The 115,343-nt window shown below is 60.4% G+C and carries 108 protein-coding genes and 1 tRNA gene (2 of these 109 only partly in view); 83 read left to right on the forward strand and 26 right to left on the reverse strand.

Translation table 11 applies throughout. The annotated features are described in order from the left end of the window. From HZ994_07215 to HZ994_07230, 4 genes are all read right to left on the reverse strand, one after another. Nucleotides 1-1,349: the 5' portion of an RHS repeat-associated core domain-containing protein gene (locus tag HZ994_07215; GenBank protein ID QTN32126.1), read on the reverse strand. 448 nt of this gene lie to the left of the window's left edge; the window shows 1,349 of its 1,797 coding nt (coding positions 1-1,349); the start codon lies at nucleotides 1,347-1,349; its stop codon lies beyond the left edge, outside the window. 368 nt (nucleotides 1,350-1,717) lie between these two features. Beyond that, nucleotides 1,718-2,596, reverse strand: coding sequence for a sugar phosphate isomerase/epimerase (locus HZ994_07220; GenBank protein ID QTN32127.1), 879 nt, complete (start codon nucleotides 2,594-2,596; stop codon nucleotides 1,718-1,720). 140 nt (nucleotides 2,597-2,736) lie between these two features. Next, a complete protein-coding gene (locus HZ994_07225) occupies nucleotides 2,737-4,218 on the reverse strand; it encodes a DUF1501 domain-containing protein (GenBank protein ID QTN32128.1) in 1,482 nt (493 codons plus the stop codon). A gap of 51 nt (nucleotides 4,219-4,269) precedes the next feature. After that, on the reverse strand, nucleotides 4,270-7,155 hold the full coding sequence (locus HZ994_07230; protein ID QTN32129.1) for a DUF1553 domain-containing protein: 2,886 nt from the start codon (nucleotides 7,153-7,155) through the stop codon (nucleotides 4,270-4,272). 183 nt (nucleotides 7,156-7,338) lie between these two features. Here HZ994_07230 and HZ994_07235 point away from each other — a divergent pair, with 183 nt between their 5' ends. The 6 genes from HZ994_07235 (at nucleotide 7,339) to HZ994_07260 (ending at nucleotide 11,019) form a co-directional block, all read left to right on the forward strand. Further along, the gene (locus tag HZ994_07235; GenBank protein QTN32130.1) at nucleotides 7,339-7,962 is read left to right on the forward strand and encodes an RNA polymerase sigma factor; all 624 of its coding nucleotides are present in this window, start codon (nucleotides 7,339-7,341) and stop codon (nucleotides 7,960-7,962) included. Continuing rightward, complete coding sequence (locus tag HZ994_07240; protein ID QTN32131.1) at nucleotides 7,959-8,243, forward strand: hypothetical protein; 285 nt, start codon at nucleotides 7,959-7,961, stop codon at nucleotides 8,241-8,243. Before HZ994_07235 ends, HZ994_07240 begins: the two co-directional genes overlap by 4 nt. Beyond that, nucleotides 8,240-8,623, forward strand: a complete 384-nt coding sequence (locus HZ994_07245) for a hypothetical protein (GenBank protein QTN32132.1) — start codon at nucleotides 8,240-8,242, stop codon at nucleotides 8,621-8,623. The genes HZ994_07240 and HZ994_07245 overlap by 4 nt, the downstream gene beginning before the upstream one ends. A 42-nt stretch (nucleotides 8,624-8,665) precedes the next feature. Continuing rightward, a complete protein-coding gene (locus HZ994_07250) occupies nucleotides 8,666-9,358 on the forward strand; it encodes a hypothetical protein (GenBank protein QTN32133.1) in 693 nt (230 codons plus the stop codon). 90 nt (nucleotides 9,359-9,448) lie between these two features. Then, nucleotides 9,449-9,952: an EF-hand domain-containing protein gene (locus HZ994_07255; protein QTN32134.1), complete on the forward strand. Its 504-nt coding sequence runs from the start codon at nucleotides 9,449-9,451 to the stop codon at nucleotides 9,950-9,952. A gap of 98 nt (nucleotides 9,953-10,050) precedes the next feature. Then, nucleotides 10,051-11,019 carry a hypothetical protein gene (locus HZ994_07260; GenBank protein ID QTN32135.1) on the forward strand — a complete coding sequence of 323 codons (969 nt, stop codon included), beginning with the start codon at nucleotides 10,051-10,053 and terminating at the stop codon, nucleotides 11,017-11,019. A gap of 12 nt (nucleotides 11,020-11,031) precedes the next feature. On the opposite strand, the gene HZ994_07265 is transcribed toward HZ994_07260, so the two are convergent. Together HZ994_07265 and HZ994_07270 are read right to left on the reverse strand one after the other, a co-directional pair. Next, the gene (locus HZ994_07265; GenBank protein QTN32136.1) at nucleotides 11,032-11,415 is read right to left on the reverse strand and encodes a hypothetical protein; all 384 of its coding nucleotides are present in this window, start codon (nucleotides 11,413-11,415) and stop codon (nucleotides 11,032-11,034) included. Nucleotides 11,416-11,439: 24 nt separating this feature from the next. Beyond that, the gene (locus tag HZ994_07270) at nucleotides 11,440-12,156 is read right to left on the reverse strand and encodes a pirin family protein (protein QTN32137.1); all 717 of its coding nucleotides are present in this window, start codon (nucleotides 12,154-12,156) and stop codon (nucleotides 11,440-11,442) included. A gap of 100 nt (nucleotides 12,157-12,256) precedes the next feature. Between HZ994_07270 and HZ994_07275 the strand changes: the two genes are divergently transcribed. After that, nucleotides 12,257-13,150 (forward strand): LysR family transcriptional regulator, encoded by an 894-nt coding sequence (locus tag HZ994_07275; protein ID QTN32138.1) that lies wholly within the window; start codon nucleotides 12,257-12,259, stop codon nucleotides 13,148-13,150. A 6-nt stretch (nucleotides 13,151-13,156) separates the two neighbouring features. Here HZ994_07275 and HZ994_07280 read toward each other — a convergent pair whose 3' ends face one another. The 4 genes from HZ994_07280 to accB are packed head-to-tail and all read right to left on the reverse strand — an operon-like array spanning nucleotide 13,157 to nucleotide 15,815. Then, nucleotides 13,157-13,342, reverse strand: a complete 186-nt coding sequence (locus HZ994_07280; protein ID QTN34338.1) for a hypothetical protein — start codon at nucleotides 13,340-13,342, stop codon at nucleotides 13,157-13,159. Then, a complete protein-coding gene (thiE, locus tag HZ994_07285; protein ID QTN32139.1) occupies nucleotides 13,342-13,977 on the reverse strand; it encodes a thiamine phosphate synthase in 636 nt (211 codons plus the stop codon). Before thiE ends, HZ994_07280 begins: the two co-directional genes overlap by 1 nt. Continuing rightward, nucleotides 13,974-15,326, reverse strand: a complete 1,353-nt coding sequence (accC, locus tag HZ994_07290; GenBank protein QTN32140.1) for an acetyl-CoA carboxylase biotin carboxylase subunit — start codon at nucleotides 15,324-15,326, stop codon at nucleotides 13,974-13,976. The genes thiE and accC overlap by 4 nt, the downstream gene beginning before the upstream one ends. Before the next feature lie 18 nt (nucleotides 15,327-15,344). Continuing rightward, on the reverse strand, nucleotides 15,345-15,815 hold the full coding sequence (accB, locus tag HZ994_07295) for an acetyl-CoA carboxylase biotin carboxyl carrier protein (protein QTN34339.1): 471 nt from the start codon (nucleotides 15,813-15,815) through the stop codon (nucleotides 15,345-15,347). 212 nt (nucleotides 15,816-16,027) lie between these two features. Between accB and HZ994_07300 the strand changes: the two genes are divergently transcribed. The 52 genes from HZ994_07300 (at nucleotide 16,028) to HZ994_07555 (ending at nucleotide 64,090) form a co-directional block, all read left to right on the forward strand. Beyond that, on the forward strand, nucleotides 16,028-16,540 hold the full coding sequence (locus HZ994_07300) for a transcriptional regulator (GenBank protein ID QTN32141.1): 513 nt from the start codon (nucleotides 16,028-16,030) through the stop codon (nucleotides 16,538-16,540). Further along, nucleotides 16,537-17,088: a hypothetical protein gene (locus HZ994_07305; GenBank protein QTN32142.1), complete on the forward strand. Its 552-nt coding sequence runs from the start codon at nucleotides 16,537-16,539 to the stop codon at nucleotides 17,086-17,088. Before HZ994_07300 ends, HZ994_07305 begins: the two co-directional genes overlap by 4 nt. Before the next feature lie 254 nt (nucleotides 17,089-17,342). Next, the gene (locus HZ994_07310) at nucleotides 17,343-18,488 is read left to right on the forward strand and encodes an FAD-dependent oxidoreductase (GenBank protein QTN32143.1); all 1,146 of its coding nucleotides are present in this window, start codon (nucleotides 17,343-17,345) and stop codon (nucleotides 18,486-18,488) included. Nucleotides 18,489-18,543: 55 nt separating this feature from the next. Then, nucleotides 18,544-19,479, forward strand: a complete 936-nt coding sequence (locus HZ994_07315; GenBank protein ID QTN32144.1) for a GDP-L-fucose synthase — start codon at nucleotides 18,544-18,546, stop codon at nucleotides 19,477-19,479. A 12-nt stretch (nucleotides 19,480-19,491) separates the two neighbouring features. Next, complete coding sequence (vanZ, locus tag HZ994_07320) at nucleotides 19,492-19,911, forward strand: VanZ family protein (protein ID QTN32145.1); 420 nt, start codon at nucleotides 19,492-19,494, stop codon at nucleotides 19,909-19,911. 12 nt (nucleotides 19,912-19,923) lie between these two features. Beyond that, entirely contained in the window at nucleotides 19,924-21,039 is a 1,116-nt protein-coding gene (gene gmd / locus HZ994_07325; protein ID QTN32146.1) for a GDP-mannose 4,6-dehydratase, read from the forward strand. A 54-nt stretch (nucleotides 21,040-21,093) separates the two neighbouring features. Continuing rightward, entirely contained in the window at nucleotides 21,094-21,852 is a 759-nt protein-coding gene (locus tag HZ994_07330) for a WecB/TagA/CpsF family glycosyltransferase (protein QTN32147.1), read from the forward strand. Nucleotides 21,853-21,882: 30 nt separating this feature from the next. After that, nucleotides 21,883-23,271 carry a UDP-glucose 6-dehydrogenase gene (locus HZ994_07335; GenBank protein ID QTN32148.1) on the forward strand — a complete coding sequence of 463 codons (1,389 nt, stop codon included), beginning with the start codon at nucleotides 21,883-21,885 and terminating at the stop codon, nucleotides 23,269-23,271. Nucleotides 23,272-23,457: 186 nt separating this feature from the next. Beyond that, complete coding sequence (locus HZ994_07340; GenBank protein ID QTN32149.1) at nucleotides 23,458-23,817, forward strand: four helix bundle protein; 360 nt, start codon at nucleotides 23,458-23,460, stop codon at nucleotides 23,815-23,817. 44 nt (nucleotides 23,818-23,861) lie between these two features. Next, nucleotides 23,862-24,461 carry an adenylyl-sulfate kinase gene (gene cysC, locus HZ994_07345; GenBank protein ID QTN32150.1) on the forward strand — a complete coding sequence of 200 codons (600 nt, stop codon included), beginning with the start codon at nucleotides 23,862-23,864 and terminating at the stop codon, nucleotides 24,459-24,461. Between the two features lie 3 nt (nucleotides 24,462-24,464). After that, on the forward strand, nucleotides 24,465-25,034 hold the full coding sequence (locus tag HZ994_07350) for a nucleotidyl transferase AbiEii/AbiGii toxin family protein (protein ID QTN32151.1): 570 nt from the start codon (nucleotides 24,465-24,467) through the stop codon (nucleotides 25,032-25,034). 297 nt (nucleotides 25,035-25,331) lie between these two features. After that, complete coding sequence (gene cysD / locus HZ994_07355) at nucleotides 25,332-26,237, forward strand: sulfate adenylyltransferase subunit CysD (GenBank protein ID QTN32152.1); 906 nt, start codon at nucleotides 25,332-25,334, stop codon at nucleotides 26,235-26,237. Between the two features lie 164 nt (nucleotides 26,238-26,401). Beyond that, nucleotides 26,402-26,554, forward strand: coding sequence for a hypothetical protein (locus HZ994_07360; protein QTN32153.1), 153 nt, complete (start codon nucleotides 26,402-26,404; stop codon nucleotides 26,552-26,554). Further along, entirely contained in the window at nucleotides 26,541-27,107 is a 567-nt protein-coding gene (locus HZ994_07365) for a hypothetical protein (GenBank protein ID QTN32154.1), read from the forward strand. Before HZ994_07360 ends, HZ994_07365 begins: the two co-directional genes overlap by 14 nt. A gap of 225 nt (nucleotides 27,108-27,332) precedes the next feature. Then, nucleotides 27,333-28,505 (forward strand): hypothetical protein, encoded by a 1,173-nt coding sequence (locus tag HZ994_07370; GenBank protein ID QTN32155.1) that lies wholly within the window; start codon nucleotides 27,333-27,335, stop codon nucleotides 28,503-28,505. Nucleotides 28,506-28,568: 63 nt separating this feature from the next. After that, on the forward strand, nucleotides 28,569-29,813 hold the full coding sequence (gene cysN / locus HZ994_07375; GenBank protein QTN32156.1) for a sulfate adenylyltransferase subunit CysN: 1,245 nt from the start codon (nucleotides 28,569-28,571) through the stop codon (nucleotides 29,811-29,813). 176 nt (nucleotides 29,814-29,989) lie between these two features. Beyond that, nucleotides 29,990-30,370 (forward strand): nucleotidyltransferase domain-containing protein, encoded by a 381-nt coding sequence (locus HZ994_07380; protein ID QTN32157.1) that lies wholly within the window; start codon nucleotides 29,990-29,992, stop codon nucleotides 30,368-30,370. Continuing rightward, complete coding sequence (locus HZ994_07385) at nucleotides 30,367-30,768, forward strand: DUF86 domain-containing protein (protein QTN32158.1); 402 nt, start codon at nucleotides 30,367-30,369, stop codon at nucleotides 30,766-30,768. The genes HZ994_07380 and HZ994_07385 overlap by 4 nt, the downstream gene beginning before the upstream one ends. Before the next feature lie 382 nt (nucleotides 30,769-31,150). Next, nucleotides 31,151-31,825, forward strand: coding sequence for a VTT domain-containing protein (locus HZ994_07390; GenBank protein ID QTN32159.1), 675 nt, complete (start codon nucleotides 31,151-31,153; stop codon nucleotides 31,823-31,825). Beyond that, the gene (locus tag HZ994_07395) at nucleotides 31,822-32,541 is read left to right on the forward strand and encodes a glycosyltransferase family 2 protein (protein QTN32160.1); all 720 of its coding nucleotides are present in this window, start codon (nucleotides 31,822-31,824) and stop codon (nucleotides 32,539-32,541) included. Before HZ994_07390 ends, HZ994_07395 begins: the two co-directional genes overlap by 4 nt. Before the next feature lie 177 nt (nucleotides 32,542-32,718). Next, on the forward strand, nucleotides 32,719-32,967 hold the full coding sequence (locus HZ994_07400; GenBank protein QTN32161.1) for a UPF0175 family protein: 249 nt from the start codon (nucleotides 32,719-32,721) through the stop codon (nucleotides 32,965-32,967). Continuing rightward, on the forward strand, nucleotides 32,964-33,446 hold the full coding sequence (locus HZ994_07405; protein ID QTN32162.1) for a DUF3368 domain-containing protein: 483 nt from the start codon (nucleotides 32,964-32,966) through the stop codon (nucleotides 33,444-33,446). The genes HZ994_07400 and HZ994_07405 overlap by 4 nt, the downstream gene beginning before the upstream one ends. A gap of 303 nt (nucleotides 33,447-33,749) precedes the next feature. After that, nucleotides 33,750-35,186: a hypothetical protein gene (locus tag HZ994_07410; protein ID QTN32163.1), complete on the forward strand. Its 1,437-nt coding sequence runs from the start codon at nucleotides 33,750-33,752 to the stop codon at nucleotides 35,184-35,186. Nucleotides 35,187-35,409: 223 nt separating this feature from the next. After that, the gene (locus tag HZ994_07415; GenBank protein QTN32164.1) at nucleotides 35,410-36,975 is read left to right on the forward strand and encodes a hypothetical protein; all 1,566 of its coding nucleotides are present in this window, start codon (nucleotides 35,410-35,412) and stop codon (nucleotides 36,973-36,975) included. 50 nt (nucleotides 36,976-37,025) lie between these two features. Then, nucleotides 37,026-38,540 (forward strand): oligosaccharide flippase family protein, encoded by a 1,515-nt coding sequence (locus HZ994_07420; protein QTN32165.1) that lies wholly within the window; start codon nucleotides 37,026-37,028, stop codon nucleotides 38,538-38,540. After that, nucleotides 38,537-39,286: an FkbM family methyltransferase gene (locus HZ994_07425; GenBank protein QTN32166.1), complete on the forward strand. Its 750-nt coding sequence runs from the start codon at nucleotides 38,537-38,539 to the stop codon at nucleotides 39,284-39,286. Before HZ994_07420 ends, HZ994_07425 begins: the two co-directional genes overlap by 4 nt. Before the next feature lie 20 nt (nucleotides 39,287-39,306). Continuing rightward, nucleotides 39,307-40,488, forward strand: coding sequence for a hypothetical protein (locus tag HZ994_07430; GenBank protein QTN32167.1), 1,182 nt, complete (start codon nucleotides 39,307-39,309; stop codon nucleotides 40,486-40,488). Nucleotides 40,489-40,514: 26 nt separating this feature from the next. Further along, the gene (locus HZ994_07435; protein QTN32168.1) at nucleotides 40,515-41,357 is read left to right on the forward strand and encodes a methyltransferase domain-containing protein; all 843 of its coding nucleotides are present in this window, start codon (nucleotides 40,515-40,517) and stop codon (nucleotides 41,355-41,357) included. 12 nt (nucleotides 41,358-41,369) lie between these two features. Then, a complete protein-coding gene (locus tag HZ994_07440; GenBank protein QTN32169.1) occupies nucleotides 41,370-42,107 on the forward strand; it encodes an FkbM family methyltransferase in 738 nt (245 codons plus the stop codon). Between the two features lie 11 nt (nucleotides 42,108-42,118). Continuing rightward, nucleotides 42,119-43,147, forward strand: a complete 1,029-nt coding sequence (locus tag HZ994_07445; GenBank protein QTN32170.1) for a glycosyltransferase family 4 protein — start codon at nucleotides 42,119-42,121, stop codon at nucleotides 43,145-43,147. A 34-nt stretch (nucleotides 43,148-43,181) separates the two neighbouring features. Next, a complete protein-coding gene (locus tag HZ994_07450) occupies nucleotides 43,182-43,985 on the forward strand; it encodes a class I SAM-dependent methyltransferase (protein QTN32171.1) in 804 nt (267 codons plus the stop codon). Then, nucleotides 43,982-45,124, forward strand: coding sequence for a glycosyltransferase family 4 protein (locus HZ994_07455; GenBank protein ID QTN32172.1), 1,143 nt, complete (start codon nucleotides 43,982-43,984; stop codon nucleotides 45,122-45,124). Before HZ994_07450 ends, HZ994_07455 begins: the two co-directional genes overlap by 4 nt. Nucleotides 45,125-45,283: 159 nt before the next feature. Beyond that, the gene (locus HZ994_07460; GenBank protein ID QTN32173.1) at nucleotides 45,284-46,129 is read left to right on the forward strand and encodes a hypothetical protein; all 846 of its coding nucleotides are present in this window, start codon (nucleotides 45,284-45,286) and stop codon (nucleotides 46,127-46,129) included. Nucleotides 46,130-46,203: 74 nt separating this feature from the next. After that, nucleotides 46,204-46,371, forward strand: coding sequence for a hypothetical protein (locus tag HZ994_07465; protein ID QTN32174.1), 168 nt, complete (start codon nucleotides 46,204-46,206; stop codon nucleotides 46,369-46,371). A gap of 197 nt (nucleotides 46,372-46,568) precedes the next feature. Then, on the forward strand, nucleotides 46,569-47,558 hold the full coding sequence (locus HZ994_07470) for a hypothetical protein (GenBank protein ID QTN32175.1): 990 nt from the start codon (nucleotides 46,569-46,571) through the stop codon (nucleotides 47,556-47,558). 44 nt (nucleotides 47,559-47,602) lie between these two features. Next, nucleotides 47,603-48,193: a hypothetical protein gene (locus HZ994_07475; GenBank protein ID QTN32176.1), complete on the forward strand. Its 591-nt coding sequence runs from the start codon at nucleotides 47,603-47,605 to the stop codon at nucleotides 48,191-48,193. A gap of 56 nt (nucleotides 48,194-48,249) precedes the next feature. Beyond that, nucleotides 48,250-49,491: a glycosyltransferase gene (locus HZ994_07480; protein ID QTN32177.1), complete on the forward strand. Its 1,242-nt coding sequence runs from the start codon at nucleotides 48,250-48,252 to the stop codon at nucleotides 49,489-49,491. A 29-nt stretch (nucleotides 49,492-49,520) separates the two neighbouring features. Then, a complete protein-coding gene (locus HZ994_07485) occupies nucleotides 49,521-50,339 on the forward strand; it encodes a glycosyltransferase (GenBank protein ID QTN32178.1) in 819 nt (272 codons plus the stop codon). A 49-nt stretch (nucleotides 50,340-50,388) separates the two neighbouring features. Continuing rightward, nucleotides 50,389-51,447, forward strand: coding sequence for a phosphotransferase (locus HZ994_07490; protein ID QTN32179.1), 1,059 nt, complete (start codon nucleotides 50,389-50,391; stop codon nucleotides 51,445-51,447). 163 nt (nucleotides 51,448-51,610) lie between these two features. Further along, nucleotides 51,611-53,914: a glycosyltransferase gene (locus HZ994_07495; GenBank protein ID QTN32180.1), complete on the forward strand. Its 2,304-nt coding sequence runs from the start codon at nucleotides 51,611-51,613 to the stop codon at nucleotides 53,912-53,914. A gap of 100 nt (nucleotides 53,915-54,014) precedes the next feature. Continuing rightward, on the forward strand, nucleotides 54,015-54,164 hold the full coding sequence (locus tag HZ994_07500) for a hypothetical protein (GenBank protein QTN32181.1): 150 nt from the start codon (nucleotides 54,015-54,017) through the stop codon (nucleotides 54,162-54,164). Nucleotides 54,165-54,202: 38 nt separating this feature from the next. Continuing rightward, nucleotides 54,203-54,547, forward strand: coding sequence for a four helix bundle protein (locus tag HZ994_07505; GenBank protein ID QTN32182.1), 345 nt, complete (start codon nucleotides 54,203-54,205; stop codon nucleotides 54,545-54,547). A 51-nt stretch (nucleotides 54,548-54,598) separates the two neighbouring features. Continuing rightward, the gene (locus HZ994_07510; protein ID QTN32183.1) at nucleotides 54,599-55,438 is read left to right on the forward strand and encodes an alpha-1,2-fucosyltransferase; all 840 of its coding nucleotides are present in this window, start codon (nucleotides 54,599-54,601) and stop codon (nucleotides 55,436-55,438) included. 180 nt (nucleotides 55,439-55,618) lie between these two features. Next, entirely contained in the window at nucleotides 55,619-56,815 is a 1,197-nt protein-coding gene (locus HZ994_07515) for a hypothetical protein (GenBank protein QTN32184.1), read from the forward strand. Nucleotides 56,816-56,823: 8 nt separating this feature from the next. Beyond that, on the forward strand, nucleotides 56,824-57,561 hold the full coding sequence (locus tag HZ994_07520; protein ID QTN32185.1) for a glycosyltransferase: 738 nt from the start codon (nucleotides 56,824-56,826) through the stop codon (nucleotides 57,559-57,561). Nucleotides 57,562-57,567: 6 nt separating this feature from the next. Beyond that, nucleotides 57,568-58,572 (forward strand): DUF288 domain-containing protein, encoded by a 1,005-nt coding sequence (locus HZ994_07525; GenBank protein ID QTN32186.1) that lies wholly within the window; start codon nucleotides 57,568-57,570, stop codon nucleotides 58,570-58,572. Next, a complete protein-coding gene (locus HZ994_07530) occupies nucleotides 58,569-59,756 on the forward strand; it encodes a hypothetical protein (GenBank protein ID QTN32187.1) in 1,188 nt (395 codons plus the stop codon). Before HZ994_07525 ends, HZ994_07530 begins: the two co-directional genes overlap by 4 nt. A gap of 63 nt (nucleotides 59,757-59,819) precedes the next feature. After that, complete coding sequence (locus tag HZ994_07535; GenBank protein QTN32188.1) at nucleotides 59,820-60,998, forward strand: glycosyltransferase; 1,179 nt, start codon at nucleotides 59,820-59,822, stop codon at nucleotides 60,996-60,998. A 4-nt stretch (nucleotides 60,999-61,002) separates the two neighbouring features. Next, a complete protein-coding gene (locus HZ994_07540) occupies nucleotides 61,003-61,806 on the forward strand; it encodes a glycosyltransferase (protein ID QTN32189.1) in 804 nt (267 codons plus the stop codon). 24 nt (nucleotides 61,807-61,830) lie between these two features. Further along, on the forward strand, nucleotides 61,831-62,526 hold the full coding sequence (locus HZ994_07545) for a methyltransferase domain-containing protein (protein QTN32190.1): 696 nt from the start codon (nucleotides 61,831-61,833) through the stop codon (nucleotides 62,524-62,526). A gap of 29 nt (nucleotides 62,527-62,555) precedes the next feature. Beyond that, entirely contained in the window at nucleotides 62,556-62,972 is a 417-nt protein-coding gene (tagD, locus tag HZ994_07550; protein ID QTN32191.1) for a glycerol-3-phosphate cytidylyltransferase, read from the forward strand. Next, nucleotides 62,969-64,090 carry a CDP-glycerol glycerophosphotransferase family protein gene (locus HZ994_07555; GenBank protein QTN32192.1) on the forward strand — a complete coding sequence of 374 codons (1,122 nt, stop codon included), beginning with the start codon at nucleotides 62,969-62,971 and terminating at the stop codon, nucleotides 64,088-64,090. The genes tagD and HZ994_07555 overlap by 4 nt, the downstream gene beginning before the upstream one ends. 10 nt (nucleotides 64,091-64,100) lie before the next feature. On the opposite strand, the gene HZ994_07560 is transcribed toward HZ994_07555, so the two are convergent. Next, nucleotides 64,101-64,844, reverse strand: coding sequence for an exosortase-associated EpsI family protein (locus HZ994_07560; protein QTN32193.1), 744 nt, complete (start codon nucleotides 64,842-64,844; stop codon nucleotides 64,101-64,103). Between the two features lie 5 nt (nucleotides 64,845-64,849). Further along, nucleotides 64,850-65,842 carry an exosortase/archaeosortase family protein gene (locus tag HZ994_07565; protein ID QTN32194.1) on the reverse strand — a complete coding sequence of 331 codons (993 nt, stop codon included), beginning with the start codon at nucleotides 65,840-65,842 and terminating at the stop codon, nucleotides 64,850-64,852. 165 nt (nucleotides 65,843-66,007) lie between these two features. Between HZ994_07565 and HZ994_07570 the strand changes: the two genes are divergently transcribed. The 4 genes from HZ994_07570 to HZ994_07585 all read left to right on the forward strand — a co-directional run bounded on the left by HZ994_07570 (nucleotide 66,008) and on the right by HZ994_07585 (nucleotide 73,556). After that, complete coding sequence (locus tag HZ994_07570; protein QTN32195.1) at nucleotides 66,008-67,408, forward strand: sugar transferase; 1,401 nt, start codon at nucleotides 66,008-66,010, stop codon at nucleotides 67,406-67,408. A gap of 25 nt (nucleotides 67,409-67,433) precedes the next feature. Continuing rightward, the gene (locus tag HZ994_07575) at nucleotides 67,434-69,656 is read left to right on the forward strand and encodes an O-antigen ligase family protein (protein ID QTN32196.1); all 2,223 of its coding nucleotides are present in this window, start codon (nucleotides 67,434-67,436) and stop codon (nucleotides 69,654-69,656) included. 94 nt (nucleotides 69,657-69,750) lie between these two features. Next, the gene (locus HZ994_07580; GenBank protein ID QTN32197.1) at nucleotides 69,751-70,677 is read left to right on the forward strand and encodes a ribose-phosphate pyrophosphokinase; all 927 of its coding nucleotides are present in this window, start codon (nucleotides 69,751-69,753) and stop codon (nucleotides 70,675-70,677) included. Between the two features lie 140 nt (nucleotides 70,678-70,817). Continuing rightward, nucleotides 70,818-73,556, forward strand: a complete 2,739-nt coding sequence (locus tag HZ994_07585; protein QTN32198.1) for a phosphoenolpyruvate carboxylase — start codon at nucleotides 70,818-70,820, stop codon at nucleotides 73,554-73,556. Between the two features lie 88 nt (nucleotides 73,557-73,644). Here HZ994_07585 and HZ994_07590 read toward each other — a convergent pair whose 3' ends face one another. Next, entirely contained in the window at nucleotides 73,645-75,192 is a 1,548-nt protein-coding gene (locus HZ994_07590) for a hypothetical protein (GenBank protein QTN32199.1), read from the reverse strand. 236 nt (nucleotides 75,193-75,428) lie between these two features. After that, nucleotides 75,429-76,166: a PEP-CTERM sorting domain-containing protein gene (locus tag HZ994_07595; protein QTN32200.1), complete on the reverse strand. Its 738-nt coding sequence runs from the start codon at nucleotides 76,164-76,166 to the stop codon at nucleotides 75,429-75,431. Between the two features lie 220 nt (nucleotides 76,167-76,386). Between HZ994_07595 and HZ994_07600 the strand changes: the two genes are divergently transcribed. Together HZ994_07600 and HZ994_07605 are read left to right on the forward strand one after the other, a co-directional pair. Beyond that, a complete protein-coding gene (locus HZ994_07600; GenBank protein QTN32201.1) occupies nucleotides 76,387-76,926 on the forward strand; it encodes a sigma-70 family RNA polymerase sigma factor in 540 nt (179 codons plus the stop codon). Beyond that, complete coding sequence (locus HZ994_07605; protein QTN32202.1) at nucleotides 76,923-79,166, forward strand: FecR domain-containing protein; 2,244 nt, start codon at nucleotides 76,923-76,925, stop codon at nucleotides 79,164-79,166. Before HZ994_07600 ends, HZ994_07605 begins: the two co-directional genes overlap by 4 nt. 133 nt (nucleotides 79,167-79,299) lie before the next feature. Here the strand turns inward: HZ994_07605 and rimO are convergent, their stop codons facing one another. Together rimO and HZ994_07615 are read right to left on the reverse strand one after the other, a co-directional pair. Then, a complete protein-coding gene (rimO, locus tag HZ994_07610; protein ID QTN32203.1) occupies nucleotides 79,300-80,706 on the reverse strand; it encodes a 30S ribosomal protein S12 methylthiotransferase RimO in 1,407 nt (468 codons plus the stop codon). 11 nt (nucleotides 80,707-80,717) lie between these two features. After that, nucleotides 80,718-81,368 carry a hypothetical protein gene (locus tag HZ994_07615; protein QTN32204.1) on the reverse strand — a complete coding sequence of 217 codons (651 nt, stop codon included), beginning with the start codon at nucleotides 81,366-81,368 and terminating at the stop codon, nucleotides 80,718-80,720. Between the two features lie 127 nt (nucleotides 81,369-81,495). On the opposite strand from HZ994_07615, the gene xseA reads away from it, so the two are divergent. The 7 genes from xseA (at nucleotide 81,496) to HZ994_07650 (ending at nucleotide 86,639) form a co-directional block, all read left to right on the forward strand. Next, nucleotides 81,496-82,788: an exodeoxyribonuclease VII large subunit gene (gene xseA / locus HZ994_07620; protein ID QTN32205.1), complete on the forward strand. Its 1,293-nt coding sequence runs from the start codon at nucleotides 81,496-81,498 to the stop codon at nucleotides 82,786-82,788. A gap of 9 nt (nucleotides 82,789-82,797) precedes the next feature. Then, nucleotides 82,798-83,127: a hypothetical protein gene (locus HZ994_07625; protein ID QTN32206.1), complete on the forward strand. Its 330-nt coding sequence runs from the start codon at nucleotides 82,798-82,800 to the stop codon at nucleotides 83,125-83,127. 65 nt (nucleotides 83,128-83,192) lie between these two features. Beyond that, a complete protein-coding gene (locus HZ994_07630; GenBank protein ID QTN32207.1) occupies nucleotides 83,193-83,945 on the forward strand; it encodes a succinate dehydrogenase/fumarate reductase iron-sulfur subunit in 753 nt (250 codons plus the stop codon). Between the two features lie 5 nt (nucleotides 83,946-83,950). Next, nucleotides 83,951-84,388 (forward strand): peptide-methionine (R)-S-oxide reductase MsrB, encoded by a 438-nt coding sequence (gene msrB, locus HZ994_07635; GenBank protein ID QTN32208.1) that lies wholly within the window; start codon nucleotides 83,951-83,953, stop codon nucleotides 84,386-84,388. 127 nt (nucleotides 84,389-84,515) lie between these two features. Further along, nucleotides 84,516-84,595 (forward strand) — tRNA-Leu (locus HZ994_07640). Between the two features lie 23 nt (nucleotides 84,596-84,618). Continuing rightward, nucleotides 84,619-85,434, forward strand: coding sequence for an LpxI family protein (locus HZ994_07645; GenBank protein ID QTN32209.1), 816 nt, complete (start codon nucleotides 84,619-84,621; stop codon nucleotides 85,432-85,434). A gap of 35 nt (nucleotides 85,435-85,469) precedes the next feature. Beyond that, nucleotides 85,470-86,639 carry a hypothetical protein gene (locus HZ994_07650; protein ID QTN32210.1) on the forward strand — a complete coding sequence of 390 codons (1,170 nt, stop codon included), beginning with the start codon at nucleotides 85,470-85,472 and terminating at the stop codon, nucleotides 86,637-86,639. Here HZ994_07650 and HZ994_07655 read toward each other — a convergent pair. Then, nucleotides 86,636-87,178 (reverse strand): DUF1080 domain-containing protein, encoded by a 543-nt coding sequence (locus HZ994_07655; GenBank protein ID QTN32211.1) that lies wholly within the window; start codon nucleotides 87,176-87,178, stop codon nucleotides 86,636-86,638. The genes HZ994_07650 and HZ994_07655 overlap by 4 nt on opposite strands. A gap of 390 nt (nucleotides 87,179-87,568) precedes the next feature. Between HZ994_07655 and bioA the strand changes: the two genes are divergently transcribed. The 8 genes from bioA to HZ994_07695 all read left to right on the forward strand — a co-directional run bounded on the left by bioA (nucleotide 87,569) and on the right by HZ994_07695 (nucleotide 99,920). Further along, complete coding sequence (bioA, locus tag HZ994_07660) at nucleotides 87,569-88,834, forward strand: adenosylmethionine--8-amino-7-oxononanoate transaminase (GenBank protein ID QTN32212.1); 1,266 nt, start codon at nucleotides 87,569-87,571, stop codon at nucleotides 88,832-88,834. Next, a complete protein-coding gene (ispD, locus tag HZ994_07665) occupies nucleotides 88,831-89,508 on the forward strand; it encodes a 2-C-methyl-D-erythritol 4-phosphate cytidylyltransferase (GenBank protein QTN32213.1) in 678 nt (225 codons plus the stop codon). The genes bioA and ispD overlap by 4 nt, the downstream gene beginning before the upstream one ends. A 41-nt stretch (nucleotides 89,509-89,549) precedes the next feature. Continuing rightward, entirely contained in the window at nucleotides 89,550-90,773 is a 1,224-nt protein-coding gene (locus HZ994_07670; protein ID QTN32214.1) for an insulinase family protein, read from the forward strand. A gap of 236 nt (nucleotides 90,774-91,009) precedes the next feature. Continuing rightward, nucleotides 91,010-91,468, forward strand: coding sequence for a nucleotidyl transferase AbiEii/AbiGii toxin family protein (locus HZ994_07675; GenBank protein ID QTN34340.1), 459 nt, complete (start codon nucleotides 91,010-91,012; stop codon nucleotides 91,466-91,468). A gap of 58 nt (nucleotides 91,469-91,526) precedes the next feature. Beyond that, entirely contained in the window at nucleotides 91,527-94,964 is a 3,438-nt protein-coding gene (locus HZ994_07680; protein ID QTN32215.1) for a sulfatase-like hydrolase/transferase, read from the forward strand. A gap of 61 nt (nucleotides 94,965-95,025) precedes the next feature. After that, on the forward strand, nucleotides 95,026-95,709 hold the full coding sequence (locus HZ994_07685; GenBank protein QTN32216.1) for a TIGR02206 family membrane protein: 684 nt from the start codon (nucleotides 95,026-95,028) through the stop codon (nucleotides 95,707-95,709). 63 nt (nucleotides 95,710-95,772) lie between these two features. Next, on the forward strand, nucleotides 95,773-96,477 hold the full coding sequence (locus tag HZ994_07690) for a DUF3313 family protein (protein ID QTN32217.1): 705 nt from the start codon (nucleotides 95,773-95,775) through the stop codon (nucleotides 96,475-96,477). 86 nt (nucleotides 96,478-96,563) lie between these two features. Beyond that, nucleotides 96,564-99,920 (forward strand): HEAT repeat domain-containing protein, encoded by a 3,357-nt coding sequence (locus HZ994_07695; GenBank protein QTN32218.1) that lies wholly within the window; start codon nucleotides 96,564-96,566, stop codon nucleotides 99,918-99,920. A 39-nt stretch (nucleotides 99,921-99,959) separates the two neighbouring features. Here the strand turns inward: HZ994_07695 and HZ994_07700 are convergent, their stop codons facing one another. Then, nucleotides 99,960-100,328, reverse strand: coding sequence for a TM2 domain-containing protein (locus tag HZ994_07700; protein ID QTN32219.1), 369 nt, complete (start codon nucleotides 100,326-100,328; stop codon nucleotides 99,960-99,962). A 51-nt stretch (nucleotides 100,329-100,379) separates the two neighbouring features. Between HZ994_07700 and HZ994_07705 the strand changes: the two genes are divergently transcribed. Both HZ994_07705 and HZ994_07710 read left to right on the forward strand, forming a co-directional pair. Next, entirely contained in the window at nucleotides 100,380-101,054 is a 675-nt protein-coding gene (locus HZ994_07705) for a hypothetical protein (protein ID QTN32220.1), read from the forward strand. 39 nt (nucleotides 101,055-101,093) lie between these two features. After that, nucleotides 101,094-102,485: a hypothetical protein gene (locus tag HZ994_07710; GenBank protein QTN32221.1), complete on the forward strand. Its 1,392-nt coding sequence runs from the start codon at nucleotides 101,094-101,096 to the stop codon at nucleotides 102,483-102,485. A 133-nt stretch (nucleotides 102,486-102,618) separates the two neighbouring features. Here the strand turns inward: HZ994_07710 and HZ994_07715 are convergent, their stop codons facing one another. From HZ994_07715 to HZ994_07745, 7 genes are all read right to left on the reverse strand, one after another. Then, nucleotides 102,619-102,882 carry a transposase gene (locus HZ994_07715; protein QTN32222.1) on the reverse strand — a complete coding sequence of 88 codons (264 nt, stop codon included), beginning with the start codon at nucleotides 102,880-102,882 and terminating at the stop codon, nucleotides 102,619-102,621. A gap of 446 nt (nucleotides 102,883-103,328) precedes the next feature. Further along, on the reverse strand, nucleotides 103,329-105,008 hold the full coding sequence (gene leuA, locus HZ994_07720; protein ID QTN32223.1) for a 2-isopropylmalate synthase: 1,680 nt from the start codon (nucleotides 105,006-105,008) through the stop codon (nucleotides 103,329-103,331). Nucleotides 105,009-105,108: 100 nt separating this feature from the next. Next, a complete protein-coding gene (locus tag HZ994_07725; GenBank protein ID QTN30772.1) occupies nucleotides 105,109-105,516 on the reverse strand; it encodes a DUF1553 domain-containing protein in 408 nt (135 codons plus the stop codon). Then, nucleotides 105,503-108,196 carry a DUF1549 domain-containing protein gene (locus tag HZ994_07730; GenBank protein ID QTN32224.1) on the reverse strand — a complete coding sequence of 898 codons (2,694 nt, stop codon included), beginning with the start codon at nucleotides 108,194-108,196 and terminating at the stop codon, nucleotides 105,503-105,505. The genes HZ994_07725 and HZ994_07730 overlap by 14 nt, the downstream gene beginning before the upstream one ends. Nucleotides 108,197-108,264: 68 nt before the next feature. Next, nucleotides 108,265-109,809: an arylsulfatase gene (locus HZ994_07735; GenBank protein QTN34341.1), complete on the reverse strand. Its 1,545-nt coding sequence runs from the start codon at nucleotides 109,807-109,809 to the stop codon at nucleotides 108,265-108,267. Between the two features lie 49 nt (nucleotides 109,810-109,858). Continuing rightward, nucleotides 109,859-112,561, reverse strand: a complete 2,703-nt coding sequence (locus HZ994_07740; GenBank protein QTN32225.1) for a 4-alpha-glucanotransferase — start codon at nucleotides 112,559-112,561, stop codon at nucleotides 109,859-109,861. Nucleotides 112,562-112,838: 277 nt separating this feature from the next. After that, entirely contained in the window at nucleotides 112,839-113,543 is a 705-nt protein-coding gene (locus HZ994_07745; GenBank protein ID QTN32226.1) for a hypothetical protein, read from the reverse strand. Nucleotides 113,544-113,662: 119 nt separating this feature from the next. On the opposite strand from HZ994_07745, the gene HZ994_07750 reads away from it, so the two are divergent. Continuing rightward, nucleotides 113,663-114,694 (forward strand): GntR family transcriptional regulator, encoded by a 1,032-nt coding sequence (locus HZ994_07750; GenBank protein ID QTN32227.1) that lies wholly within the window; start codon nucleotides 113,663-113,665, stop codon nucleotides 114,692-114,694. A gap of 140 nt (nucleotides 114,695-114,834) precedes the next feature. Here HZ994_07750 and menA read toward each other — a convergent pair whose 3' ends face one another. Further along, nucleotides 114,835-115,343, reverse strand: partial view of a 1,4-dihydroxy-2-naphthoate octaprenyltransferase gene (menA, locus tag HZ994_07755; protein QTN32228.1) — the 3' portion only. The gene runs 382 nt beyond the window's last position; only the last 509 of its 891 coding nucleotides appear in the window; the start codon falls outside the window, past its right edge; its stop codon occupies nucleotides 114,835-114,837.

A 115,343-nucleotide genomic window follows, 5' to 3' on the forward strand; every position in this document is an offset into this window, starting at 1 on the left:
ATTTCTTTACGGTAGGCATTTACATCAAGACCCTCAAGCTGAGCGCGACGCGCATATGAATGCCACTCAACAAACCACTCAATCTGTTCGCCTTTGGCTAATTTTCCTTTGCGTTCTTCGATTTCTTTTTCGGCTGCCGTAATAAAATTTTTCCAATTTCTATCATGGGCGATTCCGGGATTGACTTTTCTAATACCTCTTCGCAATGGATCTCCAAGAATGCCATCAGAAGCTTGAGCTGCACCATCCCATCCACCTTTGTGTGCATTACACCCACCGCTGATAATTAATTCATTAAGTCCATACAGATCAACTCCATTAACGCCACTATTCCCCACGAACCCATACAGATTAATGCCGCCTTGTTCCCCGATCGGATCCCTTGACGGCCAGCGGCCGGTTTTGGGGTCGTAGAAGCGATAGCCGTAGTAGAGGAAACCGGTGACAAGGTCGATGGGTTTTGTGCTGAACCCGTAGCGGCTGGGGGCGGTGCCGGTCTGTTCGATGATGTTGCCGAAGGCGTCGTAGCGCTGGCGGGCGGTGACTGTGCCGCTGGAGTTGACCCAGGCGGTGATGTTGCCGTTGCCATCATATAAAGGGAAATTGGGGATGGGGGATGAGGAGATTTGGGTTTCGAGCATGACGAGGCCGCCGACTCCGCCCGCGCCCTGGAGGGTTTGGGAAAGATCCATGCCCCATGTCAGACGGCGGGCGTAGGCTCCGTTTTCATATTCGAGTTCCACGTTCCAGCCGTTGGTGAGGAACCAGGTGCTGGTGGTGACGCCGGAGATGGTTTCGTTGCGTTTGGTGCGGCGGCCGAGGGCGTCGTACTCGTAGGTTGCGGTGTCGCCCGCGCTATTGGAGGCGGAGGTCAATTGGTTGTTGATATCCCACGCGAGGGTTGCTCCGGTGTAGGTAGTGAGCTGGTTGCCGTTGGCGTCGTGGGACGGCGGCAGGATGCCGCCGCTCCATGAGGTGTATCCGTTGAGGAGGTTGGCGAAGTAGCTGGTGGTGGTGCCGTTGGTGGTGGCGGTGGAGCGGTTGCCTGCCGCGTCGTACTGGTAGCCGTTGGTGCGGGTGCCTCCGGTGAGGGGGATGCTGGCGCTTTCCACCTGGCGGGCTGAGTCGTAGCCGTAGGTCTCGGCGGTGCCGTTGCGGGTGATGCCGGTGCGGCGGCCATCGGGGCTGAGGGTGTAGGCGGTGGTGTCGAGGGCGCCGGTGGATGGGGCGACCGAAGATCGCCCCCACAGGCGGCCCGCGTCGTCGTAGGACTGGGTGGCGGTGAAGAGGCCGTTCTCCACTTTGGTGGTGGAGAGCTGGTTTCTTCCGTTGTAGGTGTATTCTGCCACGGGTGGTGCGGCGTCTGCGGTGACCGCCTCAAGGAGGTTACGCAGGTTGTAGTCGTAGTCAACGGTGCTTCCGTCGGGGCGGGTGTGGTGGTCGAGGTTGCCATCGCCATCGTAGAAGTAGGCGAAGGTGTGGGTGCCGGGGAGGCCGTGTGGGAAAAATGTTAAAATGCGACACCTGACCCCTAAAGATCCTGACCCCTAAAGATCCCCTTGGGCAGAGCTGACCGATCCCATTAAGCCGCGCGATCCTTGCATCTTCGAAAAAGACCATGGTTTGTGGACAGGCAGCGGAAGATTGACTGCGTTTCATGCAGGGTGCGTTTCGCAATTGGATGATTCGCCCGCAGGTCTCGCTGCGGCGTTGCCGCTTACAGTCTGGCGACGAGGCGGACGAACTGGCGGCCGTACTCGACGTAGGAATCGTAGCACTGGTCCCAATCGACGGCGGAGGGATCGGGGGCATGGAAGACGGTGGCGACGTGGGGTTCGATGGCGATCCAGCCCTTGTAGCCGGATTGGTGGGCATCCGTCAGGATCTCGCGAAGCTTGGCCTGGCCGAGGCCAGGCATGGTGTATTCGGGCTCCACGCCGTCGGATACGGGGTTGATGCAGTCCTTGATGTGGATGTGGGAGACGTGCTCCTTCACTTTCAGCCAGAACTCCATGGGATCCTGCCATGGGTGTGGTTCGGGCTTGGAGCGGTCGCGCTGGAAGACAGGGTTGCCGGTGTCAAAGACGAGTTTCAGCCCGGGGACTTCCTCGACGAGGCGGAGGGAGTGCTCTGCGGAGAAGCCGCCCCAGTTCATGCAGTTCTCGTGTATGGCGGTGATGCCTTCGTCGGAAAAGCGCTTGGTGATCTCGCGCAGGCGGCGGAAGCGTTCCCGCTCGTTCTGATCCTGTCCCCAAGGCTCCTGGGCGTAGGACATGATGCGGATCATCGGGGTGTTGAGACGTTTCATGCGCGGGATGGCGCGTTCGATCTCGGCGAGTGTGATGGCGAAATCGGAATCGATCCTCTTGCCCCAGTTGCCGATTGCGGAGCCGAATTCCGGGACGGTGATGGCCGCTGCATCGAGGGCGTCGGCTGCGGCCTGGAACTCGTCCTCGGGCAAGTCGTGGATGTTTTTCGATCCGATCATGCGGGTGGATATGGCGGACCAGCCGAGGGCTTTGGTGGCGGCGATCTGCTTGTGAATGTCGCGGGAGGCCTCGTCCGCGAAGCCGGTGAGTTTTTCTGTGGAAAGCATGTGGGAGACCCTAGTTTTCGAAACCTGGGAACTCAAACTTCAAATTCCCCCACCGGAGCCATTCGACGATGACAAACCCCAAGTGCGGCATCCATGGGGGATGTCAAGCTTCCGGCAGGGAAATGGGAGGGGTGCTTTCGCTACGCGAGGATATCCTTGATGACCTTCGCAGGCTTCACTCCGATGAGCTTCTGGTCGAGTCCCTGGAAGGGGTAGGAGAGGCGTTTCGCATCGAAACCCATGAGCTGGAGCATGGTGGCGTGGAGGTCGCGGATGTGGACGGGGTCTTTGGCGACCTGGTATCCCATGTCGTCGGTTTCGCCGTAGGAGATGCCGGGCTTGACGCCGCCGCCGGCCATCCAGACGCAGAAGGCGTTGGGGTTGTGGTCGCGGCCGACAAATGCGTTGGCCGCGCCGCCGCCACGGTTTTCCTGCATGGAGGTGCGGCCGAACTCCCCGCCCCAGACGACGAGGGTTTCCTCAAGCATGCCACGCCGCTCCAAATCTGTTAGAAGGGCGGCGATGGGCTTGTCGATGGATTCGCATTTTCCGATGAAACCGCCTTTGATGGACTCCTCCTTGTTGGAGCCGTGGGAGTCCCAGCCCCAATCGTGGAGCTGGATGTAGCGGACACCGTTCTCCGCAAGGCGGCGGGCGAGCAGGCAGTTGTTGGCGAAGGATTCCTTGCCGGGCCTTGTGCCATACATCTCGTGGATGTGGGCCGGTTCGTTGTCGATGGACATGGTTTCCGGAACGGATGCCTGCATCCGGAAAGCCATTTCATACTGGGCGATTCGGGTGACGGTCTCGGGATCGCCGATTTCCTCGTAGGTCTTCTCGTTGAGGTTTTTGAGGGAGTCGAGGGCTTTGCGGCGGATATCGGTGGAGATGCCGGCGGGGTTGGCGGAGTTGAGGATGGGATCGCCGGAGGGGCGGCACTGGACGCCTTGGTACACGGAGGGCAGGTAGCCGCTGCCCCAGAGCGACGAGCCGACGCGCGGGAAGCGCCCACCAGAAATGAGAACCATGTAGCCTGGCAGGTTCTGGTTTTCCGAGCCAAGCCCCCATGTGACCCATGAACCCATCGAGGGATGGCCGAGGTTGGCGTTGCCGGTGTGGATGAGCAGCTCGGCGGGGCCGTGGTTGAACTGGTCGCTCTGCATGGTCTTGATGACGCAGAGCTTGTCGGCGTGCTTGGCGAGGTGCGGCAGGCGGTCGGACATCCAGATGCCGGATTTCCCGTGCTGGGAAAACTCGAACTGCGGGCCGAGCATTTTCGGGACCCCCTGGATGAAGGCGAAGCGCTGGCCTTCGAGGTATTCCTTGGGGCATTGCTTGCCGTCGTATTTTTTCAGGATGGGCTTGTAGTCGAATAGCTCGAGCTGGCTGGGTGCGCCGACCATGTGGAGATAGATCACGCGCTTGGCCTTGGGCGCGAAGGAGGGCGGCTGCGGGGCGAGCGGGGCGGAGGGATCGTGGGAAATTTTCAATGGCCCGGCGGCGTTGGCGAGTCCCTGGGAGGCGAGCCAGATGCCGCCAAGTCCGGTTGTGCAGTCGCGGAGGAACTGACGGCGGGTGGTGTGCTGGAGCTTCTCGGAGTGGAGTGTCTGGAAGAGGTTCATGGGAAGAAATGGCTGGTGCCGAGTGAGAAGTGGAAGGCCTGGCTTGCGGACTTAGCGGGTAATGGCTTCGTCGAGGTTTTGGAGGACGGAGGCGACGACGGTGTAGGCCGCGCCGTCGGGGGTGCCTGCCAGGCCTTTCATGAGGGTGGGGTCTGAGCTGTAGGTTTTTTCCAACTCATCATAGAGGGCGGTGAGCTCGGTGAGGCGGTCAGGGGTGATGGGGCGGGAGGTGACGGCGCGGTAGGCGAAGGAGATCCTGTCGGAGGCGGAGCCTTGGGCTTCGTTTTTCATGCGGCGGGCGAGAGCCTGGGAGCATTCGTGGAAGGCGGGGTCGTTGAGGACGGCAAGCGCCTGGACGGGGGTGTTGGAGGGCATGCGGCGCTTGCTGCACAGCTCGCGGCTGGGGGCGTCGAAGGTCGAGAAGGTGGGGTATGGGATACTACGTTTCCAGTAGGTGTAAACCGCGCGGCGGTAACGCTGGGGATTGCCCGGCTCAGGGGTTTTCCAGCGGCCGCCATCGACGAAGGGTTTCCAGACGCCGGGCGGCAGCGGCGGGTAGGCGGGTTCTCCGAAGGCCTGGGGGTGGAGCAGGCCGGAGGCGGTGAGGGCGGCGTCGCGCGCCATCTCGCCGGTGAGGCGCTGCCGCGGGCCGCGGGCCAGGAGGCGGTTGTCGGCATCGAGTTCGTGCAGTTCCGGGCTGACGGCGCTGGCCTGGCGGTAGGTGGCGCTGGTGGCCATTTTCCGCAGGAGTTTCTTGATGTCCCATTTCATGTCGGTTGCGAATTCGACGGCGAGCGTGTCGAGCAGTTCGGGGTGGGTGGGCTTTTCGCCGGCGGAGCCGAAATCCTCGGGGGTCGGGACAATGCCAACCCCGAAAAGCTCCAGCCAGAAACGGTTCACGGCGACACGGGCGGTGAGCGGGTTCTGCGGGGAGGCGAGCCATTTCGCGAGGTCGAGGCGGGTCGGTTTTTCACCATCGGGCTTGAGCCTTGGGAATACGTGCGGGGTGTCGGCGGCGGGGATGACATCGCCTTTGTCGAGCCAGTTGCCGCGGTTGAAGAAATTGGTGAGGCGGGAGTGCTCGGGAGCGCGCTCGATGATGACCGGGATCCTAACGTTGGGGATCTTCGCGAGGTCGGCCTTGGCCTGCTGGAGTTCGCGGCGGGCGGAGGCGATGCCGGGGTCGGATTGCATGGCGATCCATGCGGGATCCGCGCTGAAGGCGATGCGGCCGCGCTTCGCGACCATGGGGAAGGAGGCCAGGTAGGTGCCGCCGTTTTTCAGGATGAGGCGTACGGTTTCCCCGGCGGCGAGGGAGACGGGTTTCCCAAGGACAAAAGTGGCGTGGCGGGGGCGGAAGAATTTCTGGTGTGTGCCCCATGCGCCGCCCTTGCCGCGGATTGAGCCGAGCGGATCCTCGCGCGGGTGGGCTTCGTCGGGGATGACATCGGTGAGGATGAGCGGTTCCGCCTTGCCATCGGCGGTGATTTTCTCGGCCTTGATGTGGTTGAGCGATGCGCCCCATTCCGCGTCGGTGAGGGCTTTTTTCTCGTCCTTGGGTAGGTAGGTGAGGCGGAAGGCAGTGAGGGTGGTGAGTTCGGCTGGCGGGGTGGTGGCGAGGGTGTAAACGGAGCCGGACTTCGCATTGTCTGTGGCGCGGAATTCCGCGAAGCCGTCCTTCTCCACGACGCTCATCTCGGCGGTCGGGGATGAGGCGGTGAGCTTGGAAACCGGCAGCCATAAGGTCTTTGCGTCGACGGTGAGCCAGGTGTCGTGGATGTCTCGCTCGAGGGTGCTGATTTTTTCGATCAGCCCGTTGGCTTTGGGGTAATCCGCATGATCGAGTGGGATGGGCAGGACGGGGAAATTGCCCGGGCCGTCGTCGTCGCGGGCATTGTTGAAGAAGGCGAGGCTGGTGTAGTACTCCTCGTGCTTGATGGGATCGTAAGGATGGCTGTGGCACTGCACGCAGTTCATGGAAAGGCCTTGGAAAACCTCCCAGGTGGTGACGTTGCGATCCATCGCGGCGAGGAGGCGGAACTCCTCGTCGTCGGTGCCGCCCTCGTTGTTGGTCTGGCTGAGACGGTGGAAAGTGGTGGCGAGTTTCTGGTCGAGCGTGGAGCCGGGGATGAGATCGCCGGCGAGCTGGTCGATGAGGAATTGGTCGTAGGGGAGGTTTTCGTTGAAGGACTTGATGATCCAATCGCGGTATTTCCAGACATCGCGGTTGCCGTCGTTGCCGAGGCCTTCCGAATCGGCGTAGCGGGCGAGATCCATCCAGACGGAAGCCCAGCGCTCGCCGAAGTGCGGGGAGGCGAGCAGGCGGTCGGTTTCGGCAGCGATGGCGGCCGGGAAATCCTTCGCGGCGGCGGCCTCGAAGGCATCGAGCTCTCCGATGGTGGGCGGCAGGCCGATGAGATCGATGGATGCGCGGCGCAGCCATTCGGCGGGCCTGGCGACTGGCGATGGGGCGAGGTTCTGGGATTCGAGTTTCGCGAGGATGAAGCTGTCGATTTCGTTGGCGGGCCAGGCGGTGTTTTTGACGGCGGGCGGCGCGTGTTTTTCGGGCGCGGTGAACGACCAATGTTCGCCCCACTCCGCGCCCTCGGAAATCCACTGGCGCAGCGTTTCCACATCCGCATCGCTAAGGCGCGGGCCGTGATCGGGCTGCGGCATGAGATCGTCGGGATCGTCCGTGGTGACGCGGGCGATCATTTCGGAAAGCTCCGGATTGCCGGGGACGACGACGGTTTTCCCCGATTCGCCTTTTCCAAGCACCTGATCGCGGAAAATGAAGGACACCTCGCCTGCCTCCTTCACCCCGCCATGGCAGGCGATACAGTTCTTGTTCAGGATGGGCTGGACGTCGCGGGTGAAGTCGATCGCCGCCGCGAGGGGCGTCGTTAGCAGGAAGGCATGGATGAAGGAATTTCGCACGGGCGGAAGACGGATAGCACAGAAAACCGGTTGGGGAAACCCGTGTTCATGGCGAACGCTGATACGTCTCGGCAGGCGGCATTCTGTCAATCCGCGGCGGGGCAGACCCAGCAGCCTTCCAGGACACCATGGCATTCTTCCCTGACCTTCCGCGCAACCATTTCGCGCCGCGGAGGTTCATGCATGGTGCCGCCAAGCTACCAGGAGGAAGCCCCAGAACCGTGTCCGGACGCGGATCTGATCCGGCGCGTGCTCGGAGGGGAGGACAAGGCCTGGCAGGAACTTTTGGATTACCTCACTCCGGCAGTCAGCCGGACGGTGTGCACGCACCTACGCCGCAGCGCGGATCGCGAAGATGTGGTACAGGAGACCCTGACACGCATCTTCCTGGGCATCCACGGCCTGAAGAATCACGCGAAAATGGCGGCCTGGGCCAAACGGATCGCGATCAACACCTGTCACGACTGGCTCCGGAAAATGAAAGCCCGCCCCGCCATCAGCTGGACGGACCTGGATCCCGCCGAGGCGAACATGCTATCGCAGAGCATGGGCGGCAGCATGGAAGGCAGCGAGGGGAACAGGGACGCCCTTTACGAACTCATCGACAAGCTGGTGGCCACACTCAAGCCCCGGGAGCAGATCGTGATCCGCTTGCTCGACCTCGAGAACCGGTCCGTGCAGGATGCCTGCGGGATCACCGGCTGGGGTGAATCCAAGGTGAAGGTCACCGCCATGCGCGCCCGCCGCAAGCTTGCCGCCCAGTTCCAGCGCCTCAACGAAATTTCACCCCGGACCCCTAACACATGACCGAGGAAAACGAAGACCCCTGGAAGCTCCTCACGGATGCCGCACGCAAGGCACCTCCGCAGGCAGCGCCCCCGGCAGTGCCAGCTCCCCGCGCTTCCGATTTCCGGAAAATGGTCTCCGCCATTTTCGTGAGGCTGCTGTGGTGCCGCTTTTCCCTGGTCGTCGCCATCATCGTCGCGCTGGCATGGATCTGCGTCGTAATCTTCTCCCGCTACCGGAAACAGGAAATCCCGCTCATCCCCCTGCCGTCCGAAAACCCCGCCTACCCCACCCAACCATGAAACCCACCCTCCGCGACTATCTCACCATCATCGCGTCACTGGCCGTTATCTTTGCCTGCGGATATGGAATCGGGCACCGCATGGGCGCTGCCAAGGGGGGAGACTCCGCCCGGCCCGCGGCCAAGCCCGGAGTCTCCTGGCAGGATTCCGCCGCCGAGCGCCTCGTCTCCGCATTGCAGCTGGATGACTCCCAGCTTGGGGCGGTACGGCAGGAGCTGGACGCCAGTTCCGCCAGGATCGAGGCGATCCGGGGCGAGTCCAGGCAGGCCTACCTGCGCGAACTCCTCGATCTCCATGACCGCATCGCGCCCTCGCTGAATGAGAGCCAGCTCGAACGGCTCGAAAAAAGCCGCAAATCCCTGCAACTTCTCTCCGAATAGGCGGTTTATCATTGGTTAGCGAAACCCAGCCCTGCCACCGCCGTGAACCGTTCCAGTTTTATCGCCGCCTGCGCACTCATGGTGCTGGCAATGACCTTGGTTGCCAGGATCGTCCTCGGGGGAGCGGGCGGAGCACCCGGGGAGATCGCAGATGCCAATGATAATGGCGTGAAACCGTCGGCCTCCCCCATCCGCCAGCCCGCCGCCTCGACATCCCATGTGGATCGTGGAAAAGCCCGAGGATCATCGGGTGCCGAGGGGTTCAGCGTCCGCAGCGCTGTGCGGGATGCGGCGCAAGCGGGCGGCGAGACCGTCCCGTCGGATGGGAAGGCCGCCAAGGTGGGCACCTACGCCCTCGCCAGGCTCAATGAGCTGGACAGCCAGCTTCACCTCACCGCAGCCCAGAAGCGGAGACTTTTCCCCCTGCTAGCGCGGAATTCCCCAGGATTTGACCCCTCCATGGTCATCGGCACCCCCTCCGGGGTGCTGCACCCTGCCGACGCTCCTTCCTCAGCAACCGCAGGCGCGGGGCAGGACATCAGCACCGCCATCCTCGCCGAGCTGGATCCGGGCCAACAGGCCATCTATGAGGACATGCTCATCGATGACGGCCTCTGGTGGACGGAGATCATCAACCGGATCGACGCCGATTTCCAGGAATCGACCCGCGACGGCGCAGCACCGGAGGAAGACGCCGGAACGGGCGAAAACCTTTTCGACCTGCTCAACCAATAATTTTTGTAACCGAGCCGCCCGCCGCGGCGTCATACCCTTTGAGAGACCGAAATTCGGCTCCGCAAAAAAAACCGAATCAAAACATACAACATGAAAAAGACATTCACCCTCGTGCTGCTTCTCGCAGGCAGCCATCTGCTCCGTGCCGAGGACAACGCAGGCAAGACATTCAGCGATGGCACCCTGCCGGAAGCCCTCCGCCAATACGACGTGAACGGCGACGGCGCCCTCGACGAGGAGGAGCGCCAGGCTGCCAAGGCCGACCGCGAAGCCAGGCTGACCGCCGCCCGCCTCAACCGCTGGGACACGAACGGCGACGGCGTGATCGACGATGCCGAGCGCGCCGCTGCCAAGGAAGCCCTCCGCGAGCGCATCCTCGCCGCCCGCAAAGCCAGGTTCGCAAAAATCGCCGGCGAGGACGGCCTGATGAGCCTCGAGGAGTTTGCATCCATCCCAGCGCTCAAGGGACGCACCCGCGAGCAAATCGCCGCGATTTTCGGCCACCTGGATGCGAACAAGGACGGATCGGTCTCCCTTGCGGAGTTCCTCGGACGCCTCGACCGCCCGCAACTGCCGCCCATCAGCAACAGCTGAGCCGGCGCCTGCCCGCAAAATCGCAAAAGAAGCAATCCGTCAGGCGGATTGCTTCTTTTTTGCGTTCGCCTACCTTTCCCAGCACAAACCCAGCTACGATGCCGCCGAGACCCAACTCATCCTGCCGACTTTCATGGTTGTCCATGCAGCTGATGGTCGTGTCATCCCTCGCCTGCCCCGGACAAACCGTTTACCAAACGGATTTCGAAAACTTCCAGGCAGGCCCCAACAGGCTGGTTGGCACCGAGAACTGGGTGGGGAACTCCACCACCAGCGGCTCCCATGGCATCGATCAGGACGCAATACCTGGCAGCGGCCTTGGCAAGACCGCCTTCATCGGGTTCGCCCCGCCGGCAGGAGCCATCAATCCCGTCCTAGTCAGCCGCTCGGTGAACCTCAACCCGGCGACCAACAGCGAACCCATCATCGAGTTCGAGTCCCTGCTCGGGATCAAGGACTCCACCAACGCCTTCCGGGACAGCTTCTGGATTTCCTTCTTCAATATAAGCCACGGCACCCGCTTGGCTCACATCCGCTTCGCCAATGAGGCGAACAGCTCCTGGATCTATTACGGTGACGGCGTGGGCATCACCAACACCCAGGTCAATTTCATCCCCGGCGAGATTCACCTCCTGCTGGTGCGCATCGATCTCGTGATGAACCGCTGGAGCGCCTACCTGGATGGCATCCCCCTTTTCAACGGTGTGCCCTTCACCGCCCTGACAGGCACGAGCGCCGGGCGCACGCTCGGCAGCGTTGGCGCGGAATGGCGGCGCAGCGGATTGAGCTGGGGTGACAACTGGATGCTCATCGCGGATTGGCAGGTGCGCATGATGCCCCTCCAGCTCAACTCCGCTGCAAGGGACGGTGCCGGTGGCTTCGTTATCCGCTGGACCGGTGATCCGGCACGATCATACCAAATCCAGCACAGCGACGAGCTGGGTGAGTGGAAAAACACCCTGCCCGGTTCCACGTTCCCCACCCAGACGAACCACGGGATACTGAGCTTCACGGATTCAGGCGCCCTCCCCGCACAAAGATTCTACAGGGTGCTGAGGACGCCGTGAACCTCCGGAAGATCAGTTCAGCAGCCCGCAGAACGATTTCCTACCGACCCAAAGCAGGTAAAGCGGGAGAATCGTGACAAGGATGACAACCGGGTCCGCCAGTCCTGCGCCCTTGGTCATGAAGATGTGGAAAGCCAGGATGTTGACGATCACCGGCCCGAGCAGGAGCAGGCCGATGTTCCGGGTTTTGGGGATCGCGACGAGGATGCCCCCGGAGATTTCGAGGACTTTCACGAAGGCGAGGTAACCGGTCATGTACATCGCCCCGAGGAACATGGCAGGGGGTGAACCTTCGGGAGGCGAGGGAATCTGGATGAATTTCAGGAAGAAATTCAGTCCGAATACGACGAAGAGCAGGCCGAGAAGGCCGGCGGCGATGGTTGGTGCGTGTTTCATGTTTCTTTTGTTTTCGGTTTTTGTTTATGCGAGATCGAAGAGAAGCGCCTCGGCTTCGCCGGTTGCAGCGAAATGTACGGTTCCAACGGACTCCGTGCTCAGCGCGTCCCCGGGATCCAGGGAGGTGCCTCCAACGGAAATGTTGCCCTTGATAACCTGCAGCCAGAGCCCGCGGGACGCAGCAAGATCATGGCTGACGGTTTCGCCGGCTTGCATTTTCAGACGATAGACATGGGCGTCCTGGTGGATGACTGCGGAGCCTTCGCGGCCGTCCGGAGAAATGACCAACACCTTGGATTTGTCATCCAATCCGGGGGATGGATGCCACTCGGTGTAGGATGGCGTGAGTCCCCTCCCCTCCGGCGTGATCCAGATCTGGAGCAGGTGCAGGGGCTCGGTCTTCGAGGGGTTGAACTCCGAATGGGTCACCCCGGAACCCGCGCTCATCAGCTGGATCTGGCCGGGCAGCAGCTCGCGGCCGTTGCCCATGCTGTCCTTGTGCGCGATCGCGCCGGAAACGACATAGCTGAAAATTTCCATGTCGCGGTGCGGGTGTGTGGGGAAACCGGCGCCGGGCGCGACCATGTCCTGGTTGATCACGCGCAGCGAACGGAAGCCCATGTGCGCCGGATCGTAGTAATCGGCGAAGCTGAAAGTGTGGTAGCTGTCCAGCCAGCCGTGATTCGCGTGCCCGCGCTCGTTGGAGCGGCGGACGGTGAGATTGGAAGTGTTCGTTTTCATGACAACATCACAATGACAGCCGTCAGCGGATTCGCATAATATCACCTTCGCACGAAGTTCATGCCTTGAAGTTATAACCCGATCCGGTAAGCTCCGCCACATGGAATTTCACCAGCTCCGGTATTTCGTGGCGGCCGCCGAGGAACTCAGCATGTCGAAGGCGGCGGAGCGAGTGCATGTTTCGCAACCCGCCCTGAGCCGCCAGATCCGGTTGCTTGAGGAGGAACTGGGGCTGAAATTGTTCGACCGCATCAAGCAGCGCATCCATCTCACCGAAGCGGGGAAATTCTTCCTTGTGAAGGCCCGGCAACTTCTCTGCGACTCGGAATCGGTGGTGCAGCAGGTTCAGGAACAATTCGCAAACGCCCGACCGACCTTGCGTCTGGGCTTTCTCTCTCCGTTTCTCGACGACCTCGTCGCACCCGTCGTCCGGGAATTCCTGCAGCGCCACCCGAAGTCGAAGGTCAGCCTCTTCGATCTCCCGCCTCGCGCGCAGCTCGACCGCCTACGCCTTCACGAACTCGATGCCGCGATCCTCGCAAACCTCGATGATGCGGAGCGAAAGCTGTTCAACGTCCTGCGCCTTTCGAAACACCGCTTCGTAGTAGTGCTCCCCGAGACTCACTACCTCGTCGGAAGAAAATCAGTGAAACTCGCCGAGCTGAAAAGCGAGGACTGGGTCTCGCTCTCCAACGCCTTTTTTCCGAAGCGCCGCGAGTTTCTCATCGAGACCTGCCAACAAGCCGGATTCATCCCGCGCATCGTCTCGGAAATGGATTCACTGCCGATGATGCTTGCGGAAATCGGCACCGGCGGAGGTGTCGGCCTCATGCCCGGCCACGCCGCCAAACTCCCCCACGCGGGGTGCGCTATCGTGCAACTCACTGCGCCCGTGATCGAGTCCGAGCTCCTGCTCGTTTTGCCCAAGGCACCTTTGACAAAGGAAATGGAAAGCCTGATCGCTCTTATCAAGGAAAGGGCGAGCCGGATCTGAGCCGCCCTACTCTTCCACCAGCTCCGCGCCTTTGATCAGCCGGCAGAATTCCTTTTTCGTGACGTCGTGAACCGTCCCTTCGGCGGCATCCGGGCCATCTGTCTCCTTGTAGCGGATGGCGAGGCGCTCCCAGATGACAATGCGGAAATAGCGGTCTTCCTTTTTCCAGAGCTGGTTCTGTGCGAGTGCGATCACGGGGCGGGTATGGAGGATTTCAACGCACTTGTCGCTGCGGAAATGTCAGGGGCGGTGAGTAGGTGGGAGACGATGACGCAGCGGCGGGCGCCTGCGGCAATGACTTCGCCGAGGTTCTCCGGCTTGATCCCACCGATACAGAAGGCCGGAAACCGGGATCCTACGTCCTTTTCCATCTGAGCAATCTCTTCGAGGCCAATCGCAGGCCTGCCCTCTTTCGTCGGCGTCGGAAACAAGGGGCCGAAGCCGATGTAATCCGCGCCGTCGGCGAGGGCTTGGCGGGCCTGGGCGAGGCTGTGGGTGGAGCGGCCGATGATCATGCCATCCGCAATCCTACTACGGACATCGGAGATGGCCCCATCATCCTGCCCGATATGGACTCCGTCCGCGCCGAGCTCGGAGGCGAGTTCGGGATAATCGTTGAGGATGAAAGGCACGCCCGCCGCCTTGCAGAGGGGGATGATTTTCCGGGCGGCGGCGGCGACGGTTTCCAAGGGGATGCCCTTGGCGCGGAGCTGGAGGATGTCCGCGCCGCCTGAGAGGAGTTTCGCGGCGACATCTTCCATCGCGTCCTCCGCGACGTATCCGAAATCAACGATCCCGTAGAGCCGGGCGTCAGCGGCGATTTTCACAATCCCTTTTCTTCGAGGAAACGTCCGACCCAGCCGATGTCATAGGTTCCGTTCTCGAAATCCGGATGGTTGAGGATTTCCTGCTGGAAGGGGATGGTCGTCTTGATGCCGTGGATGGTGAACTCGCCGAGGGCTCGCTTCATCCGGGCGATGGCGATCTCGCGGGTCGCCCCGGTGATGATGAGCTTGGCGATCATCGAGTCATAATACGGCGGCACCGAGTAGCCGGAATAGACGTGGGTGTCCACGCGCACACCCTTCCCGCCCGGCGCATACCAGAGCGTGATCGTGCCGGGGCTGGGCATGAACTTGTTGTAGGGATCCTCCGCGTTGATGCGGCACTCGATGGAGTGGCCGCGCGGGCTGGCCTCCAGGACGTGGCGGGAAAGCGACTCGCCGGCGGCGACGCGGATCTGCTCCTTGATCAGCTCGCAGCCCATCACCTCCTCGGTGACCGGATGCTCCACCTGGATCCGCGTGTTCATTTCCATGAAGTAGAAATTCTCGCCCGCCTCATCGACGAGGTATTCGATGGTGCCGGCGTTCTGGTAGTTGATCGCCTTGATGAGGTTCACGGAAGCCGCGCCCATGCGCTCGCGCATTTCCGGGGTGATGAGCGGCGAGGGGCATTCCTCGATGATCTTCTGGTTGCGGCGCTGCATCGAGCAATCGCGCTCGCCGAGGTGGATGAAATGGCCGTGCGAATCGGCGATGACCTGGAACTCGATGTGGTGCGGGTTGAGCACCAGTTTCTCCATGTAGCAGTCGCCGTTGCCGAAGCAGGCCATGGCCTCGTTGGAGGCGGCCTGGAAAAGGGATTTGAACTCCTCTTCCTTGAAACAGGGACGCATGCCGCGCCCGCCGCCGCCGGCCGTGGCCTTGATCATCACCGGCAGGCCGATCTCCATCGCTTTCGCATAGGCTTCGTCGGGGTCATGGATGATTTCCGAGCCGGGGGTGATCGGCACGCCGTTCGCGACGGCGGTGGCGCGGGCGGTGGCCTTGTCGCCCATCATGCGGATCACATCCGCCGAGGGGCCGATGAAAACGATGCCGGAGGTCTCGCAGATGTCGGCGAAACGGGCGTTTTCCGAAAGGAAACCGTAGCCGGGATGGATCGCGTCCGCACCGGTGATCTCGGCGGCGGCGATGATGCGGTCGGGCTTGAGGTAGCTGTCCTTGCTCGGCCCCGGGCCGATGCAGACCGACTCGTCTGCGAGCTGGACGTGCATCGAATCGATGTCCGCCTCGGAATAGACGGCGACGGACTGGACCCCGAGCTCGCGACAGGCGCGGATGATGCGGAGCGCGATCTCGCCGCGGTTTGCCACCAGGACTTTGTTGAACATTTCGTCGGCGGGCGTGGGTTATTTGATGCGGAAAAGCGTGTCGCCGTATTGCACCGGGTTCGAGTCCTCGGCGACGATGGCGCAGATCGTGCCGGATCTCTCCGCCTTGATCTCGTTCATCACTTTCATCGCCTCGATGATGCACAGCGTCTGCCCTTCGGAAACGGCGGTGCCGACCTCCACGAAGTTCGGCGCGTCCGGCGCGGGCTTGCGGTAGAAGGTGCCGACCATCGGCGAGGTGATTTCCGCTCCCTCGGCGGCGGCGGGAGCCGGGGTGGAGGATGCCGCGGCAGGCGCGGAAATGGCAGCGACCGGAGCCGCAGCAGCAGCTGCAGGGGCGGACGGGATGCTGGAGAGAAGTTTCCCGAGATCCTCGAGATCCGCGCCTTTCTTTAGCTTGAGGTGAAAGTCCTTTTTGGTGAGATCGAAGTGGGTGAGCCCATGCTCATTCATCAGTTCGACGATTTTCCGGATTTCTTGGAGGTCCACGAGTTTATGTTTCAAAGTTTTGGAAAGCTGGAGGGAATCACCGCGACCCCATCGCTCGCCAAAGTTAGGAACCGTGGACAAGACCCGTCAAGCATCATCCCGGCTCGATTCGGCAGACTGGGTTTTGATTGCCCGGATCCCCCACCCCACCCACGCGATCCCGTAGTTCAAAAAAACTTGAACAATCCGCCCGGTTTGGATAATCAGGGGTTGTGGACATTCCCTCCCAGGAGCCTGAAGCCAAAACCATAGGCCTGAACCCGCTCCAGCAGCAGGTGGTGGATTATTTCGTGGACGGTGTGCGGGTGCTCGGCCTGCCGCGTTCGCTGGGTGAAATCTACGGTCTCCTCTTCATTTCCCCCGTGACACTCTCGCTCGACGACCTTGTGCGCACACTCGGCATCTCGAAAGGCTCGGCAAGCCAGGGGCTGCGCACGCTCAAGGCGCTAGGCGCTGTCCGCGAGGCGGATGGCAACGGCGACCGCCGCACCTACTACGAGCCCGCCGTGGACCTGAAACGGCTCGTTGGTGGCTTCATCCGGGAGCAGGTGCGCCCCCATCTCGATAGCGGGAAATCCAAGCTCGCACGGCTTCAGGAAGCCGTCCAAACGGATGTGGGGGCCGGTGAGCGCGAATTTTACGAAGAGCGCCTCGAGCGCCTCGAATCATGGATGAAACGCGGCGGCCAGGTGCTACCCATGCTCCAGAAAATCCTAGGACAATGACTCAACGACCGGAAATGCCCCGTTGGTTCTGCGTCCGCACCCAGACCAAGCGCGAACACATCGCCGCCAAGCACCTGCGGGAGCTGGCGGGGATCGAGGTCTTCTGCCCGCGCATCCGATACCGCAAGGCCACCCGCCGCGGCAAAATCTGGTGGCTCGAGCCGCTGTTCCCGGGCTACCTGCTCGCCAGGTTCGATCTCTCCGAAATGGAGCGCGCCGTCACCTTCTGCCATGGCGTCCGCGGCTTGGTGCGCTTCGGGACGGAAATCCCGGATGTCCCGGAGGCTTTCGTCAAAAACCTCATCCGCCAGGTCGGCGAGCAATCCTCCGACGATGCGGAACTCCTCACCGTCGCACCCTCCATCTCCGTCGGCGACGAGGTGGAGGTCGCACACGGCCCTTTCCGTGGCATGAAGGGCGTGATCCGCAGCGTCGCCCCGGCTGCGGAACGGGTCAAGGTCCTGCTCGAATTCCTCGGCCAAGTACAGCCCGTCGATCTCGACCTCTTCTCCATCCTGCTTCCGGGAAAACCAATACCCCATTTCTGAAACGACCGAACCGGCAACCCATCTCTGTTCATTTTTGATTGAACAAACCCGGAGACTGCCTCTCCATCAAGACATCCCCCGCCTTGTGCGCAGGGGACACCAAACCACAAGAAATCAAACCGAAGGTTTTTCCCCGAGAAGCGGGGAAATCGACCAAGGGCGGCAGCGTATCGAAATGAAAGCTGAAAACCTGAAAAGCTGACTCGCTGAAACCATTTCAGAATTCCAGCTTTCGGAACTTCAGAATGTACCCCATGCACTTCCTCATCGTCGGCGCCGGTTTCTCGGGTCTCGTGGCGGCACACCGGCTCTCGAACTCGGGGCACAAATGCACGATCGTTGACCGCCGCCCCCACCTCGCGGGAAACGCCCACGACTCCCACGACAAGGCCGGCGTCCTGACCCACAACTACGGCCCGCATTACTTCCGGACGAACTCACGGCGCATCGTCGATTACCTATCCGCCTTCACCGACTGGCACCCGGTCGAATACACCATCAAATCCCATGCCGAAGGCCGCTATTGGCCCTTCCCCATCAACCTCAACACCTTCGAGGAACTCATCGGAAAACCGGCGACCACTGCGGACTTCGAACGATACCTCGCAGAAAACCGCCACGACATCCCGAATCCGGAAAACTCCGAGGAAGTCATCCTCTCCCAGGTCGGCCCCCGCCTCTACGAGCTCTTCTTCGAGGGCTACACCCTCAAACAATGGAAGCGCCACCCGCGCGAGCTTGACCCCTCCGTCTGCGGCCGCATCCCCATCCGCACCAACCGCGACGACCGCTACCTTTCCGAGGAATTCCAGGCACTCCCAAAAAACGGCTACACCGCCCTGCTGGAAAACATCCTCGACGACTGCCCGAACACCACCCTCCACCTCAACACCGACTTCGCGGAAGCCCGCAAAAAATTTCCCCACGACCACCTGATCTTCACCGGAGCCATCGATGAGTACTTCGGCCGGAAATACGGCCCGCTGCCATACCGCTCGCTGCGCTTCGAGCACGAATCCTTCACCGCCGCCGAACTCGTCGCGCGCGAAAGCGTTTCCAAAAAACCCGGCTTCTGGCAGCCCGCCATGCAGGTGAACTACCCGGGCAAGGAAGTCCCTTTCACGCGCATCGTCGAGATCAAGCACGCCACCGGCCAGCGCATCGAAGCCACCACCATCGTCCGCGAGTTCCCCGACGACTGGGATCTTTCCAAGGAACCATACTACCCCGTCCCGGCCCCAGACGCCGCCGCCGCCTACAAACGCTACGCCGCCCTCGCCGAGGCGGAAACCAACACCACCTTCATCGGCCGCCTCGCCACCTACCGCTACTACAACATGGATCAGGTCACCGGCATGGCGCTCGTAGCGGCGGAGAAACTCATCAAACGCTTCGCGTAAGCGGCCTTCCACTGATCACTGATCACTCGGCACTAGCCACTTCTTCCTTCTCCCAATGAATAAACTCTTCATCTCCGGCCACCGCGGCATGGTCGGCTCCGCACTCGTCCGAAAGGCCGCTGCTCTCGGCATCGAGACGCTCATCGCCACCCGCTCCGAGCTCGACCTGACATCTCAGGCCGATGTCTTCGATTTCCTGAAACGCAACGCACCGGACACGGTCATCATCGCCGCCGCGAAGGTCGGCGGCATCCATGCGAACTCCACCTACCCCGCCGATTTCATCTACGAGAACCTCGCTATCGCCTCAAACCTCATCGAGGGCTCACGCCGCGCCGGCATCCCCCGCGTCCTGTTCCTCGGATCCTCCTGCATCTACCCGAAAATGGCTCCCCAGCCGATGCCGGAAAGCTGCCTCCTGACCTCGCCGCTGGAGGTCACCAACGAGGCATACGCCATCGCCAAGATCGCCGGGCTGAAAATGTGCCAGCACTACCGCGCCCAGCACGGCCTGCTCTACCATTCCGCCATGCCCACCAACCTCTACGGCCCGGGCGACAACTACCACGCGGAGAACTCCCACGTGATCCCCGCCCTCATCCGCCGCTTCCACGAGGCGAAGGAAAGCGAGGCTCCCTCCGTCACGATCTGGGGCACAGGCACCCCTTGCCGCGAGTTCCTCCACACCGACGATCTCGCCGCCGCCTGCTTCCACCTCCTCTCCCTGCCCAATCCACCCGACTGGGTCAACGTCGGCACCGGCTCCGATCTCACCATCCTCGACCTTGCGAAACTCGTCGCGAAAACCACCGGCTACAGCGGCGAGATACTCACCGACCCTACCAAGCCCGACGGCACCCCGAAGAAACTTCTCGATATCTCCCTCATCGAATCCACCGGCTGGACGCCGGAGATCCCCTTCGAAACCGGCCTCGCGGAAGCATACGGGGATTTCCTCGCCTCCCTCGCCAGCGGCGCGGCAAGGCTCTGATTCCCAATCCGCATGCCCAGCCGCAAGAAAGACCTCATCCGCGCCACAGCATACGGATTCGCCGCATTCCTGATCATAACGGTGGTCATCGCCGACAGCGGGCATGGCAAGCAATGGTGGCCCTTCCTCGATCACATCCCCTACGGCGACAAACTCGGCCACATCGGCCTCTTCGGAACACTCGGCTTCCTCTGCAACCTCGCCTTCCCTAACAAGCGCCCTTCCCGGCTGCCCTCCTTCATCACCAAGACAAGCCTCGTCCTGCTAGTGATCGTCTCCCTCGAGGAGCTATCCCAGGCTTTCATCCCCTACCGCAACCTCGATCTGAAAGACTGGATCGCGGATCTCATCGGCCTCAGCCTCGGGCAACTGGCCGCCACCACACTAAGCCAACGCACCAACTCCAACCCTTCCTCTCACGTCGAAGATTGAATTCTGAAGTTTATGAAAAAAGCACTCATCACCGGCATCACCGGCCAAGACGGTTCCTATCTCGCGGAATTCCTCCTCGAAAAAGGCTATGAAGTCCACGGCATCAAGCGCCGCGCATCCCTGTTCAACACCCAGCGCATCGACCACATCTACGAAGACCCCCACGTCGAGCACTCGCGCTTCAAGCTCCACTACGGCGATCTGACGGACTCCTCGAACCTCACCCGCATCATTTCCGAGATCCAGCCGGATGAGGTCTACAACCTCGGCGCACAGTCCCACGTCGCCGTTTCCTTCGAAGCACCCGAATACACTGCGGACGTCGATGCCATGGGCACCCTGCGCCTGCTCGAAGCCATCCGTTTCCTCGGCCTCGAAAAGAAAACCCGTTTCTACCAGGCCTCCACCTCGGAGCTCTACGGCCTCGTCCAGGAAATCCCCCAGAAGGAAACCACCCCCTTCTACCCGCGCTCCCCCTATGCCGTCGCGAAAATGTATGCCTACTGGATCACCGTAAACTACCGCGAATCCTACGGCATCTATGCCTGCAACGGCATCCTCTTCAACCACGAGTCCCCCCGCCGCGGCGAGACCTTCGTCACCCGCAAGATCACCCGCGCCATGGCGAACATCGCCCAAGGCTTGGAAAAATGCCTTTTCCTCGGGAACATGGACGCCCTCCGCGACTGGGGCCACGCCAAGGACTACGTCCGCATGCAGTGGATGATGCTCCAGCAGGAAACGCCCGACGATTTCGTCATCGCCACCGGCAAGCAGATCTCCGTCCGCGAGTTCGTCCGCATGTCCGCCAAGGAAGCGGGCATCGAACTCGAATTCTCCGGCGCCGGCGTCGATGAGACCGCCACGGTCAGCTCCGCAAATCCGGATCTCGCCCCAGCCGTCAAACCCGGCGATGTGATCGTCCGCGTCGATCCCCGCTACTTCCGCCCTGCGGAGGTTGAGACCCTCCTCGGGGATCCCACCAAGGCCAAGGAAAAGCTCGGCTGGATCCCGGAAATCACCGTCGAGGAAATGTGTGCGGAAATGGTCGCCTCCGACCTCAACACCGCCCGCCAGAACTCCCTCCTCAAATCCCACGGCCACCACATCCCGGTCTCCAAGGAGTAGTGGCGGCGGTCTTCGGTCGCCGTGGCCTCTTCCTTGAAATTTGAAACTTGAATCTTGAGAGTTCAGCCCGTCATCGGCCTCCCTGTGGCCGCAACCGACTACGCCGGCGCGGTGGCCTGGATCCTCGAAAAAGCAGCCCGCGCAGACCGCCCCTACGCCGTCGAGGCCGCCAACACCCACGTCGCCGCCCTTTACCGTTCGGATCCCGCCTTCCATGAATCGCTGGAAAAATTCGACCTCATCACCCCTGACGGAATGCCCCTCGTCTGGTCGGTCAACGCCCAGCTCCCCGCAGGGGAAAAACTAACAGACCGCGTCTACGGGCCGACCCTGATGCTTGAGACCATCAGAGCCACCCAGGGCAAACAGGAATTCCGCCACTTCCTCCTCGGTGGCAAACAATCCACCCTCGACAAGCTCGCCTCCAAGTTTTCCTCGGAGTTTCCCGGTGCCGTCATCTCCGGCAGCCACTCCCCCCCCTTCGGCGAATGGCCGGGGGACGAAACGGAAAACATCATCCGAAAAATCCAAGAATCCGGAGCCAACCTCGTCTGGGTCGGCCTCGGCTGCCCGAAACAGGAACATTGGATCGCCCGCAACAAGCACCTGCTCCCCCCCGCCGTCTATTTCGGCATCGGCGCCGCCTTCGCCTTCCACGCCGGCGAGGTGAAACAGTCCCCCCCCATCCTCCAGAAACTCGGCCTCGAATGGGCCTACCGCCTCGCCATGGAGCCCCGCCGCCTCTTCAAACGCTACCTCACCTACAACACGCTCTTCCTCTTCCACACCCTCCGCGGCCAAATGCGCGACTGATCATTTCAGCATCCCAGCCTCTCAGCCTTTATGAAAATATCTTCCATCTGCTGCCTCGGCGCCGGTTACGTCGGCGGCCCGACCATGGCGATGATCGCCGCGAAATGCCCCGACATCCAGGTCACGGTCTGCGACATGAACCAGGCGCGCATCGATGCCTGGAACTCAGATACGCTCCCGGTCTATGAGCCGGGTCTCAGGGAGGTCGTGGAATCCGCGCGCGGGAGGAACCTCCATTTCACCACCGACCTCAAGCCCGCGATCACCGCCGCCGACCTCATTTTCGTCTGCGTCGGCACCCCCACGAAATCCTACGGCATCGGCGCAGGCCGCGCGGCCGACCTCCGCTACATCGAGTCCGCCGCCCGCCTGATCGCGGAAGTCTCCGAGGGCAACAAGATCATCGTCGAGAAATCCACCATCCCGGTCAAGACCGCCACCGCGATCCAGACCATCATCTCCGCCAACTCCACCGGCAACGCCACTTTCCAAGTCCTCTCCAACCCCGAGTTCCTTGCCGAAGGCACCGCCGTCTCCGACATGGAGAACCCCGACCGCATACTCATCGGCGGCGAGCAAACCCCGGAAGGCCAGAAAGCCCTCCAAGCGCTCGTTGACGTCTATGCCACCTGGGTGCCCCGCGAACGCATCATCACCACCAACCTCTGGTCTTCCGAACTCTCCAAGCTCGTCGCCAACGCCTTCCTCGCCCAACGCATCTCATCCATCAACTCCATCTCCGCACTCTGCGAGGCGACCGGCGCCGACGTCGATGAGGTCGCCCGCGCCATCGGCTACGACTCACGCATCGGCCCGAAATTCCTCAAAGCCTCGGTCGGCTTCGGCGGCTCCTGCTTCCAGAAGGACATCCTCAACCTCGTCTATCTCTGCGAGTCCTTCAACCTCCCCGAAGCCGCCGCATACTGGCGCTCCGTCGTCACCATGAACGACTGGCAGAAGTCCCGCTTCGTCGAAAAGATCGTCCGCACCCTTTTCAACACGGTCTCGGGCAAACGCATCGCCATCCTCGGCTTCGCCTTCAAGAAAGACACCAACGACACCCGCGAATCCGCAGCCATCCACATCGTCCGCGACCTCGTCGCCGAGAACGCCCACGTCGCCATCTACGATCCACGCGTCACCAAGGAAACGATACACCGCGACCTCCTCGAGGTCGGCGTCCCCCAGGATATCATCGACTTCAACATCGAGATCGCCGAGAGTCCCTACGAGGCGGTCACCGGCGCACACGCCCTGGCCACCCTCACCGAGTGGGACGAGTTCCGCACCCTCGATCTCCCCAGAGTCTACGACCTCATGCTCAAGCCCGCCTTCGTTTTCGACGGCCGCGCCATCCTCCCCGCTGAAGCCCTGGCAAAACACGGCTTCGAAACCTTCATCATTGGCAAAGGAAGCTGAGAAGGTAAAAGCTGAAAACTGAAACGCTGAAACGCTGAAATCGGTGTGGGCCTTGCGAGCTCCATGTATCCTAAAAAATGAGCCCTTGCCCGCCGCCCAACAGGATGCCGGCAAGTTCACCCCGTTTTTCACAACCATCGTATTTCGAACCAGGCGCAGCCTCTGATCCATTTCAGCTTCTACCCAATGCGTCTATCGGAAGAACTCAGAACGCGGACAAAGGACTTCGCATCATCGGTAATACGGATATTCGTCGCTCTCCCGCGCCAACGGGATGAAGTAAACGTCCTCGCAAAACAGATGCTCCGGTCGGGCACATCCGTCGCCGCACACGCCCGCGAGGCGTCCCGCGCACGCTCCGATTCCGAACTCTGTTCCAAACTCGACGGCCTTCTCCAGGAAGCAGACGAGACGCAACTTTGGCTAGAACTCCTGATCGAAGACTGTAGCGTTAAGGATGAACCCTTGCCCGCCGCCCACAGGGAAGCCGGTGAACTCATCGCAATCTTCACAACCATCGTATCAAGAGTGAGGCGCAGCCTCTGACCCATTTTCAGCATTTCAGTTTTCAGCATTTCAGCTTTTACCCCATGAACATTTTCCCAGAAACCCACCGCTTCCTCAACCGCCACGACAAGGAATCCCTCCTCCAGCAGCGCGGCCTTGCCGTCTGGATGTGCGGACTCTCCGGCTCGGGGAAATCCACCATCGCCAACGCCGCCGAGCGCGTTCTACACAAACAGGGCCGCTTCACCATCATCCTCGACGGCGACAACGTCCGCTCCGGCCTCAACGCAAACCTAGGATTCTCCGACCAGGATCGCCTCGAAAACATCCGCCGCCTCGCCGAGATCACCAAAATCCTCGTCGAGAACGGCGTCATCGTCTTCATCTCCGCCATCACCCCGCGCGGCGAGCTCCGCGACCTCGCCCGCGGCATCGTCGGCGAGCAGAACCTCTTCGAGACCTACGTCAAGGCCACCTACGAAACCTGCGAGCAGCGCGACGTAAAAGGCCTCTACGCCAAGGCCGCGCGCGGCGAGATCGAGCACTTCACCGGCAAGGACGGCTCCTTCGAGCCCCCCCAAAGCCCCGACCTCACCCTCGATACGGAATCCCTCACGATCGAGGACGCCGCCATCGAGCTTGTGGAGGCCATCCTGCCAAAAGTCTCCCAATCCCTGCCTTGAATCATGGACTTCGGCCAAACCCTCCCCACGGTCGTCTCCGCCTTCCAGCGCTCCAAACTCCATTTTGCCCTGATCGGAGGTCTCGCGATCAGTTTTCACGGGATACAGCGCTCCACCTTGGATGCAGATTTCATCCTGCTCATGGATGACCTCAAGGAGGCGCACATCATTCTGCTGAAACTCGGCTACAACCGCGAATTCCACTCCGAAAACGTTTCCCACTACATCTCCCCGGATCCCGCATTGGGTAGAATCGATATTCTCCACGCCCTACGCCCCATTGCAGAGGGGATGATCTTGCGGGCCAAGCAGTTCCCCCTCACCCCGGAACACACCATTCCCGTCGCCGACGTTGAGGACATTATTGGCCTCAAGATCCAAGCCGCCTGCAACGATCCCTCCCGGCACCGGTCGGACTGGAACGACATCCACTCCCTCATCGAACACTCCGCACAGAACAGCCTCCGGTTGGATTGGCCTCGCCTCGCCGATTACCTGGATCTGTTTGATCTCGCGGAAACACTCCCCGAACTCCGACTGACCTATGCCTCGGCTCTCAGACAAGGAATGTGATGCCATCCGGCAGTTCGCCGGCAAACCTACACTGCAGATCCCCGCGCACCCCCCCGTCGCTATCATGGATTTCCTGAAATCCATCTCCACCCTCCCTGCCGCCCTCCGTCCCGAAAAACCCGTCCGTTTCACCGGCAACCAATGGAAATTGTGAAGCGATCCGATAAATCCTTACTAAGCCACCCAAGTTACTAATTATTACTTGACCGCACCCGCAACAGGACACAAAAGTCCGCCCCCGCCAGGATTCCCCTTTCAGGATCTCAGCTTTTTCAGCATTTCAGTTTTCACCTTTCCATGCCCAACTACAACCTTTCCCACCTCGACCAGCTCGAAGCCGAGGCCATTTTCATCCTCCGGGAAACCGCCGCCCAATTCGAGAACCCCGCCCTCCTGTTTTCCGGCGGCAAGGACTCGATCGTCATGGCATGGCTTGCGAAAAAAGCCTTCTGGCCCGCCCGTCCGCCTTTCCCGCTCGTCCATGTCGATACCGGCCACAATTTCGACGAGACCATGCACTACCGCGATGAGTTCGTGAAACTCCTGCGCGCCCAGCTCGTCGTCGGCTACGTGCAGGAATCGATCGACACCGGCCGGGTCACCGAGGAAACCGGCCCCAACGCCTCCCGCAACAAGCTCCAGACCGTCACCCTCCTCGACACCCTCGAGAAACACCAGTACGATGCCGCGCTGGGCGGAGGCCGCCGCGACGAGGAAAAAGCCCGCGCCAAGGAACGCTTCTTCTCCCACCGCGACGACTTCGGCCAGTGGGATCCCAAAAACCAGCGCCCCGAGCTCTGGAACCTCTTCAACGGCCGCAAGAACCCCGGGGAGCACTTCCGCGTCTTCCCGCTCTCCAATTTCACCGAAATGGACATCTGGATGTACATCAAGCGCGAGAACATCCCCCTCCCCTCCATCTACTTCGCCCATGAGCGCGAGATCTTTGAGCGCAACGGCACCCTCCTCGCCGTCACCGATTTCCTCAAACCCCAGGATCACGAAACCGTCACCAAGGAAGTCGTCCGCTTCCGCACCATCGGCGACGCCACCTGCACCGGCGCCGTCCGCTCCTCCGCCTCAAACCTCGACGAGGTCATCGCCGAGGTCGCCGCCGCCCGCCAGACCGAGCGCGGCACCCGCTCCGACGATAAACGCTCGGAAACAGCCATGGAAGACAGGAAGAAAGAAGGATACTTCTGAATAAATGCTGAAAACCTGAAACGCTGAAAATCTGAAATTTCAGACAGCACTTCGTGGTTTTCATCCTCTTCTTCCCCTACCTCTGAGCCTCTCAGTTTTCAGAATTTTAGCTTTCACCCACCATGTCCTCTCCAGCTCCACAACAAACTGCGATCTGGAAACGCATGTCCCTTAGCGAAAAATACAACCTCCTCGCCGCGACAGTCCGACAAGCCCGCGAACTCAAGCGCATGGGCCTCCGCATGAAATACCCCGCCGACAGCCCCCAGGAAACCGAAACCAAACTCGCCCGTGTCTGGCTCCATGCAAGACCCTGACTTCATATCCCTTTTCGTAGAACCCCTGGAAAACGCCGGGATCCGCTACATGATCGCCGGTTCGGTCGCCAGCTCCATCTACGGTGAGCCCCGTAACACACTCGACATCGATATGGTCGTGCTACCCGACCCCAACCAGATAAGCCAATTCCCCGCACTTTTCCCCGAAGCGGACTACTACCTCCCGCCCACAGAAGTCATCGCCATCGAGTCCCGCCGCGAAGCCAACGGACATTTTAACATCATCCATCACAACACCGGCCTCAAAGCCGATATCTACCTCTCCCGCAACCATCCCGCCCTTCCGTGGGCACTCGAACACACCCGCCGCGTTCCGACCGCAGCCTGTGAAATCAGCCTCGCCCCACCCGAATACGTCATCATCCACAAGCTCGGGTTCTACAAGGAATCCCAGCACCAACGCCACCTCCGCGACATCGCCGGCATGATCGAACAACAGGAACTCGACCACACATTCCTCACCCACCACCTAGAAAAACTCCACCTAACAGAAGAATACAAAGCCGCCCTCGCCTTAACCCAACGAGGATAGTCTTACTTACCTCCCAATTTTTTCACAACTCCCTCTCCTAATACCTCTTGCCATTGATCACTGGAAACTGATCACTTTCCACTTCTTACCATGACTCCGACAAAACTTCTCAGCCTCCTGCTACTCGCGCTCCTCGCGCTGCCGGCAAAGGCGCTGACGCTTGCGGAACTGGAGAAATCCTACGAGGACAAGCGATCCGAGATCCGCCTCGAAAAGACCAGATCCATGGACGCCCTCAAGGAGAGCTACCTCGGCGCACTCGCCCGCATCGAGGCGAAGTTCCAGCGCGCCGGCCGGCTCGACGAAGTCCTGCTCACCAAGGACGAGGCGAAAGATATCTCCGAAGGGAAATGGCCGCTTGCCGCCCTGCCGGAGAAAATCTCCCTCGATGTCGCAGCACCCAGGAAGATCTACCTCAAGAAACACATTGAGATCGAACAGGAGGCCGCCCGCAAGTCCGCCGATACCGCCGACAAGATGCTGGCTCTCCTTGACCAACAGGCCGTCTCCCTCACCAAGTCCGGCGATCTCCAGCAAGCTCTCCTCGCCCGCCAGATCAAGGCCGAGATCGAGTCCGACGCCACCCTCGTCAGCGCCCGCAAGCTCCTCGCCAATGTCAGGAGCGACGGAACCTCCCGCCCCGCCCTCAAAATCCGCCGCTACGGCGACAACATCGAGGTCATTGTCCGCTATGACATGCGCGGGAAAGTCAGCATGGACAGCCCGGTTTCCAATGTAAAAGAGGCAGACAAATCAATTGGCGATACGACGGCGAAGGTCTTGGGCGAGTTTGTTGGTGCAGAAGGATATGTGGTGGATTCTTACGTTCATTTCGAGAGAGATTTCGCAGACAGCGATTTTTCAGGTATCGCGCTTAGTGCGATTGGTCATCAATTCTCCAAACAATACGGAGACTTTACCGCGTTGGAATTCAAGATCCTGCCCAATGGGGTAAATCCATACGTGACGCTCCCAGTGAAAATGATCCCAATCTCGATAGGAGGAACCACGCAAATCTCCATCCGGCACTTCACTCCAAAAACCAACCGAACAGTAAACGGATTCAAACTAATCCAAGGAACCGCTGGTGGGAGCGCGTTCGGAGGAAAAGCATTTGAAAGCGCAGGTGAATGGATAACGCAAACGGTCATTTCCGAGCCAACGAGCGAACAAGGTAGTCTCCTTCTTTATTTTACTTTCGCTCCAGACAACAAGGGCGCCGATTTGACGCAGGAGCCAATCGTAATTGGTCATATCAAGGTCGAACACGTCAAATTCTCGGCTTTCCTCGTGCAGCGCCTTGGCGACAACGGCGTGATTACCGAATCCTTCGAGGAAGCCGAAAAGCAACCCAAAATCATATCAAACGGCGAACTGCTCCCCCAACCCGAACGCTGAAATTCCATCACCCATTTCCTCTTCCACTGATCACTGCCAACCGATCCCTTTCCACTTCTTTCCATGGACCTTCTAAGATTCACCACCGCCGGCTCCGTAGATGACGGCAAATCCACCCTCATCGGCCGGCTCCTCTACGATTCCAAATCGATTTTCGAGGACCAGCTCGAGGCCATGGAGGAATCCTCGCGCCGCCGCGGCGATGAAAATGTCAACCTCGCCCTCCTCACCGACGGCCTGAAGGCGGAGCGCGAGCAGGGCATCACCATCGATGTCGCCTACCGCTACTTTGCCACGCCCAAGCGCAAGTTCATCATCGCGGACACCCCCGGCCACACCCAGTACACGCGCAACATGGTCACCGGTGCCTCGACCGCCAACCTCGCCATCATCCTCATCGACGCGCGCAAGGGCGTCATCGAACAGACGAAACGCCACTCCTTCATCGCCAACCTGCTCCGCATCCAGCACCTCGTCGTCGCCGTCAACAAGATGGACCTCGTCGACTACTCACAGGAGGTCTTCGACAACATCGTCCGGGACTTCCGCGAGTTCGCCTCCCGCCTCGACAACATCGTCGACATCACCGCCATCCCCATCTCCGCGCTCAACGGCGACAACGTCGTCGAGAAATCCGCACACATGCCCTGGTATGAAGGCTCCACTTTCCTCTACCATCTGGAAAACGTCTATGTCGGCGGGGAGGAGAACCACGTCGATGCCCGCTTTCCGGTCCAATGGGTCATCCGCCCCATGTCAGATGAATGGCACGACTTCCGCGGCTACGCTGGCCGCGTCGCCGGCGGGGTCTTCAAGCCCGGCGATGAAGTGACCGTCCTCCCCTCCGGATTCAAGACCCACGTCAAGGCCATCCACTCGCCCGACGGCGAGAAAACCGAGGCCTTCGCCCCACAATCCGTCTGCCTCACCCTCACCGAGGAAATCGATATCTCCCGCGGCGATACGCTCGTGAAATCCAACAACCCGCCCAAGGTCGCACAGGACATCGAGGCCATGGTCTGCTGGTTCTCCAACAAGCCCATGCCGCCCCGCGCCAAGCTCATCATCCGCCACACCACCCAGGAAACGAAAGCCATCATCCAGGAAGTGAAATATCAGGTCGATGTCAACACCCTCCACAAGATCGAGGGAGTCGATTCCCTCTCCATGAACGACATCGGCCGCATCACCCTCCGCACCGCCGTCCCCCTCATCCACGACTCCTACCGCCGCAACCGCAACACCGGTTCCTTCATCCTCATCGACCCCGGCACCAACGAAACCGTGGCCGCAGGCATGATCGTCTAGCGCTTCGCGCTTCGCGCGCAGGGCGCGATTTCGAAGGCCTAAACGTCGAAAGTCTAAAGTCCAGACCCTCCCCAATCGCAAAGCGATTCTTCGCCCTCCCGCCTACCGCCCTACCGCCCTACCGCCCACCGCCCACCGCCTTCCGACACTCCCCCTCACTTTTCAGCTTTCATTCCATGCCCCGCATCTCCGAAAAGCAGCGACTCCAGCTCATTGAGGCTCTAGCAGCCTTCAAACCGGCGGTGATTTATCTTTTCGGCTCCTTCGGCACGCCTTCGCAACATCAGGGAAGCGACATGGACATCGCCTTTCTTCCTTCTGTTGCCACGGATCCCGTCGCATGCTTCCGGATTGCCGGGGAACTCACGGAGCTATTTGGAAGGCAGGTCGATCTCGTTAACCTGACCCAGGCCAGCACCGTATTTGCGAAAGAAGTCCTCCGAACGGGAACCCCTATCGCCGCCGACTCACCAGCGCTACAACAGCAATTCGAAATGTTGACGCTGGCGGACTACGCCCGTCTCAACGAAGAGCGCCAAGCCGTTCTCGCATCATGATCGACGACATCGACCTGAACAAAGCCGCGATCATCCGCCGTTGCCTCAGGCGCATCGCGGAGGAATACCGGAACGATCCAGGCCGCCTGGATGATTTCACCGCACAGGACTCCATTGTGTTGAACCTGCTCCGCGCCTGCGAGGCCGCCATCGATCTCGCCATGCACCGCGTCGCCCAAGGACGCCTTGGCATCCCACAATCCAGCCGGGACGCATTCGAGCTCCTGGCTCAAAACGGCATGCTCGGCGCCCCTTCCGCGACCGCGATGAAGCACATGGTCGGATTCCGGAACATCGCGGTGCACAGCTACCAACACATCCAACTGCCTATCCTCCAGGCAATCCTCGAAAAGCACTTGATCGATTTTGAATCTTATCTCACTGAGCTTTCGCTCTAGTGGAGCGCGGGGCGCGCTGTCAAAAGTCACAACGTCGAAGGTCAAAAGTCACAAGCCAAGTAAGCGCCCCCCGACCCCCGACCCCCGCCCTCCGCCCTCCGCCCTCCGCCCTCCGCCCTCCGCCCTCCGCCCTCCGCCCTCCGCCCTCCGCCCTCCGCCCTTCCGCCCTCCGCCTCCCAATATCCCGCTCTCCCGCTCTCCCGCTCTCCCGCTCTCCCGCTCTCCCGCTCTCCCGCTCTCCCGCTCTCCCGTTCTCCCGTTCTCCCGTTCTCCCGTTCTCCCAATCTCCCAATCTCCCAATCTCCCAATCTCCCGTTCTCCCAATCTCCCAATCTCCCAATCTCCCAATCTCCCAATCTCCCAATCTCCCAATCTTCCGCCCATGACCCTCCCAAAACGAAACATCGCGATTCTTACCGCCTTGGGAGCGATTGCGGCCATTACAGGAGGAATCATCCTGGCACGAAATCCCGATCTAATCAGGCAAGCGCTTTCGATCGTGGATGTCATCAGCGCATGGTGCACCACCCACCCCGCTTTTCTCTTTCTTGCGATTGTCCTTTTGCCCGGCTTCGGCTTCCCCGCAAGCCCGCTCATTGTTCTCGCCGGGGTTGTCTGGGGCAGCACATGGCAGACCTGCGCCATCACCATCGCCGCCGTCGCGCTGAACATGGCATGGACGCATTTCCTCGCCGCAGGCCCAGCCAGAGCCATTGTGATCCGCCTGCTCGGTGAGCGCTGGCAGAGGTGGAAGAACATCCACCCGGATAACCTCCGACGCTTGACCATCCTCTTCCGGATCACGCCCGGCATCCCCTTCTTCATCCAGAACTACGTGCTCGGACTGCTGGGAGTCCCTTTCCTTACCTACATCTCCATTTCCGTCCCGCTCAACGGCATCTTCGTCATCGGCTTCGTGCTCACGGGAGGAGCCATCTTCGAAGGGGATCTGGGAATGGTCGCTGCCGGCATCTCCATCCTGATCGCCGCCGCACTGGGACTCGGCTTTCTCCGAAGCAAACTCAAGGCGTCCCGGAAAATACAATCCACAACTTGATCGCCTCGCAGCCCCAACTTCTTGTCGTCCTGCCGATCTTCAACGAAGAGGAATCGATTTCCTCTGTAATCCAGGAATGGTTCGCAACATTGGTTTCCCACGCACCGGACTTCAGGCTGCTCGCCATTGACGACGGCTCCACCGACCGGACTTTGGATCTCCTTCATTCCCTGAAATCCGGACTCGGTGATCGCCTGGAAATCCTCACCCGCCCGAACCGTGGCCACGGCCAGACCTGCATCGAAGGTTACAAAATTGCCCTCGACCGGAAAATACCCTTCATCCTCCAGATCGACTCCGACGGGCAGTCGGAGCCATCCCATTTCCAGGAATTCTGGGCTTTGAGGGAAGACTTCGATGTCATTTACGGGAAACGAAACCGCAGCGACGGAGCAAGGCGCGTCCTTGCAAGCGCGGTTCTCCGCACCCTGCTCAGGCTAATCGCAAAAGCCGATTGCGTGGATGCCAATGTTCCCTACCGCCTGATGCGTTCGGAATCCTGCGCCAAAGCGATCCGATCCGTATCCCCTGATATCTTCCTAGCAAATGTAGCGCTCGCCGTAGGCCTTGCGAAATCCCCAGAAATCCACCACGGCAGCATTCCAATCAACTTTCCACCCAGGAAAGGAGGCGAACCCTCGGTGCCCTTCCTCAAATTCGCATCCAAAGGCCTCGAGCTCTTCATCCAGCTCAGAAAATCCGGTATACCCAGGTAAGCAGTTGGCAGTAGGCTGTCACCGAACATCCGACCTTAGACCTTAGACCTTAGACCTTAGACCTTAGACCTTAGACCTTAGACCTTAGACCTTAGATCTCCCGATCTCCCGCTCTCCCGCTCTCCGCCCCCTGACCTTCGCCTTGCTTCCTACACCTTTACCCTTCATGTTTTCTACATGAAAGTAGAACTCGACATCCCAGATTCCGCGCTTTCCGCACTGCGTCAAGCACCTGCTGAGTTTGCTGCCTGTCTCCGTCTTATGGCCGCCGCCAAGCTCTATGAAACCGGTAACCTGAGTCAAGAACGTGCCGCTGAGTTGGCCGGACAATCCCGCCAGGATTTCGTGCTTCAGCTATCCCGTTTGAGTGTTTCACCGTTTCAGGGAGTGGAGGAAGACCTGATTTCTCTTTCCCCTCTTCCGTGATTCTGGTTTTCAACGCGTCGCCGATTATCGTTCTCGCCAAAGCAGGCCTCTTGGATCGGCTGCTCCCGCTGGGGGATGAAGTCTGGATCCCTGAAGCGGTCGCCAGCGAAGTCGCTGCAGCAAGGGATCTGGGCGATCCCGCTTCTGGCTGGATTGCTGGAAATTCTACACTCATTCATCCCACAACGCTTGTTTCACCTTTTCTCATGGCATGGGATCTGGGAGCTGGAGAATCTGCGGTGATTTCTCTAGCTGTGGAATTTCCCAATGCAGTCGCGGTTCTTGACGATTTGGCCGCCCGCCGGTGCGCTCAAGCAATGGGTCTCCGTATTGTCGGAACCCTTGGTCTTATCCTCATGGCCAAGCGTGCCGGAATCATCCCATCCGCGAGCCGCGCGCTCGATGCCGTTGTCGCAGCCGGATTGTTCATCTCGCCGCATCATCTTGAGGCCATCCGTATCCAAGCTCAGGAGGAATAGAATTTCTGCCACTTTCTGCCCTAAACCTCATCCGCCAACCGCCCTCCGTACTCCGCTCTCCCGCTCTCCCGCTCTCCCGCTCTCCCGCTCTCCCGCTCTCCCGCTCTCCCGCTCTCCCGCTCTCCCGCTCTCCCGCTCTCCCGCTCTCCCGCTCTCCCGCTCTCCCGCTCTCCCGCTCTCCCGCTCTCCCGCTCTCCCAATCTCCCAATCTCCCAATCTCCCAATCTCCCAATCTCCCAATCTCCCAATCTCCCAATCTCCCAATCTCCCAATCTCCCAATCTCCCGCCCTCCGCCCACCCAAGTGAGCCCAAAACTCCAAAAATCCCTCTCCACCCTAGGCCTCGTCGTCCTAGCCTTGGCCGTAGGAGCCGCAGCAATCACCAAACAGAGTTTCTGGATGGACGAAGGCAGCGCCGCGTTCAAGGCGCTCATGCCGGATTTCAAGACCTGGTGGAAAATGAACCTCGAGCTCGAGGGTTCCGATGTCCAGATGCCGATCTACATGATCTCCCTCTGGGCTTGGGAAAAGGTCATGGGCAACACCGAATACGCCCTCCGCGCCATCAACCTTCCCTTCCTCGTCCTCATGGTCGTCGCCCTCCGGAACGTCCGCTTCTGGCCACTCGTCTGCCTCACCTCACCCTTCGTGCTCTATTACGTCGGGGAGCTCCGCCCCTACACGATGCAGATGGCCGGCGGTGCCATCGCCGCCGCCGCCCTGATCGCCGTCGCCAGAGGCCGCAAGGGAAGCCTCGACGGCCTCCATGCCCTCCTCGGTGCCGCCCTTTTCCTCTGCCTCTCCAGCCTCTCCGCCGTCATCTGGGCCGGCGGGCTTGCCCTGGGTGCCATCGTCATCCGCCCCGATTGGCTGAAGGCGAAGGGCTTTTGGCTGCGCTCCCTCCTCTGGTCCCCTCCCTTCCTCGCCATCGGCGCTTTCTATGCCTGGACGCTCCTGGGGGGCTACGGCGCAGCAGCCCATGGCGGCAGCATACTCAGCATCGGCTTCGCAGCCTACGAGATGATAGGCCTGCTCGGTCTGGGCCCCAGCCGCAACGAACTCCGTTCCTCCCCTGCCGCCATCCTGCCCCAGCTTGCCTGGCTGCTCCCCGCCGCCGCCTGCCTCTGCGCTGCATGGTGCCTCGGCATCAGGAAATGGTTTTCCGAAAACCCAGCCCGCAACATCCTCGGTGCAGCCTGCGCCACCCTCCTCCCCATCCTCGCACTTGCCATCATCGGAATCCTCATGGATTTCCGCGTGCTGGGGCGGCACCTCAGCCCCGTCATACCCGCATTCCTCCTACCCATCGCAATCTGCTTCGGGGCGCTTGCAAAAAACAAGGCCGCCCTCGCCTTCGCCAGCCTCGCCGTCCTCATCGGCATCGCGTCCACCGCCTCACTCCGCTTCCAGGAAAAGCATGCCCGCGACGACTTCCGTGAGGCCACCAACATCGCCAGCAAGGCCATTACCGAAGGCAAGGCCGTCCTCTGGCAGGCCGATCTCAGCACCCCCTGCTACTACGCCTACCGCAAGGGCGGTGTCCCGGCCTTCCACTGGATGCTCACAAGCCTCAAATCCGAAGCCCCATCCAGCTACATGTTCGCAGATCTGGTTGTGATCCACCGACCAGATATCGGATATAGCGGCCAGGATCACGAAAAAATCCTCAAAGAAGCGGCCTTCGACCTGAAGGAAACCCTCACCGGATTCGAGATCTGGAAAAACCGGTATTCGCCGTAGGCGCCCTTTCCATTCTTCGGCGTCTGCGCCTCTCTCGCTTCTCAGCGTATATTCCCAAATGCTCCCCCCTGAAACCTCGCTTGGCGAACTTGGACCCTTGGCGTTCCCTTCCTCCTAAGCCCCTGGCACTCAGACTTTCGACTTTCGACTTTTAGACATTCCGATATTCTTCCCTTACAGTTTCGGATTTCAACTTTAAAGTTTAAAATTTTTCTTCTCATATATGGACTCAAACAAAATCAAGCTATTTATCGTTCTCATTATAGCGGCGTTTGCGGCGGTGTATCTAGGTATCGCTGCAGCCACCGCACAGTTCGAGGCAATCGCTTGGGTACTGGGAGCAAGCACACTTACTGTCTGCTTGCTGCTAGGCCGGAAAATCTGGCTTCTCATCCCCCTTCTAGGATCTTTGAACCTTAACCTTTCTATCCCATCACAACCGAATACTCTGTTCATAGCACAGATTCTGGTCATCGGATTCTCTGTGATGCTTCTTCTGATCCGCAAATTGCCATATAGGCTGGTTGTGACAGAACTTGAGGTTTGGGTCTTGATAACCGTGCTTCTCATAGCGCAGGTTTACCTCAGGAATCCTGTTGGCTTGTCACTATTCGGTGGAGATACGGTGGGGGCGAAACCATACTTTATTTTTGCAATCACGATTGTGTCCACCATGATTCTTGTCGGACTGCGAATGCCGGAAGGCGATGTTCGAACCGCAATCCGATTGTCAATTTTGGGAGGCCTTAGTAATTTCGGAATTTCAGTTGCTGGTAGATTGTTTCCTACTCTAGGTTATTGGAGCGGGACAAATTTCGACCCGCTTTCGAGCGGAGGATCGAATACAGGTGCTGCCATCGACGCAGGTAGTGCGACGCGGCGCGGATTTCTAATGGAAGCTGGAACAAATATTGCACTTTGGATTTCAGCATTCCGCGCACCTCTTTTATCCAGTTTTCATCCTGTATGGGCTCCGTTGATTCTGCTTACCCTGGCCTTCGCAGGATTGAGCGGATTCCGGAGTGCCATTGCCCTAGTTGGTCTCACTTACGCCATTGGCATTTACTACCGGGGTGGGTTCATTCAGCTTTTCATCGCTGCAATGGTCGGGGCTGCGGGCTTAGTGCTGCTTGCGCTCGTCAATGTTCTGACCCCCCTACCACCGAATATCCAGCGTTCACTCGCCTTCCTGCCCGGCACCTGGGAACAACGATATTTGGACGACGCGGAGGGCTCTACCGATTGGCGCGTAGAAATGTGGCAGGAGGCGCTTACCTCGGAACGCTGGATCCAAAACAAGATGTTTGGTGATGGTCTAGGCTTCACGGCTCAGGAACTGTCCTACCAAGCCTCTCTCACCGAGGCGACAAGAACCAGGGGAGGTATGTCTGGATTTGACGCATATCGGGAAGGCGTGCTGGCTGCAGGAAACTACCATAGCGTTTTCGTCAGCTCGGTTCGCACCGTTGGATACGTCGGCTTCTTCATCTTTTTCATAGCGATGTTACGTACGGCAGTCCACGCCAACCGCTTGATCAAGCGCTATAGAAACACAGACCATTTCTCGACCTGCTTGTTCTTTGGTATCCCCGCCATCATTGCTCCCATCTGGCTTCCGTTCAGTGCCCTTACATTTGTGCAGGTCGCATCGACCACATTGGGCACGATCGCAATGCTGCGGATTCTTCAAAGTAATCTGCCCCTTGTCGGAGCATCCGGGAGCCAGGTTGGCGGCGATGAAGGTCATAACGGAAGGCTTTCCAGCCATCCTGAGCATCGCGAATCGTGACCCTTTCCATTAAGGTTTGGCTAGTCCGGTGCATTTATCCATAAGAACCTGTGGAAAAGCCTTCCCAAGACCGGGCATCCTACAACGGGATGCTCAAGTCGACGTCCACGCTCGCAGGAGCAAAGGTGATCACCATCCTGATCTCTATCGTCCGCACCAAGATCGTGGCAAGTTTGCTCGGCCCTTCGGGAATAGGACTGGTCAATCTTGTGACCTCATCCACGGATCTCGCCCGGGTGTTTTTTGCATGCGGCCTAGATAGCGCAACCACCCGCAGGGTTGCCGAGGCATCCGGAAGTGACGACCCCCGCCTGCTGGACAGGACTTTTCGGATTTCCGCCCGTACCGCGCTCATCGCAGGCTTTGCCGCGTGTCTGGCACTCGCTGCCGCATCGCCTTTTCTCAGCCACACTATACTGGGCGACCAGGGAAAATTCTGGTGGTACGGCTTTGGAGCATTGTCCCTGATCTTCACCCCGCTGCTAGGTGTCGAGTTGGCTTTCTTACAAGGCTTGCGGAAGTCACGGGATCTCGCACTCTGCCAGATCATCGCATCGTTCGTCGGTGCAATACTGAATATCATTCTGGTCTCCCTGATGGGAGTCGCAGGGGGAGTCGCTGCACTCCTTCCCTTGGCTGTTGTCTCCCTGATTGTTCACCATTCTTTCCTCAAGCGCTACCGTCCTGTCGTTTCCCCGCCTCTGGAGCCGGTGACCGCCCACCACTCGGTTGATTTGCTCAAACTCGGTTCCGGGTTCGCCGTGAATGGAATCTGGCTGACCGCGTCCGGTTGGCTAAACCTTTTCTTCATCACCCGATACTACGGCACGGCAGAAGGCTCTCACCAGGTAGGTTTGTACGGAGCCGCCGCAACCATGTCGAACCTCTACATCGGCATCCTGGTCTCCGCCATGGCAACGGAATTCTACCCCGCCCTCGTTCAGGCTGCACGCGACCGCAGCCATTTGAAGCGCCTGCTCAACCAGCAAACCGTGCTTGCCATGTCGGTAGGCATGCCAGCCACGTTGGGGCTGCTAGCACTTGCCCCGATTGTTCTGCAATTGCTCTACAGCAATGAATTCGTGGAGGGTGCTGAGATTATGCGCTGGATGCTTGCGGCCATGGCCGTTCGCTTTGCGTCATGCCCGCTCGGATACACCCTGTTCGCCACCAGCAGTCCACGGGTCATCATGATCAGCGAGCTGGCGATGGGTGCAGTCATGATCACTTCCTCTTTTCTCCTCCTCCAGGTCTTCGGTGTGATCGGCATCGGTATCGCCCTGCTTGCCACGAACTTGTTGTATCTATTCGGTGTTGTGATTATAATGCACAGGCGAGGTGTTCACTGGACTTTGCACACTTCTGCCCTGCTCTTGGAATCCGCCATCGTTCTTGGTGTTTGCCTCTCCGTTTCACTTCTCATACCGGGCTGGCATGGTATTACTATCTGCGCACTCGTCATTACCGCCTACTCTGCACACCTGCTGATCCTGATCCAGAAGGAATCAGGGATCGACCTTGCCCTGATTCTTCAAAAAATCCGTAGCTTCCTACCGAAAAAATGATAAATAAACTAATTCAATCCGCGCTATCTTCATTCGATTATCAAATTAGATCAACGAAGCACTTCGGTGATAACTACTGGAACGATCTCGCGCTACTCATGCGACGCCAGCCATCCGAGAAATCGATCATCATGGATGTCGGGGCACATCATGGAGAAACCCTAATCGCCTGCCGCAAAAGCTTTCCCGATGCGATGATCCATTGTTTCGAACCGGATCCGGAATCTCAGGAAATCCTGAAAAATTGTGCCTCTAACCTTGAAAAAGTCAAAATCCATGAACTTGCCCTGGGTTCCGCAGCAGCGCAGGCGGAATTTCACCGCAACAGCGCCTCAATGACTAACTCCCTGCTCCCAACTAGTGCCGAATCCCTGGAAAGCGATTATGCCGACTACACAAAAACCCAGGAAGTAATCCAAGTTTCGGTGGAAACTCTGGATGAGATCTGCGCTCGTGAGAACATCGGGTGGATCGACCTGCTGAAAACGGACTGTCAGGGTTACGACCTGATGGTGCTTCAGGGCGGCGAAAAAATGATTTCCTCACATCAGGTGGGGCTGATTACCTGTGAAGTGATCTTTGATCAGGAATACGACGGGCAAGGGAGGTTTCACGAACTCCTAAGATATCTCGATTCGTTCGGCTATCGACTCATCGGATTCTACAACATGTCGCGGAATCGTGATCACGTGTGCACCTATTGTGACGCGATCTTCGAGAGACCGATTGGAGCAAACCCAAGCTGAAAAACCAGCTCAAGGATCCTATGCCAGCCCCTTCGCAAACTGTCGTAATTCTCTCCGGAGCTTATGACGATCACTACCGAAAAACTCGGCACGATAATCCAGTCATCTGCACAAGCGCTGGAAAACGAATCATTCTCTATCAGGCGATCGAAGAGGCTGTGGGCAAACCGGTGGTTCTCCTCAGCCCTCACCCACGCGGCAGAGGGAGAGCCGAAGCCTCGCCCGAAACAACCAGTCAATTCGGATCGCAAACCCAAATCTTCTCGAAAGGAGCGGGGCTTCGGAAAATTCGATTCTTTGTCGATTTTTTCCATTATGCCCGCCACGTGGCTCGACACACCCGTACGGGGGATGCTCTGGTCATCGATAATTACGAGCTGATCTACATCATTGCAGTTTATTACTGTCGTTTTCTAGGAAGAAAAAATCGGATAATCTTGGAATATGAAGACGGCAAACATCTCATCGACAAAGGAATTTGGAGATGCATAAGCGGCTTGGCCGAGTGGCTGGGACGCCCGCTCGTAGAAGGCGCGATTCTCGCAACTCCGACCTTGGGCGGGCGCTTGCCTGATGACATTCCGAAAGTCTGTGTCCCGGGTATCCTGAAAACCGGAATTGAACTGAATCCGCCACCGCCTTTAGGGCAGCCTATCTGTTTCCTCTACTCGGGATCGCTGGACTACGAGCGGGGAATCCCCCTCCTTCTCGACTATCTTGAAACCGGAGAGTTTCCCGCCGGTTCACAGTTTCACATCACCGGCCAGGGTCACTTCGTGGATCGGTTTCATTCCCTCCAAATCCGACATCCGGGCATCATTCATTTTCACGGCTCAGTGTCCCAGAAAGAACTTACAAAGATCCGAAAGATCAGTCACTACGGCCTCAATCTCCAGAATGCCACGAATCCCATATCCAACGTGACTTATCCCTCGAAAACCTTTGACTACCTAAATGCGGGGATACGGATCATATCTACCCGGGCGGGCGGGGTGGAGGACGTCCTGGAAAATTCCGCGATCTATCTGCAAACAGATACAGTAGAAGGTTTGAGCCAAGCGATACGCGAGGCATCCCGGGAAATCTTTAAAACTTGTGGTGGAATTTCCCAATCCACTATGGTGCGGTACTCGTATGAAGGAACGGCAATTCGTCTTGGTAAGTTATTCGATCCAATCCCTATCCAAAATTCAACATTGTAGAAACAATCACCCATAAACTTTATAAAATGCAAAGTCAGCAGAAATTGATCGATTACAACACCCGTAAGCACGACCAGATCGCCGAAGTTGAAGGCGATCAGTCTTATGACGCCCGCCACATAGAGATTTTTAACCCCACGGAACAACGCCGGTTACGGAAGGAACTCGACAAGGCTATTGCCGAGCGACGTACAGATAATCCACGCATCCTCGACTTCGGTTGCGGAACCGGCAACCTAACTTCAAAACTCCTTGGTTCAGGGCGCGAAGTCTGCGCCGCTGATGTGTCCGGAGGAATGTGCGAACTCGTACGGCGTCGCTTCCCTGATGCTTTGGCGGGTGGCGGACTAATCACGAAAACAATGACCGGGGAGTTTCCCCTTCCATTTCCCGACAATCATTTCGGTTTCATCGCGACGTATTCCGTCCTCCACCATGTTCCTGACTACGAAACAGCTGTGCGGGAGTTGGTCAGAGTGCTTGATCACGGCGGTGTTCTTTACATTGACCACGAAGCCAGCACCGATTCGTGGTCTTCACCACTAGGACTTCGCCTCTATCGCTTACTGCAACGGCCTTGGTTTGGTATTCCCCGTCTGGCGAAACGTCTGGCGGGGAAACTGCCTCCTGAAGTCTCGGAACCCAGAAACATGGACGATTTGCCTGATGAGGGCGACATTCATATATTTGCTCATGATCACATCGAATGGGAAGCTATCAGACAAATAACATCTAAAGGCGGACTAACAGAATTGGTGACCAAGGATTACCTCGCCTGCAGTGAAATCGGAAAATTTCCTGTTCGACATCTCCTTTGCAAGAGAATATGCAATAATACGGGTATATACGTAGGAATAAAAAATCAATAAACAACCATAACTATGCGCAAAAAAATACTCCGATTTATTGACAAGTTATTCGGTAACGCTATCCGACAGAATTACGAAATCCCCTCGATGGAGTGGAGTTTTCGTAACATGACCAAACTGGGGTTTGACCCAAAGTTCATCCTGGATATCGGCGCGTTTAACGGGGGATGGGCCGCACTTGCGCACTCAGAGTTTCCCGAAGCGACAATTTTGATGCTGGAAGCCCAAGAAGGCAAACGCTCGGTTCTCGAAAGGATCAAGCAAGAAGCTGAAGGTAAAATCGACTACCGGATTGCAGTAATGGGATCGTCCGATGGCGAAAAGGTGGTTTTTCATGAATATGAAAATTCACCCACGGCCTCCTCTATGCTTCAGGATAATGCCGGTACTCCAACCCGCAAAGTTGAATCGACAATGCGAACATTGGATTCAATAATTCTAGAGGGAAAGTTCCCTAGACCAGATCTCATTAAACTTGATGTCCAAGGTTTTGAACTTGAAGTGCTAAGGGGAGGTGCGAGCGCCATTGCCGCCGCCACGGCGATACTTATGGAGGTTTCAATCATCGAAGTCTATCAGAATAATCCCGCATTTGCCGATGTTATTGACTTTATGAGTAAAAATGGATTTAGAGTGTACGATGTTTGCAGCCTTCTGCGCCGCCCGCTGGACGGCGCGCTCTGCCAAATGGACGTGATCTTTGTAAAGCAAGATTCCAATCTTTTAGGGCGCCGTGTTTGGTGCGATTAGAAAATTCAAAAATGGCTGGCAAATCAATCCTTTTGGTAGCAGATCCGTATCTACGAGTTCCTCCGCCCACCTACGGAGGCGTCGAGCGCATTGTGGATATCCTCGCCGAGGGACTTGCGAAAAGAGGATGGGACGTGACACTTGCCTGCCATCCAGAATCTACCTGCAGAGTCAAAATCCTTCCACTCCCATCGTTGGAACTAACCAGCAAGGGTAGGTCAGTCAACGCTGTCAAACTGCTTGTGCACAGCATCCGGCATCGATACGACATCGTTCACACGTCCGCGCATTTCGACCTCACCGCCCTGATGTGGCCACTTTCCCAAAAAATCATCCAGACTTTCCATGCTCTACCGGATCGAGAGCCCTTTGCCAAGAGGCTTCGCTTTATTCCGAGACGGAATCTTTGGTTCACGACAGTTGGCAAGCACATGGTTCCAGCTCTGGAACACATAGCCCCGACTACAGCCATCCACAATGCAATCAAAGTCACCGAGTTCACATTTCAAGGCGGAGTTAAACCGGATGCTCCGCTCGTTTTCCTCGGGCGAATCGAAGAAATCAAAGGAACCCACACCGCAATCCGTATTGCGAAAGAATGCGGACGGAAACTTGTCATAGCCGGCAATCGCTCGACAAACCCAGACATTGACCGATTTTTCATGGAAAAGGTCGAACCCCATCTATCAGAGCAGATCACCTATATCGGGCCGGTAGGCGCAGCTGAAAAAAATAAACTCTTGGGTGAGGCTGCTGCATTTCTTATGCCCATCGAGTGGGACGAACCATTCGGCCTTGTCATGGTGGAGGCTCTTGCGTGTGGTACTCCTGTCATTGCTATCGCTCGAGGTGCTGTGCCAGAAATCGTAGAAGATGGAGTTACAGGAGTCTGCTGCAATTCAACCGAGGAGATGATTCAAGCAGTCAAAAGTATTGGAATCCTTTCACGACAAGCCTGTCGCAAAACAGCGGAAAACCTCTTCTCTCCTGAAACTATGGTCGATAATTATGAAAAATTTTACGATAAGGTTCTCAGTTAACCCCTATCTGATTAAATGAAATGTTACTACATCAATGAAAATTCTTAAAAATCTCAAGGGTTTTTGGCTACGTGCAAAATCTGATAAATCAAGGCGCCAACTGTTGAAGGTAGCACCGGGAGAAACGAATTACACGAGCGATTTCAAATTCGCCGTAAAAAATCCAACGGCTTATTATGAGACATCGTTTCGTGAGTTTCATCGTTCCTTGCCTGCGGAACTCAGGAAGCACCGTCAATATTTTCAAGAGAATCAGCGGGGCTATGGAGAAGACGCGTTCCACGTCATGTGGTGGAACCTGATCCGGCGTTTCAAACCCCAGAACTTTCTCGAAATCGGGATCTACCGAGGACAGACCATCAGCCTGGTTTCTCTCATCACGAAGATGGAAGGGATCTCCTGCGAAGTGCACGGAATCTCGCCCTTTTCGAGTGTCGGGGATTCAGTTTCCGATTACCTTCGTGGCATCGATTATCTCGAAGACACACTGAAAAACTTTCATCATTTCAGCCTTCCTAGCCCTGAACTGCTCAAAGCCTATTCGACAGACGATGAAGCAGTCAATCTGATCCGATCACGTTCTTGGGACATCATCTACATCGATGGCAACCACGATTATGAAATCGTGAAGGCAGACTGGGCTGTCTGCTCGGAAGCTGTCGAGACAGGTGGTTTGATTGTCCTGGATGACTCCGGTTTGACGACCGGGTATCGTCCACCCGCGTTCGCAACCGGCGGCCACCCCGGCCCTTCACGCCTTGCGTCAGAGATCGACGCGTCGCGTTTTGAAGAAATCCTCCAGGTTGGACACAATCGCGTCTTTCAAAAGCAAGCATGAGAATCGTTCAGGTCACGACTGACAGCCGGGAGCATTTCAAGGATTACGGTCGCCCGGAACCTTATTTCGGAATGGCTCCGGAGGCATTGCTTTCAGGATTCGCGGAACTACCAGGCGTGGAGGTGCACGTGGTCAGTTGCCTCCGCCAGCCTGTCGCAGCCTCGCCCAAACTGGCGGACAACATTTTCTATCATCCCCTGCTGGTTCCGAAATCCGGATGGATGAGCACGCTGTATCAGGGCTGCGTCCGGTCCGTCCGGTCCGTCCTGCGGGATATCCGTCCGGATATCGTGCACGGCCAAGGGACGGAGCGCGATTGCGCCTTTTCCGCCGTCCACTCCGGATATCCCAATGTTGTCACTATCCATGGCAACATGGCGGAGATCGAACGGTTGGGGCTCCATGGGCACCCGTGGTATGGCAAAGCTGCTTCCGTGCTGGAAAATCACACGCTGCGACGGACTCGCGGAGTTTTTTGCAATTCACGCTACACGGAAGAACTGGTGGCTCCCCGAACGCCCAAGACCTGGCGGGTACCCAATGCCATCCGGTCCGCGTTTTTCAAAGCCAGAATCGACCCGGAAACCACCAACCTAGTTCCCGTCCTCGTCAACATCGGCCTTGTTTGCCCACGCAAACGCCAGCTCGATATCCTCCTAGCCGCCCGAGAACTCGCAGAACAAGGATACAAGTTCAAAATCATTTTCATCGGTCACTTCTCGACAGCGACCTCGTATGGGAGCCGCTTTGGCGAGGCTTTAGCACATGCGGAGACCTACGGCTACGCCTCATACGGTGGCGTGCTCGAAACGGAGCCTCTAATTGATCTACTGGATCGCTCGCACGGCTTCATCCACTTCCCGTCCGAAGAAGCTTTTGGACTCGTCGTTGCAGAGGCCTTCGCCCGAGGTCTGAAGTTTTTCGGAGCTGACCTCGGCGGCGTTAAGGACATTGCTACCGGTATTCCTGGTGCCGAACTCTACGAGTCCATCGACGGAATCAAGACGGGTATCGCCCGCTGGCTGAAAGCCGGAGCGCCCCGCTCACCCGAAGCCGCCGATGAGATGGCGCGCCTATATGCCCCAGCCGTCGTCGCAGCCCGTCATGTTGAAATCTACCAGGAAGTCTTGGGCAGGTAGGGCTGAGGCGCTGCCCTCCGTCTATTCTCCACTCTCACGCGAGGGGGGCTAAATCCTCCTCATTTCCATGGTCATTTCCACTGTCTGCCCTTACCGCCATCCAGCGGGAAACAGGGACGACCGCAACGGGATCGTCCCTACCAAGACGATCCACATCTTATGAGAATTCACCTCGTCACCTACGCGACACCGCGCTTCCGACACCGCCAGATCCTCCTCGCCGCCTCGGCTCGTATCAATGGTGTGGTGGATACTGTGACATCGTGGACTCAGAAAAAACTTCTTGGGGCGGGATTCGAAGATCGCTGCAAGGGAATCAGTTTAACCGAAAGAGGCTCCGGTTTCTGGGCATGGAAGCCATTCATCATCGCCGAAAAATTGCGTGAGGTGCCGCAAGGGGACATCGTTTTCTACTGCGATGTCGGGCGGCTCTATCCATTCAAGCTGCTGGATCAACCGATTACTCCATTCATCCGCTGGATGGAAGAACAAGGCCAAGATCTGATGCCCGGAGTGTATATCCCATGGGACGGCTTGAATTCCGTCTGGACGAAACGCGAGGCATTTGTCGCAACGGAGATGGATCGTCCAGAAGCGCACGGAGCGATTCCCATACAAGCGAGCTTTTCCATCTGGAGAGCTGGATCCAAGAGCCAGGAAATTGCCGCCCACTGGCTTGATCTTTGTTCTCAACGTCCTTTGATCAGCGATGATCCAAGCCGTGAAGGGCTCATGGAATTGCCTGGCTTCAGGGCGCACAGGCACGACCAAGCCTTGCTGACACTCTGCTGTCTCCGTGAAAAAATCGTGGGCTTGAGCGTAGGCACGGAGCCACTCTCCATTGATTCCCGGCATCCCTCGGAAGTTACCCGCCACAGCTTCGGCGAGGCGCCTGGCAAACAGGGAATCACAGGACTGATGCTGCGCTCCTCTGTGCGAGTAATCGGACAGCTGGAGAAGAGCATTCGTCGACGGTTCAAGTTTGGCAAAGTGATCCAAGAGTAGATAAATCAACTTTTGCTTCAGATAAAAATTCACGCCTGCGCCTTAAAACCTTTCGATACAACTGCAGTGGCGTGATGGACGCACCCAAGATCGGCAACCGGGTTTACATCGGTGCTGGTGCTAAAATACTTGGTCCGGTCACCATCGGTAATAATGATACAGTGGGAGCCAACGCGGTGGTGAACAAGAAGATGCCCGACGGGGCGACGGTCGTTGGAACAAACCGGATTTTAAAACGGTAGGGCGTCTCGGCTCGTACCACCCAATTCACCTTCTGCCGCCGGAGGCTGTGCATGCTCTTCTCATAGGCGACACGCCCTCGCAACAGAGCGCACGCCAAAGTGAAGTGAAATAACAAGCCAAAGTAAAGCCATTCAGTCCGTCTTGGTCTTACCTCTCTTCCCCTTTTGCAGCTGCCTCAGCAAGGTGGCGCTATCCCGTGGCCTCAGCGAAACCTCGCCACCTCAGACCAACCGTGACTCGCCTCCACAAAAGAACCGCCGCATTTGCACGAGGATTCTTCACCTATCTGGAGGGCGAAGGCGTGCGCTCCGCCGTGCTCCACGGAGGAGAGAACGGTTTCGAGGAAGAACTAAGCGATGTGGATTTTGCGGTGAGTGATATCGATTTTCTGAGACTGCCCGCGCTGATCCAAGCTTACTGCGCCGGACGCGGCTGGAGGCTTTGCCAGATTCTCCGGCACGAAACAACTGCCTCGTTTTTCGTATGCTCTGCGATCGACGATCCTGCCTGCGCCGTGGCCTTGGACGCCTGTTCCGATTACCAGCGCAATGGGACGCTGTTTATGGAAGCGGAGGAACTGCTCGCGGGGCGGGAACGCCTAGGATGGGGAGGCTACCGCCTCGCCACCGCCACTGAGCTCCGCTACCGCTTCGCCAAGGCCGCGGCGAAGGGCAAGGATACGATTGCGTGCGCGGCCGAATTCGCCCGATATCCGGAGGAATGCCGGGCGCAATGCGAGATGTGGCTGAGGGACGAATGGGGGCATGCCCTCACGTCGTGGGATCCCGCGGGGGTCAACGCGGCGCTCACAGCTTTTCACTCCCAATGCAATGCCCGCCCATCCATTTTTTCCAAAGCCGGGATCAAGCGCATCTTTGCGCGCATCCTGGAACCGACGGGACTGGTCGTAATCGCCGGGACAGACCAATACGGGATGACGGCGACCCGCCTTGAGGAGGTCTTCGGTCACCTGTACTTCCGCCGATGCATTCGGGCGCCCCGCTGGCGGATACTGCTATTCAAGGATCTTGTTTGCACCTCGATGATCATATTGCCCGAGATCGGAAAGATGGGAACCCATCTGATCCCCGCCCGCTGCTTGCATCGGGTTGATCCAATCCAAGAGAGCTCGGTTCAGGAGCAGGCACTTGCTGCCTTTCTTCATGATCGCCTCACCCTGAGTTAGGGTCGCCTGCGCCCCCTTAGTGACCCACTCCCACGATCCCAATCATGTTCATCGCGTTCCTTGGCTGCGACGGTTGCGGGAAATCCAGCGTGCTGGAGGGGCTGCAAAGTCACCTTGCTGCGGTAGGATCCCGGGTGAGCAGGGGGCATTGGGCTCCGAAAAGCGGGCGCGGGGGGAAGGGACGCGGCAACGCAGATGATCCCCACGGCAAGCCGCCGCGAGGCTACATCCCTTCCCTGGCGAAGTTGGGCTACCTGGGTATCCGATGGTGGGCGGGTTGGTGGGGAGGTCTCCGTTCCCAAGCGGGGGACGGGATCCTGATGTTCGACCGCTACCACGCCGACCTAACCGTCGATCCGCTCCGCTACCGCTACGGCGCCCCCCTGGGGTTGGCGAGGCTGGCCTCCGCCTGCATGCCCCAGCCGGATCTGGTCTTCTACCTCGACGCATCCGCCGAGGTTCTGCTTTCCAGGAAGCAGGAGGTGGGGCTGGCGACTCTGAACGAAAGCCGTGCCAGGTATCTGGAACTCGCCCGCAGGAACCCGAGGATACTCGTGATCGACGCCTCCCGTCCACTTGAACAGGTCATCGCCGATGTGATCCGGCGGATGGAGGAACATCAGCGGATCAGATAGGGGCGCTCCAACCGCCTGATTTTCAAAGTCGCCCCCTATCTAACCTTCTTCTCCGAATGAAAGTCCTCCTATCCGCTTATGCCTGCGAGCCGGGCAAAGGCAGCGAGCCAGGAACCGGATGGAACCTTGCGCTGGCGCTTGCCGGGCACTGTGAGATTACCGTCCTGACCCGCTCCAACAACCGGGGAGCCATCGAAAGCGCCCTCCAATCCCTTTCTGGCTCCAAGCCCGAATTCATCTACCATGATCTCTCCCCCTTTTTCACCGGGCTGAAGGCAAGGGGCATTCTATCCACCCAAGCATACTACGCACTTTGGCAGAAAAGCGCGGGAAGAGCGATCCCAAAAGTCCGGGAGCTTGCCAACTACGACGTGTTTCACCATGTCACGTTCAACAGCTTCGAGGTGAGACCCGGGCTTCTGCGCCGGTTCCCCGGAGCCAGGATCTGGGGGCCGGTCGGCGGCGGCCAACGCGCCCCCGTGGGTCTGACGGCAACGCTGGGAACGAAAAGCCGGATCAGGGAATCCATGCGGTCCCTGAGAGTCATTGTTTCCGCATGGAATCCTTGCTTACGCGGTGCCCTGGAATCGTGCGACCTAGTTCTCTTCGCCAACTCGGAGACGAGAAATCTGTTCCGAAACGCGAAACTCGGCTCAAGTTCGGAGATGATTGATGTTGGGGTTGACCCGGAACAGTTCGCACCCACCCTAAAATCCGGGAAGGGGAACCGGCTGTTTCATGCGAGCAACTTCGAGCCCCGGAAAGGGACACGCCTGTTGCTTTTGGCGTTCCGGCAAGCGCTCCACGAGAAACGGGATCTGCGCCTGCGGCTGGCTGGCGACGGGCCGGAACGCAGGACCGAAGAGGCCTGGGTACGCTCGAACGGTTTGGAATACGCTGTGGAATTCGTGGGAAGGCGCAGCCACCACCAGATGTCGCAGGAATTCGCCGATGCGGATCTTTTTGTGTTCCCTAGCATACGCGACACCTCGGGGGCGATCGTCCTTGAGGCCATGGCCTGCGGCTTGCCTGTCATTTGCCTCGACCACCAAGGGGCGCGCATGATGGTGGACGATGCCTGGGGGATCCGGGTGAAGCCCCGTTCGTTGGAAGCGACCGTCAGCGATCTCGCTGACGCCTTCGTCCGCTTGTCGGGGGATGGCGGATTGCGGGAGGCAATGGGTGCCAGCGCGCGCGAACGGGTGCTGGAAAACTACTCGTGGGAGAAAAAGGCGGAACAACTCAAGTCCCATTACGATGCCTGTGTCGCCGTGAGGACGCGGAAAAACGGTCGCTAGGATACAGCATCCAAGCCCAGAACCACGCTATGGATTTCACAATCGTCACCGCCAGTTACAACTACGGGCAATACATAGGCGAGTGCCTGCGGAGCGTAGTAGAACAAGAGGGGGTAAGCTTCGAGCACCTGGTGATGGATGCGGGATCGAAGGACGACACCGCCGCAGTCGTGAGCCGTTTCCCGCATGCGCAGTTTTTCCAAGAACCGGACAAGGGAATGACCGATGGGATCAACAAGGGATTCCGCCGTGCGAAGGGCAAGTGGGTGATGTGGCTCAATGCGGATGACCGGCTGAAACCGAATGCGCTGAGGCGGGTGAAAGAGTTCGCCGCTTCCCGTCCAGATGCGGATGTGATTCACGGGGGATGGGATTATATGGATGGTGAGGGCATGACCACCCGGCGCATGCCCGCGATCCCTTTTGATTTCCGCATCCTGGTACAGAACGGCTGCTACATAGGATCCACCGCGTGCTTCTACCGGCGGGAAACGACGATCGCGGAAGGGCACCTGCTGGATGATGGCTTTGGCTACTGCATGGATGGCGAATATTACGCGCGCTTGGCACACCTCGGGAAACGCTTCCTACATATGCCCGAGATCCTTGCGGATTTCCGATTGCATGATCAGAGCATCAGCCAGAAGAGCCTAGGCAAAGGCGACATGAACAACCTTCTGCGCCTGCAGCGCCAGCTTGCAGAGCCACGTGCGATCCGGAGACTTTACGGGATCAAACCTTTCAAAGATGAGAACCTGAGCCTGATAGTGGACGGGCTTCTCTATCACATCTACCGCTTCAAGAAAGGAGCCCTGAGGGCTCTCCATGGGCGGCAGACGAAAGGCTAGACTGGAACCTTGCTGCGAAGAACGGATGGGCAACCATACCTTGATCCCGATGACCGACCATGAAGTTCTCGTCCAGGTGCTGTCCTGTATCGATCCATCTGCATCGTCGTTGAGATTGGTACGGCGGAATGGGCGCATCCTGCTGGGCTTGCCGGCGGTCAAAGAGCCAGGGGCACGCGCCCTTGGGCTGTATCAGCCGCAGCGGCTTCTGGCGCGCGGCATGGTGGCAGCCATCCGCAGACTAAGCCGCATGGGTTTGCAGGGCTTTGCGCTTCCAGAAGAGCCTATCCAAGCGCGACAGAAAGACCTCTCGCCTGCATTATCGGGAGTCGAATCAGGTACTTGCGGGGTTCTTCTCGGCAGTCCGGAGCACCGGGTCAGGAGGGCGATCGCGAGCTACAGATTCAACGGGCAGTGGGAGGTTGCGAAAATATCCTTTGGAGCCGAAGGGCGCCAGGTTCTGGAGAAGGAAGCGAAGGCGCTCGGGGAATTGCAATCGGTCGCAAAGGGCGTTCCGGATTTGCTGGGGCTTCATACCAGCCCCGATGTCACCGTTTTGCGTATGCCCTATCTTCAGGGGGATCCGATCCCGATCGGGCGATTCGCCGAGGCACTTGGCTTGCTGGAAGGCTGGGTGGGGGACTTCCCGGAAAAGCCGATCAGCGACTTCCCTGAATGGCAATGGATCGAATCCGCGCTGGACTCCGCGAACGGCCATGAGGCATTGCAGGAGCTCTCGCACAAATCCCTGCGGCCCGCGATCTGCCATGGGGATTTCACACGATGGAATCTGCGCACCCGGAAAGACGATTCGCCTGTGGTGCTGGACTGGGAGTGGGGGCATTCGTCCGGAATGCCGGGGATCGATCTGGTTCATTATTTCCTTCAGGATCACCGGCTGGTGAAGCGCATGTCACCGGAGGATGCCATCAGGGCGACGATTTCGGATCTGTATCGGCCGGAATGCTCCGAATACCTTCGTAAGACCGGCTGGGGAGAAAACCGGATCCTGCCCATCATTGCCAGCCTCGCCTGGAAACAGGGCGCCGGGCATCAGGACAATCAGGATGTGCTGGAAGCAGCGGTTGAATTGATTTTGGATGTTTGATTTTGGATTTCCGACCTTCCGACCTTCCGACCTTCCGACCTTCCGACCTTCCGACCTTCCGACCTTCCGACCTTCCGACCTTCGACCTTCGACCTTCGACCTTCGACCTTCGACCTTCGACCTTCGACCTTCGACCTTCGAGCCGCGAGCCGCGACCCAAACCATGATTTCAAAAGGATACATCACACTCCTCGGCCAGACTCCGCCGCCATGGCACGGACAGGCGGTAGCGACCCAGATTTTGTTCGACCACGATTGGCCGGGCTTCGATGCGGAATGCATCCGGATGGACTACAGCGACGAAATGGATGAGGTCGGGCGCTTCCAGGCAAAGAAGATTTTCCGGCTTTGGAGTCTCATCATCCGCACCCGGCGCTCCCTTGCGCGCAGTCCCGATACGATTCTGCTATATCCGCCGGCCAGTGCGAAATGGGTGCCTTTCCTGCGGGATGTGCTTTTTCTAATCTTCGTCCGGAGCAAGGCGGCGCGAACGGTTTTCATTTTCCACGCAAGCGGCCTGGCGGAATTCACCGAAGGAGGCTCTGTCAGGAAGTGGCTGGCCCAAATCGCATATCATGGAGCCGACATGGCGCTTGAGGTGGCGGAGGAGAAGGTCGCGCCGCACCGGGTTTACGAGGCGAAGCAGCATATCTGGTGCCCCTGTGGGATCGACGTCCCGGCCTTGCCTCCGAAGCGGCCGAAAAATGACGAACCGCTCAAGGTGCTATTCGTCGGCAGCCTGCAGGAGGGCAAGGGTGTGCTGGAGATCCTCAGGACCGCAGCCAATCTCCGCGATATGGGGCACGGGGGGGATTACAGGTTCCATATCGTGGGACGGTGGATGAACAACGAATTCGAGATGGAGGCGCTTGGGCTCCACGAAGAACTCGGACTTGCCGGGATCGTCGAGTTTCCGGGGCAACTGACAGGAAACGACAAATGGGAGGCCTATCAGAACGCCGACGTATTTTTCTTCCCAAGCCACTATCCTTCGGAGGCGAGCCCGATCGTCCTGATGGAAGCGCTTGGGTCGGGTCTGCCGGTCATCAGCACACTATGGAACGGGATTCCCGCACTGATGCGGGGCTGCGAGACGGCCACCCTGCTGCCAATCAAATCGCCCGATGCCTATGCGGACGCCCTGCTCTCCATGCTCTGCAACAGGGCGCGTCTCGAAGCGCAGTCAGAGATTTCCGTCCGTTTTTACAGGGATCATTTCCGACCCGAGCGCTTCGTGGAACGGGTCAACGGGGCGTTCCTTGCCGTCGCCGATTCGCCGTCGCCACGGACGGAGCCGCGCACCGAGCCGAAGCAGCGGATGACGGCATTAAACGTATCCGTGTATCTCGCCGACCAGAACCCGGGACATGACCGGAGCCTGGGCATTTCCAGGATGTCGAAGGTGATCCTAGATGAGATGGCGAAGCGGGATGACCTGGAGCTCAATGTGCTTTCCTCCTCCTCATCACAGAAAGGCCCAAAAGCGGGCGCGAAAAACACGGTTCTTCCATGGAGCACCCGTTCCCGCATCATGCGGGTGATGACCGACCATTTGCACCCGGTGCTCGGTTGGTTCGGGAAAGCAGCTGATGTGTGGTATTTCCCAAAAGGGTTCCTGCCGCGTTTCAGCCTTCTGAGAGCGCCAATGGTCGTGACCGTCCACGATACGATCATCCAGCACTATTGGGATCATTACCCCGGCTGGAGAAAGCCCGCCGAGTATGCGTACTGGAGGCATATGCTCACAACCACCTTGGAGAATGCCGATGCCATTTTCACGGTCTCCAGAAGCTCCAGGGAAAGCATCCGAACCTTCATGCGGAGGCAAGGCCTGCCGGAGAAGGAAATCCTGGTCACCTACGAGCCTTGCTTCTACGAAACGATTCCCCAGCCGGAAGACCCTCCGAAAAAAGATTATGCGGTTCATCTTGCCTCACGGGAGCCCCACAAGCGAACCCACGACCTGATCCGCTGGTGGATCGCACGCTCGGAAACGGGGGAAACCCCGCCGCTGCTCGCGCTTATCGGCCAAGTCCCCCCGGAATCGGAAGATTTGATCGCGGCCCACTCGTGTATCAGCCGCCGCGATTTCCTTGGGGATGATGAACTACAGACGGTGATCGGAGAGGCCAAAGCGCTGATCCTTCCCTCGGAGATCGAAGGCTTCGGCCTGCCTGCGATCGAGGCATATTATCTCGGGACGCCGGTGTGTTTCGTAAGGGATACTTCGGTCGAGGAAATCTTGGGAGAATCCACCTCCGCAGGAGCTTTTCAGCTCGATAATCCGGACTCGCTCTGGGATGCGCTCGACCAAGTCCTTGCGATGCCCGCGCCGGATGTCCGCCGAATCGGCCTTGAACTGCGCGAGAGATTTGCGGCTGCCAAGGTGGTCGATCGCATGGTCGAGGGATTCCGCAGCGTGGCCAGTGCCAAGGAGTCGGGGCAGCCCGACCTTCCGGATCGATAATACCGAATCCCTATGATCCGCTATCTTCTCCGCAACGCAGGCATTAGACCCAAAAGCTGGCTTTCGCTGATTGGGGATTGGCGGCGCTACACCCGAGACCATGCTTTCCTGGTTCTCCGAAGGCTGGGAGATCGAGAGATGCGCGGTGATCGATGACGATCGCAACGTGAGCGAGGGAGATGGATACGAGTCCCTGGCGGGTGCGAAATGCCAGACCGGCGTGGGGATCGTGGCTGCGAGGAAGAGCTGATTTTGGATGTTTGATTTTGAATTTTGGATTTCTAGAAGATGAAAGAGGATAACCTGATAGTTGATGAATCCTATGCATTTGCACTGGAGGTGATGCGGATTTCCAAATTGATGAGGGAACGGATGGAGTATGATCTCGCTTCTCAGTTCTGGAGGGCGGGTACTAGCATTGGTGCAAATGTCGAGGAAGCCCAGGCGGCGCAGAGCCGGGCTGACTTCCGGTCGAAGATGTCAATTGCTTCGAAGGAGGCACGCGAGACCCATTACTGGCTCCGTCTGACCAAGGATGGCAACATCCTGCCGCCAACAGAGACTCTGCCAGCGCTCGAACAGATAGAAAGGATCATCCGCATCCTCACCTCGATCGTGAAATCATCCGCATGATTCCGTGCCATTCGATCCAAAATCAAACATCCAAAATCCAAAATCAATCCAGTGATCCGCATCGTCCTGCGTGGCCGCACCGGCAACAACATGTTCCAGTATGCGCTAGGGCGTGCTTTGGCGCGGAAACACGGTGTGCCGCTGGTGCTGGACGCGTCCTGGTTCAACCGGGAGGGCTGGTCTGAGGTTTCGCATTTCCTGAAGCAGCCGCTGCAGGCGAAGGTGGTGCGCCGGTTCTCGGTTCCCAAAAGGGCGCTGCGCAAACTCAACGGCAGACACATCTGGGAATATTGCGGGTTTCCCGTCCTGAAAGAGCCTGTGGAAGACCAGTCGTTCGATCCACGGATCGCGGATGCGCCCTCCAATTGCATGTTGTCGGGCTTTTTCCAAACGCCGCTGTATTTCGGATCCATCGCCGGGGAGCTGAGGGATGAGCTTTTGGGCTTGGTCGGACGGGGCGGGAAGGTGGACATGGGTAGTGCACCGGCACGCGGGATCGCAACCCGGGGGACGGTTGCGGTGCATGTCCGGCGGGGCGATTACCTGCATCACCCGGCATTCGCGGTGTGCGACAGGGATTACTACCGGGCATCCATGGGATCCATGAGGGAGCGCGTGCCGGATGCGCGGTTTTTTGTTTTCTCGGACGATCCCGCATGGTGCCGCGGGGAATTCCGCGATGCCGATACGGAAATCGTGGACATCGGCTCAGGTAACCCGCTGCACGACATGCACCTGATGAGCCTGGCTTCCCACCACATCATCGCCAACAGCAGCTATTCCTGGTGGGCGGCGTGGCTGGGCGAAAAACCGGGGCAGGAGGTGATCATGCCGGAACGTTGGTTTTCCCGCGACATCGTTGCTCCGATCTCTGAGAAAAAGTGGAAGTAATGGATCCTGCGGATCGTCTGAAAGTCTAAAAGTCATACGACGCGATCTCCGACATCTTCCTCTTCGACCTTCCGACCTTCCGACCTTCCGACCTTCCGACCTTCCGACCTTCCGACCTTCCGACCTTCCGACCTTCCGACCTTCCGACCTTCCGACCTTCCGACCTTCGACCTTCCGACAATGCCCAAAAAGCCCTCCCCGACCGCAGCGATTCTCGGGATCCTGTTGGTGTGTGCGACGGTCACCCAGTTCGTTGGCGCGCTTTCCTGGGGCCATGAAAGCTATCAGATCACCGATTGGCTGATCAACTATGCGGGCGGATTCGTCCGCCGCGGGCTGCCGGGAACGCTGCTGGGCTTCCTGGAGGAAGTCACGGGAATCGGTGCGAACCTCCTGGCAATCGCTGTTTCGCTGGCGCTCTATCTATCGCTGGCTGCGTGGTTCCTGCGGCGCGGCGCGGCGGTATTTCCGGCCGCGCTCATCCTTTCATGCATCGTGATGGGGTTCCCCGGTTACCAAGACTTCGTCCGCAAGGATTGCCTTGGGCTGCTGCTCTTGCTCGGCTGCCTGAAAGCGCAGGACAGCGGCCTGCCTGGCTTCCCAAGGGCGGTCATTGCCAACCTGCTGGCGGCGCTTGCGATCCTCAGCCACGAGACCTTCATGTTCTACGCACTGCCCGCGCTGGTGTTCATGGGGAAGCGGCGTCCGGGATTGCGCGAAGTTTCGCTGGGAGCCCTTTCGCTGGCTCCCGCGGCCCTGGTTTTCCTGATCGTGGCGAAGCATCACGGCACCCCCGCCATCGCGGCAGCCGTGCATGAATCCTGGATGCCTTTGTGGAAAACGCTCGCGCCGGGAGAGGCGGCCATCGAGCCCGCCGCTTCGATCGCGGCGCTCGGCTGGACAGCCGGGGAAGGACTGCACCAAAGCGGCTACATGCTCACCTCCGGCCTTTACCAGCCGCTTTGCTGGATCTCGGTGTTCTCCATCTCCTTCCTGCTGGTCATCCTCTTCACGGGGTGCCGGGCGGAATCTTCGATACGGACGGAAACAAGGGTCAGGGTCACAGCGCTGCTCGTGGCGCAGCTGGTTTTCATCTCACCGCTCTTCCTCCTGGGGATAGACTACGGAAGGTGGCTGTTCCTGTGGGTCGCCTCGTCGCTCATGCTCCATCTCTGCGGGCGGCGGCCGCCGGCATGGCTGGAGGCTGCGGTTGCCGGGATTTTCCGCCGGCTCAAGATCCCGGCCATTCTGGAACGGATCCCGGCAAGGGATTGGTATCTCCTGTTTTTCGGCTTCCCGGTGATCTGGAATCTCCACAACTTCATCACCGCCAGCCCGGTAGTCCGGCATCTGGAGCTCCTGCGCACTTATTTCTGAAACATCCCATGTCGAGATATCCCGATAACTGGGCGGTGGTGATCCCGCTCGCCAACGAGGAGGCCGAGCTTCCGGAGCTTGCCGAGGCACTGGCAGCCGTCATGGATGCCATGGAGGGCGGGGCGGTGTATTTCGTCATCGACAAGGTATCCAAGGACAGGACGCTGGAGTGCTGCGAGGAACTTTCCGCAAGGGATTCCCGGTTCATCACGAAATGGATCCCGGAAAACCGGAACGTGGTGGATGCCTATATGAACGGCTTCCGGGAAGCCCTGAAGGGCGGCCATGAAATCATCATCGAGATGGACGGGGGGCTGTCCCACGATCCCAGGGCCATCCCCGCGTTCCTGCGGGCGCTCAACGAGGGCAACGACTGCGCCTTCGGCAGCCGCTACATCAACGGCGGCTCCATGGTGGACTCGCCCTTCGGCCGCAGGTTCCTGAGCAAGGGCGGCACCGTGCTTGCCCGCTGGCTGCTCGGCGCGAAGCTGGCCGACATGACATCCGGCTTCCAGGGATTCCGCCGCCCCATCCTTGAGCGGCTTGTGGGTTATCCTCTCCTCTCCAAGGCGCATTTCTACCAGACGGAGCTACGCCACCTGCTGCGCTCGCAGAAACTCATCGAGGTGCCCATCCATTACCGCGCACCATCTCCCGGCGTATCACAAGGGGCGGTTCGGAATTCCATCGCCGTCCTGCTCCGCTACTTCCTGTTGCGACTTACAGGCCGCTCCCCTTCCCTCTGAGAAAACATGCCCACCGCCCTCGTCATCACATCGATCAACGCGCCCAACAAAGCCCTGCAAGAACTCGCAAAGGGCTGTGTCCGGCACGGCTGGGATTTCGTTGTCGCGGGGGATGGGAAGAGCCCTGCCGATTTCGCCTTGGAGGGATGCCGCTTCCTTTCCCTCGAACAGCAGCGGGCGAGCGGCTTCGCCCTCGGGGAGATCTGCCCGGAGCGCTCCTACACGCGCAAGAACATCGGTTACCTCGATGCCATGCGTGCGGGTGCCACGGTGATCGTGGAAACCGATGACGACAACCTCCCCCGCGAGGAGTTCTGGCGGAAACGGGAGCCGGGTGTCTCTTGCCGGAAGGTGGCCGCCGAGGGCTGGGTGAACGCCTACCGCTATTTCACGCGGAATTTCATCTACCCGAGGGGGCTGCCCCTCACCCACGCAAGGGGCGAGGCACCCGAAGCGGGCGGATTCTCAAGCCAGGATTGCCCGATCCAGCAAGGCCTTGCAGACAACGACCCCGATGTCGATGCGGTGTATCGGATGCTCTACCCCCTGCCCTTCGACTTCGAGCTGGATGATGGCCCTGTGCTGCTTGGGCGAGGTGCCTGGTGCCCTTTCAACAGCCAGAACACGACGTTTTTCCCATCCGCGTTTCCGCTGCTCTACCTGCCCGCAAACTGCAGCTTCCGGATGACGGACATCTGGCGGAGCTTCGTCGCCCAACGCATCCTGCATGAGCTGGGGCACGGCGTCCTTTTCCACAGGCCGACCGTCTGGCAGGAACGCAACGAGCACGATCTGCACCGCGATTTCATCGACGAGCTCCCCGGATACGAGAACAACGACAGGATGCGAGAAGAGCTTTCCGCCCTGAGTTTCGCACCCGGCGCATCGATGCAATCGATGATGGAAACATGCTACGGGAATCTCATACGCAACGGCTGGGTGGGGCAGGAGGAGGAAAGCCTGCTCCAGGCATGGTTCATGGATCTCGGCACCTTGGGACAGGAAACATGAGCGCATCCCCCGGCATACCGCGCAGCATCTGGCTGCTGGCCCTGTTGCTGGCGTTTCCGTCCTTCGGGTTTGTCCAGAAATACGCGGGCCTGGCCGGTGTGGCGGCTTACCTCGCGGCGGTGACGGCCGGGGTATGGTGCGTCGCGGCGTTCGGGGGTCGCCTCGCCCCATGGATCAAGCGCCGTTTCCGCCTTCTTTCCATCGTCGGCGTATGCGGTATGCTCGTGGGCTTCATCGTGCTCCATCCGTATGAGGACAGCAAGGGCCCCGGCAAAAGCAGCGACCGGAACGAAGGCCTGGAGCTGGCAGTGGAACGTCTGGCCGCCGGGGAGAACCCCTACTACCCGCCCCGCGTTTTTCCCGGGCCGCTTTCGCTTTTCCCGGGTTCCATCCTGCTATCCGCACCTTTCTCGGCACTTGGCAACAGCGGCTACCAGAACATTTTCTGGCTTGCCGCTTTCCTGCTGGCGGCTTCCCGCTGGTTCAATGACAAGGCGCTTGCCTGCTTCGTTCTGGCCGCCCCCTTCGCCCTCTCGCCGGCGATGGTTTATGAGTTCGTTTCCGGAGGGGACCTGATTTCCAACGGGATCTTCGTCACCCTCTTCCTGCTTCTCGCCGTTTCCGCGTGGTCGGAACCCACCGCCCCTGCATGGCAGCGCTGGGGGGCATGCGTGTTGCTGGGGATAGGGCTCGCCTCGCGGGCGAACTTCATCCTGCTCCTCCCGCTTTTTGCAGGTACGATCTGGAGGGTAGCCGGATTCAGGCAGGCCGTCGCGGCGGGAAGCGCGGTGGCCTTGTCCGTCCTCGCCGTATCCCTGCCCTTCTATCTCATCGATACTGCGGCCTTCACCCCGCTCATGTCGCGCAGGAAGCTGGCTCTCGTCAACGACTCCCTGCCATGGGCCGGGACGGCGATGATCGCCCTCACCGCGCTCTCATCCGTGGCTGGGGCTTTCCTCATCAGGTTCCGGTGCTGCGGAGACCCGGCTAGGGCGATGTTCCGTTGCTGCACTCTCGTCACCCTCGTGCCGATGGCATGCGCCATCCTGTTCTCAAGCATCGTCCAGTCCTTTCCCGATTTCGGATTCCTGCGCGATCGCTTTGGGCTGATGTATTTGCCATTCGCGCTGTTCGGCTGGGGCGGGGCATGGATCGCCAATATCGGGAAACCGGAATCCGACTGACATGCATCCTCCCCTCATTCATCCGAGCATTTCAGGCTCCAGCGTTCCAACATTTGTTTCCCAATGCGGATCTACACCTGCACTCCGGTAGCCTTCGGCGGAGGCGAGGATTTCTTCGCCCGCGACAGCGGCTTGCTATGCCGTGGGCTGCAGATGATCGGCATCGAAAGCCGGGCGGTGATGCCGGGGGAACGGAAACCGGAAGACGGGGCGGACCTGATCCGGACGGATTACCCGGATCTCGAATCGGCGGCATGGTGGAAGTCCCTGGGAATCGATGGCCTGGTCCTTTATGCATGGGGGCATCCGAAATACCATAAGGTGGCGGCCGCGATCCATGCGGCGGGCATACCTCTCGTGCTCAACCTGGACAGCGGGGGTTTCCTGAGCCCGCATGTGGGCTTGGGTGATTGGCTGCGGGCGCAGTGGGTTTACGGCGGCCAAGGGCGGGGTGTAGGTTCCTGGCTGCGCTTCGCAAAACTCTCGGTGTTCCGGTTTTTCGGCGGCTTGCTGGTAACCGAGCGCCTCCGTGTTAGGCACCTGGAATGTGGCGACGCGATCGCCTGCGTCTCGCCGGGTGCGGCAAGGTATGTGCGGAGGCTCTGCCACCACCATGGCGGGGATGGGCTGGCGGATCGCGTTACGGTCATCCCCCATTCGGTGGAACCCGCCTTCCGTTTTCCGGGCGGCAACAAGCGGCGGCAAGTGGCCTGCGTGGGGCGCTGGGACGATGGGATCCAGAAGCGGACATGGCTGCTGGCCGAAGTCATCGGGAGAGTGCTCGAAACCGATGATGAGGTATGCTTCGTCATTGCGGGAAAGGCGGCACCCGGGTTGGAGAAATGGCATTCCTGCCTGCCGGATGCGGGGAGGAAGCGGGTGAAGCTCACGGGTATGATCGGGCGCGCGGAACTCGTTGCCTTGCTCGGGGAATCCCGGGTTTTCTACAGCCCCTCGGCCTACGAGAGCTTTGGCATCGCGGCGGCCGAGGCACTCTGCTCCGGCTGTTCGGTGGTGGCCGGGCGCTCTGTGACGATGGCCGCCTTCGATTGGTTCGTTTCGGAAAAATCCGGCCAGCTCGCCTCCACCGACGATGCATGCGGGCACGCCGAGGCCTTGGTCCGGGAGTTGGCGGCATGGGACAACGGAGATCGGGATGCCCCTGGGATTTCCACGGCATGGTGTGCTAGGCTGCACGCGGATCGTGTTGCCATGAAGGTTAGGGAAATCCTGAAAAGATAATCGCATGGACTTCACCATCGTCACGCCATCCCTCAACTACGGGCGCTTTCTCGGAGAGTGCCTGGAGAGTGTCGCCGCCCAGGGGGGAGTGACACTGGAGCACCTCGTGATCGACGGGGGATCGACGGATGACAGCGCTGCGGTCGCCGCAGCATTCCCGCATGCCACATGGCGGCAGGAAGCGGACGAGGGGATGTCGGACGCGATCAACAAGGGCTTCGCCCGGGCGCAGGGCGATTGGGTGATGTGGCTCAACGCCGATGACAGGCTGAAGCCCGGAGCCCTCGCGGATCTGCTGCCCCTATTGGGAAAAACCGATGCGGATGTGGTGTACGGCGACTGGGATTTCATCGACGGAGCCGGAGCCCACCTCCGGCATGTCACAGCCCCGAAGTGGTCGCGCTTCGTCCACATACACCACCATTGCTATGTCGGATCCACGGCGGCCTTTTACAGGAGATCCACGGTGATCGACGAGGGGCTGCGGCTCGACATCCGATTCCGCTACGCAATGGACAGCGAGTTCTACGCCCGGCTGGATGCCGCAGGGAAATGTTTCCGGCATGTTCCGGCCACCTTGGCGGATTTCCGCATGCACGGCGGGAACCTCTCGCAGCGCAATTTCGGAAAAACGCGGGAGATGGATCGAATCCTATCCGCAGAAAAACAGTTCGTGGAATCCCGCGCCGTCCGCCGCATGTATGGCATCACCCTGTTCCGCGACCCTTACCTCAACGGGCTCATCGACGGGCTTCTCTGGATCGCGGCGAAGGGTTGGAAAGCGGTGCTGAGGCTCACGGGTTCCTGAGCCATCCATCAGACAAAGTCACAAATGATAAGAAAAATCCTCCAGATCTTCCGCGAAATTTTCCTCGATCCGATGCCTCTGAACGAGTTCTCGGACTATGACGACTACTGGGAGAAAAGGGGCAGGCAGGAGCCGAAGCACCGCTTCGTCTGGGTTGCCCGCAGGCTTCCCGAGAGGGGCAGGGTTCTTGACATCGGATGCGGTGACGGGGCTTTCCTGGAATACACCCGGGATATCAGGCCGGATCTGGATCTCCTCGGAATCGACGGTTCCGCCGCCGCGATCAGGAAACTCGGGGAGAAAGGCCTGGAAGGGGCGCTTGTGGGTGATCTCAATTCTCCCGACCTGACAAGCTTCCGCGAAGTCGATGTGATTGTCGCGATGGAGCTCATCGAGCACCTTCCTGAGCCTGAACTGCTGATGAGGGAATTCCTCAAGACCAAGGCGCATGTCTTCTACATCACCATCCCGAACCTTGGGTTTGTCGTCAACCGCCTGCGCCTCGCGCTGGGTGGCAAGATGCCGCTCACGGCGATCGTCTATCACATCAAGGAACACCTGCGTTTCTGGACTGTGCGCGACTTCCACGTCTGGGCGGCTCACTGCGGGTTCAATGTCCGCGAGTATGCGGGACAGAACGGTTTTTTCGGCCTGTGGCGGATTTTTCCCTCCCTTTTCGCCAGGCAGATGATCTATGTGCTGGAACGCAGGGATTCCTGAGACCGCATGTGATCGCCCCCATTCCCGATATGAAAAAAATCATCACATACGGCACTTTCGACCTGCTCCACCGGGGACACATCAACCTCCTGAAGAGAGCCCGGGAAATGGGTGACTTCCTCGTCGTGGGCTTGTCGAGCGACAGTTTCAATGCGCTGAAAAACAAGAAGGCGTTCTACTCCTTCGAGGAGCGGAAGCTCGTCCTAGAGGCGGTTCGCTATGTGGATCTGGTCATCCCGGAGGACGGCTGGGAGCAGAAGGAACGCGATGTGGCGGAGCACGGCATCGATGTCTTCGTGATGGGCGATGACTGGAAGGGCAAGTTCGACCACCTGAAAACCCAGTGCGAGGTCGTTTACCTTTCGCGCACCGAAGGCATCAGCACCACGCAGATCAAGGCGGAGCTGCGGGTCACTGAATCATCGAACGTGGAATTCACAGGGTGAGGGAGATTTTCAGGAAACTTGCCGGAGCGGTCCACCGCCTCACCCCGAAGCTGAACCACGCGGTCATCTGGGCGTGGCCCGACGGCGAGGACAACAGCATCGCGCTGGAGCAGGCGCTGCAAGGCAGCACGGTGCGGAAAGTCATCCTGCTGGCGGGCGATACGGATGCACCGCCGACATGGGACTTGGGAGCGAAAACGCTGCGGGTATCCAAGGACAGCCCCGGCGGGTGGCTGCGCTTCTGTTTCGCAAGATACGTCTTTTTCACACACCCGTGCTACACGAGGCGCTTCCCTTCCAACGTGGTCTCCGTGAATGTCTGGCACGGCATGCCGATCAAGAGAATTGGCGGCATGATCGAAGGCGATCCGGCGATCCGATCCAGCCACACCCTTGCCACATCGCCGTTTTGGGGGGATATCATGCGGCGGACGATCAGCCCTTCCGGCGCCATGTTGGCTGTAGGGCTGCCGCGCAACGACAGGCTGTTTTCCGAAAAGCGTGAAGTGATGGGAAAACTCGGCCTCCCGGCGGGCACGAAGCTCCTGGCATGGCTGCCCACATACAGGAAAAGTGTACGGGGGCTTCCCAGGACAGACGGGATCGACACAGGCACCGCCTTCGGGATGGCGGATCTTGAGCCTGAAACCCTCAACGCATTCCTCGCGCAAAGGAACTCAATCCTGCTGGTGAAGCCGCATCCGATGGCGGCCTTCCAAGGCTTGCGGCAATGGAGCCATCTCCTCGTGGTGGATGATGCCTGGCTTGGCCGGAAACGCGTGTCCCTCTACGAGGCACTGGGTGCCACGGAGCTGCTGATCAGCGATATCTCAAGCGTAGTCATCGACTATCTTCTGCTAGACCGCCCCATCATCCATGCGTTCCCCGACCTGGCGGAATACAAGGATTCACGCGGTTTTACCGTGGAACCCGTCGAAGACCATCTCGCAGGCCCGGTGGTCAGCGACCAGGCAGGCCTGCTGGCCGCCCTCGGGGAACTTCTGGATGGCGCGGATCCTGATGCCACGAGAAGGGACAGGATGAGGCAGCTATCGCATGCACACACCGACGGGAAAGCGGTGGGGCGCCTGCTGAGGGAGCTGGGGATTTCCGGGTAAGGCGCGCGCCTCAGTTCCCTATCATCTCCCAGTCGATCTGATTCTCGCCGAATTCGGAAAGGAATCCGCGTATCTTGGCGTCCGCCTCGCCGATGGAGACCTCCTTTTCCTTCCATGGCAGCTTGCCATACCAGAGGGATACGGAAACGTAGGCCCAGCGCTGGTCAACGCCCAGCAGGAGGCGGTCTTTCATGTCCAGCAGGGTGCGCTTGAGGTGATCCTGGGTGATGCTGCTTTTCCCCACGAAAAAGTAGTAGGTCACACAGTCGAGGTTCACGTGCTCGGTGTGCTCCTCGTTGGTGGGGATGCTCTGCACGGAGATGAGACGTTTCACCGGCAGGGAACGGCCGTTGGCCAGCTCCAGCATCACGTCCGTGGAGTTGGTGATCGTATGCCCCTGGGAAGGCATGCACCGCTCCGGGCGGTGGATCGAATTGTTCAGGTCATGGCCGGAGAGGACGACGGAGAGATCCAGCCTGTCCGGTTTCTCGTCGGGAGCAGCAAGGCCTGTCGCGAGGTCGATCTCGCCATCACGCGCGGAGAGGCAGACGGCCTTGGAAAACCGGGTGTCAGGCGCGAGGATCTCGGTTTCCGCAGGGCTCGGGGGCTGGGGGAAAAACATCCAGTAGCCGGAGAGCGCGGGCAGATCCATGCTGATGGCGGATTCCTCCATCTCACCGGCCTCGGGAAGCAGGTGAACCGATGCCATGAGCCCGCCGGCGAAGAGGGGCAGCACCCAGTGGATGTGTTTCATGGGGATCATGCGGTGGATTCCTGTTGGCCTTTCGCAACCGTGGTGCGGCGGGTTTGCTTGCGCTTGGCGGCCTTCCACGGAAGGCCTCCCTCAAGCACGGAGTGGATGACGAGCAGCAGGAACAGCGAGAACGGGTAGAAGAGCAGCAGGCCGGACCAATCGTGCCAGGTGGTGGAAGCCCATTTCGCATCGCCGTATTCCGCGATCACAAAGATCGAGATGACCCTGAGCGCGTTGCCGATGATGGCGAGGGGGAACGCGCAGAGGAAAAGGAAAACCTTTTTCCACAGCGGGATCTTCGCCACATAGGCCCAGGCGGCGGAGATCATGAGCAGGGCCATGAGAGACCTGATGCCGCTGCAGCCGTGCGCGATGCTGAGGGGTTTCCAATCGCCTTTCACCGGCAGCACCATCGTACCCTGGGTGTAGGTCTCGACCCCCAGCAGGCCTGAGCCGTGGTGCGCCATTGCGGTGGCGAGCAGCTGGAGATGGGTGGTGGCTTGCTGGAAGGTGGGAAGAGGAATGGCGATCCAGAGGAAAAACAGCGGGAAAGCGAGCATCCTGGCAACCTGCCAGCCCCAGAGGCTCAGGGCGGATCCCCAGAGGATGAAGGGCAGGCCGCCCACTGCGATGCGCGGCTGCAGGGTCCTGTAGGCGGCGACATAGAGCAGGCAACCGACTGCCACGGACACCAGGCCCCACGCGCTGCCGGGAGCCACGGCCTTGAGCATGTCCTTGAACCGGTAGGCGATCAGGCCGAAGATGACAAAGGGAACGAGCTTGCCGTGCTCGTAGTCCGTGGCCGGATTCCAGGCGCTGTAGAGCCAGCCCAAGGTGGTGCGGGTATGGCCGGGGCCGTATTTCTGCTCAAAACAGAAAAACCAGAGCACCAGCACAGCCGTCAATGCTGCGGAAACCCATAGCCCATAACGGGCATCCGATCCCGGCAGCGATGCCACGCCGCCGCTGGGAAGGGGTTTCTTCTCGGTTTCATTCATCTGGCTGGTGAAGACCGAGCAATGTAATGGGCGGAAAACGGCTGTCAACCCCATAGGCAACACGGCCGTGTGCCCTTGCCAACGAAATCAAGGATTGCAGCGCCAGCCAGAAAAACGAAACTATCCACAGATCAACCCCGATTTTCCGCAGATTCCACCATGTCGATGTCCCGCAAAGATTCCCTTAGGATCCAGACGATCCAGATCATCGACGCTTCGCTGGTTTTCGTTGCATTCTGGCTGGCAAGCCTCGCAAGAAACCTGATCCAGGGATCCTTTTCATCATTCACACCGGATACGGATGCTCTCGGCGCGATGGTTTGGGTTCTCTACATCGCCGTCCCCTTCACGCCGCTTGTCCTGGAGCGCTTCGGATTCTATGAGAGGATGGGCAGGAAACACGCCGGAAAATCCGCCTGGCAGCTCATCCAGGGCATATTCATCATCGGCCTCGCGATCTCGCTTTTCGCCGTCTTCGGAAAGCTCGAGGGCACACGGCGCCTCATCCTCGGACTCGGCGGGGTGCTGATCTTCGTGATCCTTTTCATCCGCGACAGGGTCACCCACCAGATCATGCTCGGCAGGAGCAAGCGCGGGATCGGGAAGGAACGGGTCGTGATCGCCGGATCGGAGGAGGAAATCGCCGACCTGCTGGCCGATCTCGATGCGGAGGCCATAGCGGACTGGGATGTCGCAGAACACTTCGATATCTGCACCCGCGATCCCGAGGAACTCTACGACATCCTGAAACGGGAATCCGTGAGCCGGGTGATTTTCGCAAACAGGAACACCCCTTTCGAGAAAGTCGCGTCGGCGGTGGAGGCCTGCGAGCTCCATGGCGTGGAGGCATGGATCGCGGCGTCCTTCATCCGCACCCAGATCGCCAGGCCGGTGTTCGACTCGGTGGGCAGCAAGCCCATGCTCGTCTTGCGCTCCACCCCTGAGCTTTCATGGGAGCTCATGGCGAAGGACATCATCGACCGCAGCGGCGCCCTGCTGGGCATCATCGTCACTTTTCCCGTGTGGATCATCGCCGCGATCGGCATCAAGATCTCCAGCCCCGGCGCGCCGGTGATGTTCTCCCAGATGCGCGCCGGGCGCTACGGGAAGCCCTTCCGCATGTGGAAATTCCGCACCATGGTCGCGGACGCCGAGAAACTCCTCCAGCAAACCAAGGACGAACACGGCAACCAGATGGACGGCCCGGTCTTCAAGCTCGACCGCGATCCCAGGATTTTCCCGTTCGGCGCGCTGCTGAGGAAAATGAGCATCGACGAATTCCCGCAGCTCCTCAACGTGCTGGCCGGGGACATGAGCCTGGTAGGCCCCCGTCCCCTGCCGCTCTACGAGGTCGATGCCTTCAGCGAGATCTCCCACAGGCGCAGGCTCAGCGTGAAGCCGGGCATCACCTGTGAGTGGCAGGCGGGCGGCCGCAACAAGATCACCAGTTTCGAGGATTGGGTGGCCATGGATCTGCGCTACATCGACAACTGGTCGCTGTGGCTGGATTTCCAGATCATGCTCAGAACCGTACCCGCCGTCCTTTTCGGAAGGGGCGCAAAGTAACCCCGATTTCCCCCAACCAAGCCCGGTGTCCGCATTCTCCTCCATACTCTGGACCATAGGACTCATCCTAACAGTCACGCTCGGCCCGCAGCTGAGGATATGGAGCTGGGGGCCGGCCATGCTCTGCTTTTCGGGTGCAGCGCTTTTTGCCATACCCGCCCTCTGGAGGGAAAAAGGCGGGGCGGGCGATACGGTGATCGCGGCGCTTGGTGCCGCGCTGGTTTCCTGGATGGCGGCGAGGGCGTTCCTGACCCCCGTCCCTGAGGCCGCGCAGGCGGACATCCTGCTGCTTGCCATGGCGGTGGCGACCTTTGTCTCTTTCCGTGCGGCCGCGAGCAGCACCGCTGCGCTGCGCATCATCATCGCGGGAATCGCGCTGCTCACCTGCGCCAGCCTTCTGGTCATGGCAAGGCAGCTTGGCGACCCGGGCTTTTCTCCGTTTTTCTCGAAAATCACCTCTCGGTATCCAACGGGTTTCTACGCGCATTACAGCTACGGCGGATCATTCCTCATCGCCGTATCCCTGCTTCTCGGCGGCCTGGCCATGCATTCCAGGGAAAACCGCATCGTGAGGCTGTTGCTGGGAATCATCGCCCTGCTCGCATTCTGCGCCATCTATTTCACAAGGTCACGCGGAGCCATCCTTGGCGGGGCGGGCGGCTTCGGCGCACTGATGTTGCTCACGCTCGTCATCGGCAAGCGCGACGGGAGGAAATGGTTCGCCCCGGCTGTCATCGCCGTGCCGCTCATCGCAGGGGGCATCATCTTCGCGCTGGTCGCCGTATGGATGGACGCACAGGAAGCCCGCAACGAATCCGGTGGCTTCGCCGGCCTCCTCGACAACACAATCCGCTGGCACCTCATCGGCATTGCCATCTCCTGCATCCAGCTCCATCCGCTGTGGGGCGGCGGGGCGCGCAGCTACAGCTGGGAATGCTTCCGCTTCTGGGACATAGGCCAGATGGGGATAGGCAGCAACAAGCCGGAGCACGTCCACAACGAGCTGCTCCAGACCGCCTCGGACTACGGTATCATCGGTGCAAGCCTGCTCGTCGTCTTCCTCTGCGCCATCGTGATCGCCTGCATGGCAAGGACGGCCATGGACAGGCGCTCGGCGGCATCGCCCCATGCGGACGGCTGGCGCATCGGCGGATTTGCCGGGCTTGTCGGCCTCTTCCTGCAATCCAATTTCGAGGGGATATTCAGGATTGCACCGGGCGCGGTGCTCCTCGCCCTCTGCATCTCTGCGGCCTGTTTCGGGAAAACGGCCAATCCGAACCCATCCGGCCTGCGCCCATGGCTGCGTGCCTCGCTGGTTTCCGTGCTCGGGCTCGGAGCCATCATTTCCCTCGCCTTGGCAGGCACCCGCGGGACAAGGGTCTCCATCATCCTCTGGCCCAGCCACTTCGGGCCGGAAAAGCCAGGCCACGAGACCGCCATCGACGCCCTTGCCCGCGCCATCGAAATCTGGCCGCTGCAATCACTGTACCAGAAACGCGGGCTCACCTGCCAGAGGGCGGCAGCGGCGGAAACGTCCGCAGAGATCTCCCGGAGCTTCATCAAGCAGGCTCTGGCCGATTTCCAGGCCTCCTCAGAACTTCACCCCTACGATCCGGCTGCTGCGGTTGGCTACGCGAATCTCCTCAGCAACCTCGGGCGCCACGCCGAGGCGGAAGCCGCCTACACCCGTGCCATCCAACTCCAGGGAGGCATGGAGGCGGCCTTCAAATCCTATCTCAGCTCTGCGAAACATTTCCATGGGAAGGCGCTTTCCGAATATGATCCCGGCCGACCCGCCGATTCGCTCGCCGACTTCCAGATCGCGGCACGGCACATCGATAAGGCGTTCGCGGACTCCTGGATGCACGGCACGGAAAACCGCGTCCTGCGCGTGCTGATCCATCAGAATTACGGGCAAACCCTGGAAGCCGCCGGGGAACCCAAGGCAGCCCTCGCCCAATATGACCTCGCGGCGAAACTTCCCTACGGCGGAAGCTCGCACTATCACGCAGGGCTGCTGTTGGGACGCATGGCCGTGAGGAAATGGTCCGATCGCCGTGCCGAGGACGCGATGTTCCTTTTCACCCAGGCAAGCCAGCGGATCGGCACCGCAGGCGACAACCTGCCCGATGGGGTGACCCCGTCCAAAAGAGCCGAATACATGGAATACCTCCTGAACACGATCCAATATCTGAAAGGTGCCGGGATAAAACCCTCGGAAAGCGTGGATCTCGATCCAGGGAAATAACTTCCGGGAATCCGGTGGGAATCGCCCGCATCGTGGATGAAATGGGAGCAAAGTGTTGCCGAGGCCGCCAAGCCTGTCAACAATCCCCCCGCCCATGAAAATCATCAGCGGAACCGCCCATCGCGAACTTGCCGGAAAAATCGCGGAAACCCTCGGCCAACCGCTCGCCGACGTACAGGTGGACGCCTTTCCGGACGGGGAGACGGCGGTCAAGATCAACGAGAACGTCCGCGGCGAGGATATCTTCATCATCCAGCCATCCTGCCCGCCGACGAACCATAACATCATGGAGCTGCTCATCCTGGTGGATGCGGCACGGCGCGCCAGCGCGGAGCGGATCACGGCGGTCATGCCGTTTTTCGGCTACGCCCGCCAGGACAGGAAAGACCAGCCGCGCGTCCCCATCACCGCAAAGCTCGTGGCAAACCTGCTCACCTCGGCCGGGGTTCACCGCGTGCTGACCATGGATCTCCACGCCCCGCAGATCCAGGGCTTCTTCGATATCCCGGTCGATCACCTCTACGCAAAGCCCGCCCTCATCGGCTACCTCCGCGAGCGCCATCCGGACACCTCGAACCTTACCGTCGTCTCCCCGGACGTCGGCGGCGTGAAAATGGCCCGCGCCTATGCGGACGCGCTTGGGGCGGAGCTCGCCATCGTCGCCAAGCACCGCATTTCCGCAACCCGCGTCGAGGCCATGAACGTGATCGGCGATGTCGAGGGTCGCGATGTCCTCCTCGTCGATGACATGACCGAAACCGCCGGCACCCTCTGTGCCGCCGCGGAAATCCTCCACAAGCACGGCGCACGGCGCATTTTCGCCGGGGTTTCCCATGCCATCATCAGCAACCTCGCCAACGAGCGCCTCGCCAACTCCCCCATCGAAGAGGTCATCACCACCGATTCCGTACCCCAGGCACACGGCCCGAAGGTGCAGGCGGTGAGCATCGCACCCCTGCTGGGCGAGGCCATCCGACGCATCAACGGCGGCCAGTCCGTCACATCCCTGTTCACCGTATAGCTCCAAATCTCCCCAAAAAAGCGCGGCGGCCTCCCCCGAGGTTCCCGCGCTTTTTCTTTTCCCAAACAACCCGGCCTGCAACATGCTACCCCGCGTCCGGCCTCTTCCTCGAAAGGCGAATTTTGAAAGTTGAAAATTAGATGAACACACGCGAACAGCTACGCATCGAAGGCTTCGGCCTGATCGACGAACGCCTCAACTACCTCCTCGGCTGCCTGCAGGACGCGCTGAAGAGCGCCGGCCAATCCGCACTCCTGCCCTACATGCCGTGGTCGGGGCAAGTCCCTGAGGCCGGCGCGAAAACCCCGGACGACCTGCCGAAACTCTATTCGATCGGCTTCCAGCTCCTGAACATGATCGAGGAGCGCGTCGCCGCCGAGATCCGCCGGGAGCGGGAAAAGGCGCTCGGCGCCGATTCGATCCGCGGCCTCTGGCCACAGGCGCTGCGGGATCTCCAGGCCATCGGCCTCAAGCCCGCGCAGATCCTCGAAGTCCTCGATGAGGTCCATGTCGAGCCCGTCCTCACCGCCCACCCGACCGAAGCGAAGCGCGAGTCCGTCCGCGCCCGCCAGCGAGCGCTCTACGAGGAGCTCGTCCGCAACGAATACCCGAAATACACCGAGCGCGAGAAACGCCGCATCCGCGAGCGGGTCGTCACCACCCTGGAAACCCTCTGGCTCACCGCCGAGATCCACCTCGTCCGCCCGGACATCAGCTCGGAGCTGCGCAACGCCATCCACTACCTGCGCGACCTTTTCCCCACCGCCATCAACCGTCTCGATCTCCACTTCACCGAGGCATGGCGCGATGCCGGGCTGCCGCTCGATCTGCTCCGCTCCGCCGGGAACGTCCCTCACCTTAGCTTCGGCTCGTGGATCGGCGGCGACCGGGACGGCCATCCGCTCGTCACCCCGCAGGTCACGGAATCCAGCCTCGGCGAGCTGCGCAAGGCCGCCCTGCATCTGCTTGAAACGGAACTCATCAACCTCGCCGCCCAGCTCACCGTTTCCCGCAACCTCAGCGAGGTGCCCGAGGAACTCCAGGATCGCATCGACGAACTCACCTTCACCATCGGCAACGAGCGCAGGGTGAAGGAAATACTCGACCGCCAGGGCGAGGAGCCATGGCGGCAGCTCGCCAGCCTCATGGCGCTGCGCCTCAAGGAGCAGGCAAAAGGTTTCCCTGGCTACACCTCACCCGCCGGGCTGACCGCAGACCTCGACCTCATTTCCCGCACGCTTTCGGCCGCAGGCTGCCGCCTGCTGGAAGAGCAGGCGATCCGCCCGGTGCGCCACAAGATCGAGATGTTCGGCTTCCACCTCGCCACCCTCGATGTCCGCCAGAACTCCGAATTCCACGACCAGGCGATCGCCGAAATCCTCAGCGCCGCCGGAATCGAGGACGGCGGGAATTTCCCGGAATGGCCGGAGGAAAAACGCCTGGCTTTCCTCAACACCGAGCTGCAGTCCAACCGCCCCTTCCTCCACGACGGCACCCGCATCGGCGAGTATGCGGACAACGTCCTCGACACCTACCGCGTCCTCGTCCGCCACCACCGCGAGCGGGGCACCGCCGGCCTCGGCTCGCTCATTGTCTCGATGACGCGCCAGCTCTCCGATCTGCTCTCCGTCTATCTCCTCGCCCGCGAGGCCGGGCTGATGCTCCATTCCCCGGAAGGCATGGCCTGCACCATGCCCGTCGTCCCGCTATTCGAAACGATGGACGATCTCCACAACTCCCCCGGTATCCTCGGCGCCTTCCTCGACCACCCGCTCACCGCCCGCACCATCTCCGCCATGGCCAAGCCGCAGCAGCAGGTCATGCTCGGATACTCGGATTCCAACAAGGACTGCGGCATCCTCGCCGCCCAGGTCGCCCTCCAGCGCGCCCAATCCGCCCTAACGAAAACGGGTATCGAGAAAAACGTGAAGCTCTGCTTCTTCCACGGCCGCGGCGGCACGATCTCCCGCGGTGCCGGCCCGACGCATTGGTTCATGGCCGCCCTGCCGCATGGCGCGATGTCCGGCTCCTTCCGCATGACAGAGCAGGGCGAGACCATCGCCCAGAAATACGCGAACCTCGCCAACGCCACCTACAACCTCGAGCTGCTCCTGGCCGGCGCCGCGATCAACACCGCCCGCCACAGGCACCTCCCGGAAAAACCCGATCCCGCGGAGCGTTTCCTCGACACCCTATCCGCCACCTCGCAAAAGGCCTACCAGTCCCTCCTCCGCGCCGAGGGCTTCATCGAGTTCTACCGCCAGGCCACGCCCATCGACGCGTTGGAAAACTCCCGCATCGGCTCCCGCCCCGCGCGCCGCACCGGAAAGAAATCCCACTCGATCTCCGATCTCCGCGCCATCCCGTGGGTCTTCTCATGGACCCAGGCGCGCTACTACCTGCCCGGCTGGTATGGCGTCGGCTCCGCCCTTTCCGAGCTCAAGGAGCAATCGCCCGAAGACTTCGCCGCACTCAAGGAAGCCGTCGGAAAATCCACCTTCCTCTCCTACGTCCTCACCAACGTCGAGACCAACCTCGCCTCCGCAAACCTCGGTCTCATGCAGGCATACGCCGGGCTGGTAGAGGACAACGCCATCCGCGAGACTTTCACGAAACGCATCACCGAAGAATTCGACCTAACAGGAAAGCTCCTAACAGAACTCTTCGACGGTTCCATGGCAGACCGCCGCCCCCGCATGGCCAAGACCCTCGCCATCCGCGAGGAGCCCCTGAAAATCCTCCATCACCAGCAAATCTCCCTCCTCAAGGAATGGCGCGGCCACCTCGGAAAGGAAAACCAGACCGCCGCGGACGCACTGCTCCCGAAGCTCCTCCTCTCCATCAACGCCATCGCAAGCGGCCTCCGCACGACGGGGTAAGGAGAAGGACGCCTCCGGTTCCTTGGCGGAGAATCGGGAACGGGTCGCCCGGCTTCCATAAATGAGGCGGGACGCGCTCTTCACCCAGCTACAGCCCGCTCACCTTCACATCTCTGAACATGAAGGGATTGTCGCTGATCCGCAGAGGCCTGCCGCTGGCGGTGGTGACATCCTTGAGGATCACCTCGCGGGTGATGATGTAGGGAAACCCCTGCGAATATGAGCCGTCGGTCAGCTTGGGATTGAAATTCGCGAAGATCGCCGGACCCATGTCGCCTTTCGGATCCTCGGGGTCGGCGATGTGGAGACCGTCGATTGCGATGCGCGCGGGCATGTGGCAGGTGTAGCCGAAATCGTGCTGCCCGTCGTTGGAGCCGCCGATCACGCTGGGGATCCCTCCTCCGGGCGGGAGAAATCTGGAATTCCGGATGATGATGTCGCCGTCCCAGGTGCTGCCGTAATCCTCGCGCAGGTGGATGAAATGCCGGGCTTTCACCGTCGTGTTTTCCACGAGGAAAGTGCCGCTTCCGGTGAGCCTGATTCCCATGTAGCCGAGGGTCGAGTTGCGGATCGTCGCGTTCGTCACCCCCTGGTGCGCATCGAAACGCGAAAAGGTGCATCCGTCATAGGTGATGTTCTTGCAGAAGTTCGTGCCTATGATCCCCCAGTACTTGGAGTCCATGATGTCATTGGTCTGGCTGCAATTCACAAACGATACATTGAGCGCACGGGTGGCCGTGATGTCGTACGAACCCATGGCCACCCGCATGCCCGCACTGCCGATCTTGCTGTAGGTCCTGTGTCCGGTGAGCACCGTGTTCCTCACCATCACGTTGGCGCAGCCCGAGATGTTTATGAAACCATAGTATGGCGCACCCACGTCCCCCTCGCCCTCAATGCGGTGCTCCAACCCATCGATCACCACCTTCGAGCGGATGATGGAGATCCCCCTCGCGTGATACCCTGTGCCTTCCGAGGCATTGGCAACCGTCGTGAACCTGCCTCCCTTGATGAAAAGCGTCGCCTCGTCGATCGGTCGCGCCAGGACATCCGTAACCTGGTCGAAATCCCAGATGATCGGCGTCCTGGGATCGACGTTTCCCTTCTCATCCACAAGGAACGCATCGGTCTGCGGTGAACCGCTGTTCTGGTTCTTGCCGAGCCTGATGAAGCGTTTCTCATTGGAGTTGGTGACCGCGAGGATGCAAGCGCCCGGCAACTTCGCATCAATCCGGGGCTGGTTCCGCTTCAGGGAACTGATCCCTTTGGGCTTGAATGAATTCAGCAGGGACCGCACCTGAAAGACATTCGCACTGCTGTTTTTCAAATCGGTATCGTCGATAATGAATCTGGCAGTGCCAAAATCCGTGTTTGTCCTGATGATGATGGTGCGGTCGGCACCGCCGATGTAGTAGGTAGCCCCCTTGTCCGCCTCTACCGGGAGGCCTTTCGAGTTTGCGAAATCATGTGCCTTGGCCAGCGCCTCGAAATCATCGGATTTCCCGTCCCCCTTCGCACCGAAGTCACGGTAGCGCACCGGTCCCGGAGCTTCCTCCTGGGCCGGGGACTGCGCAAAAACCGAAGGACAGGTGGCGAGCAGGATGAAGGCAAAGGCGGCAGGGCGAAAAAGACTCATCAGGGAAGAGGATCGAAACAGGCCACACAAAGACCCGTCCCCCAATACCAAAAGAACCCGGATCGTCTTTCACCACCCGCCTAGGGAGAAGGACGCCTCCGGCTCCTTGGCGAAGAATCAAGCACGAAGAAACCCGGCTTGTGCAAAAGAGGCGGGACGCACTCTTCTCCTGATTGCGGGAAACAAAAGACCCCATCCCGGCTGGCGGAATGGGGTCTGAAATTAATCTGCTAATCTTATCTGCGGCGTCGAAGCAGGCAGAGGACTCCGAGAGCTCCAAGCAGTGCAGCGGATGGCTCGGGGACGACCGTGATACCGATGTTATCGACCAAGGTTTCCTGTCCGCCGCCAGTACCTGTGGAGGTGGCACCCCCACTGAAGGCGAGGGTGAATATGGCTGTGCCACCGCTCTCCCAAGTGCTGTCTGTCAAGCCACTGAGATCGACGAACCAGTTGCGTTGAGCCGCAGTCGCCGCCATCATGTCGCTTTCGGTGAGCGTTCCGCTGGCAGCTGTCCCGGAAATGGCACCACTGAAGGTGAGAGACCAGTCTTTGGCCGATTGGGCGAACCGTCCGACCGCGTCGAAGTAGAAGCCCTCCAGCGATTGGTCGGATCCCGAGTTGTTGGTCAGGCTGAAGATGAGGGAGCCGGGCTTGTTACTCCGATTCAGACTCAGGTTTGAACCCGAGTTGCTGCCTTCACCAGCACCGAACGTAGAAGCAGACGCAACCGTAGAACTCAGACTTCCGAAAGTGCCGTCGGTACTCGCTCCCGAGGAGTTAGTACCCCCGCCGTTCCACTGTCCCCAGGTCGAGGTGCTCGAGAGCGTGGCTGTTGTGCTGAGGTTGGTGATACTTGGTCCCGTGCTTGCGCCGCTGCCAAAGGTATCCCAACCAGCGGCCAGAACGACTGCGGAAGCGGGCAATGAAGAGAGGACGGATGCGCAAAGGATGATATTCAGGGATTTTTTCATGTTCTGGTCGGTTGGATTTGTTCTCGTTGGGTTCGTTGTCAGGTCGCAGATCGACCTTTCACTGCCACCTATTCCAATCAGTGCGCCACGGTTAACGCTTTTCTGAAAAAAACTTCCCAGACGGGCGGATCAGGCGGAAGCCGGAGTCCCCTTCCGGAAATAAAGGAAATTGCGGATTACATGCGGCGGCTTTCTGGAATAATCATTTGCAGGACGCGCCATGGCAAAACAACCCGATCCGGAAGAAACCTTCGTGCAACTGGTGGTCACCCATCAGGCGGCTCTCCGTGCCTTCGTGCTGTCCTTGCTGCCTGGGAGCTCCGAGGTGGACGATGTGATCCAGGAAACGAACTCCGAGATCTGGCAGAAGCGGGGCGAGTTCCGCATCGGGACGAATTTCAAATCCTGGATGTTCTCGGTGGCGAAGTTCAAGGTGCTTTCCTCGTGGCGCGACCAATCCCGCCGCAAGGAATGGGCGATGCCCGAGGAAACCCTCACGAAGCTCATTGATCGGGTGGAGACAGGGAACCTTGGATCGACGGAGGTGAGATTGGAGGCGCTGCGGGCTTGCCTCCAGCAACTGCGCCCGGTGGACAGGGGCCTGATCCTGCGCCGCTACATCGGCGAGCACAGCCTCGGGAAACTGGCGGCTGAGGTGGGCAGGAACGCGGAAAGCCTAAAGGTCTCCCTGCACCGGATCCGCATGGCACTCAGAACCTGCGTGACCCACAAAACCAGGATGGAGGAGCTGAACCCATGAACGCAAACGATTCAGCAGGGGGCGATTTCGATGTCAGTGCACTCTGGAGCGCTCTCGAGGAACTCGAGGAGGGAACCCTTGCACCTGAAAAACGTGACGAACTGATGGCGCTGATCGCCCGCTCAACCGAGGCACAGGCGGCATACATGGAATATTTCGAGATGGCTGCCATGCTCCAGGCGGAGGCCGCCATCCAGACCGAGCAGGGAAACCTGCCTGTCGTCGGGCAATCCCAGCTCCCGATCCGGTTCTTCCGGCGGGCTATATTCGCAGCGGCGGCTTTGGTGATCCTCGGGGCGATCATCGCATCGATGTTCGTTGCAAAGCAACCGGTGCCACTCTCGGCGGACGCAGCGGAGGGCACGCTCTGGAGCGTGGACGCGGAGCCGCGCGAACGGGGTAGGGACAACCGGAAAGTCACCGCCGGCTCAATCGTGCAGGTGAAATCCGGAACCCTGAGGCTCAGAGCCGGATCCGGAGCGGAGATGGTGATCCAGGGGCCGGCCAGGGTCTCTTTCCCGCAACTGGACAAGCCGGAACTCAGCCACGGCTGGCTGTGGATCGATTCAGGCGGATCGGAAAATTCCTTCGAGGTCGCCACTCCGAAGCTGTTGGTCCGCGACATCGGCACGCGCTTCGCAGTGCGCGTGCCGAAAGAGGGGCCGGCTGAGGTGCATCTGATCGAGGGCAAGGTCGAGGTCTTCGGAAAAGCCGACCGGAAAAAGATCATCACGCTGACGCCGGAAGGCCGGGGCTTCGCAATCTCAGGAGACGGCGAAACCACCGGCCTGTCACTGGCCCGCGATCCGTTTCCCGAACTCGCCGATCTGCTGGCAGCTCCTGCGAATTATGCAACCACGGTCAGCGGCCAGAACCCCACCGGATATTGGAGGTTGGGAGACGGGGCGACCGGGGCGCTGAAAAACGAGACCCCGGAAGGACTGACAGGACGGCATCATCCGAGTGCAGCGCCAGCGGCGATCGGCCCCGTCCCGGGGGGTGGCTGGCTCGGGTTTGGCGATGGCAACCGTTCGGCACATCTCACCGGAAAAGCGGTTCGTGCGCCCCTTTCCTTCGGCACCACTCCCTTCCACGAAGGCGTCCTCTTCCGCGAGGATTTCAAGGGGAAAGGCAAACTGGATGACGCAGAGCCGGATGCCTCCAGCTCCGGCGCGAAATGGATCGCCGCCCCGGTTTTCGGCAAGGATGGGGAGCTCGCGCCGAGAGAAGGCAGCGCCACGCTCGCCTTCGTGCCGGTGGAAGGTGTCGTTTATACCCTCGATGCATCGGTACGCTGGCTCAAAGGGGCGGGTTCATGGGTTGCACTGGGCTTCGCAAACGGCCAGAGCAGGGACACAGGCGTCCATAACCGCTTCATCACGAATGCAGTCGTCGGCCGGGCATGGATGCTGGCACGCAGCATTCGATCGAACGGGTCGCACAAAGCGTTTCTCGGCACCTCCGGCACAAACGGCGGGCTGGCGGATGACAGCGATTGGGATGGCACGCTTTCAGCCGCTGAGGGTGACATCGATCTGCGCATCGTCCTGGACACCAGCGGAGGCGGCGGAACATGGAAGGCCACTTGGTTCGCGAAGCGGCCCGACGAAGAGAGCTACCAAATGGTTCGCGAAACCACACAACTACTCAACGAGGAGATCCGCTCCGTAGGCCTAGCGACCAACGGCTCCGCAACATCGGGAAGGATCACCTCCTTCTCGCTGCGCGCCACCCGCGCCGCAAGTGCCGAGCCAAGAACGGATCTCGCCGCCGCACCCGCGGATGCAAACCGAAAGGAAGGCGCGGTCTCATTCTGGATCCGCAAAGAACCCGGGGCACGCGCCCGGGAGATCCTCTGGACGGCAGGGGAGCATCCGGCGGACAACGCGATCCGCTTCCAGCTTGATGCGGATGGCCGCGCCGGATTTTTCATGGAAAACGGGCGCTTCGATTTGCTCCTCACCACCGAGAATGGCATCGCCGATGGGAAATGGCACCACCTCGCCGCAAGCTGGAGCCCTTCCGCGGTCAATTTTTATCTCGACGGCAGGATGGCAGCCCGCAGCACCGAGTTCCGCGGGATGCAGCAGGGAATCCTTACCGAAGTGCAGTTCGGAGGAAGTCCGGCCAGCTCTGTGGGCTTACCTTTCACCGGCTGGGTTGACGAGATCGCGCAATGGAACCGCCCACTCACACCTGTGGAAGTGCAGCACCAGTTCCGCTCCGCCAAAGGAAAGTGAAACCGGACAGAAAAAACCTATCGGAAACACGCCGACGGACAATATGGAGAAGCACGCATCCGGCTCCTTGGTGGAGAATCGAGCACGAGGGACCAGGCTTGTGCAAAAGAGGCGGGACGCACTCTTCTCCATATCACCGCGCCGCCACGAGATCATACCCGCGCCAGTCGCCGATCTTCACATTCGCGAAGGAGCCGACGGGGAGTTTCTCATCGACCATGACGCTGCCGTCGATCTCGGGCGCATCCCATTGGGTGCGGCCGACGCCGGGTTGCTCGACGAGGACGCGGACGTCCTTGCCGACCTGTGACTGGTTCGTCTCCGAGGCGATTTTCTGTAGGGCGGACATGGCGCGGGACCAGCGGCTTTTGCGGGTCATGTGGTGGAGGTGGCCGTCGAGCTTCACGGCGCGGGTGCCCTCTTCCTTGGAGTATTGGAAAACCCCGGCGCGCTCGAAGCGGAATTCCTCGATGAACTCCAACAGCTCCTGGAAATCCTCCTCCGTCTCGCCGGGGAAACCTACGATGAACGTCGTGCGAATGCCGAGCCCGGGGATGCCCGCGCGCATGCGGCGCAGGAGATCGCGGATGTAATCGCCCGATGTGACCCGTTTCATGGCGGTCAACATACGGTCGGAAATGTGTTGGAGCGGGATATCCACGTATTTCGCGACCTTGTCGCACTCGGCGATGGTGGTGATGAGCTCGTCCGACCAATGCGCCGGGTGTGTGTAGAGAAGGCGCACCCAGAAATCTCCTTCGATCTTGTTGATCTCGCGCAGGAGGGTGCAGAGGGAATTTCCCCGGGTGGAATCGACGGGTGAACTCGGGTTCGGCCGCTGGCCTTCCCATTGGTCCATGCCGAAGTAGGTGGTGTCCTGGGAAATGAGGTTGATCTCCTTCACGCCGGATTTCACCAGCGCCTCGACCTCGCGGAGGACGGAATCCTGGGTACGGGAGCGGTGGACGCCGCGGATTTTCGGGATGATGCAGAAGGTGCAGGTGTGGTTGCAGCCCTCGGCGATTTTCACGTAGGCGTAATGATCCGGCGTGAGGCGGAAGCGCGGCGTGGTGTAGTCCGGGACGTACTTCGGCTTCAGCGTGACGAAATCGCGGGGATCGTCGGTGGCGGCGGGGCCTTCCGTTTTCCGGACTTCGTCGGAGTTCTTTTTGCCCAGCAGGTTCTCAATGATGGGCGCGACCTTGGTGATCTGGTCGAGGCCGATGAATGCGTCCACTTCCGGCATGATGCCGGGCAGGTCTTTCGCGAAACGCTGCGACAGGCAGCCGGCCACGATGATTTTCTGTTTCGCGCGCTCCGGGTTCTCGCCGCGCTCGTTCACCGCGCCGAAGATGGCGTCGATGGACTCTTGTTTCGCCATGTCGATGAACGAGCAGGTGTTGACGATGAGGACATCGGCAAGCTCGGGATCAGGTGTGAGGGCCATCCCGGCTTCGGCCAGGTGGCCGATCATCACCTCGGAATCGATCAGGTTCTTTGCGCAGCCCAGGGAGATCAGGCCGACCGTTGTTTTTTCCATGGGATGTGAAATTAGAATTGGGGGGGAATGATGAGCTCGTCGCCCGGCTGGGGATCGATCTGGCCGAAGCCGGGCATGGGGCTGGCGATGGCTCCCTCGGCGCTCACCTCCGTCACCTTGACGCGGCCGAGGATGCCGGTGTTGCGACGGATCGCGAGGATGGTTCCGGACTGGACATGCTCAGCCATGACAACCTCGATGACAAGGATGGCTCCCACCTCCGGGCTGTTCACGTATTCGGTGACGCGGCCTATGAGCAATGCGTCCCGGATCATGCGGGCGCGGCGGAGTTCGTTGTCGCTCTCCTCAAGCTTGCGCTGGGCGTTGTGCCCGGCCTCGTCGCGGTAGGTGTCCGCCTTTTTCTCGGCATCCTCCTTCTCGGCCGCGAGAGCTGCGATCTCCGCTTCCTTCCTGGCCAGATCCGCCTTCATCTTCTCGATCTCGGAGGGGCCGGCGGTCTGCGGAACGGGGTTCTCGCGGACTTCGCGAAGCTGCTTTTCGAGCGCAAGCCTGTCCTGCTCGATGCGGAGCTGGTCGATCTGGCTGCGCAACCTCGCGATCTCATCCTGCGGGGCGTTCCTCACCCCGTCCTTCATCCCTTGGAAAGAGAGCACCACCGCCGCAAGCAGCAGCGCGAAGGTTGCCCCAAGCAAAATTGTCATCGTGTTCACCCGGCGAAAATGTCTCCCATCCCCCGCAATGTCAACGAGTCCCTCTGGATCGAATTTTCCCGCCTCCCCATGAGATCCGTGTTGGACGGCGGGCGCTTGATCGCAGAGTATCCCGCAAGTGGATCTGTTTTCCGATATCCCGAAAAAACCGGCGAAAGCCTTTTCCGTGAGCCAGCTGGTGCGGAAAATGAAGCGCACCATCGAGGTGGAGGTCGGGAAACTCTGGATCGAGGGAGAGGTCTCGAACCTCAAGAAACAGAGCAGCGGTCACTGGTATTTCTCGCTCAAGGACGAGGGCTCTCAGATCCAGTGCGCGATGTTCGGAGCGCGCAACAAGGAGGGATCCGAGGCGCTGGAGGACGGGGCGCAGGTGCGGGTTTTCGCGGAGGCCACCGTCTATCTCGCCCGCGGCCAGCTCCAGGTGATTGTAGAAAAAGCCGAGCGCTCCGGCCAGGGGGACTTGCAGGCGCGCTTCGAGGCCTTGAAGAAAAAGCTCCACGCGGAAGGGCTTTTCGACGCCTCCCGGAAAAAGGCATTGCCCGCCTTCCCGCGCACCATCGGCATCGTCACCTCGCCGACCGGTGCCGCCATCCAGGACATCCTCAATATCCTCTCCCGCCGCGCCCCCTGGGTGCAGCCCGTGCTTTTTCCCGTCCGTGTGCAGGGCAAGGGCGTGGAGCGAGAAATCGCCTCCGCCATCGGAAAGCTCAACGCACCGGAAAAATTCGGTTACCCCCGCTGCGACCTGCTCATCGTCGGGCGCGGCGGCGGATCGCTGGAGGATCTCTGGTGCTTCAACGAGGAAATTGTCGCCCGCGCCATCGCCGCCTCGGAAATCCCGGTCATTTCCGCAGTCGGACACGAGATCGATTTCACCATCGCCGATTTCGCCGCCGACCTCCGCGCACCCACACCAAGCGCCGCCGCCGAGCTCGCCGTGCCCGATGCCGCCGAACTGGCCGCGAAACTGGATGGCCTGCAAAACCGCATCGCCCGCTCCCTCAGAAACCTCCTCCGCGAGCCAAGCCAACGCCTCGACTCCCTCCGCTCCGAGCTCGCGCAGGCCGCCGCCACCGGCATCACCGCCCGCGCTGGCGAACTCCGCGAGATCCGCCTCCGCCACGGCGCACTCCACCCGCTGCGCATCATCGAACGCCGCCTTGAAAAGCTCGCCACCCTCGGCAAGGATCTCCGCACGCTCACCGCCCACCAGCTCGCAAACCGCGCGGAAAAGCTCAAGCGACTCGAGACCATGATCCGCACCCTCGGCCCCGAATCCGCCTTCCGGCGCGGCTTTTCCATCACCATGGATGCGGACGGGAACATCCTCCGCTCCACGAAATCCGCCAAGCCAGGCCAAGCCATCCGCACCCGCCTCATCGACGGTGAAATCATTTCCAACATCAGATAAGACAATCCCATGCCTCCCGCCGCAAACCCGGAATTCCCTCTCCAGATCATCGTCCTCGCCTACATCGCGACGGCGATCCTGATCATCATCCTGCTCCAGCTCCTCCGCATGAACGGCAGGCTCGCCGCCCTCTCCGCCAGGCTCTCCCGCTCCAGCCGCTCAGAGAAACTCGCCGAGCCGGATGCCGAGCCCGGCATCGTAGAGGTCGGCCCCGGCACACCCTTCGAGACATTCCTCAAAGAGGATCCCGAACGCCGCACCCTCGCAAAAAAGGAACAGTTCAAAGCCTACCGGAAGTGGCGCGCCGAAAAAGGCCTGAACTGGTCCGCAAAGGATTGAGCAACATCTGTCCTTGCCCTCCGCCCCTTCCTGTCTTTCCTTCCAAACGTAAAACGAACCGCATTATGAACCTCACCCTCAAAGTCTGGCGCCAGAGCGGCCCCCGCTCCAAAGGCCGCATCCACACCTACCCCGCCGAGAACATCCCCGCGGAAGCCTCCTTCCTCGAAATGCTCGACATCGTCAACGAGCGCATCATCGGCGATGGCGACGATCCCATCCACTTCGACCACGACTGCCGCGAGGGCATCTGCGGATCCTGCTCGCTCACCATCAACGGCGTCCCCCACTCCAAGGAAAAGGGCATCACCACCTGCCAGGTCCACATGAGGAAATTCCGCGACGGCGACACGATCTGGATCGAGCCTTTCCGCGCAGAACCATTCCCCGTCGTCAAGGATCTCATCGTCGACCGCAGCGCCTTCGACCGCATCATCGCCGCCGGCGGCTACATCGACATCCGCACCGGATCCGCCGTGGATGCGAACTCCATACCCATCCCCAAGGACGATGCCGACAGCGCCTTCGACGCCGCCGCCTGCATCGGCTGCGGCGCCTGCGTCGCCGCATGCAAGAACGCATCCGCCATGCTTTTCGTCTCCGCGAAAGTCTCGCACCTCGGCCACCTCCCGCAGGGCCAGCCGGAGCGCCGCAAACGCGCCCTCGCCATGGTACGCCAGATGGACAAGGAAGGCTTCGGAAACTGCACCAACCAGTACGAGTGCGAGGCCGCATGCCCCAAGGAAATATCCGTCGACCACATCGCCCGCCTGAACCGCGATTTCGGCAAGGGCGTCCTCGAAGAGCAATTCGCCTGACCCCCATGGAAACCCTCAGCAAAGCCCCCGAAGAGCCGCTCGGAAAGGTTGTCAGAACCGAGGCCGAGTGGGAAAAAATCCTCACCCCCGAGCAATACCACATCCTCCGCGAGGCCGGCACGGAGCCGCCGGACGGCGACGAATACCACGAGTTCAAGAAACAGGGAGACGGTGCCTACCACTGCGCAGGCTGCGGGGCCTTGCTTTTCTCCTCCGAGCACAAGTTCGACTCCCGCTGCGGCTGGCCCTCCTTCTACGATCCCGCTAAGGCGCAGAACGTCACCACCCGCCCCGACAACTCCGGCGGCAGATCCCGCACCGAGGTCAACTGCGCCATCTGCGGCGGCCACCTCGGCCACGTTTTCTCAGGCGAGGGCTTCGGCACCCCCACCGACCTCCGCTACTGCATCAACGGCGTCGGCCTAAAGTTCGTCCCGAAATAGGGAGAGCCGCGCCTCCGGCGGGCTTCTTCCTTCCGTCGCACCCGCAGGACATTTTCGAATCCGGGCCGGGAATTTGGAGTTTTAGCGCTTGCCCCAATCTCACGCCCGGCGAAGATGACGACCCATCGGCGGCTTGGCGGAATGGTAGACGCGCTCGACTCAAAATCGAGTTCCAAAAGAGTGTGGGTTCGAGTCCCACAGCCGCTACTTCCACTTTTTCCCGCAGCAGAATGGAATCCCCGCGCAGCATAGGCATCATCGCAGGCAGCGGCGTCTATCCATCCACCTTCGTCCGCGCCGCACGCAAGGCGGAGCCTCAGGCCCGGCTCGTCGCCGTCGGCTTCGACAACGAGACCGCCCCCGCCCTTGAAAAGGAGGTCGATGCCTACCGCAACGTCCGTGTCGGCCAGCTCTACAGGCTCATCAAGTTCCTGCTCTCCGAAGGCGTCACAGAAGCCGTGATGATGGGCCAGATCTCCCCGAAAAACCTCTTCGACCTCCGCCCCGACCTCCGCATCCTCATGATGCTTGCTCGGGTAAAAAAACGCAACGCCGAGACACTTTTCGGAGCCATCGCCGACGAACTCGCCAAGGACGGCATCACCCTCCTGCCCGCCACCACATTCCTCGAGGATCATCTCCCGCCGGGAGGCCACGTCGCCGGACCTGTCATCAAGCCCCGCACGCTCGGCGACCTCGAATATGGCTTTGAGATCGCCAAGAAAACCTCCGCCCTGGACATCGGCCAGTCCGTCGTCGTCCGCCACGGCACCGTCCTCGCCGTCGAGGCCTTCGAGGGCACCAACGCCTGCATCCGCCGCGGCGGCGAGCTCGGCAGGAAAAAGGACACCGTCCTCGTGAAAGTCTCCAAACCAAACCAGGACTTCCGCTTCGACGTTCCTGTCATCGGCCCGCAGACGATAGAGAACTGCGCCGAGGCCGGCATCCTCGCCATCGGCATAGAGGCGGGGAAAACGATCCTGCTCGAAAAGGACACCGTCATCCGCCTCTGCACCCAGCACAAGATCTCCATCCACGCCCTGTAGCGGCGATCTCCGGTCGCCTCTCCCCCAAAATCATCATGCACACTCTCCTCCGCATCATCTCCGCATCCCTTTTCCTAACAGCCACCTCACGCGCCGAGCCAGCCGTCAAAGACCTCCCCCCCGCCACCCCCGAAGCCATCTCCGCCGCCATCACCCGGGGCGTCGATTTCCTCATCGCCGACCAGAACGCAAACGGCTCCTGGGGCAGCGCCACCCGCACCAAGGGCCTGAACATCTACGCCCCCCTCCCCGGCGCCCACGACGCCTTCCGCGCCGGTGCCTCCGGCCTCGCTTTCTCCGGCCTTCTCGATTCCGCAGACACCCGCCCGGAAGCCGCCGCCGCCATCGAAAAAGCCACCGCCTGGTCCATCGAACACCTTCCCAAGCTCCGCCGCGCCGACCAGACCACCACCTACAACATCTGGGGCCACGCCTACGGCCTCCGCGCCCTCACCCGCCTCTGGCTGCGCGAAACCGATCCGGAAAAGAAAGCCCTCTACAGAAAACTGGCCCAGCAACAGGTTCAACTCGTCGCCCGCTACGAGGATGTCAACGGCGGCTGGGGATACCTCGATCTCTTCGACGACATCACCACCCAGGAGCCCACCGGCATCACCACCTCCTTCAGCTCCGCCACCGTCCTACTGGCCATGCACGAGTCTCGGGAATCAATGGGAGTCACCCTCGACGAAAAGATCGTCACAAGCTCCCTCGATTCCATCAAGCGCCAGCAGTTTCCGGACAAATCCTACGGCTACTCCCACAGCCACATCATGCGCCCACGGGCCGATATCAACCGCCCCGCCGGCTCCCTATCCCGCTCCCAGGCATGCAACGCCGCCCTCCGCGCCTACGGCCGCGAAGGCATCACCGACGAGGTCATCACCGAATGGGCCGACCGCTTCCTCGCCCGCGAGGGCTTCCTATCCATCGCCCGCAAGCGCCCCCGCCCGCACGACATCCATTTCAGGATCTCCGGCTACTTCTACTACTACGGCGTCTATTATTTCACCGAATCCGTCAGCTTCCTGCCCCCGGAAAAACGCAAGCCATACGCCGAGCGCCTAGCCGCCCTCATCATTTCCCGCCAGGAAAAGGACGGCTCCTGGTGGGACTACCCGCTCTACGATTACCACCAGCCCTACGGCACCGGCTACTGCCTCATGGCGCTGAAATGGTGCCGGGATGAGATGGCCGCAGACTAAAGCGGCCTCCACCGCACGTTCCGGATCATGCCGGTCGTCTGCCACGTCGCGAGGCCGAAGGGTGCGCAATCCGAGATCGGCCCATACCTCAGCGAAAGTTTTTTCCCGGTCGTATCGACATCGATCACCTTCTGCCCATCGATCCATGTTGCGATTCTCTCGCCCTGCCGCAGCAGCCGGATGCGATACCACACATCCGTATCGAAACTGCGGTGGGAGGTGGTTTCGTTCTCCGATGCGTCCTTGCCGTCGATGGACGAGATACCGACCAATCCCCCTCCCCATCCGCCAACAACCAGCGTCACGCACTCGCCTTCCGCGCGGACTGGAAACGTCACCGCACAGAAAAAGTCCGTCCCGTCCACCCGCTTCGCCTGCATCTCCATCTCGAAGGGCGGCCGTGGGATTTCGCCATCCCAGCGGACAGCCGTGAGCCCCTCCCCCCAGCCGATCCGCAGCGACTCGCCTTCCTCCTCCACCTGCCCGCCGCCGACCCAGCTCCACTTGCCCCTGAGATCTGTCCACGGCGTTCCGATCACTTTCGGCTTCTCCTCCCGCCTGCATCCGATGGACCCAAGACCCGAGACCAAAAGCACAATCGCATTCCTCCGCTTCATGCCGCCAGCATGAACCCGTCCCGGAAAATGTCTCGCAATAAGAACTCACCGCCCGGGAACCGCGCTGCCCGGCGAATTGGTGGAAACAGAAGTTGCGGCCGAATATTCTTATCGCTTGGAGCTTTCCCCAAACGGCAGCATCATCAGCCCATGAAATCAGCTGCCATGGGAACGCGCATCATCGATACCAGCAAACATATTTTCTCCTGCAGTTCGCCCGAAGGCTCCGCCCGCATCCCCGAGGAGTTGGGAAAGCTCGGAGAAGTGCGCTCCGGCGCCTTTTGAAGCACATCCTCGAATCGATCCACCCACATGCCGGCCCAACTGGACAAAGCCCATTGCTGGCACCCATTCACCCCTCAGGGCGAATGGTGCGCGCCGGGGCACGATCCCCTGATGATCGTCCGTGCGGAAGGCGTCTGGCTTCATGATGCGGAGGGTGGGCGATACCTCGACGGGAATTCCTCCATCTGGACGAACATCCACGGCCACTGCCGCCCGGAGATCGCGGCGGCCATCGCCGAACAGGCGGCCACGCTCGACCATTCCTCCTACCTCGGCCTCGGCCACCCGCTGGCTTCCGAGCTTGCTGCAAAACTTGTTTCCTATTTCCCCGCAAACTCACTGGAGCGGGTCTTCTTCTCCGACAACGGCTCGACCGCCGTGGAGGCCGCCCTGAAAATGTCGCTCCAGTCCCGCATGCAGACGGGCGAGGAAAAACGGACACGCTTCCTCGCCTTCGACAACGCCTACCATGGCGACACCCTCGGGGCCGCCTCGCTGGGCGGCGTGAACCGCTTCTTTTCCCGCTTCCGCAGCTACGGATTCGAAACGGAATTCCTCTCTTCCCTCCACGTCCTGGAATCCACGGATCCATCCACCGTGACGGCGGTCGTCATCGAGCCCCTCATCCAGGGCGTGAACGAAATGCGTCCCTGGCCACCCGGGATGCTCGCCCAATTGGGGGCATGGACATCGGCTAACGGCATCCACCTCATCCTCGACGAGGTCATGACAGGCTTCGGCCGCACCGGAGCCATGTTCGCCTGCCAGCGGGAAAACGTGATCCCGGATTTCCTCTGCCTCGCAAAAGGCCTAACCGGCGGCACCGTCCCCCTCGCAGCGACGCTCACGACGGATGCCGTTTACCGAACCTTCCTTGGCGGCAGGGAAAACGCATTCTACTATGGGCATAGTTACACGGCAAACCCTATCGGCTGCGCCGCCGCCCTCGCTTCCCTGGATCTCTTCGAGACAGACCGCACCCTCGAATCCATGCCCGAAAAAATTGCCGCCCTGGCCGGATCCCTCGCCGCCCTCCGCAAGCACCCCGCCGTCAAGGAAATCCGCCAATGCGGCCTCATCGCCGGCATCGAGCTGCACGATGGCATGGGCGAAACCGCCGCCACCGCCGCCCGCCGCCACGGACTCGTCACCCGCAACATCCTCAATACCATCGTGCTCATGCCTCCGCTCTGCATCACACCGGATGAGATCCGCTTCGCCTGCGAGGCGATCGGCAAAGGCATTGCCTTCGCACATGATCGCATTTCCCATCCGATCCATCCCGAAGAATGAAAACCACCGCCATCCTCGTCGCCGCCGGATCCAGCAGCCGCATGGGCTTCGACAAGCTCGCCGCCCCCCTCTCAGGCAAGCCCGTCCTCGCCCACACGCTCGATGCATTCCTCACCTGCCATGAAATCACGGAAATCATCGTGGTTTGTCCGGAAAAGCGTTTCTCCGAGCTGCTCGATCCGGCCACCTTCTGCAAACCCGTCCGCCGCATCGATGGCGGCACCGCCCGCCACCTCTCCGTCGCCAACGGCCTCGCCGCCGTCTCCCCGGATGCGGAGCTCGTCGCCGTCCACGACGCCGCCCGCCCCCTCGTCTCCCAAGCCGACATCCTCGCCACCATCGCCGCCGCCCAGGAACACGGAGCGGCATCCCTCGCCCGCCGTGTCACCGAGACCCTGAAACGCTCCGACGGAAACGATTTCACCACAGCCCCCGTCCCCCGTGAAAACCTCTGGTTCATGGAAACCCCGCAGATCTTCCACGCCGATCTCATCCGCTCCGCCTACGAGCGCATCCTGGAAAGCGACATCGAGGTCACCGACGAAAGCTCCGCCATCGAGGCCTACGGCGGAAAGGTGAAGCTCGTCCCCTCCACCTCGCCCAACCCCAAGATCACCACCCCCGCCGACCTCGCCGGAATCGTTCCGAAATTAGATTCTTCCACCGATCACTGATCACTTGGCACTTGGCACGGTTGGAAGCTAGGCTTCCAACCGTGCCCGCCACCTACTCCACACACGATCTTCCCGGCGGCCCGCGCCTTGCCCATGCCCATCTCCCGGAATCCGAGTGCGCCGCTCTCTCGATCTACCTCCCCGTCGGCTCCCGCGACGAAACCGGCAACATCCCCGCAGGCCTCGCGCATTTCTCAGAGCACATGGCGTTCAAGGGCACGAAGACCCGCTCGGCGAAACAACTGACCCTCGCCATCGAGTCCGGCGGCGGCCAGGCGAACGCCTGCACCTCGGAGGATCACACCGTTTACGAAGCCCAGGGCGAGGCGGAGCTCATGCCCGTCCTCATCGAAGTCCTCGCAGACATGGTCTGGCACTCCACCTTCCCGGAAAACGAGATAAACCTGGAGCGCGACGTCATCGGCGAGGAAATCACCATGATCCGCGAGTCGCCCTCCGACCACATCGGCGATCTGCTCGCCTCCGCCCTCTGGCCGGAACACCCCCTCGGCCAATCCATCTCCGGCTCGGTCGAATCCATAGAGAAAATCACCCGCTCCGGCCTCGTGAATTTCGCGAAGCAGCACCATTTCCGCAACGACCTCGTCATCGCCACCGCCGGCCCGATGGATGCCGATGAAATCCTCTCCGCACTCATCCCCCTCCTACCGAAAAAGTTCAGGAAACCGCCCCTGCGCCTCGGCTACACTCCTTCTTCCTCCCGGGAAATCATCGAGAACCGACCAACCGACCAACTCCAGCTCGCCCTCGCCTGGCACACCCCCGGCCGCCGCGCTGAAGAGCGCCATGCCCTGCGCCTGCTCTCACTCATCCTCGGCGAGTCCTCCTCCTCCCGCCTCTTCACCGAGCTGCGCGAGGAACGCGGCCTCTGCTACCAGGTAGGATCGGAGACATCCCTTTTCCACGAAACCGGAGCCCTCCAGATCGTCGCGGGCCTCGACCCCGACTCCCGCGAGGAATCCCTCGAAACCATTTTCAAGGAAACCGCAGACCTAGTCGCAAACGGCCCCCGCCCCGGCGAGCTCGAACGCGCCAAGCGCCTCGCCATCTCCCAATCCAAGCTCGCCTTCGAGTCCACTTCCTCCCACACCGCATGGGCCGGGGAAGGGCTCCTGTTTTTCAACCACATCCCCTCGCCGCAGGAAGCCCGGGAGAATCTCCTCGCCGTCACCGACGAGCAGATCCAGTCCATCGCCGCACAGATCTTTTCTCAAAACCCCGCGACTGCAGAGATCCGATCTTAGGAAAGCCGTCCTTCCAGGCGGCAGCAAAGCACCCAGCAAAATCCAGCCGCCTGGGAGGGCGGCTTTCCTTACTCGACAAGCCCGCGCCTCATGCCAAACTCTCCCGATGGAAATCATCGCGATCAAGCGCCCTCTGGAATCGGAGGGCATCCCGCCCCTGATCGAGGATCCCGAGGTGGCCATGGAAGTTTTCGCGGAGATACTCAAACGAGGAGCCATGTTTTACCCGGATGCCGATGACACTTCACAAGGACATCAGAGAATTCATCGAATTGTGCCTCTCGCGGAGAGTTGATTTTCTCCTCGTCGGCGGATACGCGCTCGCCTTCCACGGAGCGCCCCGTTTCACCGAGGACATCGACCTGATGGTGCTCGTATCGCCCGAAAACGCCGACAAGCTATTTGGTGTGCTCGAAACGTTCGGATTCGGAAGCGCCGGCATCACGCGGGAGGACTTCCTCGATGCCGGGCAGGTGATCCAGCTAGGCCGTGCCCCGAACCGCATCGACCTGCTCACCGGCATCAGCGGGGTCACATGGGACGAGGCATGGTCTTCCCGCGTCCCAATATCCCTCGACGGCTTTCCAATCCATGCCATCGGAAAGGAGCAACTCATCCGCAACAAGCAAGCCACCGGACGCCCACAGGATCTTGCGGATCTCGCACGCCTTCGGAAAGGCCAGCCCAACAATTGAATGCGGGGCTAGAGAGAAGCGCCCGGAACTTCCGGATGCCGGCGGAGCTTAATCGCACATGGTTTTCCGATTGCTGCTTGCCCTCACCCTAACCGCTGCCGCACACGATGTCGGCGGCAAAGGCCACCTCCACACCGCGCCCCAGCACATCGAAAAGCCGCGCATTGAGGACACCATCCAGGCCAACATTTACGCGGACAACTGGTTCGCCCTCTACATCAACGGCCAGCTTGTCGCCACCGACCCTATCCCTTTCATCCCGCATAACGTCGTCACCCTCGACATACTGCCGGAGTATCCCATGACGATCGCTGTCATGGCGCGCGACAATGCCGATCCCAAGACCGGCATGGAGTATGACAACACCAGCATTGGCGACGGCGGTTTCATCCTGAAATTCTCCGATGGCACCGTCACCACCGCATCATGGAAGGCGAAGGACTTCTTCCACGGCCCCATCAACTCGGACACCGCGAACCCGAAAGTCCGTGCAACCCCCATCCCGGAAAACTGGTTCGCCACCGACTTCGACGACTCTTCATGGGCGAATGCGAAGGAATTCACCGAACAGGAGATCGACCCGAAAAAGCCCTACTTCGACCATGATTTCAAAGGGGCGAAATGGATCTGGAGCGACGACCTCAAGCTCGATAACACAGTCATCTTCCGCACCCGGATCGCATCCGCTCCGGACGGCCGCAAGGCGAATCCAAACTGGCCAAAGGGACATATCCTCCCATCGGCAAGCTCCGCCCCTTTCCTAACTGCAGGCATCCAGGCACCCCATGATTTTTCGCACCGCCTCGATCCCTCCGCTCCGCCGCAAGCCAAGGCCTTCGCGCCTTTTGCCGAGTCGCTTGAGATCAAATGGGACGAGCGTTTCGTCATCGTCGGCACGAATTCGCTGCCCGATCACCCGATGATGAAAGGCATCACAGCATGGAACCAGCAGGTTCCCCTTCCCCAGGATTTCTTCGGTGAAAACGCATGGCACATCCCGCTCCATCCCGTCCCCTCGCCCAGCCCGGTCTCTGCGAAAACAAGCCTCTTCAAGGGAGCCATCGCCGTAGCAATCAACGGGGTTCCGATTTTCAACCCGATCAAGCAGGACGGCCGCACCGACACCAAGCTCGCCGGGGAACTCGATGAATACGGCGGCCATGCCGGACGCGCCGATGATTACCATTACCACCTCCCGCCCACTTTCCTGAGCAGGCTCGTCGGCGACACCCAGCCGATCGGCTTCGCAATGGACGGCTACCCGCTCTATGGCTTCAACGAACCCGACGGATCACCCGCCAAGGATCTCGATGCCTTCAACGGCCACGAACACGGCGTCCTCGGCTACCACTACCACTCCAGCTTAAACTACCCCTACCTCAACGGCGGGCTGAAAGGCCAGGTCGAGATCCGCGACGACCAGGTGGCCGACCAACCCCGCACCCAAGGCATCCGTCCCTACACCCAGCCCCTGCGCGGCGCGGCGATCACGGATTTTAGCAATCCGGAAGAGGGGCGCTACTCGCTCACCTACGAGCTCGGAGGGAAATCCCACCGCATCGACTACAGCACCAAACCGGAAGGCGGAGCCGACTTCGCATTCGTCGCGCCCGACGGCACCACGACCAAGGAATCCTACACACCGCACCAGCGCCGACCCGATGGTGAAAAGGGCGAAAGAAAACCGGGGGAAAAAGGCAAACGCCCACGTGACCGCCCCGAAGAACCGCGTGGAAAAGAGCAGGCGGGAGACGCACCGCGCACCCCATGGATCCTCGTCCACGCGCCGGAAATCGACGCCAACAAGGACGGCACCCTCACACTTGAAGAACTTCTCGCCGATGTAAAAGCGGTCTTCGATGGCTACGATGCGGACAAGGACGGTCACCTTACAGAACCCGGAATGACCCAAGGGAAAAGCGGCGTCCACTCCGCCCTGGACGGCTTCGTCAGGCAACACAACCTTGAGATGGACAGTGACGATGACTCCAAGGTCTCCGCCGCCGAAATGACAGGGCAATTCAAGCGGTTCCTGGACAAGAATGACGCCAACGGCGACGGGAAACTCAGCCCCGATGAGCTCAAGGTGGAAGGCGAAATCAAGCCGCGCTTACCGGATAAAAAGACACCCGCACAGCCGGATTCACCCAAGCCCCAATCATCCATCGGCAAGGGCAAACCCAACGTCATTTTCATCCTCATCGACGACATGGGCTGGAACGATGTCGGCTTCGCCGGAAACAAATCCATCGAAACCCCGAACATCGCCAAACTCGCCGCCGAGGGCATGCGTTTCAGCGCGGCCTACGCGCCGTCACCGGTCTGCTCGCCGACACGGATCAGCCTCCAGACAGGCATGAGCTGCGCGCGCCTCCAATGGACAAAAGCCTCCCCCGTGATGACCGCCACCGATGGCTACAAGCTCATCCCGCCGGCCCACAGAAGATCAATACGCGAGGACGAGACCACGGTCGCGGAACTCCTGAAAACCGCCGGCTACGCGACAGCCCACTACGGAAAGTGGCACTTGAACGGAGGCGGTCCGGAAAAACACGGCTACGACGAAAGCGACGGGGAAACGAGCAACGGCGACGCCGCACAGTTCAAGGGCGACAACCCGGTTGATATCGTGGGCATGGGCACACGCGCTGCCGCGTTCATGAAGAAATCGCACGAAGCCGGGAAGCCGTTCTTCATCCAGATGTCCTACCACGCCCTGCATTACCCGGAGAACGCGAACCCTAAAAGTGTCGAAAAATTCAAAGCGCTTCTTCCGAATGCCCCCGCGCACATCGTCCAGCGCGCCGCCATCACCTATGACCTCGACGCAGGCATAGGACAGATCCTCAAGGATCTCGACACCCTCGACCTCGCGAAAAACACTTGGGTGATTTACATGTCCGACAACGGAGCCGGAGGGAGCAAGGGTGGAAAAGGCGGTGGCAGGAGCATCCAGGGCGGAAAAGGCAGCCTCTGGGAAGGCGGCATCCGCGTCCCGCTGATCATCCGCGGCCCGGGAGTGGCTCCGGACAGCTGGTGCCACGGGCGGGTTGTCGGCTTCGATCTTTTCCCGACCTTCTGCGGACTCGCCGGGGTCACCGAACTGCCCAAGGACATCGATGGAGGCTCCATCCTTCCGCAGCTCAGAGGTTCGCAGGAGCCCGTGAAACGCCCCCGCGAGGAACTCGTCTTCCATTTCCCCCACTACCAGGGGGACACCCCGCATTCCGCCATCTACCTCGGCGATTTCAAGCTCATCCACTTCTACGAAACCGGCGAGAACAAGCTCTTCAACATCAGGGACGACATTGGGGAAAAGAGCGACATCTCAAAGGAAATGCCCGACAAGACAGCCGGGCTCTCGGCAAAGCTCAGCGCCTGCCTCACCGAGGTGAAGGCACAGCTCCCAACGGAGAACCCGCAGGCCGTTCCGGGAAAAATTCACACTGGTGAAAAGGGCGACAAGAAGGAAGGCAAAGGGAAAAAGCGCAAGTAGGATTCGACAGCCCGGCGGGGATCACTAAAAAGGATGCGATTCCCACCGAAGTGACCTTTCCATGCCTTTCCGCCCCTTCACATCCGTCCACTACATCACACTCGCCGTTGGCTTTGCGATCACGGCGCTGGTGATCCTTTGCGCGAAGCGGTCGGAGAAAAACGAGCGCTTTGCCACCGCGATCCTGGCGTTCCTGAACCTCTCCGCCTACCCCTTCGCCCTCTTCGCATGGCACAACCACCCCCGCGCCCTCGATAACGTCCTGCCGCTCCACCTCTGCGACCTTGCTGCCATCGTGGCGGGCTTCGCGCTTTTTACGAGAAAGCCTTTCCTCCTCACCCTCACCTACTTCTGGGGGCTCGCCGCCACTCTCCAGGCACTCCTCACCCCCGCCATCACCATCGGGCCTCCTTCCCTTCCCTTCATCCATTTCTTCGTCCAGCACTTCGCCATCGTCGCCGCCGCACTCTACATCCCGCTCGTCCTGAAATGGCGGCCGGAGGCGCCTTGGTGGAAATCGCCGCTCAAGGTTTTCGGGATCTCCGTCGCCTACCAAGGGGTCGCCCTGCTTGTCAACATGGCCCTGAAAACCAACTTCGCCTTCGCCTCCCGCCCACCGGACAACCCCTCCCTCATCGACCACCTCGGGCCGTGGCCGGTTTACCTGTTCGCGATGCAAGGCCTGGCGTTTGTCCTGTTCATCCTGCTCGCACTGCCTTTCAAAACCGGTAGGCCCGAGCCGTGAAAGCCCGCACCGCACCAATCCCCCCCCTTGCCTTTGCCGACTGGGCGGGTAGGTTCCTAACACATGAAAACCACCTTCTTGCTCCTGATGCCCGTCTTTGCGCTCGTTTCCTGCGCACCCTCCCTCCCCTCGACAGGATTTCTCGGAGAGGATGACAAGAAGCTGACCGCCGACAAAAGCCTGCCTTTCCAGAGATCCTGGCGGAAGGCCGATGCGGATCTCAGCAAATATTCGAAGATCGAAGTCGTGCCCATCAGGACCGACAAACTCCGCTCCCTCGACAACAGCCTCAACGCCGTGAATTTCCGTAACATCGGGGACCAGTATTCCAAAGACGTGGCCAAGCTTGCGGACGGCACGACGGAAGCTTTCAGGAAAGAACTCGACGAACTCCCGGGACGCAGTGCCACCATCGTTTCCAAGCCTTCGAAATCCCGCAACACGCTGGTTCTTGAAACGAATCTCGTGGAGGCGATTCCCGGGCGCCCTTCGGCGAAAATCGCGAACCTTGCGGTCCCTCTTGTCGGGATCCTCAGTCAGCCCTCGATCGCCATAGAGGGTCGCCTCCGGGACGCAAGATCGGGGGAAACCCTGCTTGCCTTCGCGGACAACGAAACCCCGGAAGCGAGCATCATCGATGCGCAAAGCTTCACTTTCTACGGCACCCTCCGCCGCGAGGCGGAAAAGTGGGCTTCCCAGCTCGCGGAAATCATCGAAGGCTCGACGGATGTGAAAGACCCCTTCTTTTTCAGGCCGGTTGACTGGTGAAATCGAATCTATCTTCAGGCCTGATCCTCCTGAATGATCGGAGTTTTTCTGATCGTATCCCGGAGCCATCCGCCACAATCTCCTGCATGCTCTCCATACTCACATGCCGCAGCAAGTTGCCCTGGCTGATCATTTCCCTCGCTTCCTCCCTATCCGCATTCGCCGTCACTGACGAGCCCCCCCCGAAAACAGAAGGCACAGCCAACCCCGAAGCCATCCCTGCGGAAACCTCGGAAGAAGCCATTCTCTCCACCATCCAATACCCGCAGGAAATGGAAGCGAAGCTTTTCGCCCGCGAGCCCAACGTCCAGGATCCCACCGCTATCACCTTCGACGGGCAGAACCGACTCTACATCGCCGAGACACACCGCTTCGAGCGCGGCGTGGAGGACAACCGCCGCAACCCATGGGTCGCCGACGACTACCAGCTCACCACCACCGCCGGGCGTCTGGAGATGTACAAGAAATACGCGGATAAGAAACCGCTCTCCTATTTCACCGAATACTCGGAGAAAATCCGCGTGGTCGAGGATCGCGACGGCGATGGCAAAGCCGACCACTCCCAGATCTTCGCGGACGGCTTCAACGATCCGCTGGATGGCACGGCGGCGGGCGTGATGGAGCTCGACGGCAAAATCTACTTCGCCTGCATCCCGCACGTCTGGCTGTTAGAGGATACCGATGGTGATCTCGCCGCAGACAACCGCGAGTCCCTGCAGGAAGGCTACGGCATTTCCGTGAGCCTCAGCGGCCACGACCTCAACGGCTTCGTCCTCGGCCCCGACAACCGCATCTACTTCACCATCGGCGACAGAGGCTACAACCTCAAAACCAAGGACGGCCGCCACCTCTACAGCCAGTACGAGGGCGCCGTGTTCCGCATGGAGCGCGATGGCAGCGGGCTGGAGGTGATCCACACGGGTTTGCGCAACCCCAAGGAGGTCGCGTTCGATCGCTACGGGAACCTGTTTTCCGTCGATAACGAGGCTGACATGCAGGACATGGCCCGCGTCGTTGATGTCGTGGAAGGCGCCCACTCCGGCTGGCAGCGCGGCCACCAGGCGTTCCAGAAATTCACGAACCTGATCTACGGCACCAGCCGCCACGATACGAACTGGATGAGGGAACGCCACTGGGATCCAGACAGCGAGCTCCGCCCGCGCGCCATACTCGCCCCGGCCGGATGGGTCGCCAAGGGACCCTCCGGCCTCGCCTACAACCCCGGCACCGGCCTCGCGGAAAAATGGGACAACCATTTCTTCGTCTGCGATTTCGTCGGCGCGAACAGCGCGGTGATCGGTTTCCGCATGGAGCCGAACGGCGCGGGCTTCAAGGTTGAGAAGAAGGAAAATTTTGTCTCCGGGATGCTCTGCACGGACATCGAGTTCGGCTACGACAGCAAGGCTTACGTCACCGATTATGTCGGCAGCTGGCCCACGCATGGATTCGGAAACGTCTTCACCTTCGAGGATCCGAAGGAAACCGCGAAGCCGGAGACCAAGGAAGTCCGCGGAATTTTCGCGAAAGGTTTCAACAAGCTGCCCGCACAGGAACTCGCCGGCCTCCTCCGCCATCCCGACATGCGCGTCCGCCTCCGCGCCCAGGTCGCCCTTTCTGATGATGTCCAGAACCGCGACCTCCTCCTCGCAGCCACCGCCTCAACCGAGCCCCTCACCACCCGCCTCCACGGTGTCTGGGGGCTGGGGAACCTCGCCCGGCTCAAAAAGGACACGCAATCGGCGGAACAACTCGCCGCACTCTGCTCGGATGATGACTCCAAGGTGCGCGGCCAAGCCGTCAAGGCGCTGGGGGACTCCGGCCACCGGGAAGACCTCGATGCCATTCTTGGATGCCTCGCCGATTCCGACCTCCGCACCCGCATGCTCGCGGCGATCGCCACCGGAAAGCTCGGCACCAGGTCACAGATTCCCATACTGATGGCTGTCGCGAAGGACAACGACGACAGGGACGAATACCTCCGCCACGGCGTCGTACAGGGATTGATCGGGATCGGGGATGCGGATCTGGTCCATGCCTTTGCCAACAGCGAGTCCCCCGCCATCCGCCGTGCGGTGGTGCTCGCCCTACGCCGCTTCGGCGACGGCCGCATCGGCCATTTCCTCAAGGACACGGATCTCTCCATCGCCGTCGAAACCGTGCAGGCGATCAACGACAATTACATCGAGGGCGCCCGCCAAGACCTCGCCGCCGCAACCCACCTCCTCGGCAAATCCACATGGGCCGTCGATCTGCGCATCCTCAACGCCATGATCCGCGCCGGGGGCGATGACAATGCCCGCCGCCTCATCGAGGTCGCATCTAACAAATCGCTTTCCGAAAACGCCCGCACTGAGGCGCTCTGGCTGCTCGGTCGTTTCGAGAAATCACCGCCCACCGATCCGACCACCGGCATGTATCGCCCCATCAAAGGGCAGCAGCCGCTGGGCAAGGAAGTCCGTGGGGAAATCCACGACGCATTGCTTCCGCTGCTCGCCAACAGCACAGGCAACCTGCTTGTCGAAGCCCTCGGCCTAGCCGGGAAATTCGGCGTTGAAATCCCCACCAAAACCCTCATGGGTCAGCTCACCGGCGCGAAAAACCCCTTGCAGGTCAGGCTCGCCGCACTGGGGAAACTCGAAAAGGAAAAGCCCTCCGGTTTCACAGAAACCCTTGTTGGATTGACCGCTGACAGCGATCCCAAGATGCGCGCCGCCGCACTTCAAGCGCTCGGGCGCATCTCCCCGGAAGAGGCCTTCGGGGTGATTGGGAACATCCTTGCCTCGGGGGAACCCTCCGATCAGCAGCTCGCCATCGCCTTGCTCGGAACGCTCGCCCATCCGCAGGCACCTGCCACCCTCCTCAACCTGATGCAGGATCTGAAGAACCAGCCGCCCGCCATCCACCTCGACATCATCGAGGCCGCAACGAAACACGGCGGCCCCGAGCTCGATATGGCGGTTGCGGATCATGAGGCGGGCATCGACAAGGGCGATCCCCTCGCGGCCTTCCAAGTCGCACTGGAAGGCGGCAACCCGGAGAACGGTAGAAGCATTTTCTTCAACAACGGCTCAGCCAACTGCCGCCAGTGCCATAAGGTCGGCGAGCGCGGAGGCGATGCCGGCCCGAACATGGCAGGGATAGGCGGCCGCCACGAATCCGCCTACATCCTGGAGTCCATCGTCAACCCCAGCGCCAAGCTCGCGGCAGGATATTCCGCCATCGCGGTGACCATGAAGGGCGGGAAAATCGTCGCCGGCCTGCTGGTGAGCGAGAACGAGGACGAGGTCGTCGTCAGGAACATGGAGACAAACGAGGAAACCGTCTGCAAGCGCACGGACATCGTCTCCATACCGCCAGCCATTTCCACCATGCCCCCCATGGGCCTGATCCTGAAAAAGACCGAGATCCGGGATCTGGTGGCCTTCCTGTCCTCGCTGAAGTAACCGGCCTCTGGTTTTTGCTCGCGCCGTGTGGAGGAAGGCTCAGAACCATTCCTTTTTGCCGACCACATACGTCTTCACGAACTCGGAATCCGTCTTGGTCAGGTAAAGGATGCCTTCGATGAGTCCCACGATGCCGACGGCCATGGTCGGCAATCCGCATACAAACAAGCCGACGAGGCCGACGGACAGCATGATGACACCGGGGACTGTGTATCCGAGGTAAAGCTTGTGAACCCCGAAGGAGCCGAGAACGATGCCAAGGATGCCGGCGATCAGCTTCTTGTCGGTTTGTTCCTTGGGATAGCTTTCCTCTGCGGCCGGTGCGTTTGGCGGGGCGGCCACTGGAGGCGGGGTCTGTTCCGGTGCGGGCGGTGCGGCTTGTTCCGGTGCTGGCGTTTCTTCTGACATGGTGGTTGTCGAATAGCAAAAATCCATCAAGCTGGCAAGCAGCAAGCAGAAATGAAACCGCGCATCACCCTCGCAGAGACCACACTTGAGGACGGCAGCCACCTGGAGCTCCAGGAGCACGACGGCCGCCGCTACCTCAGCATCCACGGCCAGCAAATCTGCGGCCCGGCCACAAGGGCGGCGGAAGAAGAGCTGGCAAAGCTGGCGGCGGCCCCGTTCCGCCCGGCACGGCAGCCGCGGATCTGGCTCGTGGGGCTGGGGCTCGGAAACATGCTGGCTGCCATCATCCGTGAGCTCCCGCAGAAGCGCGCCGTCTACACCGTGGCGGAAAGCCGCAGCGCACTGCCCGAGTGGAACCGCGAGTTTTTCCCGGAATCCCCTCTCGCCGATCCGCGCGTCGTGATCGAGGAAAATGCGGGCGCAAACGCCCTCAACAAGCAATCCGGCTGCCTCCACGCGATCCTCATCCACCTCGATTCCGCCCCTCTCGCCGGAAAGCAGCGCCTGCTCGTCAACGACAAGCGCTGGCTTTCCGCCACCTACGAGGCGCTCCAACCCGGCGGCCTTCTGGCGATCGGATCCACCCGGAAAATGCCAACCCTGACCCGCAACCTCGAGCGCGAGGGCTACGAGGTCGTCGAACATATGGTGCCCGCCGTGCCGATGGCGAAGAAGCCGCGTTACGTCCCGATCTGGCTCGCGCGCAAGTCGCGAGGTGCCGCTTGAGTCGATCCCGGCTTTGTGCTTTCCTTCCCGCCCCTGATCATGACCCGCATCCAACATCTCGTCCCATTACTCATTGCCGCGACCGCCCATGCCGGGGAGCTCACCTTGGAAATGAAACCTTTTTCCGTCACACACAGCCTTCCTGCCATCGCGCTCCCACTGGAAAGCACCCCCATCGTCCTGGACGCGGAAGCTTGGACGGAATTCACCATCACCAAGATCGCCGCGCATGGCAGCTCCGTGAAAAAAGGAGACACCCTCCTTGCCTGCGATGCCGAGGGCATAGCCCGCAAGATCGAGGACACCCGCCGCTCCATCTCCGCCGAGACACTAGGCCTCGCACAAGCGCAACTCGATCTCTCGACCCTTGAGAAGACCGTCCCCGAGCAGCTTGCCCGGCTGAAGCGCGGGGCGGAGCAAGCGGCGGAGGAACTCGCCTATTTCACGGAAACCCGCCGCAAGGCCGCGGAGGAAGCGGCCGCGCAATCCCTCAAGCGCAACGAGCAGATGCTCGCCTCGAAGCAGGAGGAGCTCAAGCAGCTCCTCAAAATGTATGAGGCGGACGACATCACCGAGGACACCGAGGAAATCATCCTCCAGAACCAGAAGGATGCCGTGGAATACGCGGAGTTCGCCCTGCGCATGGAAATGCTCGACCACGAGCGCACCCTCAGCGTTTCGCTGCCGCGCGAGGCCATCTCCCTCACCCAAAACCGCGACGACACCGCACTGCAGCTCGCCAAGGGCGAAAAGGATCTGCCGCGTTCCATCGAGCTGAAAAAAATCGAGGTCGCCGGCCTGGAAGCCTCGCTCGGGCGCAACACGCAGACCCTCGCGGAGCTTGAGAAAGACCGCGCTCTCTTCGAGATCAAGGCACCCGCCGACGGCACCTTTTACCATGGTTCCATCGAGGACGGAAAATGGACAAGCGGCGAGCTCATCAAGGGTCTGCACAGTAATGGTTCCGCACCGGTCAAGAAAGCCTTCGCCACCTTCATCCCGGCATCCGCGAAGATGGCCATCCACGCCTTTCCGGACCAGGCGACCGCGGCTGCTCTCACTGTCGGAGCGAAAGGAGCCGCCACGCTCTCCGGACGCGGAAACATGAGCATCCAGGTATCGTTGGAATCGCTGGGCGCCACCCCGAACCCGGATCAAACCTACAATGCCACCTTCGCGGCGGAGTGGCCGGAAAAATCGCAGGTCGCAGCAGGTCAGGCGCTGGCGATCCACCTGGTATCCTACGCCGCGGACGCCGCTCTCACAATCCCATCCAAAGCGATCGCATACGGCCCGAAGGGCTGGGAGGTTGAGGTCAAGCTGGCCGATGGGAAGACCGAGAAGCGCCCTGTGACCAAAGGCATTTCATCCGCCGAGGAAACGGAAATCACCTCCGGACTGGAAGCCGGGCAAGTGGTCATCGTACCATAGCCGCCACCTCCCGCCGCGGTCTCCACCGTCAACCACCATCGGTGTCACAACACCGGCAGATTGATCTGGAGATCGTGAAGCGGAGCGATTTCATGAAAGGCTTCGAAGTCCATCCGAGGCTCTTCGCAGATCTTTATGGAACCAGTGATAGCTTGCCGCAGAAGAAGAGGATTCTGGTGCGGTAGTCTTTGAAGTTCATGAGGGTCCGGGCATTGGCCTTGATGGCTTGGATCTTGTAGTTGATCCCTTCCGAGATGGCGTTGGTGATGAGCTCGATCAGGTCTGTGACCAGGCGCTTGCGGAGTTTCGCCGCAGCTGCGGAGAGGACGGCCGGCAGCCACTGGTTGAGCCTGTCGATGACCCCCTTGAAGCTCGGGTTCTCGCATCCTGCCGCCACTCAAGCAATGCGCCCGCGACATGCGCACGATCTGGCGCGATCTCATCCCAAACCTATGGGGCGGCGATCCCCTTCAGTGTTCCTGAGCAAGGGCACCATGAAACCCATCCGCCAAGCCATCCGCCGCGAAGAAATCCAATTCTTCCTCCGCCTCATGGCCTCTGGGAGCGAATCCTCCAGCTTCCCCGCCCGCTCCCGGTCGCTGGATTCCTGGAGGCTAACGAGCCGGAAAGTGCCTTAAGTCACTGCCATCCGGGTCAGGTGTCTCATTGCAACATTTCTCAATCCATCTCCCAGATACTTTTCGCGCCTGCGCCTACGACGCGCTCGGGCGCATGAATGGGGCCTTTCGGATTGATGATTCGATTGGTCGTTCCAAGCCCTCCACCTCCGGCAGCCCGACCTTGGGTGAGGTTATGGCGGGCTGGCTGCAGGATTCCAGGTTCCTATCTGAGCAGATTCCATCCCGTAACCAGCGCCTTTAGGCCGGCCATCTCGATGGAGGAATCCACGCCCGTGCCCCAGAGCAGGCGCCCGTCATCGTGCTGGAGCTGGACGTAGGCGGCGGCGCTTGCATCGGAGCCGCCGCGCACGGCGTGAGACCGGTAGTCGGTGACCTTGAAATCCTTCATGCCCACCGTTTCCAGGGCGTGGACGAAGGAATTGATTGGCCCGTTGCCATCGCCCTCGATGCGGTGGAGATTCCCATGAATGGAGACGACCGCGTTGCAGTGGACGTTGCCACCACCGGGCTTGTGGATCAGCTCGTATTCCGTTACCTGGAGCGGCTCCGCGACGTTGACGAAATGCTCGAAAAACGCCTCGCGGATCTCGTCGGGCGTGAGTTCGCCGCCCTGTTTGTCGGCGAGGTCGTAGATGTATTTCCCGACGATGGGGTGCATCGACTTGGGAAGGTCGAAGCCGTGCTCGCGATCCAGCACGTAGGCGACGCCGCCTTTTCCGGACTGCGAGTTGATGCGGATGATCGCCTCGTAGGAGCGCCCGATGTCCTGCGGATCGATGGTCAGGTAAGGCACGCCCCACATCGTCGCGGGATCTAGCCTGGTTTCCCTTTCGCGGCGGTCCAGGCCTTTCTTGATCGCGTCCTGGTGGCTGCCGGAAAACGCGGTGAAGACCAGCTCACCCGCATAGGGCTGGCGCTCCGGAACCACCAAACGCGTGAATTTCTCATATTTCAGGCGGATGTCCGTCAGCCCGGAAAAATCCAGCCCGGTCGCGATACCGTGGCTGTTCATGTTCAGCGCGAGGGTGACGATGTCGAGGTTCCCCGTGCGCTCGCCGTTGCCGAAAAGCGTGCCTTCCACCCTGTCCGCGCCGGCCATCAGGCCGAGTTCGGTCGCCGCAACACCGGTGCCTCGGTCGTTATGCGTGTGGAGGGAAATGGAAATGGAATCGCGGCGGTCAAGGTTCCGCCCCATCCACTCGATCATGTCTGCATGGACGTTCGGGGTGGCCCATTGGACGGTGTCGGGGAGGTTGATGATCATCTTTTTCTCCGGGGTCGGCTGCCATACATCGATCACTGCGTTGCAAACCTCGGCGGAGAAATCCAATTCCGTATCGGAAAAGGACTCCGGCGAATACTGCATGATCACCTCGGTCTGGGGTATTGTTGACACCAGTTCCTTGACCAGCTTTGCGCCGTCGATGGCGATCTGCTTGATCGATTCCCGGGAGGCATCCCCGAAGGTGACGCGGCGTTGCAGAGGCGAGGTGGAGTTGTAGATGTGCACGATGGCGCGCCGCGCGCCGGCAATGGCCTCGAAGCTCCGGCGTATCAGCTGCTCGCGTGTCTGCACGAGGATCTGGATCGTCACATCGTCCGGGATCCGGTTTTCCTCGATCAGGCGGCGGCAGAAATTGAATTCCGTATCAGCGGCGGAGGGGAAACCGATCTCGATTTCCTTGAAACCGATCCGTACCAGCAGTTCGAAGAACTCCAGTTTCTCCTCGATGGACATCGGCTGCGGCAGCGCCTGGTTTCCGTCGCGGAGGTCCACCGAGCACCAGATCGGGGCGCGGGTGATCTCCTTGTCCGGCCAAGTGCGGTCGGGCAGCGGGATCGCCGGGAAGGGGCGGTATTTCTTGAGGGAACTCGGGTTCATCGGGTGGGGAGCAAGGCTACGCCACAAGATGGCTCCGAGGCAAGGGCTGCCTCTCGGGCAATCTCCGGAGCGCGGCGGGCTGGCGCGGATGTGCGTCCCGTCAGCGCAGGGTGATGTTGGTGTCGAGGTTGAGGAGTGCTTGGGCGAGGGCGGCGAAGGTGGCGGTTTCGATTGCATCAAGCGCGGGGTCGGCCTGCGATTCGCCCACTTTCAGCAGGGCGGCGGCATCGGAGGATCCCGATGTGAAAAACGTGCGCTGATCCGCGATGAGGTCAAGCAGCAGCGTGAGCTGTTCGGCGGTGGGTTCTTTCCCGGTGACCTCGCGGTAGGCCCATTTCGCCCGGGATTCCCCGGTGGCGCCGCCTTCCCTCAGGATGCGCTCGCCGAGCTTGCGGGCGGCCTCCACGTATTGCGGGTCGTTGAGCATCACGAGGGATTGCAGGGGGGTGTTGGTCGGCATGCGGCGGGTCGCGCAGACATCGCGCGTCCCGGCGTCAAAGATGGTCATGTTGGGCGGGGTGGTGGTGCGCCGCCAGAAGGTGTAGAGCGAGCGGCGGTGGAGGCCTTCGCCGCTGTCCGCCTTGTATTCCGGCAGGAAGTTGTTGAGCGTCTTCCACATCGATCCGGGCGCCTGGTAGGGCTTGACCGGTGGGCCGCCGATGCTTTCCACGAGGAGACCGGAGAGGGCCAGCGCGGAGTCGCGCAGCTGCTCGGCGGTGAGGCGGCGGGCGAGCGCGGGCGAGCAGGGCGTTGTCGGGGTCGCGCTCGCGCAGCTCCGGCGAGGCCGACGAATCCTGGCCGTAGGTGGCGGAGAGGAGCATCTGCCTGATCGCGCGTTTCTGGTCCCAGCCGTGGTTGATGAAATCGCGGGCGAGCCAATCCAAGAGTTCCGGATGGGAGGGCTGTGCGCCCTGGAGGCCGAAGTTCTCGGAGGTGGCGACAAGGCCGGTGCCGAAGATTTCCTGCCAGATGCGGTTGATGGTGACGCGGGCGGTGAGCGGGTGCTCGGGCGAGGTGAGCCAGCGCGCGAAGCCGAGGCGGTTGCGGGGCTCGCCTTCGGGGAAGGGCGGCAGCCAGTCGGGGGTCTCGCGCCCCACCCTTTCCGCAGGCATGGTGTAGTCGCCGCGTTTCAGGATGAAGTGGGGTATGGGCTCGGCGCTTTCGCGCATGGTGACGATCTCGCGCACCTTGTTCTGCTCCTCCCGGAACGCGGCGCGGGCGGCGTTGAGTTTCTTGCGCAGTTCGCGCGAGGCGGGATCGATGGCGGAGAGATAGTAGTCGCGGAGCGCCCCGTCGGATTGGTCCGGCTCGATCCCGCACTCCATGGCGGCCTCGAATTGGGTGATGTCGCGGAGGTGGACGGAAAGCCCGTCGATCATCCCGCCGCGGAAACCGAAATCGGCTCCCCTGGCCCCGAGGCCGATTCCCCCGCCGACGGGCATGTCCCGGGTGAGGTTGTCGCAAACGGTGTTCGTGGCGGCGGTAGCGCCGTTGATGAACATCCCGAGACCCGAAGCCTTCCGCGAACCGTCGTTGGTCACCGTGACGTGCGTCCACTGCCCGGTTGGGATCGGCTCGGAAGACGAAATCGATGCTGCGCAACCGGGAATCTCGCGTGCGAGTGTCCAGACGAGATGCCCTTCCTTGAGAACGAGCAGGAAGCCGGAATGGTTTTCGCCGGAGGTGGTGGTGTTCGCGAAAACGACGGCACGCGGGTATGTCTCGCCGGGCTTGAGCCACAGGCTCACCGAGAAAGGCTGGTCGGCATGGCTGATCCCAAGCGACGGGAGGGACGCGACGCTGTCCCCGTTCGTCAGCAGGGCGTTGCCCTCTTTCCCGGGGGCAAGCCTGTTAGACCCGATGTTCGCGGGCTTGCCCCCCGGCACAGAGTTTTTGAGCGGCTTCTCCTCGAACCCGAAGCGGGCTGCGAGATCCGGCGAGATGAATTTCTTCCCCGAAGAGAGCCAGTTTTCGAAAGCGGAATCCGAACCGGAAACATGGGCGGCAAGCGCGGCCTCCGCTTCGGCCACCTTGTTTCCCAGCGTAGCAAGGGCGGCCTCCTGTTCGGGCGTGGGCAGCTCGAGGGCGGGCGCGGGAACGAGGTTTCCCTTGGTGCTTCCGCCCTGTAACATGCCATGTTCGTCGATGCTGTTGAAAAAGGCACCCATCGAATAGTAGTCCTTCGCGGTGATCGGGTCGTACTTGTGGTCGTGGCATCTGGCGCACTCCATGGTGAGGCCCATGAAAGCGGTGCCGACCGCATGGACGCGATCCGAGATGCCTTCCTGCCGCCACTCTTCCGGAACCGAGCCTCCTTCGTTGGTCTTGCGGTGAATGCGGTTGAAGGCGGTGGCGAGCTTCTGCTCGCGTGTGGCTCCAGGCAGGAGATCGCCGGCGAGCTGATCGATGATGAACTCGTCGATGGGCAGGTTGCGGTTGAAAGCCCGGATCACCCAGTCGCGGTAGGGCCAGGCCTTCGTTTCGGTATCCGCCTGGTAGCCGAAGGAATCCGCGTAGCGGGCGACATCGAGCCACGGGGTGGCCATGTGCTCGCCATAGCGAGGGGATGCAAGCAGCCTGTCCACCACGGTTTCCTTTGCCGCGGACGACTCGTCTGCGAGGAAGGAATCGAGCTCTGCCTGGGTAGGCGGCAGGCCGGTGAGGGTGTAGGTCGCGCGTCGCAGCCAGCGCTCGGGGCTGGCGGGCTGCGTGGGGGAAAGGCTTTCCGATTCGAGGCGGGAGAGGATGAAGGAATCGATGGGGTTTTCCGGCCAGGTCGCATCCTTCGTTTCGGGGACGGGGACTTCCATCGGCGGGGCGACGAAGGCCCAGTGGGTCTCGTATTCCGCGCCTTGTTCCACCCATCGCCTGATCAGGTTTCTATCCGTTTCGGAAAGAGTGCGGTGGGAATCCGGCGGTGGCATGATTTCGTCCTCGTCGTCCGAGAAAATGCGGATCAGCGCCTCGGAGTTTTCCGGCTTTGCCGGATCCCAGGCGAGCGCCCCGATGGCCTTCTCGCGGACATCGAGCCGCAGCTTTGCCTCCCGGCGTTCCTTGTCAGGCCCATGGCAGTGGAAGCAATTTTCGGAGAGGATGGGCAGGATCTCGCGGGCGTAGGAAATCTTGTCCCCGGCGCGGCCAGGCAGGGCGGTGACGAGAAAGCAGAGAATGTAGGGAGATCGCTTCAAGGGGAATGACTACGTAGCTCAGGCTGCGGAAGTTGCACGCCCCTGCATACCGGGGAAGGCAGGGAAAATCAATTCGACTTGCCTGGGAACCTGCGTACCTCCACATCATTGTCCTGCTCAGGCCCCGGGGTGCTGCGGCCCCGCTTGATGAGATTTTCCAGCAAGTCCGACATGCGTAGCACGCGCTCCGGCATCGTGGCCGCGAGGTTCTGCGTTTCCCCAATATCCTTGGAAAGATCGTAGAGCTGCAAGGGCTGCGATTGGTCGCCGCCTTTGCCCCAGCCGCCGGAGCCGGGGGCGGGGATGTATTTCCACGCGCCGGAACGCAGGGCCGGAACCCCCTGGATCGAGGCGCTGACGGCGTTGCCGCGGACGGATTCCGCCTCCCCTTTCAGCAAGGGTACGAGGCTAAAACTGTCCTCGCCCTCGTCCGGCGCGAGCTCCTCGCCGAGCACCTCGGCGAAGGTCGCCATCAGATCCGCTTGGTGGACGAGGACATCACTGACCTGCCCGGCCTCCACGACACCGGGCCAGCGGACGAGGAAGGGGATCCGGTGCCCGCCCTCCCAGGCATCGGCCTTGTAGCCCCTCAGCGGACCGCTGGGGAAGTGCCCCTTCGCCTCTTGCTCTGGGACACCGGCGTAGGGAGCCGAGCCGTTGTCGCTGCTGAACACCACCAGGGTGTTTTCCGCGAGGCCGTTCTCCGCCAGCGCCTCCAGCACGTTCCCGACCGCCGCATCCGTCTCCATCACGAGATCCGCGAGCGTGTTGATGCCGCTCTTCCCCTTCCACTCCTCGTTGACCGAAAGCGGCGTGTGCGGCGTGGTCAGCGGCAGATAGAGCAGGAAGGGCTCCGGCGTCTTCGCCTCGCGCCCGATGAATTCCACCGCCCTGCCGATCAAGGCCGGAAGAATGGGCTCGAGCGTCCACCCCTCCAGCGCCGGACCCTGCTGGCTTGCCAAGTTTTCTGCAAAAAGCTCCTTGTCCGCATATTCGCTCGGGATGCCGATCGTCCGGTCGTTCTCAATGAAACAGTACGGCGGCCAGTTCGGCACATCCGTTCCGAAATATTCGTCGAAGCCCACCGCCGTCGGGCCGCCGGGGATGGGTTTGGAAAAGGTTTCCTTCCACGCGGCGCGGTGCTCACCGGTCGCGGCGTTGTCCTTCTTGCCCTTGTATCCGCCGGAGCCGAAGAACGCCTTCTGCCCCGGCGCGATCGGCCAATCCCAGCCGAGGTGCCATTTCCCGATGCATGCTGTCTTGTATCCCTTGCGCTTCGCCAGCCCGGCGATGGTCAGCCGGTGCGGCGCGATGAGCGGCTTTTCCCAGAGCCCCACGATCCCCTTCTGCAACCGCGACCTCCAGTGGTAGCGTCCGGTCAGCAGAGTGTAGCGCGAGGGCGTGCACACCCCGGAGGACGAATGCCCGTCCGTGAAACGCATGCCCTCCGCCGCGAGCCTGTCTATGTTCGGCGTCGGGATCTTGCCGCGCTCCGGGTTGTAGCAATGCACATCGCCGTAGCCGAGGTCGTCGGCGTAGATCACGACGATGTTGGGGAGTTTTTCGGCATCCGCGTGAACTGCGAGCCCGACTGCCAAAACGAGGCCGACCATGGCCGCCCCGCTTATGTTGAATTTTGCGTGTGAGAGTCCTGCCACGATTTCAGTTCTTCCCGATTGATCTTCCCGCCGCCTGCGCCAGTCCGCGTATCATAGTTGTGAAATCATCCGCATCCAGCATATCCGCGATGGCCATCTCCATCCGCCACCTCCAGTAGAACGGGATGATGGCCGGGACATTGATGCGCTCGCCATCGATGTCGTTGCTGCGAAGCTCGCCATCCATCGCCAGCAGGTCCTGGAGCGGGAAAACCGCCCACATCGCCGGTGAATGCATCTGCTGCGCGATGATGCGCCGCGCCATCTCCGGGCTGAGATCCTTCTCCGGATAACCCTCGCCGAACATTTCCCAGGCGAAGTTCGCACGGATCACTCCATCGTCCCGCCACCACGCACGCAGAGTTTCCATATCGTGTGTGCCGGTGGAGACGACACTCATGTAGGGAGCGTGCGCCGGATGTGCGAAATCGACCCCCTCCTCCTTCGGCCAGCGCTGGATCTCCAGCGAGAGCATCCCCAGCTCCCGCATCACTCCGGGCACGCAGGCCGGCACCATCCCGAGATCCTCGCCGCAAAGAAGCATGTCGCTGGCGGCGCGCATCGCCGGTAGTTTTTCGTAAGCCTTCGCCTCCCAGAAGCCCTCCTGCCTGCGGAAGAAATAATCGACATACAACGCGCGCAGCTTGTCCTGCATTTCCCAGTCGAGCGCCTTGAATGAATCCGTGTCCATCATCGACATCCGCGGGTGAAATTCCGTCCCGCCCGATCCCGGCACCTCAAGGAACAGAACCTCCGCCACCACATCCATCAACGCATCCCGCAGCCATTCCTTGTTCGCCCAATCCCCGTTCCCTAGTTTTCCGAAAAATTCCGCCACCTGCCGCTGGGTGGAAAACTGCGGTTTCGGCCCATGGCAGCCCAGGCCGTAATCCACCAGGAAATCCTGCCTCACCCCATCCGCGAACTCGCCGAATTTCTTCGCCAGATCTTTCTCGAAGACGATGGGCTTGCAGAAGCGATCATAGTCGAAGGCGATCCCGCGCTCCGCGAATTCCTCCACACGGATCGGCATCGCCGGGTCGAACCAACCCATGATCCCCTCGACCTGCTCCACCGGCACCTGCCAGATGCGGAAAAAGCCAAGGATGTGGTCGATGCGGTAGGCATCGAAGTAACGGCTGAGCTTCTCGAAACGCGCGCGCCACCAGGCATAGCCATCCTTTTTCATCTCGTCCCAGTTGTAGGTCGGGAAGCCCCAGTTCTGCCCCTTTACCGCAAAGGCATCCGGCGGAGCACCCGCCTGCGCATTCATGTTGAAAAGGTGCGGCGCAACCCAGGCATCCACCGAATCCCGGTCCACCCCGATCGGCAGGTCGCCTTTCAGCGCCACACCCGCGGCGTGCAAATGCGCCACCGCATCGGTGAGCTGGCGGTCCAGCTCGTACTGCAGCCAGACGTAATACATCGAATCCGTGCTGATCGAGAGGGACTCGGCCTTCGCCGCATCATACTCCGCCCACTCGCCCCATTTGGAGAAATCCGCCGTGCCGTGCTCGTCGCGCTTCACCGAGAAAATCGCGTAATCAAGAACCCAGTCGCGGTTCCGTTCAAGGAAACCGAGGAACGCCTTGTCGCGCAGGATCGCATCGTGGTTCGTGTCGAAAATCTCCCGCGTCACCCGCCATTTCACCGCCATCACCGCCTCGTAATCGACGTGCTGGAGAGCGTTGAGTGAAATCCGTTCCTCCGCAAAATCCGCATCGCCCACCATCGGGAAACTCATTTCATCCAGCCGTAGGTAGATCGGATGCAGTGCGAAAACGCTGATCGCTGAATACGGATAGCTGTCCGTCCATGTCTTCGAGGAAGTTGTGTCATTGATCGGCAGGATCTGGAGCATTTTCAGCCCCGTGGCAGCCGCCCAATCACCCATCGCCTTGAGATCCGCGAACTCCCCCACCCCGCAGCCCTCCGCGCTCCTCAGGGAAAAAACCGGGATCGCCACCCCGGCGCCCCGGAATTTCAGATCCGCACCCCTGCGGAAATTTTCATCCGAGACGAACACCTGACCCGCCCCGTCGCGGCGCTCCAGCACGCGGTTCCCGCCATCCTCCAGCCTCACCGCCTTCCCAAGGGCGGGATCGTAGAGCCCGTACTTGTATTCCACCCGCCAGTCCGCCGGCAGCTCCACGCCCGCCTTCCAGATATTTTTCTCCGCCTCCAACATCGGCACCGCCCTGCCGTAATCCCAGTCCCCCAGCGTCTCGAAGCCACCCATCAGGCAAGGCACCAGGCCTTTAGGAACGCGCGCCATGTGAAGGCAGAACTCATGGTTTTTCCCTTTGGCCGCGAATTTCCCCGGCTTCCCCGGGTTCCCTTCCACCGCCGCGAAGACCTTCGCCTCATAGACCCGGTCATCGCTCCCCGCCGATCTCCAGTCGTCCAGGAAAAGCACCCGTGGCGGCAACCGGAGCGCAGCGGAGATGGACGGACTGGATACCTCCAATTCTTCCGTCAAATTCGATCCGCCATGCCAATCCCGCACCCCGCCCCATTCCCGAAGCTCCACCCCGTAGCCCTCGCGCTTCAGCAAATAATTGTATTTCACCTGCGCCGCCGGGCTCTCCACCTCCACCTCCCAATGCCCCTCGTCCAGCCACCTCATCGGCACCTGCCCGCCATCCATCTCCAGCCACAGCGATTCCCCGACCACCGTCCGATAAGCCACCCGAAATACCAAAGTCATGCGCGACTAGCTAAGCCGCCGCCGCGCCGATCCGCCATCCAAAATCGGATTTTCTCGCAGGAACAGGCAGGGACGGCCTCTCCCGAACCGTCCATATCTCGCGGCGCTCTGCGCGGGAAGATACCGGATGAATGGATGGAGCCGTCAGATATGGACTTTTAGGGATAAAAGTCCCTGCCTGTGGAAACAAAAAAACATCCCCCGTTTTCACAGGGGATGTTCAAGTAGCCGAAGGCTTCAAAGTATTGCGGAAAACAGGTCGCCGACCTGAGATCCATCAGCGGCGGCGGCGAAGCAGCGCGAGCATGCCAAGACCGCCGAGGAGGGCGGCGGAAGGCTCGGGAATGGCGGTGATCGCGATCTCATCGAAGCCTACCCGGCCATCCGATGGCTTGAACGCGGTCATAATCTCCAGCGCGATGTAGCGCGCAGAGGTGATCCCGCTCAGATCGTAGGCATAAGCCGAAGTGAGAACACCGATGCTCTGGGTTGATCCAAGCTGTGTCCAGCCTCCGCTTGCAAAGTCATAGTCCACCGCTTGGTTTCCACCCGGAGGCGCCGGCAAGGCGACCGTCGGCGTTACCGCGTGGTAGATATTGAATGTGGCGGTGGCCGTAATATTGGATTGGGCATCGGAGTTGATGATATAGAGATTATCCAAGGTTGTTTGCGCGCTACCCAGATCGAAGGATACCCAAGCAAGTTTGCCGTTCGCGGCAGCAACCAGGTAATGGTCATACCACTCATCCTTGTAGATTGCACCCCCGCTTGGTGATGCCGCTCCGTTTGTCCAAGTCGAAGGATCATTGGCATCAGGCTTGGTGATGCCAAAGCCGTTGGTGAGCGGGGTGAAATCCTGCGGAGTGTAGCTGTCGCCTCCGCTGAAGCCTGTGATTGAGGAGATCGGCAGAATACTTGCCGCATTGGCGTTGAGAGACAATCCGGCAAGTGCCAGCGAGGTGAGGAACGGTGTGGTTTTCATATTTGTCTGTGGGATTGGGAAGCGAAGATTCGTTTCGTTCTGATTGAGTAGCGCCGCCCAGCAGGGTCGTCCAAGCAAATTGCCTTTGACAACCTGTGCGCAGAGTGTGAGGTTTCACCGTGCTCAACACCTCCACGATCACCGAACAGGTGGCCTCCCACCTGCGCGAAGCGCTCAGCCAAGGGCGCTGGAAGGGACTCATGCCGGGGCGCGACCGCCTGATCGCTGAGCTGGGAGCCAATGGCAGGACGATCGAAAAGGCCTTGGGGATGCTGGAGCAGGAGGGTCTTCTCAAATCACAGGGAGCGGGGCGAAGGCGGCGGATCATGGCCTCCCAGAAAGACGCGCCCGCCATGCGGGTGACCCTTATTCTTTATGAACGGGATGACGCCCTCAACCGCTACATCTCCGAGTTGCGGCGCAAACTGCAAGCATCGGGGCACGAACTGCTTTTTGCTCCCAAGAGCCTGGCGGAGCTGAAACACGATCCCGAACGGGTGGCGCGTATGGTAAGCGAGAATCCGTCCGGGGCGTGGATCATCCAGTCCGGATCCCGACCCGTTTTGGAATGGTTTGCGAAGTCGTCGATTCCCTGCTTCTCCCTATTCGGACGGATGCAGGGGCTGGATATCGCCGGAACCGGGCCGGACAAGCTGCCGGCCCTGCGGGAGGCGATCCAAAGCCTCGCCGACAAGGGGCACCGGCGCTTTGTATTCCTCACACGCGAGGAGCGCCGGAAACCAAGCCTGGGAATGGTTGAGCGGGTTTTTCTCGATGAACTCGAAAAGAGGGGCATTTCCACCGGCCCTTACAACCTGCCTGACTGGATGGAGACCGGCGAAGGGCTGAGGGATTGCCTTGATTCACTATTTCACGTCAGCCCGCCGTCCGCACTACTGATTGACGATTGGATACTCCTGCTTGCCGTTCAGAACTTCATCGCCCGGGAAAAGACTTCTGCCATGAAACAGGTGGCGCTGATCTGCACCGACTTCCATCCCAGCTTCAATTGGTGCTCACCGGGCATCGCCCACATCCACTGGGATCACAAACCCATGGTGCGCCGTATCGTGCGCTGGACAGGCAACATCGCCCGCGGCAAGGACGACCGGAAGCAAGGCCTGACGGTGGCCAAGTTCATTGGCGGATAATATGGAGAACGGTGCTTCCAGCCCCTTTTCCGGAAGCCTTGGTGATCATTTCGCTTGGCTTGTGCTAAAGGTGCTGGAGGCACCCTTCTCCATACTTGGGAGCACATTTTCATAGCTACCCGACTACGACGCGCATGGCTTCAGAAAAACACCGCCACCGCATGGAAGACGGCGGCAAAGAGCACCAATTCCAAAGCGCCGAGCGCGAGGAGCCGGTTCATCCGGGCATCGGCGGGCAGGGTCAGCACGCCCCAGATGATCCGCATGCCGATCGCGAACACCGGCACGCTGGCGACCAGGAACATGGGCAGATCCCACATCATCCAGACAAACCCAAGAAACGCCGCCAGCTTGATCTCCAGCCAGATCACCGCCGCCGCCGCTTTCCCGCCGAACCTTACCGCCAGCGTCCGTTTCCCCACCAGCGCGTCGCCCTCGCGGTCGCGGAAATTGTTCACCGAGATCAGCACCGCGGAGAGCAGGCCGATCTGTGCGCCGAGCAGGGCCGCCTCGCGCGGCCATCCGCCAGTCTGGATGAAAACTGTGCCCATCACCGCAACGAAGCCGAAGAACAGGATCACGAAAACCTCCCCCAGCCCCCTGTAAGCCAGCGGAAACGGCCCGCCGGTGTAGCCGTAGGCGAGGAACA

It is taken from the genome of Akkermansiaceae bacterium, from assembly GCA_017798145.1.
Classification (GTDB): Bacteria; Verrucomicrobiota; Verrucomicrobiia; order Verrucomicrobiales; family Akkermansiaceae; genus Luteolibacter.

Excerpts from the sequence above, each read along its gene's own strand:
- HZ994_07220 (QTN32127.1), bottom strand. The coding sequence starts at position 2,596 with ATGCTTTCCACAGAAAAACTCACCGGCTTCGCGGACGAGGCCTCCCGC.
- HZ994_07225 (QTN32128.1), bottom strand. The coding sequence starts at position 4,218 with ATGAACCTCTTCCAGACACTCCACTCCGAGAAGCTCCAGCACACCACC.
- HZ994_07235 (QTN32130.1), top strand. The coding sequence starts at position 7,339 with ATGGTGCCGCCAAGCTACCAGGAGGAAGCCCCAGAACCGTGTCCGGAC.
- HZ994_07240 (QTN32131.1), top strand. The coding sequence starts at position 7,959 with ATGACCGAGGAAAACGAAGACCCCTGGAAGCTCCTCACGGATGCCGCA.
- HZ994_07245 (QTN32132.1), top strand. The coding sequence starts at position 8,240 with ATGAAACCCACCCTCCGCGACTATCTCACCATCATCGCGTCACTGGCC.
- HZ994_07255 (QTN32134.1), top strand. The coding sequence starts at position 9,449 with ATGAAAAAGACATTCACCCTCGTGCTGCTTCTCGCAGGCAGCCATCTG.
- HZ994_07260 (QTN32135.1), top strand. The coding sequence starts at position 10,051 with ATGCCGCCGAGACCCAACTCATCCTGCCGACTTTCATGGTTGTCCATG.
- HZ994_07265 (QTN32136.1), bottom strand. The coding sequence starts at position 11,415 with ATGAAACACGCACCAACCATCGCCGCCGGCCTTCTCGGCCTGCTCTTC.
- HZ994_07270 (QTN32137.1), bottom strand. The coding sequence starts at position 12,156 with ATGAAAACGAACACTTCCAATCTCACCGTCCGCCGCTCCAACGAGCGC.
- HZ994_07275 (QTN32138.1), top strand. The coding sequence starts at position 12,257 with ATGGAATTTCACCAGCTCCGGTATTTCGTGGCGGCCGCCGAGGAACTC.
- accC (QTN32140.1), bottom strand. The coding sequence starts at position 15,326 with ATGTTCAACAAAGTCCTGGTGGCAAACCGCGGCGAGATCGCGCTCCGC.
- HZ994_07305 (QTN32142.1), top strand. The coding sequence starts at position 16,537 with ATGACTCAACGACCGGAAATGCCCCGTTGGTTCTGCGTCCGCACCCAG.
- HZ994_07310 (QTN32143.1), top strand. The coding sequence starts at position 17,343 with ATGCACTTCCTCATCGTCGGCGCCGGTTTCTCGGGTCTCGTGGCGGCA.
- HZ994_07315 (QTN32144.1), top strand. The coding sequence starts at position 18,544 with ATGAATAAACTCTTCATCTCCGGCCACCGCGGCATGGTCGGCTCCGCA.
- vanZ (QTN32145.1), top strand. The coding sequence starts at position 19,492 with ATGCCCAGCCGCAAGAAAGACCTCATCCGCGCCACAGCATACGGATTC.
- gmd (QTN32146.1), top strand. The coding sequence starts at position 19,924 with ATGAAAAAAGCACTCATCACCGGCATCACCGGCCAAGACGGTTCCTAT.
- HZ994_07335 (QTN32148.1), top strand. The coding sequence starts at position 21,883 with ATGAAAATATCTTCCATCTGCTGCCTCGGCGCCGGTTACGTCGGCGGC.
- HZ994_07340 (QTN32149.1), top strand. The coding sequence starts at position 23,458 with ATGCGTCTATCGGAAGAACTCAGAACGCGGACAAAGGACTTCGCATCA.
- cysC (QTN32150.1), top strand. The coding sequence starts at position 23,862 with ATGAACATTTTCCCAGAAACCCACCGCTTCCTCAACCGCCACGACAAG.
- HZ994_07350 (QTN32151.1), top strand. The coding sequence starts at position 24,465 with ATGGACTTCGGCCAAACCCTCCCCACGGTCGTCTCCGCCTTCCAGCGC.
- cysD (QTN32152.1), top strand. The coding sequence starts at position 25,332 with ATGCCCAACTACAACCTTTCCCACCTCGACCAGCTCGAAGCCGAGGCC.
- HZ994_07360 (QTN32153.1), top strand. The coding sequence starts at position 26,402 with ATGTCCCTTAGCGAAAAATACAACCTCCTCGCCGCGACAGTCCGACAA.
- HZ994_07365 (QTN32154.1), top strand. The coding sequence starts at position 26,541 with ATGCAAGACCCTGACTTCATATCCCTTTTCGTAGAACCCCTGGAAAAC.
- HZ994_07370 (QTN32155.1), top strand. The coding sequence starts at position 27,333 with ATGGACGCCCTCAAGGAGAGCTACCTCGGCGCACTCGCCCGCATCGAG.
- cysN (QTN32156.1), top strand. The coding sequence starts at position 28,569 with ATGGACCTTCTAAGATTCACCACCGCCGGCTCCGTAGATGACGGCAAA.
- HZ994_07380 (QTN32157.1), top strand. The coding sequence starts at position 29,990 with ATGCCCCGCATCTCCGAAAAGCAGCGACTCCAGCTCATTGAGGCTCTA.
- HZ994_07385 (QTN32158.1), top strand. The coding sequence starts at position 30,367 with ATGATCGACGACATCGACCTGAACAAAGCCGCGATCATCCGCCGTTGC.
- HZ994_07390 (QTN32159.1), top strand. The coding sequence starts at position 31,151 with ATGACCCTCCCAAAACGAAACATCGCGATTCTTACCGCCTTGGGAGCG.
- HZ994_07400 (QTN32161.1), top strand. The coding sequence starts at position 32,719 with ATGAAAGTAGAACTCGACATCCCAGATTCCGCGCTTTCCGCACTGCGT.
- HZ994_07415 (QTN32164.1), top strand. The coding sequence starts at position 35,410 with ATGGACTCAAACAAAATCAAGCTATTTATCGTTCTCATTATAGCGGCG.
- HZ994_07425 (QTN32166.1), top strand. The coding sequence starts at position 38,537 with ATGATAAATAAACTAATTCAATCCGCGCTATCTTCATTCGATTATCAA.
- HZ994_07430 (QTN32167.1), top strand. The coding sequence starts at position 39,307 with ATGCCAGCCCCTTCGCAAACTGTCGTAATTCTCTCCGGAGCTTATGAC.
- HZ994_07435 (QTN32168.1), top strand. The coding sequence starts at position 40,515 with ATGCAAAGTCAGCAGAAATTGATCGATTACAACACCCGTAAGCACGAC.
- HZ994_07440 (QTN32169.1), top strand. The coding sequence starts at position 41,370 with ATGCGCAAAAAAATACTCCGATTTATTGACAAGTTATTCGGTAACGCT.
- HZ994_07445 (QTN32170.1), top strand. The coding sequence starts at position 42,119 with ATGGCTGGCAAATCAATCCTTTTGGTAGCAGATCCGTATCTACGAGTT.
- HZ994_07450 (QTN32171.1), top strand. The coding sequence starts at position 43,182 with ATGAAAATTCTTAAAAATCTCAAGGGTTTTTGGCTACGTGCAAAATCT.
- HZ994_07455 (QTN32172.1), top strand. The coding sequence starts at position 43,982 with ATGAGAATCGTTCAGGTCACGACTGACAGCCGGGAGCATTTCAAGGAT.
- HZ994_07460 (QTN32173.1), top strand. The coding sequence starts at position 45,284 with ATGAGAATTCACCTCGTCACCTACGCGACACCGCGCTTCCGACACCGC.
- HZ994_07465 (QTN32174.1), top strand. The coding sequence starts at position 46,204 with ATGGACGCACCCAAGATCGGCAACCGGGTTTACATCGGTGCTGGTGCT.
- HZ994_07475 (QTN32176.1), top strand. The coding sequence starts at position 47,603 with ATGTTCATCGCGTTCCTTGGCTGCGACGGTTGCGGGAAATCCAGCGTG.
- HZ994_07480 (QTN32177.1), top strand. The coding sequence starts at position 48,250 with ATGAAAGTCCTCCTATCCGCTTATGCCTGCGAGCCGGGCAAAGGCAGC.
- HZ994_07485 (QTN32178.1), top strand. The coding sequence starts at position 49,521 with ATGGATTTCACAATCGTCACCGCCAGTTACAACTACGGGCAATACATA.
- HZ994_07490 (QTN32179.1), top strand. The coding sequence starts at position 50,389 with ATGACCGACCATGAAGTTCTCGTCCAGGTGCTGTCCTGTATCGATCCA.
- HZ994_07495 (QTN32180.1), top strand. The coding sequence starts at position 51,611 with ATGATTTCAAAAGGATACATCACACTCCTCGGCCAGACTCCGCCGCCA.
- HZ994_07500 (QTN32181.1), top strand. The coding sequence starts at position 54,015 with ATGCTTTCCTGGTTCTCCGAAGGCTGGGAGATCGAGAGATGCGCGGTG.
- HZ994_07505 (QTN32182.1), top strand. The coding sequence starts at position 54,203 with ATGAAAGAGGATAACCTGATAGTTGATGAATCCTATGCATTTGCACTG.
- HZ994_07515 (QTN32184.1), top strand. The coding sequence starts at position 55,619 with ATGCCCAAAAAGCCCTCCCCGACCGCAGCGATTCTCGGGATCCTGTTG.
- HZ994_07520 (QTN32185.1), top strand. The coding sequence starts at position 56,824 with ATGTCGAGATATCCCGATAACTGGGCGGTGGTGATCCCGCTCGCCAAC.
- HZ994_07525 (QTN32186.1), top strand. The coding sequence starts at position 57,568 with ATGCCCACCGCCCTCGTCATCACATCGATCAACGCGCCCAACAAAGCC.
- HZ994_07530 (QTN32187.1), top strand. The coding sequence starts at position 58,569 with ATGAGCGCATCCCCCGGCATACCGCGCAGCATCTGGCTGCTGGCCCTG.
- HZ994_07535 (QTN32188.1), top strand. The coding sequence starts at position 59,820 with ATGCGGATCTACACCTGCACTCCGGTAGCCTTCGGCGGAGGCGAGGAT.
- HZ994_07540 (QTN32189.1), top strand. The coding sequence starts at position 61,003 with ATGGACTTCACCATCGTCACGCCATCCCTCAACTACGGGCGCTTTCTC.
- HZ994_07545 (QTN32190.1), top strand. The coding sequence starts at position 61,831 with ATGATAAGAAAAATCCTCCAGATCTTCCGCGAAATTTTCCTCGATCCG.
- tagD (QTN32191.1), top strand. The coding sequence starts at position 62,556 with ATGAAAAAAATCATCACATACGGCACTTTCGACCTGCTCCACCGGGGA.
- HZ994_07560 (QTN32193.1), bottom strand. The coding sequence starts at position 64,844 with ATGAAACACATCCACTGGGTGCTGCCCCTCTTCGCCGGCGGGCTCATG.
- HZ994_07565 (QTN32194.1), bottom strand. The coding sequence starts at position 65,842 with ATGAATGAAACCGAGAAGAAACCCCTTCCCAGCGGCGGCGTGGCATCG.
- HZ994_07570 (QTN32195.1), top strand. The coding sequence starts at position 66,008 with ATGTCCCGCAAAGATTCCCTTAGGATCCAGACGATCCAGATCATCGAC.
- HZ994_07580 (QTN32197.1), top strand. The coding sequence starts at position 69,751 with ATGAAAATCATCAGCGGAACCGCCCATCGCGAACTTGCCGGAAAAATC.
- HZ994_07585 (QTN32198.1), top strand. The coding sequence starts at position 70,818 with ATGAACACACGCGAACAGCTACGCATCGAAGGCTTCGGCCTGATCGAC.
- HZ994_07590 (QTN32199.1), bottom strand. The coding sequence starts at position 75,192 with ATGAGTCTTTTTCGCCCTGCCGCCTTTGCCTTCATCCTGCTCGCCACC.
- HZ994_07595 (QTN32200.1), bottom strand. The coding sequence starts at position 76,166 with ATGAAAAAATCCCTGAATATCATCCTTTGCGCATCCGTCCTCTCTTCA.
- HZ994_07600 (QTN32201.1), top strand. The coding sequence starts at position 76,387 with ATGGCAAAACAACCCGATCCGGAAGAAACCTTCGTGCAACTGGTGGTC.
- HZ994_07605 (QTN32202.1), top strand. The coding sequence starts at position 76,923 with ATGAACGCAAACGATTCAGCAGGGGGCGATTTCGATGTCAGTGCACTC.
- rimO (QTN32203.1), bottom strand. The coding sequence starts at position 80,706 with ATGGAAAAAACAACGGTCGGCCTGATCTCCCTGGGCTGCGCAAAGAAC.
- HZ994_07615 (QTN32204.1), bottom strand. The coding sequence starts at position 81,368 with ATGACAATTTTGCTTGGGGCAACCTTCGCGCTGCTGCTTGCGGCGGTG.
- HZ994_07625 (QTN32206.1), top strand. The coding sequence starts at position 82,798 with ATGCCTCCCGCCGCAAACCCGGAATTCCCTCTCCAGATCATCGTCCTC.
- HZ994_07630 (QTN32207.1), top strand. The coding sequence starts at position 83,193 with ATGAACCTCACCCTCAAAGTCTGGCGCCAGAGCGGCCCCCGCTCCAAA.
- msrB (QTN32208.1), top strand. The coding sequence starts at position 83,951 with ATGGAAACCCTCAGCAAAGCCCCCGAAGAGCCGCTCGGAAAGGTTGTC.
- HZ994_07645 (QTN32209.1), top strand. The coding sequence starts at position 84,619 with ATGGAATCCCCGCGCAGCATAGGCATCATCGCAGGCAGCGGCGTCTAT.
- HZ994_07650 (QTN32210.1), top strand. The coding sequence starts at position 85,470 with ATGCACACTCTCCTCCGCATCATCTCCGCATCCCTTTTCCTAACAGCC.
- bioA (QTN32212.1), top strand. The coding sequence starts at position 87,569 with ATGCCGGCCCAACTGGACAAAGCCCATTGCTGGCACCCATTCACCCCT.
- ispD (QTN32213.1), top strand. The coding sequence starts at position 88,831 with ATGAAAACCACCGCCATCCTCGTCGCCGCCGGATCCAGCAGCCGCATG.
- HZ994_07675 (QTN34340.1), top strand. The coding sequence starts at position 91,010 with ATGACACTTCACAAGGACATCAGAGAATTCATCGAATTGTGCCTCTCG.
- HZ994_07680 (QTN32215.1), top strand. The coding sequence starts at position 91,527 with ATGGTTTTCCGATTGCTGCTTGCCCTCACCCTAACCGCTGCCGCACAC.
- HZ994_07685 (QTN32216.1), top strand. The coding sequence starts at position 95,026 with ATGCCTTTCCGCCCCTTCACATCCGTCCACTACATCACACTCGCCGTT.
- HZ994_07690 (QTN32217.1), top strand. The coding sequence starts at position 95,773 with ATGAAAACCACCTTCTTGCTCCTGATGCCCGTCTTTGCGCTCGTTTCC.
- HZ994_07695 (QTN32218.1), top strand. The coding sequence starts at position 96,564 with ATGCTCTCCATACTCACATGCCGCAGCAAGTTGCCCTGGCTGATCATT.
- HZ994_07700 (QTN32219.1), bottom strand. The coding sequence starts at position 100,328 with ATGTCAGAAGAAACGCCAGCACCGGAACAAGCCGCACCGCCCGCACCG.
- HZ994_07705 (QTN32220.1), top strand. The coding sequence starts at position 100,380 with ATGAAACCGCGCATCACCCTCGCAGAGACCACACTTGAGGACGGCAGC.
- HZ994_07710 (QTN32221.1), top strand. The coding sequence starts at position 101,094 with ATGACCCGCATCCAACATCTCGTCCCATTACTCATTGCCGCGACCGCC.
- leuA (QTN32223.1), bottom strand. The coding sequence starts at position 105,008 with ATGAACCCGAGTTCCCTCAAGAAATACCGCCCCTTCCCGGCGATCCCG.
- HZ994_07725 (QTN30772.1), bottom strand. The coding sequence starts at position 105,516 with ATGACCATCTTTGACGCCGGGACGCGCGATGTCTGCGCGACCCGCCGC.
- HZ994_07735 (QTN34341.1), bottom strand. The coding sequence starts at position 109,809 with ATGGTCGGCCTCGTTTTGGCAGTCGGGCTCGCAGTTCACGCGGATGCC.
- HZ994_07740 (QTN32225.1), bottom strand. The coding sequence starts at position 112,561 with ATGACTTTGGTATTTCGGGTGGCTTATCGGACGGTGGTCGGGGAATCG.
- HZ994_07745 (QTN32226.1), bottom strand. The coding sequence starts at position 113,543 with ATGAAAACCACACCGTTCCTCACCTCGCTGGCACTTGCCGGATTGTCT.